The organism is Melioribacteraceae bacterium (assembly GCA_019638015.1).
Classification (GTDB): Bacteria; Bacteroidota; Ignavibacteria; order Ignavibacteriales; family Melioribacteraceae; genus JAHBUP01.
This window is the reverse complement of sequence record JAHBUP010000001.1, coordinates 692,060-807,402: the sequence shown is the minus strand read 5'-3', so window position 1 is coordinate 807,402 and position 115,343 is coordinate 692,060. Positions and strand designations below refer to the sequence as shown.

The 115,343-nt window shown below is 34.3% G+C and carries 100 protein-coding genes and 1 tRNA gene (2 of these 101 running past the window's edge); 28 read left to right on the top strand and 73 right to left on the bottom strand.

Annotation, left to right across the window (positions count from 1 at the left end; all coding sequences use genetic code 11):
* The 10 genes from KF816_03305 to KF816_03260 all read right to left on the bottom strand — a co-directional run.
* Positions 1-4,005, bottom strand: partial view of a response regulator gene (locus KF816_03305; protein ID MBX3007035.1) — the 5' portion only. 165 nt of this gene lie to the left of the window's left edge; only the first 4,005 of its 4,170 coding nucleotides appear in the window; its start codon is at positions 4,003-4,005; its stop codon lies beyond the left edge, outside the window.
* A 159-nt stretch (positions 4,006-4,164) separates the two neighbouring features.
* On the bottom strand, positions 4,165-7,269 hold the full coding sequence (locus tag KF816_03300) for a fibronectin type III domain-containing protein (protein MBX3007034.1): 3,105 nt from the start codon (positions 7,267-7,269) through the stop codon (positions 4,165-4,167).
* A 307-nt stretch (positions 7,270-7,576) separates the two neighbouring features.
* Positions 7,577-8,980, bottom strand: a complete 1,404-nt coding sequence (locus tag KF816_03295) for a Gfo/Idh/MocA family oxidoreductase (protein MBX3007033.1) — start codon at positions 8,978-8,980, stop codon at positions 7,577-7,579.
* Positions 8,981-8,990: 10 nt separating this feature from the next.
* Complete coding sequence (locus tag KF816_03290; protein ID MBX3007032.1) at positions 8,991-9,842, bottom strand: endonuclease/exonuclease/phosphatase family protein; 852 nt, start codon at positions 9,840-9,842, stop codon at positions 8,991-8,993.
* A 164-nt stretch (positions 9,843-10,006) separates the two neighbouring features.
* Positions 10,007-11,341 carry a hypothetical protein gene (locus KF816_03285; GenBank protein ID MBX3007031.1) on the bottom strand — a complete coding sequence of 445 codons (1,335 nt, stop codon included), beginning with the start codon at positions 11,339-11,341 and terminating at the stop codon, positions 10,007-10,009.
* A gap of 18 nt (positions 11,342-11,359) precedes the next feature.
* Positions 11,360-13,273, bottom strand: a complete 1,914-nt coding sequence (locus KF816_03280; GenBank protein ID MBX3007030.1) for an HAD family hydrolase — start codon at positions 13,271-13,273, stop codon at positions 11,360-11,362.
* A gap of 29 nt (positions 13,274-13,302) precedes the next feature.
* On the bottom strand, positions 13,303-14,340 hold the full coding sequence (locus tag KF816_03275; protein MBX3007029.1) for a hypothetical protein: 1,038 nt from the start codon (positions 14,338-14,340) through the stop codon (positions 13,303-13,305).
* A 92-nt stretch (positions 14,341-14,432) separates the two neighbouring features.
* Positions 14,433-14,996, bottom strand: a complete 564-nt coding sequence (locus KF816_03270; protein ID MBX3007028.1) for a D-sedoheptulose 7-phosphate isomerase — start codon at positions 14,994-14,996, stop codon at positions 14,433-14,435.
* 19 nt (positions 14,997-15,015) lie between these two features.
* On the bottom strand, positions 15,016-15,477 hold the full coding sequence (locus KF816_03265) for a DUF111 family protein (GenBank protein MBX3007027.1): 462 nt from the start codon (positions 15,475-15,477) through the stop codon (positions 15,016-15,018).
* A gap of 109 nt (positions 15,478-15,586) precedes the next feature.
* Complete coding sequence (locus tag KF816_03260) at positions 15,587-15,730, bottom strand: hypothetical protein (GenBank protein ID MBX3007026.1); 144 nt, start codon at positions 15,728-15,730, stop codon at positions 15,587-15,589.
* Positions 15,731-16,282: 552 nt separating this feature from the next.
* Here KF816_03260 and glpK point away from each other — a divergent pair.
* Genes glpK through KF816_03245 form a run of 3 tightly spaced genes read left to right on the top strand, consistent with a single transcriptional unit; the run spans position 16,283 to position 20,068 of the window.
* Positions 16,283-17,782: a glycerol kinase GlpK gene (gene glpK / locus KF816_03255; protein ID MBX3007025.1), complete on the top strand. Its 1,500-nt coding sequence runs from the start codon at positions 16,283-16,285 to the stop codon at positions 17,780-17,782.
* Between the two features lie 3 nt (positions 17,783-17,785).
* The gene (locus KF816_03250; protein MBX3007024.1) at positions 17,786-19,345 is read left to right on the top strand and encodes a glycerol-3-phosphate dehydrogenase/oxidase; all 1,560 of its coding nucleotides are present in this window, start codon (positions 17,786-17,788) and stop codon (positions 19,343-19,345) included.
* A 15-nt stretch (positions 19,346-19,360) separates the two neighbouring features.
* Entirely contained in the window at positions 19,361-20,068 is a 708-nt protein-coding gene (locus KF816_03245; GenBank protein ID MBX3007023.1) for an aquaporin family protein, read from the top strand.
* A gap of 87 nt (positions 20,069-20,155) precedes the next feature.
* On the opposite strand, the gene KF816_03240 is transcribed toward KF816_03245, so the two are convergent.
* From KF816_03240 to KF816_03160, 17 genes are all read right to left on the bottom strand, one after another.
* A complete protein-coding gene (locus tag KF816_03240; protein ID MBX3007022.1) occupies positions 20,156-21,508 on the bottom strand; it encodes an MFS transporter in 1,353 nt (450 codons plus the stop codon).
* Between the two features lie 8 nt (positions 21,509-21,516).
* Positions 21,517-22,425, bottom strand: a complete 909-nt coding sequence (locus KF816_03235) for a haloacid dehalogenase-like hydrolase (protein MBX3007021.1) — start codon at positions 22,423-22,425, stop codon at positions 21,517-21,519.
* A gap of 103 nt (positions 22,426-22,528) precedes the next feature.
* Complete coding sequence (locus KF816_03230; GenBank protein ID MBX3007020.1) at positions 22,529-23,308, bottom strand: hypothetical protein; 780 nt, start codon at positions 23,306-23,308, stop codon at positions 22,529-22,531.
* Between the two features lies 1 nt (position 23,309).
* Positions 23,310-24,686 carry a DUF1080 domain-containing protein gene (locus tag KF816_03225; protein MBX3007019.1) on the bottom strand — a complete coding sequence of 459 codons (1,377 nt, stop codon included), beginning with the start codon at positions 24,684-24,686 and terminating at the stop codon, positions 23,310-23,312.
* 177 nt (positions 24,687-24,863) lie between these two features.
* The gene (locus KF816_03220) at positions 24,864-26,495 is read right to left on the bottom strand and encodes a T9SS type A sorting domain-containing protein (protein ID MBX3007018.1); all 1,632 of its coding nucleotides are present in this window, start codon (positions 26,493-26,495) and stop codon (positions 24,864-24,866) included.
* Positions 26,496-26,583: 88 nt separating this feature from the next.
* Positions 26,584-29,553: a TonB-dependent receptor gene (locus tag KF816_03215; GenBank protein MBX3007017.1), complete on the bottom strand. Its 2,970-nt coding sequence runs from the start codon at positions 29,551-29,553 to the stop codon at positions 26,584-26,586.
* Between the two features lie 253 nt (positions 29,554-29,806).
* Complete coding sequence (locus KF816_03210) at positions 29,807-30,493, bottom strand: lysoplasmalogenase (protein MBX3007016.1); 687 nt, start codon at positions 30,491-30,493, stop codon at positions 29,807-29,809.
* 4 nt (positions 30,494-30,497) lie between these two features.
* A complete protein-coding gene (locus KF816_03205) occupies positions 30,498-32,744 on the bottom strand; it encodes a GH92 family glycosyl hydrolase (protein MBX3007015.1) in 2,247 nt (748 codons plus the stop codon).
* A gap of 41 nt (positions 32,745-32,785) precedes the next feature.
* Positions 32,786-34,360: a hypothetical protein gene (locus tag KF816_03200; GenBank protein ID MBX3007014.1), complete on the bottom strand. Its 1,575-nt coding sequence runs from the start codon at positions 34,358-34,360 to the stop codon at positions 32,786-32,788.
* Positions 34,361-34,394: 34 nt separating this feature from the next.
* Positions 34,395-36,002, bottom strand: a complete 1,608-nt coding sequence (locus KF816_03195; GenBank protein ID MBX3007013.1) for a hypothetical protein — start codon at positions 36,000-36,002, stop codon at positions 34,395-34,397.
* A gap of 16 nt (positions 36,003-36,018) precedes the next feature.
* On the bottom strand, positions 36,019-37,032 hold the full coding sequence (locus KF816_03190) for a metallophosphoesterase family protein (protein ID MBX3007012.1): 1,014 nt from the start codon (positions 37,030-37,032) through the stop codon (positions 36,019-36,021).
* A gap of 172 nt (positions 37,033-37,204) precedes the next feature.
* A complete protein-coding gene (locus KF816_03185; GenBank protein ID MBX3007011.1) occupies positions 37,205-38,224 on the bottom strand; it encodes a hypothetical protein in 1,020 nt (339 codons plus the stop codon).
* An 11-nt stretch (positions 38,225-38,235) separates the two neighbouring features.
* A complete protein-coding gene (locus KF816_03180; GenBank protein ID MBX3007010.1) occupies positions 38,236-39,027 on the bottom strand; it encodes an ROK family protein in 792 nt (263 codons plus the stop codon).
* A gap of 102 nt (positions 39,028-39,129) precedes the next feature.
* Complete coding sequence (locus KF816_03175; GenBank protein ID MBX3007009.1) at positions 39,130-39,675, bottom strand: D-lyxose/D-mannose family sugar isomerase; 546 nt, start codon at positions 39,673-39,675, stop codon at positions 39,130-39,132.
* 12 nt (positions 39,676-39,687) lie between these two features.
* A complete protein-coding gene (locus KF816_03170; GenBank protein MBX3007008.1) occupies positions 39,688-40,626 on the bottom strand; it encodes a sugar kinase in 939 nt (312 codons plus the stop codon).
* A gap of 13 nt (positions 40,627-40,639) precedes the next feature.
* Positions 40,640-41,488, bottom strand: coding sequence for a class II fructose-bisphosphate aldolase (locus KF816_03165; GenBank protein ID MBX3007007.1), 849 nt, complete (start codon positions 41,486-41,488; stop codon positions 40,640-40,642).
* A 47-nt stretch (positions 41,489-41,535) separates the two neighbouring features.
* Entirely contained in the window at positions 41,536-42,777 is a 1,242-nt protein-coding gene (locus KF816_03160; protein ID MBX3007006.1) for an MFS transporter, read from the bottom strand.
* A 441-nt stretch (positions 42,778-43,218) separates the two neighbouring features.
* Between KF816_03160 and KF816_03155 the strand changes: the two genes are divergently transcribed.
* The 7 genes from KF816_03155 to KF816_03125 all read left to right on the top strand — a co-directional run bounded on the left by KF816_03155 (position 43,219) and on the right by KF816_03125 (position 47,684).
* Positions 43,219-43,704, top strand: a complete 486-nt coding sequence (locus KF816_03155) for a hypothetical protein (protein MBX3007005.1) — start codon at positions 43,219-43,221, stop codon at positions 43,702-43,704.
* Entirely contained in the window at positions 43,689-44,003 is a 315-nt protein-coding gene (locus KF816_03150) for a hypothetical protein (GenBank protein MBX3007004.1), read from the top strand. The genes KF816_03155 and KF816_03150 overlap by 16 nt, the downstream gene beginning before the upstream one ends.
* Positions 44,004-44,096: 93 nt before the next feature.
* Complete coding sequence (locus KF816_03145; GenBank protein MBX3007003.1) at positions 44,097-44,264, top strand: hypothetical protein; 168 nt, start codon at positions 44,097-44,099, stop codon at positions 44,262-44,264.
* Positions 44,265-44,463: 199 nt separating this feature from the next.
* Entirely contained in the window at positions 44,464-44,613 is a 150-nt protein-coding gene (locus tag KF816_03140; protein MBX3007002.1) for a hypothetical protein, read from the top strand.
* Between the two features lie 829 nt (positions 44,614-45,442).
* Positions 45,443-46,084 carry a nucleotidyltransferase domain-containing protein gene (locus KF816_03135; protein MBX3007001.1) on the top strand — a complete coding sequence of 214 codons (642 nt, stop codon included), beginning with the start codon at positions 45,443-45,445 and terminating at the stop codon, positions 46,082-46,084.
* On the top strand, positions 46,053-46,460 hold the full coding sequence (locus KF816_03130) for a hypothetical protein (protein MBX3007000.1): 408 nt from the start codon (positions 46,053-46,055) through the stop codon (positions 46,458-46,460). The genes KF816_03135 and KF816_03130 overlap by 32 nt, the downstream gene beginning before the upstream one ends.
* Before the next feature lie 297 nt (positions 46,461-46,757).
* Complete coding sequence (locus KF816_03125) at positions 46,758-47,684, top strand: integrase core domain-containing protein (protein MBX3006999.1); 927 nt, start codon at positions 46,758-46,760, stop codon at positions 47,682-47,684.
* A 700-nt stretch (positions 47,685-48,384) separates the two neighbouring features.
* On the opposite strand, the gene KF816_03120 is transcribed toward KF816_03125, so the two are convergent.
* Together KF816_03120 and KF816_03115 are read right to left on the bottom strand one after the other, a co-directional pair.
* Entirely contained in the window at positions 48,385-48,903 is a 519-nt protein-coding gene (locus KF816_03120; protein MBX3006998.1) for a DUF1858 domain-containing protein, read from the bottom strand.
* An 8-nt stretch (positions 48,904-48,911) separates the two neighbouring features.
* On the bottom strand, positions 48,912-50,147 hold the full coding sequence (locus KF816_03115; protein MBX3006997.1) for a DUF438 domain-containing protein: 1,236 nt from the start codon (positions 50,145-50,147) through the stop codon (positions 48,912-48,914).
* 168 nt (positions 50,148-50,315) lie between these two features.
* Here KF816_03115 and KF816_03110 point away from each other — a divergent pair, with 168 nt between their 5' ends.
* The 3 genes from KF816_03110 to KF816_03100 all read left to right on the top strand — a co-directional run bounded on the left by KF816_03110 (position 50,316) and on the right by KF816_03100 (position 52,989).
* Positions 50,316-50,714, top strand: a complete 399-nt coding sequence (locus tag KF816_03110; protein MBX3006996.1) for an Rrf2 family transcriptional regulator — start codon at positions 50,316-50,318, stop codon at positions 50,712-50,714.
* 75 nt (positions 50,715-50,789) lie between these two features.
* A complete protein-coding gene (locus KF816_03105) occupies positions 50,790-51,338 on the top strand; it encodes a hypothetical protein (GenBank protein MBX3006995.1) in 549 nt (182 codons plus the stop codon).
* Positions 51,339-51,366: 28 nt separating this feature from the next.
* Positions 51,367-52,989, top strand: coding sequence for a cbb3-type cytochrome c oxidase subunit I (locus tag KF816_03100; protein ID MBX3006994.1), 1,623 nt, complete (start codon positions 51,367-51,369; stop codon positions 52,987-52,989).
* An 84-nt stretch (positions 52,990-53,073) separates the two neighbouring features.
* Here KF816_03100 and KF816_03095 read toward each other — a convergent pair whose 3' ends face one another.
* The 27 genes from KF816_03095 to KF816_02965 form a co-directional block, all read right to left on the bottom strand.
* Positions 53,074-55,350, bottom strand: coding sequence for a TonB-dependent receptor (locus KF816_03095; protein MBX3006993.1), 2,277 nt, complete (start codon positions 55,348-55,350; stop codon positions 53,074-53,076).
* A gap of 187 nt (positions 55,351-55,537) precedes the next feature.
* The gene (locus tag KF816_03090) at positions 55,538-57,757 is read right to left on the bottom strand and encodes a patatin-like phospholipase family protein (protein ID MBX3006992.1); all 2,220 of its coding nucleotides are present in this window, start codon (positions 57,755-57,757) and stop codon (positions 55,538-55,540) included.
* A gap of 120 nt (positions 57,758-57,877) precedes the next feature.
* Complete coding sequence (locus KF816_03085) at positions 57,878-58,282, bottom strand: hypothetical protein (GenBank protein ID MBX3006991.1); 405 nt, start codon at positions 58,280-58,282, stop codon at positions 57,878-57,880.
* A gap of 36 nt (positions 58,283-58,318) precedes the next feature.
* Positions 58,319-58,588 carry a hypothetical protein gene (locus KF816_03080; GenBank protein ID MBX3006990.1) on the bottom strand — a complete coding sequence of 90 codons (270 nt, stop codon included), beginning with the start codon at positions 58,586-58,588 and terminating at the stop codon, positions 58,319-58,321.
* A 271-nt stretch (positions 58,589-58,859) separates the two neighbouring features.
* Positions 58,860-60,143, bottom strand: coding sequence for a hypothetical protein (locus KF816_03075; protein ID MBX3006989.1), 1,284 nt, complete (start codon positions 60,141-60,143; stop codon positions 58,860-58,862).
* Entirely contained in the window at positions 60,140-60,871 is a 732-nt protein-coding gene (locus KF816_03070) for an outer membrane lipoprotein-sorting protein (protein MBX3006988.1), read from the bottom strand. Before KF816_03070 ends, KF816_03075 begins: the two co-directional genes overlap by 4 nt.
* 69 nt (positions 60,872-60,940) lie before the next feature.
* On the bottom strand, positions 60,941-62,173 hold the full coding sequence (locus tag KF816_03065) for an ABC transporter permease (GenBank protein MBX3006987.1): 1,233 nt from the start codon (positions 62,171-62,173) through the stop codon (positions 60,941-60,943).
* Positions 62,170-62,871: an ABC transporter ATP-binding protein gene (locus tag KF816_03060; GenBank protein ID MBX3006986.1), complete on the bottom strand. Its 702-nt coding sequence runs from the start codon at positions 62,869-62,871 to the stop codon at positions 62,170-62,172. Before KF816_03060 ends, KF816_03065 begins: the two co-directional genes overlap by 4 nt.
* A 154-nt stretch (positions 62,872-63,025) precedes the next feature.
* A complete protein-coding gene (locus KF816_03055; protein ID MBX3006985.1) occupies positions 63,026-64,456 on the bottom strand; it encodes a DUF3943 domain-containing protein in 1,431 nt (476 codons plus the stop codon).
* A gap of 33 nt (positions 64,457-64,489) precedes the next feature.
* Positions 64,490-64,747 (bottom strand): hypothetical protein, encoded by a 258-nt coding sequence (locus KF816_03050; protein MBX3006984.1) that lies wholly within the window; start codon positions 64,745-64,747, stop codon positions 64,490-64,492.
* A gap of 141 nt (positions 64,748-64,888) precedes the next feature.
* On the bottom strand, positions 64,889-65,476 hold the full coding sequence (locus KF816_03045) for a helix-turn-helix transcriptional regulator (GenBank protein ID MBX3006983.1): 588 nt from the start codon (positions 65,474-65,476) through the stop codon (positions 64,889-64,891).
* Positions 65,477-66,067: 591 nt separating this feature from the next.
* Positions 66,068-67,186 carry an ABC transporter permease gene (locus tag KF816_03040; GenBank protein ID MBX3006982.1) on the bottom strand — a complete coding sequence of 373 codons (1,119 nt, stop codon included), beginning with the start codon at positions 67,184-67,186 and terminating at the stop codon, positions 66,068-66,070.
* Positions 67,186-68,289 (bottom strand): ABC transporter permease, encoded by a 1,104-nt coding sequence (locus tag KF816_03035; protein MBX3006981.1) that lies wholly within the window; start codon positions 68,287-68,289, stop codon positions 67,186-67,188. The genes KF816_03040 and KF816_03035 overlap by 1 nt, the downstream gene beginning before the upstream one ends.
* Positions 68,290-68,295: 6 nt before the next feature.
* A complete protein-coding gene (locus KF816_03030; GenBank protein ID MBX3006980.1) occupies positions 68,296-69,045 on the bottom strand; it encodes an ABC transporter ATP-binding protein in 750 nt (249 codons plus the stop codon).
* Between the two features lie 10 nt (positions 69,046-69,055).
* The gene (locus KF816_03025; protein ID MBX3006979.1) at positions 69,056-69,970 is read right to left on the bottom strand and encodes an ABC transporter ATP-binding protein; all 915 of its coding nucleotides are present in this window, start codon (positions 69,968-69,970) and stop codon (positions 69,056-69,058) included.
* 6 nt (positions 69,971-69,976) lie between these two features.
* Positions 69,977-70,876: an HlyD family efflux transporter periplasmic adaptor subunit gene (locus KF816_03020; protein MBX3006978.1), complete on the bottom strand. Its 900-nt coding sequence runs from the start codon at positions 70,874-70,876 to the stop codon at positions 69,977-69,979.
* 20 nt (positions 70,877-70,896) lie between these two features.
* Positions 70,897-72,156 carry a TolC family protein gene (locus KF816_03015; protein MBX3006977.1) on the bottom strand — a complete coding sequence of 420 codons (1,260 nt, stop codon included), beginning with the start codon at positions 72,154-72,156 and terminating at the stop codon, positions 70,897-70,899.
* A gap of 117 nt (positions 72,157-72,273) precedes the next feature.
* Positions 72,274-72,588, bottom strand: coding sequence for a cupin domain-containing protein (locus KF816_03010; GenBank protein ID MBX3006976.1), 315 nt, complete (start codon positions 72,586-72,588; stop codon positions 72,274-72,276).
* Between the two features lie 19 nt (positions 72,589-72,607).
* Positions 72,608-73,522 (bottom strand): cbb3-type cytochrome c oxidase subunit I, encoded by a 915-nt coding sequence (locus KF816_03005; protein ID MBX3006975.1) that lies wholly within the window; start codon positions 73,520-73,522, stop codon positions 72,608-72,610.
* 10 nt (positions 73,523-73,532) lie between these two features.
* Positions 73,533-74,198: a cbb3-type cytochrome c oxidase subunit I gene (locus KF816_03000; GenBank protein MBX3006974.1), complete on the bottom strand. Its 666-nt coding sequence runs from the start codon at positions 74,196-74,198 to the stop codon at positions 73,533-73,535.
* Positions 74,199-74,222: 24 nt separating this feature from the next.
* Positions 74,223-74,828, bottom strand: coding sequence for a hypothetical protein (locus KF816_02995; GenBank protein MBX3006973.1), 606 nt, complete (start codon positions 74,826-74,828; stop codon positions 74,223-74,225).
* A gap of 99 nt (positions 74,829-74,927) precedes the next feature.
* Positions 74,928-75,515, bottom strand: a complete 588-nt coding sequence (locus KF816_02990; GenBank protein MBX3006972.1) for a hypothetical protein — start codon at positions 75,513-75,515, stop codon at positions 74,928-74,930.
* Between the two features lie 20 nt (positions 75,516-75,535).
* Complete coding sequence (locus KF816_02985; GenBank protein ID MBX3006971.1) at positions 75,536-75,916, bottom strand: cupin domain-containing protein; 381 nt, start codon at positions 75,914-75,916, stop codon at positions 75,536-75,538.
* A 141-nt stretch (positions 75,917-76,057) separates the two neighbouring features.
* Positions 76,058-76,168, bottom strand: coding sequence for a DUF488 family protein (locus tag KF816_02980; GenBank protein MBX3006970.1), 111 nt, complete (start codon positions 76,166-76,168; stop codon positions 76,058-76,060).
* 2 nt (positions 76,169-76,170) lie between these two features.
* Positions 76,171-76,410 carry a hypothetical protein gene (locus KF816_02975; GenBank protein ID MBX3006969.1) on the bottom strand — a complete coding sequence of 80 codons (240 nt, stop codon included), beginning with the start codon at positions 76,408-76,410 and terminating at the stop codon, positions 76,171-76,173.
* A 76-nt stretch (positions 76,411-76,486) separates the two neighbouring features.
* Entirely contained in the window at positions 76,487-76,933 is a 447-nt protein-coding gene (locus KF816_02970) for a hemerythrin domain-containing protein (protein MBX3006968.1), read from the bottom strand.
* A gap of 1,191 nt (positions 76,934-78,124) precedes the next feature.
* Positions 78,125-81,994: a class I SAM-dependent DNA methyltransferase gene (locus KF816_02965; GenBank protein MBX3006967.1), complete on the bottom strand. Its 3,870-nt coding sequence runs from the start codon at positions 81,992-81,994 to the stop codon at positions 78,125-78,127.
* Between the two features lie 183 nt (positions 81,995-82,177).
* Between KF816_02965 and KF816_02960 the strand changes: the two genes are divergently transcribed.
* The 7 genes from KF816_02960 (at position 82,178) to KF816_02930 (ending at position 86,130) form a co-directional block, all read left to right on the top strand.
* Positions 82,178-82,891 carry a hypothetical protein gene (locus KF816_02960; protein ID MBX3006966.1) on the top strand — a complete coding sequence of 238 codons (714 nt, stop codon included), beginning with the start codon at positions 82,178-82,180 and terminating at the stop codon, positions 82,889-82,891.
* On the top strand, positions 82,888-83,493 hold the full coding sequence (locus KF816_02955) for a hypothetical protein (protein ID MBX3006965.1): 606 nt from the start codon (positions 82,888-82,890) through the stop codon (positions 83,491-83,493). The genes KF816_02960 and KF816_02955 overlap by 4 nt, the downstream gene beginning before the upstream one ends.
* Positions 83,494-83,525: 32 nt before the next feature.
* Positions 83,526-84,425 (top strand): class II glutamine amidotransferase, encoded by a 900-nt coding sequence (locus tag KF816_02950; protein MBX3006964.1) that lies wholly within the window; start codon positions 83,526-83,528, stop codon positions 84,423-84,425.
* Positions 84,426-84,533: 108 nt separating this feature from the next.
* Positions 84,534-85,091: a host-nuclease inhibitor Gam family protein gene (locus KF816_02945; GenBank protein ID MBX3006963.1), complete on the top strand. Its 558-nt coding sequence runs from the start codon at positions 84,534-84,536 to the stop codon at positions 85,089-85,091.
* A complete protein-coding gene (locus KF816_02940; GenBank protein MBX3006962.1) occupies positions 85,042-85,497 on the top strand; it encodes a hypothetical protein in 456 nt (151 codons plus the stop codon). Before KF816_02945 ends, KF816_02940 begins: the two co-directional genes overlap by 50 nt.
* Positions 85,498-85,962, top strand: coding sequence for a hypothetical protein (locus KF816_02935; GenBank protein ID MBX3006961.1), 465 nt, complete (start codon positions 85,498-85,500; stop codon positions 85,960-85,962).
* Between the two features lie 15 nt (positions 85,963-85,977).
* On the top strand, positions 85,978-86,130 hold the full coding sequence (locus KF816_02930) for a hypothetical protein (GenBank protein ID MBX3006960.1): 153 nt from the start codon (positions 85,978-85,980) through the stop codon (positions 86,128-86,130).
* A 110-nt stretch (positions 86,131-86,240) separates the two neighbouring features.
* Here KF816_02930 and KF816_02925 read toward each other — a convergent pair whose 3' ends face one another.
* The 16 genes from KF816_02925 to KF816_02850 form a co-directional block, all read right to left on the bottom strand.
* Entirely contained in the window at positions 86,241-87,614 is a 1,374-nt protein-coding gene (locus KF816_02925; protein MBX3006959.1) for a redoxin domain-containing protein, read from the bottom strand.
* 117 nt (positions 87,615-87,731) lie between these two features.
* A complete protein-coding gene (locus KF816_02920; GenBank protein ID MBX3006958.1) occupies positions 87,732-89,096 on the bottom strand; it encodes a hypothetical protein in 1,365 nt (454 codons plus the stop codon).
* Positions 89,097-89,391: 295 nt separating this feature from the next.
* Positions 89,392-90,261, bottom strand: a complete 870-nt coding sequence (locus KF816_02915; protein ID MBX3006957.1) for a hypothetical protein — start codon at positions 90,259-90,261, stop codon at positions 89,392-89,394.
* 233 nt (positions 90,262-90,494) lie between these two features.
* A complete protein-coding gene (locus KF816_02910; protein ID MBX3006956.1) occupies positions 90,495-91,217 on the bottom strand; it encodes a hypothetical protein in 723 nt (240 codons plus the stop codon).
* A 256-nt stretch (positions 91,218-91,473) separates the two neighbouring features.
* Positions 91,474-93,819, bottom strand: coding sequence for a right-handed parallel beta-helix repeat-containing protein (locus KF816_02905; GenBank protein MBX3006955.1), 2,346 nt, complete (start codon positions 93,817-93,819; stop codon positions 91,474-91,476).
* A gap of 53 nt (positions 93,820-93,872) precedes the next feature.
* Positions 93,873-95,474, bottom strand: coding sequence for a T9SS type A sorting domain-containing protein (locus tag KF816_02900; GenBank protein ID MBX3006954.1), 1,602 nt, complete (start codon positions 95,472-95,474; stop codon positions 93,873-93,875).
* A 390-nt stretch (positions 95,475-95,864) separates the two neighbouring features.
* A complete protein-coding gene (locus KF816_02895) occupies positions 95,865-97,064 on the bottom strand; it encodes a hypothetical protein (GenBank protein ID MBX3006953.1) in 1,200 nt (399 codons plus the stop codon).
* Positions 97,065-97,280: 216 nt separating this feature from the next.
* A complete protein-coding gene (locus KF816_02890; GenBank protein ID MBX3006952.1) occupies positions 97,281-99,236 on the bottom strand; it encodes a hypothetical protein in 1,956 nt (651 codons plus the stop codon).
* Between the two features lie 206 nt (positions 99,237-99,442).
* Positions 99,443-100,330, bottom strand: coding sequence for a hypothetical protein (locus tag KF816_02885; GenBank protein MBX3006951.1), 888 nt, complete (start codon positions 100,328-100,330; stop codon positions 99,443-99,445).
* A gap of 241 nt (positions 100,331-100,571) precedes the next feature.
* Entirely contained in the window at positions 100,572-100,811 is a 240-nt protein-coding gene (locus tag KF816_02880) for a hypothetical protein (GenBank protein ID MBX3006950.1), read from the bottom strand.
* Positions 100,812-101,029: 218 nt separating this feature from the next.
* Positions 101,030-101,842 (bottom strand): hypothetical protein, encoded by an 813-nt coding sequence (locus tag KF816_02875; GenBank protein MBX3006949.1) that lies wholly within the window; start codon positions 101,840-101,842, stop codon positions 101,030-101,032.
* 205 nt (positions 101,843-102,047) lie between these two features.
* Positions 102,048-102,374 carry a hypothetical protein gene (locus tag KF816_02870; GenBank protein ID MBX3006948.1) on the bottom strand — a complete coding sequence of 109 codons (327 nt, stop codon included), beginning with the start codon at positions 102,372-102,374 and terminating at the stop codon, positions 102,048-102,050.
* A 171-nt stretch (positions 102,375-102,545) separates the two neighbouring features.
* A complete protein-coding gene (locus KF816_02865; GenBank protein MBX3006947.1) occupies positions 102,546-102,869 on the bottom strand; it encodes a hypothetical protein in 324 nt (107 codons plus the stop codon).
* A gap of 524 nt (positions 102,870-103,393) precedes the next feature.
* Positions 103,394-103,942 carry a hypothetical protein gene (locus KF816_02860; protein MBX3006946.1) on the bottom strand — a complete coding sequence of 183 codons (549 nt, stop codon included), beginning with the start codon at positions 103,940-103,942 and terminating at the stop codon, positions 103,394-103,396.
* A gap of 195 nt (positions 103,943-104,137) precedes the next feature.
* Positions 104,138-106,354 carry a hypothetical protein gene (locus KF816_02855; protein ID MBX3006945.1) on the bottom strand — a complete coding sequence of 739 codons (2,217 nt, stop codon included), beginning with the start codon at positions 106,352-106,354 and terminating at the stop codon, positions 104,138-104,140.
* A complete protein-coding gene (locus KF816_02850; protein MBX3006944.1) occupies positions 106,320-106,625 on the bottom strand; it encodes a hypothetical protein in 306 nt (101 codons plus the stop codon). The genes KF816_02855 and KF816_02850 overlap by 35 nt, the downstream gene beginning before the upstream one ends.
* A gap of 163 nt (positions 106,626-106,788) precedes the next feature.
* On the opposite strand from KF816_02850, the gene KF816_02845 reads away from it, so the two are divergent.
* From KF816_02845 to KF816_02815, 7 genes are all read left to right on the top strand, one after another.
* Entirely contained in the window at positions 106,789-108,627 is a 1,839-nt protein-coding gene (locus KF816_02845) for a hypothetical protein (protein MBX3006943.1), read from the top strand.
* A gap of 480 nt (positions 108,628-109,107) precedes the next feature.
* The gene (locus KF816_02840; GenBank protein ID MBX3006942.1) at positions 109,108-110,868 is read left to right on the top strand and encodes a hypothetical protein; all 1,761 of its coding nucleotides are present in this window, start codon (positions 109,108-109,110) and stop codon (positions 110,866-110,868) included.
* 86 nt (positions 110,869-110,954) lie between these two features.
* Positions 110,955-111,569 carry a hypothetical protein gene (locus tag KF816_02835; protein MBX3006941.1) on the top strand — a complete coding sequence of 205 codons (615 nt, stop codon included), beginning with the start codon at positions 110,955-110,957 and terminating at the stop codon, positions 111,567-111,569.
* Between the two features lie 305 nt (positions 111,570-111,874).
* Positions 111,875-112,144: a hypothetical protein gene (locus tag KF816_02830; protein MBX3006940.1), complete on the top strand. Its 270-nt coding sequence runs from the start codon at positions 111,875-111,877 to the stop codon at positions 112,142-112,144.
* A complete protein-coding gene (locus tag KF816_02825) occupies positions 112,141-113,217 on the top strand; it encodes a tyrosine-type recombinase/integrase (GenBank protein ID MBX3006939.1) in 1,077 nt (358 codons plus the stop codon). The genes KF816_02830 and KF816_02825 overlap by 4 nt, the downstream gene beginning before the upstream one ends.
* A gap of 23 nt (positions 113,218-113,240) precedes the next feature.
* On the top strand, positions 113,241-114,014 hold the full coding sequence (locus tag KF816_02820) for a radical SAM protein (protein MBX3006938.1): 774 nt from the start codon (positions 113,241-113,243) through the stop codon (positions 114,012-114,014).
* A gap of 67 nt (positions 114,015-114,081) precedes the next feature.
* The gene (locus tag KF816_02815) at positions 114,082-114,822 is read left to right on the top strand and encodes a transposase (GenBank protein ID MBX3006937.1); all 741 of its coding nucleotides are present in this window, start codon (positions 114,082-114,084) and stop codon (positions 114,820-114,822) included.
* Between the two features lie 197 nt (positions 114,823-115,019).
* On the opposite strand, the gene KF816_02810 is transcribed toward KF816_02815, so the two are convergent.
* Positions 115,020-115,109, bottom strand: a tRNA-Ser gene (locus KF816_02810).
* Between the two features lie 226 nt (positions 115,110-115,335).
* On the opposite strand from KF816_02810, the gene KF816_02805 reads away from it, so the two are divergent.
* Positions 115,336-115,343: the beginning of an alpha-glucosidase C-terminal domain-containing protein gene (locus tag KF816_02805; GenBank protein ID MBX3006936.1), read on the top strand. 1,816 nt of this gene lie beyond the right edge of the window; 8 of the gene's 1,824 nt are visible here — the first part of the coding sequence; its start codon is at positions 115,336-115,338; its stop codon lies off the right edge, out of view.

The following is a 115,343-nucleotide window of genomic DNA, read 5'->3' as shown; positions in this document are numbered from 1 at the left end:
TTGAGCGGCTCTTTTTAAACGTATGGCAAAAATAAATTCTTGCACCGAATAATTAGTTAGCGATTTCAACTTATTGTACAAGCTAACGCGGCTCATCCCAATCTCTTTACTGAACACCTCCACACTAAATTCTGTATCATCAATATGCTTCTCGATTAAGTCGATTGCCCTTTTCAGAAATTTCTGATCAACGGAAGTAATCTCAATACTGCTTGGTTCAATCTGCAATAATTTGCTAAACTTTTCACGCAGCCTTTTTCGTGTCTCAATAATATTATGAATCTTGATCTGAAGTTCTTTTGAATGAAACGGTTTTACAATATAATCGTCCGCACCTGTTTCAAAACCTTCAATTTTATGTTCTTGAGAGGAACGGGCTGTAAGTAAAATTATTGCAATGTGGCTGGTTCTCTCATCGGTTTTAATTTTTTTACAAAACTCAATTCCATCCATCTGAGGCATCATAATATCACTCAATATTAAATCAGGCCCAAAGGTTAAAGCTTTTTTCAATCCATCTTCACCATTTACAGCATCCAAAATTTCATATTTATCTTCGAGTTCTTCCCTCAGGTATTCTCTCATGTCGGCATGATCTTCAACTATAAGTATTTTGCTTTTTCCCTCCTTGTTTTGCAATTCAGTATCCGAATTCTCATTTATTTCGGTAAAATCATTTTCGGGGAATTTGAGTTTTATGAATTCAGATTTATCCACAAAATCCTGTTCAACTGCTTTCTCAAAAATTTCTTCGTAAATAATAGGGAGATTAATTATGAATGAAGTTCCAATTCCCTCCGAGCTATCTACTCTAATTTTACCCCCATGAATTTTTACCATTTCTTTGGTCACCGACAATCCAATGCCTGTACCGCCTACAGCAGTTTTATGATGATCTTGTACCTGATAAAACCGGTCGAATATTTTCTCCAAATTTCTTCTCGAAATTCCAATTCCGTTATCCTTAATTAATATTTCGAGCCATTCGCTGAATTTAATGATCCTGCCTACTCCAGTATCGAATGAGCATGACTTGCTCGTGTCGATTTTATTAATTAAAACTGATACCGAACCATGATGAGGTGTAAACTTCATGGCATTGGATAATAAATTAAAAATTATTTTCTCTAGCTTATCGGGGTCAAACCAAATTTCGAGTCTTTCAATCTCAGTAATTATTTTTAAGTCAATTTTTTTGGATTCAGCAAGTTCATTGAATACTGCAACTTCTTCTCTCAAAAATTCTATAATATCTCCACGTTTCGGTTCAAACTTTAATTGCCCCGCTTCCATTTTCCTAAAATCCAACACTTGATTGATCAACCTCAGCAGCCGGTGGCAATTTCTATTCACCAGATTTAATGGCTTTTTAAGTTCATTGCTCAAATTTGGTGATTCCAGTACTTTAATAAGTGGACCCATTATTAAAGTTAATGGAGTTCGTAATTCATGTGAAATGTTAGCAAAAAGACGAACTTTAGTTTCAGACATTCTTTGGATAATTTGATTTCGTCTGTAAAGATGAATTATAAAAAATGTTATGATTGCGAGAAAACTGAATATCAACAAAATAAACCATGGCTGAGCCCATGTGGGAGGTGTAACATAAAAAGTAATTTTAGCAGGCGTTGGATCCACATTAAAATCTTTATCTCTGGCTTTTACTTCAAATGTATGTTCTCCTGCCGATAGAGACAAGAATATATCACTGGTTTTATAAGTATAGCTCGACCATTCGCCATTATCTATTCTGTAAGAATATTGAATTTGTTCAACCGGTGTTAATTTCCAGGGATCATTTGCAGTCCATGATAAAATAACGTTACCAGGTTGAGCAATTTTTGCTTGAGAAAAAGTTATTATAGTTTGGGGTGGATCTTTATCGGTATAATAAAGTGTTGTCATAAAATTATCTTCAGTATCGCCTAAAAAAGTATCAGTATATAATCCTTTTCTGTACCATGATGGAAGATTCTGATCAACCCACAAACCTCCATCCTTGGTAGATTTTACTGAAATCCCATCCATTTTTGGTTTTAAAAAACTATGAAATGAATTTTTGGTCCAGTTAAGTCCATCGAAATGAGAAATATCACGGTTCGTAGCAACCCAAACATTATCGTTCGACTCCACAAAAATATTAATAATCGTATTACTCGATAATCCATCATCAACAGTATAATGATTCCACTGACCTGTCAAGTGATTTAGGAAATATACTCCATTAGTCCTGGTACCAACCCAAATATCTCCGGTTGGAGATGTACCGATACAATCAATAAAACTTGCATTTAATCCTGCTGGTGTAAGAATTCGGCTCCATTTTTGGTTTTTCTTTTCTAATTTATAAAACCCTAACTGCCCTACCCAAATTGTACCATCAGCTGTTTCACCAATACCATAAATCCCTGTTAGCTTAAAATTCTCATCTGAATAATGATATTCAAAATTGATTTTTTCGGGATTATCGATATTGTAATATCTAACAAGACCTCCTCTTTGCCCTTTTGCTGTTGAAATATCTGAGGCAGAACCAAACCACAATGAACCGTCCGATGCTTCAAAAACAGCACGGCGGTCAATTCCCCATCCAAGTTTTGGATGAATTTGCTTAACCCATTTTTGACCGTCAAAACAAGCAGTAGCCGCATTCTGTTTATCACTACCGGCTACCCAAATTAAGCCATTATTAGAAACAAATAATGCAACAGGTACATCTATTACCCCATCATATTTACTGTAATTTACCCATCGCTTCATTTTTGAATCGCTCTTAACAATAGAACCATCAACTGTAATAAACCATTTATTCCCAGCATTATCCTCTGCTTGAAAACTAATTCCTTTTAAAGTCGCCCATCTTTTATTGGATAATTCAATTCTCCATACTTCATTACCTAAGCCGATTATAAACAAGTTTTGATCGCTCGTCTCATAAAGTATAATTCGATTTGATGCAAATGGAAGATTAGTACTTTCATACATTTTCCAATTACCGGAATTGTAAACTAAAAGTCTTCCAACACCAGAAACGCATACAGACCCATCTTGAAGTTCAACCACATCAGAATAAAGGTCATCAATTCCAAATTGTTGTTTTGCTTTGAACAAAGACCATCTTTGTCCATTTCGAATATTAATGCCACCATCATTTTGTCCGCTTACTATATATACAATTCCCTTACTAGTAATTTTTATTAGAGGAAATTTTGTGGTTAGATAACCTTTCTCCATATCTACTCTATACCAAACCGGTTTTTCCAAACTATTTTTTTTATTATGTATAAATTGATAGATTCGGCCGTCTCGCATGCCAAACCATAATTTGCCTCCCCTATCTTCGAATATACTATATACATCAAACTGAGGTTGATTCTTTAACTCCCCAAATTTTGCCGGAGCAGAATAAATTCCATTCTCTCTATAGAGAGAAATTTTATTGTCCTTAACCCGTATAGCGCCTTGATGGCTCCCAATCCAAATACTTTTATCAGACGCTTCTATTATTGGCACCTTATTATAAGGGTGCTCCAATTGATCACCAAAATTCAGATCTAACTTTAAATCATTAAACTTTCCATTTTTTAAAACACTCACACCTTTTGAAGAACCGGCGTAAAGCGAGCCATCGCTCACAATACATAATGATACAACCGGTATTTCCGCCGAATCCTCTGAGATAGGGTAATGCTTCCAATTCATTCCATCATATTTGAGCACGCCTCCATTAATTCCAAACCACAAATGACCATTTGGATCCTCAACCATAACACGGCACCCTTTCCCAATTAATTCAGGAAATCCTTGCCAGCGCCAAGGCTCGGTAAATGGATTTGAATACTTTGGAGTGTAATTATTGATTGCATCGGCAAATAATTTTGGCTGAATAAACGCAACTAAAAATAAAATAAATAATGTAGCGAATAGTTTATTAGATAACCCATACTCACTTGAAAAGTGTGTTGAATTACCTAAGCAATTTTTAAATTTTAGAATGACTTTCAATGATTGACCTGTTTGAGAAAATTAATATTTACAATTACTATGTGTTTCCAATTTGATTAATGAACTTAAACCCTATTTATTAATAAGATTTTACCCGTTCAAAATAGTAAATATTTATTGGGTTTATCAAAAAAGTGCTAATTTGTTAATACAATTGCGCTACCTATAGTATAAAGTTTTTTCATTTTGAATGTTGAAATTCATCTCATCATAATCACCAAATTGCTCTTCTTTCAAACTTGGACTTGCCTCTTTATCATTTGAGAAATAAAAAATTCCGGGTTGTATATCTTCAGTACGTGCATGAAGTGTGAAATAATTTATTCCTTCGCTAAATTCAACTTCACCTATTTTATACCATCTATAATATAAAAAGTGGGAATGCCCTTTCTGAACCTTTAACCAAACCGAATAATTATTTTTTTCGGGAATTGATAAACCATAAGTATAATTTACTGACGAGTCACTAGCGGATATTTTTCTTAAATATCTTTCTGCATTTAAAAATAGATCCCCATTCTTAGGTTTAAAAAATGAATTCTTCTTTTCAGGTATTGCAGTTGAAATTTCTGATTCGTCCGATTTTAAATTATCATTAACAGCTATAACCGTGAAACAATATTTTTCACCATTTTTAAGATTCCGAATTGTAATTGGGGACTGTGCAACTTTTACCGAGATGAAGTTTTGAGGAGTATTCTCTTTCCAGTACTTCACTAAATAATGTTCAGCATTTCTATCAGATGAAAATGATATATCGACCGCATTCTCCCATGCATCACTATTTTGAATTATGGGTTTGTTTAATTTATTTAAAGATGAATTACTCTTATCGAATTCATGAATAACAAATTCATCAATCTCAATTTTATAATTATTTTCACCGGTCTTGTGATTTACTTTGATCAGCAGCTGATTAAATTTTTTATTGAAGATCCAACCGTCAGATGCTTCACTAAATTTTTCATCGTTTAGGTTAGCTGATTCTTGACCATTTACAGATACCTTGATTGGCATAATTCCATCAAACAAAAGACCAAATTTTTGAGTTATATTTTTTACTTCTGCAATTATTCTACTGCCCTTTTTACTTTTTGATATTTCAATATCATTCGAATTATGAAACAAGGATAATTTCGCTCTCTCCCCATCAAACATTCTAAAGGAAAGCAGTAAACTATTTTTCTGATCATGAGGAAAAATTCCTCCTATCTCCATTTCGTCATTTAATTCTAAGGGTAATATTGTCCCCGCTTTAGCAAAAACCGGGATTCGATTTAATTCAGTTTTGTAGTTTATATTGTTATTACCCTCAAACTTTGATTGGTCCCAAAAACTGATCCACTTTCCTTCCGGCAAATAGATACTTCTTTCATTTGCCTCGGTTAAAATTGGTGCAACTAAAAGATCTTCTCCCAAATAATATTCATCATCGATGCTATAAGTTTTTTTGTCGTTCGGATGATGCATGAATAATGTGCGCATTAATGGTATCCCTATATCATGCGAAACTTTGACGTAATTATATAAATAGGGGAGAATGTTATACCGTACTCTTGAATAGAAACGATAATTATCAATTCCATATTCATTCTGTTCCCAAGGTCCCGGTGCACTGCCATGATCATGAAAAGATGGACTGAATGCGGCATATTGAACCCCGCGAATAAATACTTTTCTTTCTATTAATGAATTACCTCCACGGTAACCTCCCAAATCATGACCAATTAAAGAAACTCCACAAACGGAAACCCCCAGCGATGCAACTACAGTTCCTCTGAGCTGGTCAAATGTTCGTCCTCTATCACCTCCCCAAGCAAAACCTACCTTTTGAAGCCCAAGCCCTCCTCCTCTAACCCAGGTTATTCCACCATCAGGTTTTACAGTTTGAAGCCAATTATAAATTTGCTCAGAGAATGACACAGATTGAAAATTATGCATCCCAATAGAATTATCAACATTCAATAAGCTGTCAGCATGCTTCGGGAAAAGTTCGCAGAAATCAATTTTTACACCATCAAGGTTCCAAGCGTTTGGGCTAGCTAAACCATTTTTGTTCAAGAATCTAATTTCGTACAAATTTTTTACCCACCAATCCATCGCTTCCTTATTAGTTGGATTGATATAAACATTTGCTCCAGTTCTATGTCCTAAACAAAATTCTCCATCTTTAAATTGAAGGAAGTAATCTTTTTTAACAGGTTGAATAAGGTGGGTATCTTTATGGATATGTCCAGAATAATCCCATGAAACTTGCTTCAGACCCAAACGATGCCACTTATCGGAAAGTTTTAACATATCTGTTTGTCGAGGCTCTTCAAACATAACCCTAATACCTTCCCATAATATTACGCCCAATCTAAAACCATGCTTAATAATCATATCAATATCAGCTTCAGCATTCTTGGGAGAATTCCAGCCTGTGATTCTCCTACGCGATAACCATGGTTCGAGCGACCATTTAGGAACTAATGGAGATCTTCCGGAAATACTTGTATACTGCCTCATTATTTCTAACGGATCTTCATTGCTAAAAATATAATAATCAATTACAGGAGCTGGATTTTCGAAATCATATTCCGTTTGTTTTAAATTACCCATATTAAAAACAACACGTTTTGTAGAATTAACAAGCACCCCATATTTTTTTGAAGAGATAAAGAATGGAATCGATTTATATGTCAGATGATTTTCGGACATATATGCATCATCCAATTCCATCACCACATTTTTACCTCTCTGATCTAGACCATTAAACTTTTCACCGAACCCGTAAAAATGTTCCTCCTTTCCCATCTCTGTAACAATACTGAATTTATTATTGTGGGAATTTTGTAAAAGGAAGACTTCTTGCGAAAAAAGTAGTTCTTCCTTTCGCTGAATTGAAATACGATAACTGTTTTTATCGATCAATAAATTTACGCTTGGCGTAAAAAATTTTATAAGCGTCGAAGTCTCTTCAACCTTAAATTTTTCACTTTTTCCATATTCAATTTTATTTGTTCTGTGGGTAAGCTGAAAGCGAAGAACATCTGTAAAAGGGAATGAAATGTTAGCGTAAATTGTATCAACATTACTATTTGTTGCACCAACAATATTAATCCCATAGTCATTAATAGAATAAGTTAAAACTTTTTCAATTCCACTTTTTTTATATCCTTCATCCTCTTCGGAATTAAAGGCAAAGCTGGCATTTAAATTAAAAAAACCAATAAAAACGATAGCGAAGATGGATAATCGGGATTTACGTTTTGGGTTTTTCATTTATTCCTCTTATTGGGCTATTAGTTTTAGATACTCATTAAATCTATTCTCCGACATATTAATTCTAAAAAAAATTAATGTGTAATAATTGTCCCCCTATTCAATTTTTAGGTACAATAGTTTAGCTGAAAAATGGGAGCTGAAATGTTGGGTGCACTTATGGGGAGTTTCTGCAGTAATGTATTTTAGAATTTTTACTGATCGGTTGGAGTTTGTGATATTAGCGTTAGGCTGCCAAATTAAAAGAGACCCGGAATAGGAGAAAACCGGGTCTCAATAATGCTTAAATCAGCACCATCTAATAATTTCAAGCATTTTTAATTTCCTGGTTGATAGGGTCAAAAACCACTTTTCTTCCTCTTAAGAGTGACTCTGTAACCATCAGACTTGCAACAGAGTGATTGTAACCTGCTTCAATTGGAGCGTTGGGTTCTTTACGGCTTCTAATACATTCCATCCAATTTCTCATGTGAGCCGTAGTCATGGCATCAGATCCTTGATTGGCGTCTGTAATAGTTTTTACGGAATCATCGGCTAATGTAAATTCTGGAAGTAAATTTTCTTTCAACCCAAATTGAGGATACCTTTCAGCATGATTTTTTAACAATCCCCCATTTGGAGTAACCTTATTTGTGTCTAAGTTCAATTCTCCGCCGTTAGAATAATAGATTTCCTTTGTTCCCCCCGCAGAGTTTGAAAAACGGGAAGTGTAATTAACCTGAAATCTTTTTGTGGGATCAAGGTCATTTTGAGGGCCATATTCTAAAATTGCTGTTAGGGTATCAGCATTTTTTCTGCCATCGTTCCACATGTAAATTCCTCCACCGGCTATTACGCTTAATGGAAAGTTAAATCCAGTAAACCAATGTACCGTATCAATTTGATGACACATCCACTGCCCCGGAATGCCAGAAGAATAGGGCCAGAACAATCTATATTCTAGATAAAGCCGCGGATCAAAATTTACCTTTTCTCTATTGATTAGATAACGTTTCCAATCAACATCACTCTCTTTTAATTTTGCAACTAAATCCGGGCGCCGCCAGCGGTCAGGTTGATTCACATTCCACGACATCTCAGCAAATTTAATTGCCCCGAATTTACCAGATTTAATAAATTTTTCAGCAGTCTTATAATTTGGTCCACTTCTTCTTTGCGATCCGATTTGGACAATTTTTTTTGTCTCTCTAACAGCATTCAATGCCATCTTATTGTCTTCCATCGATTCAGCTAATGGTTTTTCAACATAAGCATCTCTGCCTGCTCTAACTGCCTCAGTTGCATGATATGCGTGCTGAAAATCTGCGGTGCTAATTATTACGGCATCAACTTTAGATTTTTCATATAGTTCTTCATTATTCCTATAGCCTGTTACTTTGCCTGCTTGATTTCTATTCAAAAAATTTACTCCATTTTCTCTACGTTCATTCCATATATCCGAGAGAGCTGAAAATTCCATATTCAACTCTTTGGCATTTGCAAAAAATGCATTACTCAGTGTATCTTTAAAACGGTCCGAGAACCCAATAACACCAACTGATACACGGTCGTTTGCTCCAATTATTCTATCGTAATGCATCGCATTTGTGGAGTATATTTGTGAACCTGTTTTGGGGCTAGCTTTAATAGAATTAAGAACTGCTGATCCTACAGCAACAGCTGCGCTGCTTAATCCTATTTTTTTGATAAACTCTCTTCTATTTGAGTCCATTTAACTTTCCTTAATTTTTCAGAGAAATATTTACTAAAACTGGAAGATGATCTGACGGATAGCGCTGATTAAATATATCAATCAAAACAGCATATTTATTCACGATAATGTTATTCTTGCTTGTAAAAATGTAGTCAATTCTATTTGAAGGGGGAACGCAAATGTCCCAGCCACAATATGTTTCGTAAGGACCAAATGGTTTTGAAATGCTAATTGCTCTTGTATCATTAAAAACACTGGTTAACTTTTGAATTGGTGATTGTTGAGGAGTTAGATTAAAATCTCCCATCAAAATTGAGGGATAATTATCCGTATTAAATTTTGATATCATATCAATAACTAAATCAACCGATTTTTCACGCGCTATTATTCCTTTGTGATCGAGGTGAAGATTGAATACCCAAAAATTCTGTTTTGTTAAAACATTCTCAAACAAAATTGAAGTACATACCCTATTGAGCGAAGCATCCCATCCTTTTGATGGCTTCCATGGCATTTCCGAAAGCCAGAAAGTATTTGTCTTTAATAATCTAAATTTATTTTTATTATAGAAAATTGCCGAATGCTCTCCCGGACCGGTAGATCTTCCAATATCTCTTCCAACTCCCTCATATTGAAAATCTGCCAAATTTTCATCCAGCCATTCAAGTTGATGCTTCAATCCCTCTTGTGTTCCAATTATATCGGGATCATAATAATTAATTTGGCTTAGAATAAACTCTTTACGATTATCCCATCTATTTTCACCGTCATTTGGGTTATCATAACGAAGATTATAGGTCATTACACTGATTGTTTGACCAAAAGCCAAACCGCCAAAGAATAGGACTATGATAGTTATGAATCTGTAATACTTAAACATAATTTCTATATAATTATTAGGGAAATAAGTTAAGCTAAAATAACGAGATAAGAGTAACGAACCTTGTTTCTGAGTATAAAATATTTGTTTGTCTGTAAAATTGGGAAGCAAATCAATTATTCTATTAATTTATCTTACCCAACCATGAGTTCCCTCTTCACTTACTAGTTACTCGTATATTTAATCGTTTTTTCTGATGGGATCCATTTGCCACTATTTTCATCTCGCCCCTGTAAAACAACCTTTGGCGAATGCGATTTTTTAACAGATAATTGTTCAAAACCGATAGAACAAATTTTTCCAATAACTCCAAATTTCATTCTGTTAATTATCAGTACTAATTCGACTTTAGGTAAGTTGTTGATCATCCTTATTCCATCTAAACCGGAAAATTCGGTTATCATGTTATAATCACCATCGCTGTCCCCGGCAATCATAACCGGATTTGAACCATATTTTTGAACTAGTAAGTTATTAATATTAATTGTTTTTCCTTCTTTGCCATTAACAGCATAACCGTCAGAATAATCGTAATAAGGTATAAATTTGCCGGATGTGTCTTTTCTTAATCGCATCCCAATAACATGATTTTTGGGCAGATTGTACCCGTATTTTGAGTTTTCTGCGAATACTTCAACAACGTCTTGATGCGACGCAGTAGATATATAAACCGATATATTATTTTTTTCCAGATGATTAAATAATGAAGCTACCTCTTCAATTGTTCTAATTCCTTGACTGAAATAATTTCCAATTTCTGAATTATTGATAATTCCTGCTCTGCCAATAAATGACTGATCTGAATCAAAATAGAGTCGAGTTATCTTCTGATTAATTCCCCAATCAATAGATTTTTCAACAAAATTTTTTAATTCTTCAGAAGTGAATCCTGTTGCAGTAACATAAATCACCCATGTGTAAGCCGTGTTGGATGGATACGATTCATATAAGGCTAAATATGTAAAATACATTTTTGCCACAAAATTTTTGTACTGATGAGTTTTCTTTATTTGGTCAAGAGTTAGATCTCCGATGGATTCGGGATTTATTGCCCGGTAGTTATTATAAATAAAGGTGTAATCCTCTATACAATCTTCGGCTAACAAATTAATATTTAAGGGCATTTTTTCATTGTTTAAATAGGGGGGAGAAAAATCTTTTTCCGGAATTAATTGATTTTCAATCGCGCTATTATCGGCATAATGTACAAAAGCATACTTGAATTCTTCAGGTGTTAATTTGAAAAGCAGATTATTAAGCTGATATACAAAAAGATTTTCTTGAACGTCACCAAATATCGAAGTGTTATCCCAATCGAAAACAACATAGGCATTCGGATTACCCGATTTAGATTTTATTAGTGCATCGATTTGAATTTTTGTATTAGGTGCCCAATTCCCATTTTTCTTAATACTATAATCATTGTTCAATGAAAAAAATGTAATGCTTACAACTACAGTCACCATTAATAATAAAAAATAGAACCGATGATTTCTCATTTCTACATTCCAAACTTTTTATTGACCAAATAATATTTTATTGAGAAATTCTCTTTGCGAAAAATCGGGGATAATAATGTGTGCCCCGGCTTTAATTAATCTGCTCCTCTTCTCAATACTAAGTCCATGTCTTCTTATTTCATCACTCGCGATACCAACAGCTATGCCTCCAACTTTTCGGCATTCTCTCATTTCAACCGGACCATCGCCAAATGTTATTAATTCGGTACCACTTAAATTATTATCATTTATAATTTTTTCCATTACCATTTTTTTAGAATATTTTGAGATATCCCCAATTGCTCCATAAATTCCACCATTGAATAGATGGGCGTAACCCATTGCTCTAGCTTCGGCTATTACATCGTCATTATCAGTACCACTTGCAAGATAAAGTGTGATCCCCTTTTCAGAAAGAAATTTTAGAAACTTAATTGCCCCCTTAAGAGCAAAGTCCTCTATATCCAACTCTTTTTTATTTAGTTTTTCTACTCTTTTGGTAACCATTTCCATTAAAGCTTTATTAAAAATTTCCTTGTATCCAAATTTGTCCAGCACTTCATCTTTAGGAACAAAATTGAATTCATTAATAATATCAATTAATCCCTCCATTTGCTGAATTGTTTGAATGCCTGTTGATTTATCTATATAATCTTTAACACGGTTAACCACTCTGTTATAGATATGTTCTTCTATATCATTAAATTGATCTCCTAGAGTGGCCTTAATCATCATTGGCTCCATTACAAGTTCCCACCCCTCTCTAAGTACACTTATAGTTCCATCATGATCAAATACAGCATGTTTAATTTTGTCTTTTTCTATAAATTTTAAATCAGGATAACACAATTCAATTTCGGTATTCGCATAAAAGTTTGCAGATCTAATATCCTCGGCAAGTTCCGGTTGATAAATATAATTAGGATCCGCACAGAGAGATAAGATTTCCTCGGGTGATGCAGTTCCTGTTTGAAACAATTTTTGAACTGTAACACCGGCGGCAAAGTTTGCAAACTCGATTGTTGATTGAGTATCAATTTTTGCCGCAAGAGCCGAGGCTATGGCGCTTAATGCTGTATCTCCTGCTCCTACTGTATCTAGTTTTTTTAGAAATTGTAATCCGGCAATTTCGTGTATTCCGTTTTCATCACAAGCAAGAATACCGTGGCTACCCCTGCTAATAAAACTCGGCTTTTTATTTTTCTCATATAACCCAATCGCATACTTTTTAACCAGGTTTATATTAAATGCATCTCTATAATCGGCATTAACTCCATTAAGAATTGCCGCTTCAACTTCATTTGTTTTCAAAGAAACATTTTTAAATTCTGATGAATAATGCCGGGAATCAACAATGAATATTTTATCTGGGAAATCAAGAATAATTTTGTTAATACCCTCAATAAACTCTTTGTTTGTTATACTACCGGGTACTTGCTGATTAATAATAATTATGTCAGATTCATTCACATTTTTTCTTATGTTTTCCAGAATCATATTATCAGTTAAATGATGCCTTTTGTTATAAGTGCCAAAATCAATTCTAGGTTGTTCATTGCCTTCAAGAATTAACTTACAAAAAACATATGACTCAAAATCTTCCTTCTGTATTACTAATCCAGATGTATCAATTCCGATTTTCTGTAATTGTGAAATCATCTCCCGTCCAAATATATCATCCCCCGCAGCACCAGTTATTTTAATTTGTTTTGGTTTTAACGCGGCTAGATTTGCGGCAACATTTGATGCACCTCCGAGCGAGTACTTTTGATTTTGGGCAGCTAATGCCTTTAAACCTGTTTCAACAGATGTTTCTGACCCTCTTGGATCGAGTATCCAGTAGGCATCAAGACAAAAATCACCATAAAGTAGGATTTTTACATCCCTAATTTTTTCTAGAATCTTTTTCGTTTCTTTAACACCAATATTCATTTTATCCTCAAGTGATTTATTTTTTAATTTTATTTCAAAGATTGAAGTAAAGCTAAAAGGAAGTCCCTATTATCAGCAGATAGGTATTTCATAATTCCTCCCATGCGGCTGAATGTTTTTAAATACCTTAGATAATAGCCCGGATCAGTTGAGGGCGGTTCTCCCTTATTTTGCCAGTCCCATTCACTCTTAGCAAGGTCAACTACCAGCATGAAATGATTATCAATATGATCTCCATTTTGAATATGTACATTTTGCGACATTGAAAGAGATTTTTCAAAAATCATTGGGGACATAACAGCGGAACCAATTGACATGTACACTCCCCCTTCTAATCTTTTGACTGATTCAGCAAAAGTTAAAAAATCTCGGAGCGCAGTTCGCCCCACTGCTGCACCGTGATTAATCGAATGAGTGTAAATTATATCATGACCAATCATAGGGTGCCCGGTAAATGGTATTCCCAATTTATATGCTGCGGCCTGCACACAATATTTTTTAAATGGGAATGAAACTGAAAGCCATCCTGATTTCAATTCGAAATTTTTAATTGTTTCAAGTAAATCAACCGCAGCCGCAACTTTATCTAAATCAGAGATATGATAAGCACTGATAATATCATGTAGTGTATTTTGGGAAGGAATATTTAGCCCTTCATTTTGGATCATGCTTCCTACCGATTCGCCATAGCCTTTACCCTCAAATGCACCAACTATCAAAGCAAGATTAATTAACCTCCCAGTTTCATCCCAAGTGCCAAATTCACCATTCGTAACATTTGCCTTTACATCTTCACTGCTCTGCCCAATAAAAGAGAATTCCCAATCGTGAATTATTCCAGCACCGTTTGTTGCAAGATGAGTAATCCACCCATCCTCCATCAGTTTTATAATAGTCGGTCCCATTCCGTTTTTGATTGTGTGTGCGCCGAAAGTAAGCATTACAGGTGCATTATTTTTTTTCGCAATTTTAATTCGAGTTGTAACTTCTTCAACTGCATTGAGAAAGTAATCAGAATTGTCTTTGGGCTTTTGAGATATTGGGATATGATCTCTTTCTATAAACACTTTGTTTTTTCTCTCTAACAAAGATTTGAAAGTGAGAGTAGATCTATCAAACATTTTATAGGGCAAAATTAACTCCGATTAGATTAGCTTGATCAAAATTCATTGTCGATCGCTTGACAAATAATATGCCCGATAAGAACGTGCATTTCTTGAACTCGTGCGGTAATTTCGGATGGAACAATTAGATTAAAATCACAACGACTATTCATTTTCCCTCCTCCTTTTCCGCTTAAACCAAGGGTTGTACATCCAATTAATTTTCCGGCATCAAATGCACGTAATACATTTTCACTATTTCCAGTAGACGAAATTCCAATTAGTAGATCACCGGTATTCGCAATTGCTTCCACTTGCCTTTGAAAAATATAATCATACTCGTAATCGTTTCCGATTGCGGTCAGTGCAGATGTATCGGTAGTTAATGCAATTCCAGGTAATCCTCTCCTTTCTTTTTTATATCTGCCGGAAAGTTCCGCTGCAAGGTGTTGTGCATCGGCAGCGCTGCCACCATTACCAAATAATAAAATTTTTCTCCCCTCCTTTATTTTTTGTACACAGATGCGGCAAGCTTTTTCAATATCGGGTTTAAGCTGGAGAAGTATCTTTTCGACAACTTCTTTATGAGATGATAATTCTGCTTCTATCATATTATGCATATCCAATATCCTGAGTCCTTTAATTATCATTGAGTTCTTTGAGCAGTCTCTCGCTCACCTCTTTTAATGGAATTTTTTTTTGCTCCGCAATTCTTCTGCATTCATCATATTCCGGAACAACTCTTTTTTTTGTGTCTGAATAATTAATTTCCTTTACCTGTATTTCTCCAAAAGAACATTTCTTCTTCAACAAATTGCGAGTTAGTTTTACTCCCTCGCACATGGATTTTTTTATACCAATAGTAGTTGATTCACTGAAAACAACTTCAATCACTTTTTCCTCTAATTGTAAAGCGCACGTTATGGTGAAGAGGAATCCTGGTCTTCCTTTTTTCATTATTATGGGAGTTACATATATATCTGAAGCGCCAATTTCGATAATTCTATCCATGAAGTATGGAATATGCTGCGGATTCATGTCATCTACATTAAATTCTATTGTCATTGCGTGATTATTTTTATTTTCTTTTTGCTTTATCATATAAATATTCTTTTTACTAATCCTTCTGTTTGGTACTCCAAACAAATAGGTTGCGTATAACTGAAATTAATCCCGAATCTACCCAAAAATTTTCTTCCTCAGTGAAATCTTAACCGCCAATTCCACTTAATGCGGTGTGACTGATTTCTACTAAATTTCCACTCATCACATCCTGTACTCCTTCTCCTATATAACTTGCAATTCCAACAACCCCCAAATCTGCCCCGAAAGCTTTTTTGACACTAAGACTCAACGGACAGACTTAAAAAAAGTCTATATCCGATTATGATTGAGAGAAATACCGACTACTTCATTTTCTTGTATATTGTGCTTTGAACTTCTTCGCTTCTAAATGTTTCAGTTGCCGGGGATAATTTGAAAAAATCGAGAAGAGTCTGCCACATTGGTTTTATGCCTTTTTTGTAGAAGAATATTGTTTGTCAGTATTAGGTAATTATTTTACAAATTGACATGGCAATGATATGTTAACGTGAATAGGCCGGCTGGTCTATCTGTTTAATTTTCGTGTATTCGGGTTCAATTCATTTTTTAATAAATATCGATACCGATCAAAATAAATCGGACTGATTAACTTCAGAAATTCACCTAAACTTTAGAATTATCCTTCCTTTTCCTATTAAAATTTCGTTTCCGGAACTTGCTTACCAACATACAAGAGAAATAAACGGTGATACAAGCCAATTTTTAATAAATGAGATAATTTTGTATTTGTAGTATTGTTTGTAGAAGATTTATCAAAACTTTGCAGACTAAAAGTTTCAATTACTTAACAATAGGCAATCAAATGGAAAAATTTATTTTAGCATTAGATCAGGGAACAACAAGTTCACGCGCAATTATTTTTGATGTTGGAGGCAACATTAAATCGGTAGCCCAGCGTGAATTTCCACAGATTTATCCACATGCTGGCTGGGTTGAACACAATCCAGACGATATTTGGCAATCGCAGTCGCAAGTAATGACAGAAGCTATTTCAAAAATCGGCCTTACTGCAAAATCCATTTCTGCCATTGGTATTACTAATCAAAGAGAGACAACAATTTTATGGGATCGTAAAACCGGAATACCAATATATAATGCGATAGTGTGGCAGGATAGAAGAACCTCAAATTATTGTGATGAACTGAAAGCAAATGGGTATGAAGAAAAAATTAGGAATAAGACAGGGTTAGTAATCGATTCATACTTTTCCGCCACTAAAATTAAATGGATACTCGATAATATTGAAGGTGCACGCAACAAAGCGGAATTAGGTGAGCTTGCATTTGGTACCGTTGATAGCTGGATTGTTTGGAATTTAACAAGCGGAAAGAAACATATAACCGATATAACAAATGCCAGTCGTACCATGATTTTCAACATTGAATCACATCAATGGGATGATGAACTTCTGGAAATATTTAATATCCCCAAATCAATATTGCCGGAAGTATGTTCATCGAGTGAAGTGTATGCAGAAACTGCATTAGAGATTTTTGACACGAATATTCCCATTGCCGGAATTGCAGGAGACCAACAGGCAGCTCTGTTTGGTCAAATGTGCATAAAACCCGGGATGTCAAAAAATACTTACGGTACAGGATGCTTTTTAATTTTTAATACTGGTGATACCCGGATTTCATCAACAAACAACCTTTTAACCACAATAGGTTGGAAGATTAATGGAAAAGTAAGCTACGCTCTTGAAGGAAGTATTTTTGTTGCCGGAGCGGTGGTGCAATGGCTTCGTGATGAACTTAAAATCATAAAAAAATCTTCTGATGTTGAAGAACTTGCATGTACTGTTGAGAATAATGGCGGGGTTTATTTGGTTCCTGCATTTACCGGTTTGGGCGCCCCGCATTGGGATCAATTTGCAAGGGGAACAATTTTTGGTTTAACCCGGGGAAGCAATACCGGTCATATTGCCAGAGCCGCACTTGAATCAATCGCATTCCAAACACTCGAAGTATTAAAAGCAATGGAATCTGATTCGGGGATAAAGGTATCGGAACTGCGTGTTGATGGCGGCGCAACAGCCAACAATTTGTTGATGCAAATCCAATCCGATATTCTAGGAATTCCTCTCGTCCGCCCTAAAGTATCAGAAACAACCGCGCTTGGTGTTGCATATTTAGCAGGACTCGCGGTTGGTTATTGGGCGAATATTGATGAAATTAAACAACAGTGGCAGGTAGATAAAAAGTTTGAACCGCAAACCGCTTCTGAAAAGATTCATAATATGATTAACAATTGGAATAAAGCTGTAAGTAGATCTAAAGATTGGCTCAAGGAGGAACAATAATTAATGAATAGAGAATCCTTAATTGAAAGAATTGAAAATGAAAAGGGTTATTGGGATATAGTTGTTATTGGAGGTGGAGCTACTGGTTTAGGCGCGGCAGTTGAAGCTTCATCCCGTGGTTATAAAACATTACTTCTTGAACAGCACGATTTCTCCAAAGGGACATCAAGCAGAAGTACAAAACTTGTACATGGCGGCGTAAGGTATTTACAGCAAGGAAATGTTTCGCTTGTTTTAGAAGCTCTGCATGAAAGAGGATTACTAAAACAAAACGCTCCCCACTTGGTGTTTAATCAATCATTTGTTGTTCCAAATTATGATTGGTGGGATGGTCCATTTTATGGCATTGGAATGAAATTGTATGATCTGCTGGCCGGAAAATTGGGATTAGGCCCCTCGAAAATATTAAGTAGAGAAGAAACAATTGAACAAATCCCAAATGTTGAACCAGAAGGATTAAAGGGAGGTGTAATTTATTATGATGGTCAGTTTGATGATTCAAGACTTGCCATTAATCTTGCCCAAACAGTTTTAGACCATAATGGAACAGTAATAAATTATATGGAAGTTACCGGCTTGATCAAAAATAATAATAAGGTAAGCGGAGTAATTGTTATTGATAAAGAAACCGGTAGGGAGTATACCATTAACTCAAGAGTGGTAATTAATGCTACAGGAGTTTTTACCGATAGCGTTATTAAAATGGATAACCCGCATGCAAAAAAAATAATTGCGGTAAGTCAAGGTGTGCATATTATTCTTGATAAAGAATTTCTCCCCGGGGATTCTGCAATAATGGTTCCTCAAACAGATGATGGAAGAGTTTTGTTTGCAGTGCCCTGGCATAATAAAGTTGTTGTTGGAACTACCGATACAGAAATAGAAGAGGCCTCTCTTGAACCGAGAGCGCTTGAAGAAGAAATTGATTTCATTCTTACTCACGCAAAACGGTACATGAAAAAAGATCCGACAAGATCGGATGTTAAAAGTGTTTTTGCCGGGTTGCGCCCATTAGTTCGACCTGCCGAAAGTAAAAGCACAGCGTCAATTTCAAGAGATCATTATTTGACGGTTTCCAATTCCGGTTTGGTTACAATTACTGGAGGAAAGTGGACGACTTATAGAAAAATGGGAGAGGATACAATTAATGAAGCCGCTAAAGTTGCTGGACTTGAGGAAAAACCAAGTATTACCCAATCTCTACGAATTCACGGCTGGCTAAAAAATATTGATAATTCTGATCCGCTATATTTCTATGGTTCCGATACGATAGCAATTAAAAAACTTGTTGAGAATGATAAATATCTTGGAGAACAAATTTGTAAACAACTTCCTTATATCGGTGCTGAAGTTGTTTGGCATATTAGAAATGAAATGGCAAGAAGCATTGAAGATGTTCTGGCCAGAAGAACCCGTTCACTTTTCCTTGATGCAAAAGCAAGTATAGAAATGGCACCAGCAGTAGCAAAAATTTTAGCATCCGAGCTAGGAAAATCTTCCGATTGGGAGAAAGAACAAATAAAAGAATATACGAATCTCGCAAAAGAATATTTGCTCAATTAAATATAGGAGTATTGAATGAGTCCGTTTATTGGTGAAATTATAGGCACAATGCTTATGATTCTTTTTGGTGGTGGTGTTGTTGCAAATGTTGTACTAAAAAAAACCAAAGGGGGAAACAGCGGATGGATAGTAATAACTTTTGGCTGGGCAATAGGAGTATTTGTGGCGGTGTTCAGCGTGGGAGCTATAAGTGGTGCTCATCTAAATCCTGCGATTACATTAGGTTTAGCTTTTGTTGGAAAATTTGCATGGGCTGATGTTCCATTATATATCTTGGCTCAATTTATTGGGGCAATGTTGGGAGCTTTTTTAGTGTGGCTTCATTACCGCTTGCAATTTGCCGTAACAGATGATAAAAATCTTAAATTATGTATATTTTGTACAGCTCCTGAAATCAGATCTTACGCTGATAATTTAATCTCTGAAATTATTGGGACTTTTGTATTAGTCTTCGCAGCATTATATATCGCTTCACCGGAAGTTGGAATTGGAGCAATCTCTGCTTTACCTGTAGCATTTCTTGTGTTAGGTATTGGTCTTTCGCTGGGAGGAACAACCGGGTACGCTATTAATCCGGCGAGAGATTTGGGCCCAAGAATAATGCACGCACTCCTCCCTATACCCAATAAAAGAGATAGCGATTGGAAATATGCATGGGTTCCAGTAGTGGGACCTATAATTGGATCTACCGCAGCAGCAGCATTGTATCTTTTTCTAAATTAGTTTAAAACAATTATAACTTTTTATAGTGTGAGAAAGCTTGAGAATATTATCTCTCAAGCTTTTATATATCAATCACTTTGTTCTTAATTAGGCTTTGGGCTTTACATTCCAGGTAAAAGCTAAAAGAATTATAGCAATTAAAGTGACTGCAATAATTGACCAGATTACCACGTCCCATCCGAACTCCGGGCCATACAATTTTCCGAAATGGTCAGCTATCCAACCAAATCCCTTAGCTTGAATGGTTCTCCCGATATAACCAAATAATCCTATAAATCCTGCCGCAGTTCCAACTGCTTTTTTCGATGTCAAATCCAACCCCGCCACACCAAGCAACATAACTGGTGGATAGATAAAAAATCCTACTATTGCGAGCATCGTCATATCAAACCATAAATTCCCCGCTGGGTTGAAATATATTCCTGTAAAAGCAAACAGAATTGGAATCATGCAAAGTAAACTTACCATTCCTCTTCTTCCATCAAATTTATCTGATAACCATCCCATTAATAATGTGGAAGGTATGCCTCCGAATTCGAGAATCAAAATGGACAGTCCACCACTCGAAAGTGTGGCATGTTTCATTTCTCTCAAATATGTAGGACCCCAGTCAAGCATGCTATATCTTACTATATAAACAAACAGATTTGCGACAGCAAATAACCAGAGCATCTTATTCTTTAAAATATTATCTACAAATAATTCATAATAAGAAAGCTCTACCTCATTAACTCCATTTTGTTTTTCCTCGGCCGTACAACAGCCTGAATACTCCTCAATTGATGGTAACCCGACTGATTGAGGTTTATCTTTTAATCTGAAAAAAAGATAAATAGAACCAATGGCGGCAATAACTCCCGGGAAATAAAACGCGGCATTCCATACACCAAATTGAGTTACCGCAAATGCCGCCACTATTCCAGCAACACCGCCACCAATATTGTGAGAGATGTTCCAAATGGCAAAAACCGAACCTCTTTCTTTTAAACTAAACCAGTGCCCTATTGATCTTCCGCAAGGGGGCCACCCCATTCCCTGTACAAAACCATTTAAAGCCCAAAGAAATAGATGTACGGGAAAACTGGCAGATGCACCAAAGGTAAAATTCAAAATTGCAGAAAGAAGTAATCCGAATGCCATAAATTTCCGTGGATTGCTCCGATCAGATAATGCCCCCATCAGAAATTTTCCTAATCCATAACTGATAGCTGAGATGGCGAGGATATCTCCAATCATGCTGTAATCATAATGAAGCACACTTCCCATTTCTTTTGCGACAGTTGATAGATTATTTCGCACTAGATAGAATGCGGCATAGCCAATAAATGAGGCTTCTAATACCTTCCACCGGTTTTGCTTATACATTTTAGGAATTTTCTCTTCAGATATTCTTTTTATCGGCAAATCGGGTTTGAAATAATTAATGATTCTCTTTAACATGATTTTGGCTATTTAACTTTTGTGGATTTATTAGGTTTTATACCATATAATTTTGTTGAGAGTGATGGGAAATTTGTTTCTGTAGTATCACTGATATTTACAATTAACCAGTTATTTGATCTAGCGTATTGCGCAATACTCTCTTTTTGATCAGATGCAATGTGTTCATCGGGGTTTACGATCATATGAATTTTAGAGGCATACTCAATCATTTCCTTGTCTCCTCTGCTGTTCCCAGCAACTAATAATGGTTTATCCTGAATGAATGATTCAATTACTTCTTTCTTACCATGATCTTGAGGAACAGGATGTATTATTTCATCTGTGATAATCCCATCGCGAATAACCGATTTAACGCCAATAATTCTGGTAATGGGAATTTCCAGCTGCTCACTTAAAAATTTTTGATACATTGCCTCGGGAGATGCTGACACTATCCATACTTCAAAACTATTTTTTTGGAGTAATTCAATTAATGCCTTAATTGGCTTAAATATTTTTGTTGAGTATAGTTTGCTAAAATGCTCCACGCCTTTTTCACGCCAGTGAGTTAACGAATCGCCACTCATATAACGAACTCTATTCTGAACATATTCCAAGGATACGTTAGATTGAGTTTTCATTAGATCGATTAATTCTTTTTTTCTATTAGGATTTTCAAAAGCTATCGAATAAAGGCACTCGTCAGCCAAATAATTCGGAACCTGACCGAGAACAGTTCCATCTCCATCAAATACTGCTATTTTTCTTCCGACATGTTTTTCAGTCTCTTTGAAAAACTTTTCTAATTGCAGATTAACTTCGGTATTAAATCCATCAATATTTTCGAAAGTTATATTCGATTTATCGCTGCATCCAAATCCCCAGAATAATGAGACAATAATCAATATGGGGAATAGATTGTTTTTATTAGACAATTTACACCTCATTATATTTAAAAAGAGAGAGTACTTCAGCACTCTCTCATTACAGAATAGTATTTTTATTATGCAAATTACCGACGTTATTACAAAACAAATATTAATTAGAAAATTTTAACAATCGCTTAAGAATATCGGGGTAGTTTGTGATAATACTCGTTACTCCTAAATTGATTAACCTTCTCATTTCATCCTCTTCATTTACTGTCCATACATGCACTTCTTTGCCAGCACTTTTAGCTCTTAAAACAAACGACTCATCAACCAGTGAATAATGAACACTCAGTAGTTCCATATCAGCATTAAATACGTCAATGGTTTCCGGCATTTTCTTGAATATCAGTCCTACTTTTAATGTGGGATTAATTTCCTTTACTCTTTTTATCAGGGAATAGTCAAAGGAAGTGTAAATGCATTCACTAACAAAATTCTTCTCTTGAACTATCTTAACTACACGATCGGCAAGCATCTTCTCATGACCATTCGATTTGAGCTCAATGTTCATTTTAATTTTACCCTTTGAAAAATCAATTACATCAGATAACAATGGAATTATTTCACCTGCAAATTGGGGATGGAACCACTTTCCCGCATCAAGATTGTTAATCTCTTTGTAACTGCACTCCCAAATATTTTTATCCAATCCGGTTGTTCTTTTTAGGTTCTTGTCGTGAAGCAAAATTATTGCGCCATCATTAGTTTCCTGCACATCTATTTCGGTGAAATCAGCATTCATTTTAATAGCTTCTCTTACCGATGCTATTGTATTCTCAGGAGCGTATCCAGAGGCTCCGCGGTGCGCTGTGACTGTAATATTCTGAGCAAAATTGGCATACCAAAATGAGAGGGAAAGCAAAGCAACTAATATTTGCTTATTCATTTTAAAGTTCTTTTATTTTAATATTCTTGAAATATACTTCATCACCATGATCTTGAAGTAAAATATGACCACTTTCAAATTCACCAAAACTTGGCCATACTCTATATTTGCTGTATGCCACCAAAGCCTTCCACATTTGTGTACCACGAACATACTCGATCACTTTAATTCCATTTAAGTAGTGAGTTACAAGATTACCATTCACTACAACTTTTGCTCTGTTCCATTCATATTTATTTTGACGCTTTACCAAAGTTTCGTTGGGATTAAAAAGCATTGCATTCGCCGGTATTAAATCGTACAAAGAAGCTAAAGTTCTATTACCATCAACTCCAAGCTTGGCGTCTGGATGAAATTCATCATCAAGTATCTGAAACTCACATCCAATTGCAGAACCTTCTCCTTTATTTAAATCAGTTTGTACAAAGTACTTAATTCCACTATTTGCACCTTTAGTAATTTTGAAATCAACCTCGAGCTCAAAATTTTTGTAAGTATTGATAGTAACTATATCTCCGCCATTTCGTGATTCGTAACCTCCGCTGTTTAAAACAGTTAAAATTCCATCTTCAATTTTCCATCCTGTTTGTGGAAACTCATCAAGCTTAGCTCCCCGCCAACCTTGTGTTGATTTACCATCCCACAATAACTTCCATCCTTCTTCTAATTCACGTTTTGTAAGCATATTTTTCAGATAACTGATTTGGGGAATTTTATTTTTTGTCATGATTTTTTCTTTAACAACATCCATAGTTTTAATTCTAATATTTCTAAAGGCAACGGATTTTCCCTCTTTCTCAGAATCACTAATACTATGAACTTGAAGAGCTATAAATCCTTTAGCAGTCATATCATCTATTATGTCAGCAGTTTGAATTCCATTCACCCAAACCGTGATGTTGTTTCCTATGGCTTCTATTCTAAACTTATTCCACTTACCTGCTTTATACACCGATTTTGCATTTGGATTACATTCAAGATTATATAGCCATCCTCTTCTTTGCTCATCATAAATTCCTCCGGTCCATCCTCTTTTTGAATCGTCAATTTCAACTTGATAACCATGAACTACGCCATTTTTATATTCGGTAAGACTATTACTCCGGACTTGAATTCCAGAATTTAATCCGGGTTCCATTTTAACCTCTAATTCAAGAATAAAATCGGAGTATTCTTTTTCCGTTGCCAAAAATGTATTTGCCGTGTTCAATTTACTTATACCAACAATGGACGCATCAATAATTTTAAAATCAGCCGTTCCATTTAATATTTTCCAACCATCAAGATTTTTTCCATTAAACAGCTTTTGCCAATCACCGCTTTTAGCATATGTATTTACAAGACCGATAAACAAAACTGCAATTATTATTTTTTTCATGACTTAATCCTCATACGTAATTATTCTTTAATCAAATCTATTTTAAAATGTTAAAATCTCTAGTGTATTATTAATACTTCTGATAAATTATTTAGCTAATCAAGCTCAAAAAAATTCCCCCTCAATTAATAACTGAGGGGGAAAATTGATGACTTCGACTAACAGTATTGGGCTTTACTATTTAATCAGAGTCATTTTTTTAGAGGCATTAAAACTTGTACCATTATCACCAACTGCATTTATGCTATAAATGTAAGTTCCGCTGCTTAAACCTTTTGCGTCGAAATAAATTGAATGCTGCCCAGCTGCGTATTCTTTATTGTTGATGTTCATAATTTCCTGACCGAGCATATTAAATATTTTCAATGTAACATTTGCTCTTGCAGGAATGTTGAATTGAATAGTTGTGGATGGATTGAATGGATTCGGATAGTTGTTTGATAATGAAAATTCAGTTGGGATAATCGAATTATCGTTCACACTAGTCAAAACGCTATTCCAAACATTTGATCCGACTGGTTTACCATCAGAGCCCTTAAATGCTGCGTTTGCAGTTGTGTAAGAAGCATCAAAAGAAGATAACCAGTAATCAGCATTTCTTCTATCCATATCAACGGTAGTAGTTGTTATCATTCCACCTGCTAATACCGCTACTGCCAATGGTCTGTACCAGTTCATCACTTCTATCATTACATTAGGGATATTCTTCAAGGTTACATCTGCATCCACAAATGGATTATTCCCTGTTACTTTTGCTGCTAATCTCGGCGCTAATGCCGGTGCAGGTTTTGCGTTATTGGTTGTCATGTAATTCTTTACTGTTGCATCGTATGTTACTACGTTATTATGCATCGTATATTTTGTATTATATAATGTATTTGGTTGTTCGATTATCAACGGATATACTGGCAAGCCATCTGAACCTAATTCACTTATATTTTTTATTTCTGCAAATCTTTGTTGATCTGCTGCATCTACTCCCAATGTCATTGGATTGTAAAATAAATTATTCGTGATTTTTGCTTCTCCGCTTATATCCCCTAAGAAGATAAATCCATATGCGCCTGTATTGTGTACTATTGTATTATGATCCATTTCAAAATATTTGATGTATGCTGTCTCTGAATTCGCGGCTGCTCCATAATGTCTGATAATTCTATCATAGGTGTTAACCATTGTACAGTTCTTAAATATTACTGTATCAGTTATCCCATTTCTAAAATCTATTACTCGGCCATTACCTAAATTATCTGCCGATAACTGTCCGGCGTTGGCTATTGTTGTATTATATAACGCTACTTTTCTTGCTCCGCTGTTCGACCGGATTATTGTTTGGCCTACATTACTGAGAATACTACCCTCTATTACCAATACTTTTCCTGCTGCTGCTGCTCTTAATAATTGTCCATTCATTCTATAGAGCGGATCTGGTTCTAATGTAGTTAGATTTGGACCCATTCCATCCAAATATAAATTTTGGATATATGCATCATCTAATGCGTCTACTATTCTTCCCAATACTCCATTGGCATCTGGCCAATTTGATATTATTGGTAATTTTCCTGTACCTGATTCTGCTTTAAGAGTTAAGACAAATCCGCGATTCTCTATTTGTCCATTAACAAAATATTTTTGACCTCTTCTGAATACGTAAGTGGTATGAGCCCGAGCTCCACCTGCGACTGTATCTGCTCTGATTATTTCGTTGACAAATCCCTCTGTTGGTTCAATTATTCTTTCCTGGGCAATTATATCTCCAAGCGATAAAAAGAGAAATCCCATTAAAAAACAGAAAATACTTTTCTTCATTGTGCGCTCCTTATTACATTATTAAATGAGTTAGTTCTATTCATTTTAACTACATTAAAATATTTTGAATGCGTTATTTAAAATTTTGTTAAAAAGTATATTGTACACCTAGTTCAGCACTTATGCCGAATAAATAACCGCCATTATCTAAATTTCTAAAGTTCAAATAAGAACCTTCTAAAACGTTTGTAAAATTGTTTACGTTAATAAACATGGTAATGTTATCTGTAAATACTTGCTTAAGGGCAAGATCCCATCTTGAAAATGCTTTCTGGTATTGATCTTGGGTTTCTATATTACTGATATACATCAAAAATGGTCCTTGAAAATAACCGGAAACTCTACCGGAGAAACCTAAATAGTCATACCCAACTGAAACGTTTCCCGTATAGTCAGTCTGTCCATTTAATTCTCTGGTTGTTGAATAGTAAGTTGGGATTGGAGCTTTTGGTGGAAATCCAGGTGGTTGAATAAGTGTAAATCTTGGATAAACTGTCTGTGACCACATACGTGAAAAGTTTGCGCTAATTACAATATTCTGCAAAGCACCGGGTAAAAAACTAAGATGTGTTTGCAAATCAATTTCATAACCCCAAACTTTTGTACCTTTAGTATTCATGGGCATATCTAATTCATACTGATTAAATGGTCCATATTGCTTAACCGGCAGTCCGGTGCTTTCAATCTGCGCGGCATTCATTAGTTTGATGTTATTTAACCAATAAAAAATATTATCAATATTTTTTCTAAAACCCGAAATAGTTAGTAATCCATATTGAGATGCATAGAAGGTAATGTTTGCATCATAATTCCATGAAATTGCCGGTTCGAGATTTGGATTGCCGCTAGTAATTTCTTGAGCTTGATTATTAATATATAATGAGGGTAATCTCATTAAATAATCGGGACGTGAAATTGATTTTGATACAGCAACTCTTAGGTCAATCCATTCAACCGGGGAGATTTTCAGATGTGCGTTGGGAAACCAATATTCCTTTTTATAATTTGAAACTGTATCCTTTACCTGTGCTGATTGTGATTCAAAAACGCCCAATATTCTTGGTGCAAACTTTGCAGAATACTCGTTGTTTTCAACTTCATATCTCATACCGGCAATAAAGGTAATCAAGCGCCAAGCATTAAGTTTAATCATTGCATAGGTACCAGTAACTTTTTCATTTACCTTATAAATATCTCTAATACTTGCAAGTTGGTTGTAATATTCATGTGTTTTACCTTCTGCATTTGTTCCATATCTGTTAAACTCATACCATTCGCGAACCATGTTTCCATCTATTATTGGATTAAGCAAATATTTTCCATTTAATTCACGGGTTGAGTAAGGAGGACCGATTAAATAGTCGGTTAACAACATTTTAGGACGGTTAGGCCAAGAAGAACTTGCCCAATCTTTACCAACAACATTTCCCTCATCATCAAGATTATGATCGTAAATTCCTCTTAAGTAATAGATACTCTCCTGATCATTGGCAGTTCTGTGTCTCGTCTTATCTCTATATTTAAAACCTGCCTTAACAGTACCTGTCAAATCATTTGTTAATGTAAACGGGTGTTCTAGATCCAACTTAATATCATAATTTCTTTCGTCATTCGATTCTGTATGAAAGAACCCTCTATCCAATGTGGCTTTTGCAAAATTATTCCACGCGAATGGAATTAAAACTTCACCAGGGAATTTTAAAAGTTTAGGATCAGTGATATTTCTCATACCGGATGAAACAGAGGTATTCTCATAAAATCTCATTGTGTGATCAAACGGTACTTCATTTTTTGTATATGCATGAGATAATGCCCAATTGATTTTTAGAGATCCGAGATGATTTTCACCAATTAATGAATTGCTGTATGAATAGATTTCTCTATCAATTGCTCTTCCTGTGTACTGAACAGTAGTTCCAACAGTATAATCACGATCGCTGATAAATAAATTTCTTGAGGTTTGATTATAAAGATTAATAAACTTGATATTACCGCCATCGGGGGTATTGAAATCGAGATTGAGATTGCCACCATATCTTTTTCTTACTTCATCATCATATTGTACCAATAACCGACTTATTTTATAATCTTGATTAGCGGGGACATCCCATGTATTTGAGAACATCTCTCTATTTCTGATTCTTCTTTCGGCATTAATTCCGGCTTGAACACCGAACAGATCATTAAAAAATCTATTGCTGTACTGCCCCGATAATTTATATTGTTTTGCTGATTTTGATAAACCGCTGTAAATTCCAAAAACATCAACAGTAATTTTTTGTTCAGATCGTGCCTTACCGGTTACAAGATTAACCACACCGGCAATTGCATCAGCATCCTGATCCGGAGTTAATGCTTTGTAAAGTTCAATACCTGATAGTGTGCTTTGAGATATTAGACTTAAATCTACATCACGCCTATCGGCTCCGGTAGCGGGTATTTGAATTCCATTCACGCTTATATTAGCAAATTTAGGATCTAATCCTCTAATCATTAGTTTTGAAGCCTCGCCGCCATCTCTCTGAACAGCCACTCCAGGTAATCTACCTACTGCTTCCGCGGCATTTGCGTCGGGCAGTTCTTTAATTTTTTGTTCAGAAACAATATTCACAATCTGATCAGAGGTAAGCTGTTGATTAATTGCTTGAGCTTGCCCTATCAACTGTCCGGTAACAATAACTTCCTTTCCAAGTACATTAGAAACCCATTCCAGTTTTACATCAACTGTAACGGTTCTATTTGTAGTAACATCAACTGATACTATTTGTTTTTTATAACCCATATAAGAAACCACAAGGTTATATTTTCCGGAGGATACATTTCTGATACGATAAAATCCATCCATATCTGTTGCCGCGCCAATTGCGGTTCCTTCCAAGAATACGTTGGCACCTAAAAGTGGTTCTCCCGATGAAATATCTGTTATTTTACCTTGAAGATTTCCGCTCCCGGTTTGGGCAATAAGTTGTGCTGAAGTAATGAGGAATAGTAATACTAGAAGGAAGGTAGGAATTTCTAATTTAGATCTTAAATAATTTGAATCTTTCTTCATTTTCATTGCATCCATCCTAATTTTGGCCAATAGGTTTTTGAAAATTGCGCATCAAATATACAATTCGAATAATCAGTTATGCTTGTTTTAACGTTCATAATTCTGGTCTGTATGTAAAATCAGATTAAAATAGAATTATAGAGTTATTTGAATTGAAAAAGCCCTTTTTATTATTTAATACAATATTTTTTTCAGGTTAATCAAAGTTATGGTTCTCTGTTTATATTCTCAGATAAGCCAAATAGTTATAAAGGATTAATTAGTCCCTCTGTTTTGAAGTACCTAGGGTAATTAGAAGCTGGGCGGGGTAATATGTTATCATTATCCAAAAACTGGAATTCCACACTTTTGATAGAAACATGTTTATCGCAATTACCGAATCTGATATTATAAATAAGATTGCACCAATTATCACCAAATAATGATTTTTTTTGCCTAAAGCTGCGGAAATACCCATTAACGAGATGATCAGAACATAACCTATAACCGGTAAGGTCATTTTTCCAAGACTCGGTAAAAGAATATGTAATATCGAGATGCCATATAATATGAATAAAAGAATTACAAGAATTCTACTTTGCCTTACAATTGGGCATCTAATAAATGCCGAAATATACATTATGTGTGCTAGGGCAAATGCGGTAAGTCCATAAATAAAAAATCCTCTCCCGCTTAACGCTAAAAAAACGTCTCCTACCGATGAGAATAATAGTCCTAAAAAGATTAGTTTTCCCTTCGATCCTTCGATGTTTTTAATTGCTATAAACGCAAGACTTAAGATAGGAACAATTTTCACGAGATAGGAGAAGGGATAAGGGCGTAATTTTAATGTTGACAGATAAAGGACAAAAAATAAAAAAAACAATGAATAGCCAATTTTTTCAGAATTGTTGAGATTCCTCCAACTCTTTAGAAATTTATCGCTCATATTTTGATTATCCTTCATGGATTTACTTCTTAGGGATATCCGACAAAACAAAATTCAACCTGCCTCCCTTTTTTAACAGATCATGAGAGAGATTGTAATACTCATATTTTTTATTATTCATAAAAATTTCCTGAATAAAATAACTGGTGGAGGAATAAGCGGGTGCATCAATCTCAAGAATATTGCCTGTTCCAAGCTTGATTATGATTTTTTTAAACTTTGGTCCGCAAATCTGATACTCCGGTAAGGCTGGAGCTACCGGATAAAAACCCAACGCACCAAAAATATACCAGGCAGACATTTGTCCCGCATCTTCATTTCCACTTAATCCGCCAGGTCCCACACCATATTCTTCTCTCATTGTTTTTGCTACAATTTTTTGTGTTTTCCATGGTTCTCCAGAATAATTATAAGTGTAAGGAATTTGATGACTTGGCTCATTTCCGTGCCAATACTGACCAACTTCAAAAAAGGTATCAAGTTCTTCATTAAATTTTTTAATTCCTCCCATCAATTCAATTAAACCCGATATATCATGTGGTACATACCAATTATACTGCCATGGCGTTCCTTCGCAAATATATAGTACCCTTTGATCCCGCTTAAAATCTTTTTTAAAGGAGCCATCGGCATATCTTCCATTCATATTATTTACTGAGGGATCAAAAACATTTTTATAAAACTTTGATCGCTTAGTAAAAATATCATAGTCCTCTTTTTTATTCATCTTATTTGCAATCTGGGCTAAGGCAAAATCATCGTATGCGTATTCAAGTGTGCGTGAGACTTGTTCATTATGATGAAATGCTTCTATAACAGGATCCTCGAGGGGAATGAAACCGTACTTTAAATAGGGTGCGAGGGCACGTCTCCCTTTTCCATTAATATAATCATCGTAAGAGGAGGGAGTCTCAGTTGCATTCTTTCTCAAGATTTGATATTCATCTTCGGTAAGGTCAATTACACCTTTCACATATGCTTCGGCTATTACCGAAATTGCGTGATCGCCAATCATTGCGGAAGTATAGCTATTCCATTTTGGGAATATTGGCATCCAGCCCCCCACCTTTGCTTTCAGAAATAAAGACTTAATCATATCTGCATGTTGTTCCGGTATCAAAATATTGTATAAACCATGTAGTGCTCTGTAAGTGTCCCAAATCGAAAAATCACAATAGTAGTTACCCGTTTTGATGGTATCAATGGCGGCGTTTCCATCAAACCGTGGATATTGACCATCTACATCACTATAAATTCTTGGCTGTTGAAAAGCATGATACATTGCAGTGTAAAATTTTACTTTATCGTCCTCGTATTCTCCCTCAACACTAATTTTTGATAATAAATCATTCCATATTTTATTAAGGTTACTTTGAATCAGATCAAAATTGTAATCTGGTATTTCAGTTTCTAAATTTTTTCTTGCTTGATCAATGCTAACAAAAGAACTGCCTATTTTTATTTTTATCTGTTCCCCTTTTTTAACATTAAAAGATGCATACGCCCCAATATTAGTTTTATTTTGAATTGCCGTTACTCCGGCATAAAATTCATCATCCTTATATGTACCAAATTTTTCAAAAACCTTTTCAATCTTCATAACAAAATAACCGGAGAAGCCGGCACTTTTTCCCCAACCTTGATAGATTCTATGAATCGGATTATATCCTACGATTTCTCTATTCTCCGGAATAACTTTTACGAATCCTTCTCCTTCATCACTATTTGGATTTATAACAATATGAGCTTCACCTTCATCGTTAAAAGTAAATCTTAAAATACCGCTACGTGTTGTAGCCGATAACTCTGCTGTAATACTATAATCTTCTAAATAAACTTTATAGTAATCTGCTCGAGCTGTTTCGTTGGCATGATTGAATTTTGAGCCGCGGGTATTTGGATTACAGATAAGTTTTCCTGAAATCGGCATAACGGTAAAGGAGCCATATTCTTGTGTGCAAGACCCGCTTAACCAATGAGAGCCTCTAAATCCGGTAATCACAGAATCCTTATAATAATAAGATGCCAAACATTTTAACTCAGTATTTTGTGTTTGGGGTGTCCAATTTGTCATTCCAAATGGGACTGTAACATTTGGTTGAACTTGGGCGTTATTTTCACTTCCTCCACCATGGGCAATTGCGGATATTGTCGTTGATTTTGCTGTTCCAATTAAAGGATTAACATACTTTAATAAATTATTATTTTGAGCGTATGTATAATTACATATTGTTAACAGCACTGTAATAAATACCAATTGTTTTTTCATATTATTAATTCCTTATGGTGCAATCTGAGAATTATTAGAATCTATTTATTAAGTGCCTTCATTTTCAACATAACTTTTGCGTCGTACGCAGCACAATTAATCCAGCCTTCATTCACATCCCGTCTTTCATTTCTCTCCCAATAAGTTGGGTATCTTCCGGATTCTTCGATTTGCGCAACTGTCATTGCATTTGCAAACTCAACAGCTTTTAAATAATACACTTCTTTACCTATCACTTTATAAGCAGTTAAATAAGTCTCCATCAATTTTGAAACGCTGGCATCTATCGGCACATAATAATCATACTGTTCGAGTGCACAAGGCAATATCCAGTTTTGTGCTCTGGGATAAATGTGAGGCATTGGTTTTTTCCAAACTACAAATTGATCTTCTGAAAAACGTAATAATTCTTCAGCGAGTGCTTTATATTCTTCCGGTGGATTTTCTTTTTTCAATAAGTAGATCGCAAATGAACATGCGTCATGTTTTGATAAATTTTTATATTGAATTCCCGGATCAATATCTTCAAACTGTCCTGACCAATCAAATGTTTTTACAGGATTATCCATAATCCAATTAAAAGCCTCAATAGCAGAATTTTTATAATCGTCTATTTTGTATTGTGTTGATAGTCTCTCTATGAGTTCAATAATATTGACCGGGATACATTCATTCTCCTTTACAGCAGTTCCATCTTTCCAAAGTTTAAGTTTCCACGTGCCGGATGATAATTGTAATCTTTTATAAGTATCAACAATTTTCAAAGCGGCATTAAAATACTTTTTGTTGCTGGTGATATCATAAAGATTAAGGTAATTGATGGCGACATCTGCCGGGTAAATAAGCATGAATTGATCTTTGTAATCCTTCGCAGATAAAACATTCCACATATAAGTTGGCGGGAAATGTGCAAGTGGAGAGTTTTCAGGTTCACTAATAGAGATAAGATAATTGGCGGCATTTTTAGCTATTTCAATTGCTCTTAATGAATCGTCAGGAGAATTCTGACTATAGAGAATCATACTTTCTATTACCGCGCCAATTATTTTAGAGGGGTAACAGTAGAATTTATAGTTAGTATCAGGTGATGCATTAATCAACCAGTTTTGGAAATGTGTTTTATTGAATAAATACTTTAAAGCTTTCCTGGCGCTTTCTCCATAATCCATAACTTTTATGTTATATGGTCCATTGAAACCGGCAGATTTATAAAATTTTCGCGTACCTGAATGTTTTATTCTTTTCCCATTGAACTCAACACCAAATACTTCAAGATCTATATAACCAACCGGTAATTCATTCCAGATTGGAGAGAGAGGTGACCAAGGTTTATCCGATTTGAATTTATATTCCTTACTATTTATATCTGTGGCAATAAATTCATATTCAATAGCCTTATCAACTATTTTAAAATCGAATGCTGGTGCATACATGAATTGTTTTGAATAGTGATTCCAAAAAGCTTGTTGCTCCGGAATACCGGGCCTAATCGGATTCAAGTATTCACTTTGAACTTGTTGATTAGATGGCGTCTGTTTACCATCTTTTATGGTACTATAATTACTCGCACACGAAATTGATAATGAGCTTATTAATATCAAAAAAAAGAATTTCATATAAGGAATCATAGTTGCTTTAATTGTGGAAAAATTATTGAATTCTAATCCCTACTTTTTCATCAACCGGTAGACGTAAATTATTTAACTTGGTTTTCTCAACATTATTAAATAGAATTATTGGTAATTCTTCACCGGATGCAACGTGTACATCATTCAATTCAATATTTTTTGCGTCATCGAACACAAGTGCCGGTCTGAAATCGAACTCTTTATAACTCAACTTCACATTCTTAAACTTTAGATCTTTTGCATGTCGAATATATATTCCCCAAGCCGGCAATTCTCCAAACATTGAGAATTCGGGATAATCTGAAATTTTTTCGGGGACTTTATGGAGAGAATCTAATTCAATAAATGCAACATCTTTGCTACCATGTCCTTCAAAAACTATTTCAATATTCTCAAGAGTTACATCCTCAATATAACCTCCAGGCACTCCTACAATTGATGAAGGAATTAAATTGTATGGAAACGTCGGTTGACCTATAAACGGATATCCAAGATCAGGGCGGTTTTTTGAAGATGTGTTATATCTGAAACGAAGATAATCTGGTGGACCTTCAAACGGATATCCCAGATCAGGTTTTCTTAATGGAACTTCAGCCTTTATATCCACAATGCGAATCCCCTTTAAAGTACCAATAGGCTTGGTTTTATTTCTGTGCCCAAGTCTTAAAAAGATAGCATTGCCGGTATTTTTAGCAGTTACGTTTTGAATATCGATATTTTCCAGCTGACCACCGTCAACAGATTCAATTGCTATTGCTGAACGGTATGTATCGTAAATAAATAAATTACGAACAACAATATTCTTAAATCCTCCGTGTGAAGCGGTGCCAATTTTAAAAGCGCTTGCACTCGAACGGATTGTACAATCAGCGATGTAAATATTCTCACACATATCTCCGGCACGTTCAGATTTGAGGCAAATACCATCATCTGCTGCATTAACAAAACAATTAGTCACCTTTACATTCTTTGAATCTGATATATCAATTCCATCATTATTCCAATATGCGGTACTTTCAACATGTATTCGGTCAACAACTACATTTTCACATCTTAGCAAATTAAAAACCCATTCAGCGGAATTAGTAAGTTTAACATTAGTTACTTTGATTTCTTTACAATCCACAAATTCAACTAATTTAGGACGGCAATACTCTGTCGGTCTCTTAAATAACCATTGTTTATCAGTAATCTCACCGGCTTGTAACATAACGAATAAATCCTTAATCAGTTCCGGGGCTTGACCGTCGATTACACCATCTCCGGTAATAGAAATATTCTTTTGGTGTATTGCGGCAACTAACGCGTGTCCTTCCGCATCAGGATTTCCATAATCTTTTATTTTAGTGCTTCCTAATAATCGCGCGCCTAATTGTAGATGCAGTTCAACATTATTCTTCAGTTTAATAGATCCGGAGCAGAAATTGCCTGCCGGAATAATCACTTTTCCGCCGCCGCTGAAACTTGCTTCATCAATCGCTTTTTGAATTGCCGAGGCATTATTTGTAATACCGTCAGCTTTTGCGCCGTATGAAGTGATGAGATACTCATTTTTTTGACTGAAATAATTTACCGAAGAGAAAAGCAGAAATAACATTACGAAGAAAAACTTTGCTGAAATATTTTTCATTATATACTCTATCTAATTATTTATGAAATGTGTCGGGATATGTAACAAAATACTTTACCGAATCTTTTGTTGTATGGATCCATGTATCAAATTTTCTTTCTCCTTCATATAATACAATTACTCTTCCCCCTTTATCCAGTTTACCATAAGAATCTTTACCGGTTTTACAGCCGTACGCTAGAGCTATATTATTTAAGGTGCCTATGTAATTATTATTATGGTCGTGACCCACAAACATTCCCATAACATCTTTTGATTCAAAAAACGCATTGTACATTCCCGAATTGATTTTAGGTGAAGAGACTTTTTCTTCTTTATCACCCACAGTATTTTCTTTTTGTTGCACCGTTACATACTCCAGTAACGGAATGTGAAAAAATGCTAGAGATGGGAGTGGTTTGCCATTATTCTTTTTATTGTATTTTTTACTTTGCTCACGGTACCAATAAATTTGATCGAACTTAATCCAGTCATAATGCCCCAATTCCTCATCATCTTTTTTTCCGGCATACGCATTCGAATCAAAACAATAAAGAAGTGATTCTATTTTTTTTGATTTTGAATTAAGAATTTCAAGGATGTAGTTACCTGATCCAGAAATTTCTTTTGGGCCAGACTTAGAATGGCTGAAAGGTAAAGTTTGGAGGTACTCCATAATTTGTTTGTTAGAATATCCATGCTCACCATCATGATTCCCCAAAACCACGGCCCAAGGAATTCCAGCATCCCGCATCGGCTTTGTTACAATTGACCAGGCATCTTCAACTGGTCTTGAAGTTACGATATCCCCTGTTAAAACAACCAGATCCGGTTTTTCTTTTCCAATTACCATTGAAATAGTGTTCATAACGCTATCGCATCTTGGTTTATTATCAATTTTAAGATGCACATCGGTGAACTGAACAATTTTAAATTTGCCCTCCTTATTAAACCGAAGTTTTTGCTGCTGCGCATTTATGCTTAGTGAAAAACCAAATAGGAGCAGTAGCAAAAAAGATATTAATTTGTTGAATTTTATTTGAGATGACATCATTTACTCCTTGAATGAATAGTCAATATTATATTAATAACCTTGCCATTGGTTTAAAAAGAATGAACATCAAAATATTACTTAAAAAGATAGAATTTTCTATATAAGTAAAATGGTTTTTAGGTTAATTTTTTAGGTTTCTCTGTAAAAGGCGGTTTTTGGGAAAAACGGATTACTTAACCTCTAATTCATTTCCTATTTTCCTGGCTCTTTTGGGTTTGTCTAGATTTATACCCGAGGCAATTCCAATTTCTATGAGTAAATTCCATCCCGCGCATAAAAAAAGATAGGGATTCATTTCCCCGGCATCGGGAATTAGGATTGTTTGAAATGGAGTATGTTTGGTGGAAATTGCGACAACTTTAGCTCCTGCTCCCTCTACTAATACTTTTTGAAGCTTCTCAATCTCTTCTTCAATTGGGTCGATCATAAAAATTATATCATTTTCATCTAATACTTCCTCAATTCCATGAATGGCATATGTGCCTTCAAGAAAGTCCGATTTTTTTCTGGTAATTTCATTTGTTTTTAATGTTAACTCCTCAGCAACACCGTCGTTATATCCGGCAAAATAAATTATAGAAGAAGATAATGCTGAATTAATAATTTCCCTATCAATAGGCATTGTTAATACAAGATGGAGCATCTGGGAAAATTCTGTTAGACTAATTTTCAACTTCCTTCCAGAAATGTTCCATAAAATAGATTCATAGAATAAAGCTTGTTCAATTACACTTTTTGTAGCGGCGACAGCATTTTCACAACCACAATTAAGCACAAATTCTTGGTTACAATTAGCTGCCAAAATTGAACTACTATTAGCTGTTAATGCAAATCGATTTTGATTATCCATCTTTTTTAGTTTTTCAGCTAGTGAGATAACTTCCTTTGTCCGCCCCGAATTAGAAGCACAGAACACCGCGAAATCGGACAAATTATAATGCGAAGCTTGTATAGCTCCTTCTGTAACTATTTGAAGGTCTAACCCCCAGTTATGCGATTTTCTTATACAATTTTTTGCCGGAAAAATTCTGCTTGAACCTTCACCGGTCAATAATAATTTGCCAATCGAATTAATTTTTTTTGAGATTCCCTCTGTTGATGATGATTTAAAATTTTTAACGATGTTAATTGTTTCCATCATTTCTTTTACAAGCGAGTATCGGGAATATTTAATATCGAGTAAATTCAAAATAATTCTCCTTATAAATTTTTGCCATCTTGGTTGGAGTCTAGAAATAAGGCGGCAGCACCTAATATTGAAATATTCTCTTTCTCGGAAACTTCAACTATAATTTTTTCGAGGGATATAGAATATTTGAAACTATTTATTGAATCCCACATCTTTTGTTGAAAAAACGTGTATGATTTACTAACAGAGCCGCCAAGAACAATTATTTGAGGATCGAGCGAGTACATTATTATTTTTATGGCTTCCCCGAGATTGGTACCATATTCATTAAATATCGCAATTGCTTGAGGATCGCCTTGAATTGCCATTAGCATCAATTCCTCACCGGTTAACCCATAAACATTTTTAAAAAATTGTCCGCTGCAATAGTATTCAACATAATTATCCTTAAATGGTATCATTCCAAATTCACCGGCTCCAGAATTTCTACCTGTGTAAAGTTTATTATTAATAATAACGCCAGCACCCAGCCCCGTCCCAATAATTAAACCAATTATGTCGTTATAATTTTTTGCTTTGCCAAAGTATTTTTCACCAACGGCAAAACAATTAGCATCATTATTAATGCGAACCGTTGTTTTAAATCTTTTTTCTAGTATTTCTTTAAGGGGAACTTGATCCCAGCTCGGTATATTTTGGACATCATAAACAATTCCCTTTTCAATATTAATTACACTGGGAACGCCAATACCAATTCCAGACACATTGGTCAGATCAAACTTCTCAATCAGCGAAAAGATGGCATCTATGACTTCATCTTTTTTTGCACCCCCTTTAATCCGGACAGCTTCAATTTTTTGGATATCATTTTTTCAACATATCCAACACGAATGTTTGTGCCGCCAACATCAATTCCGATAATTCCCATTATTTTTTCCTTTACTTATTCAGGATAAGATGCTCAATCAAGCTTCAACTTCTGGAATTCTTTTAATTTCAGGATCGGTAAAAAGGTCAAGATCATCCCGACTTTGAGTTGAAAATTCAGAGATTACTGCTCCTTCGGCACCAGCTTGAAACCAATGTAAGATACCGGGCTCGAGAGTATATTGATCCCCCGGATTAAGAACGATTTGATGCATTACCGTAAAGCTTTTTTCTTTACCCTCAGGAATTTTGGCAACAATTTTATCGGTCGGAGTACCTTCAACATAAAGATAAACAGTTCCAAATCTGCATCTGAATGTCTCCTCCTTTCCAGCAACATTTTCAATTTCGGGATGGCGGTGTTCCGGGCAAGTTTGATATGGGAATAAAACTAATTCTTTGGCACAACATCGTTCAGTATTTACATATACCAAAATTTGAAGTCCAATGTTATTCAAGTTATTAAGTCCAAAGTCAGCTACCTCAATACTTTGCTTTTCTTTTTCAGAAATGACTATTCCTGCCTTCTGAAAATAAATTAATGTTCTTGCTTGGGCTTCTTGAAAATCTATTTTACTCAGCATTTAATTTCTCCTCTAAATTGAATTACTAATAAGAGACTGAATTTCATCTATTTTTTTTATTCCTGTAGTTGCACCTATGGACATTACGCAGCAGGCTCCCACGGCATTGGCGAATGATCCGCAAGTTTTTAAATCCCACCCCTTTGCAAGACCAGTGATAAATCCAGCTACGAATGCATCGCCAGCACCAGTTGTATCAACTACTTTAATATTCTTGATTGCTTCTATGAAATACTGTTCATTTAAATAATTTTTAATATAACACCCATTAGAACCCATTTTAATTACAGCCGTTTTTACTCCTTCACTAATAAATGTGTCTGCTATTTCCTCCGGATGATTTTTCCCACTTAACATTATCGCCTCTTCAAGACTTGGGATAAAATAATCCAGATAAGGCAAGCATGGCTTAATCTTTTGCATCCATTTTCCTGTTGAATCCCATGCTGTATCCATAATGGTAACAATATCCGCATCCTTAGCTTTACTCAATATTTTAGCGGCAGGTTCTCCATCGAAACTCGGCATTAACAATGAACCAGCTATAAAAAGAATTTTAGAATTCCCGATGATCGAAAAATCAATATCGTCGATAGAAAATTCAGCATTTGCTCCCAGATGATGCAGAAAGGATCTTTCTCCATTTGAGTTTATTGATACTACCGAAGCCGATGTACCGTGCTTATTGCTTTTGACAACACCATTTACATTTACACCATTTTGCTTCATTTCATCAATCACAAATTTTCCAAATCCATCGTTACCAACTTTGCCTATTATTGCAGTTTTAATTCCTATCTTTTCAAGATCAACTGCAGTATTTGAGGCGCAACCACCAAGATGAAGTTCAAGCTGTTCAATTAAATCAAGCTTTCCCTCTTGTGGTAAAGAGTTCACCGTTTTCGCAATTACATCTGCTACTATAATCCCCAAACATGTAACTTCATACATTTATCACCTCTAACTATGCTTTTGAGTTACTGCCAAATAAATTTATTTTCTGAATAACCACTTCTTTCATTCTCTTTTCAGATACTTCCGATATCTCAAAACATTGTGCTTTATTGTTATTATTAAGAAATTCTTTTACACTTTCAGCCGCTGATCGGGACATATCTGTGAATATATTTATTTTTCTAATTCCACGATCAATACACTCTTGAAAGTCTTGATCAGACAATCCAGATCCGCCATGTAAAACTAGTGGTACATCTACTTTACTATGAATCTCTGAAAGGCGGTTCAAATCTAAACATGGCTTTTTTATATATTCGCCATGTACTGTGCCTATTGCCACTGCTAATGCATCAATCCCTGTTCGCTCAACAAAATCACAAGCTAATTCTGGATCAGTATAAAACTCTTCAAAATCATCTTCTCCCCCCGCTTCACTTCCACCAACATGACCAAGCTCGGCTTCGATAGAAATACCCAGTACCTTTGCGATTTTTACCATTTCTTTTGTGCTCAAAACATTGTCTTCATAATCTAATGTCGAACCATCGAACATAACCGACGTAAACCCATAATTCATAGTTTTAATTATTGTATTATATGTAATCCCATGGTCGAGATGAACCGCCACCGGTACTTTTGAACGTTTAGCTTCGGCAACCATTAATGGTGCGAACAACTCGAGCGGAGCGTATGGCAAGTGTACTTCCGCAAGTGCAATTATAACGGGGGAATTGCATTCCTCAGCGCCGTTTATTATTGCCTTTAAACTATCGCTATTTACTACATCAAACATTCCAACCGCATAATTACTTCTCTTAGCGTCGTTGAGTATTTCTTTAAGAGTTATTAGTGCCATAATTTCCTTCAATTAGTCCGTTCTAGAATTTATATGCTTTATATCTATTATTTTTTAAATGATATAGTTTCATTTGTAATTATCGGATTAGACCAAAATCCGATGCTTAATATGTAGCCAAGAGTTATATAAATAAAATACATTCCTAAGCGTAAACCGAATAGATCACCCAACCAACCAATAATTAGTTGAACCACTGCTCCGCCAATTATTGCCGTGCATAATATACCGGAAAATGTACCATGGTGGTCCTTTAATGAATTAAGTGCAAGTGAAAAAATGATTGACCACATAACTGAAAGAGAGAAACCCATAAGAGGGAAAAAAACTAAAGACCAACCTCCATCTGCATGTAAAGCAATAGTAAGAAATATTAAAGATAAAATTGAAAAGACGATCAATATTTTGCGGCTATCAAATAATTTTAATAAACCTAATCCAATCATACAGCCAATTGCCATCATACCCCAAAACCATCCCACAATAGAGGAACCAATGGTTATTGGGTCAAAATTGTGATAGGTCACTAAAAATTTAGACAACCAGTATGACACTCCTTGTTCTGTTCCCACGTATGCAAAAATTCCAATAAAATATAAAACCACAATTCTGTTCTTGAACAATTTTTTATGAATAAACCAACTGCCCGATTTTTCAATCTCGCTTCTTTCCACTTTGGGAAATTTTGAAAATCCAATTATAATGATCATAAACAAAATCATGAGGGCAAATATAAAATAGATTGCTATCCAAGAATTAGCAGCTTCTATATAATTGCGAAGTTGCAAAACTATGAAACTGGTACTGGCCCCATCATTAAGTTTAATTATCATATTTGTTAAAAACATTGGGGCTAAAAAAGAAGCGCCGCCAAACACGAGCTGTGCCATTACAGAATTAAATGCAAAATGCTCTTCCCCACCGGCTACCCTTAATAATGGATTTATTGCCACTTGAAGCATTGCCATCCCGGAACCCATCAAAAAGAGGGAAATAATAAATATTTGATAATAGGGAAAAAGAAAAAAAATCATCGCTCCGGAAAACGTAATTACAAAAGCAGCTACCATTATTTTTTTTTCTTTATACTTTTCCACTAGCAGTCCGGCAGGAATCGACATTATTCCATATGCAATAAAAAAAGCAAATGGCAGAAAAGCAGAAAGGGTTAAACTGAGCTTGAAGGTTCTTATTATGTCCGGATTTAGTGCCCCCAGAATATTTGTGATAAACGATATTACAAAAAATGTTATAAAAATTAATCCAACAATCAAATATTTACTCTTCATGTTATTTTTCCAATTTGGAAAGTTTATGGTGCATGTGAATTATTCCCACTACAATTCTATTATTCATACTACCATTTTATTTTACCTTTATATGTAGCTCAAATTGCTATTCAATTTGAGGGGAAAAATATATTATCTGATCTCCCCATGCTGGTATATAGGTATAAATTGATGGTCTAATAGTATTAGATTTGGTTAAAGTCTTATTTTCAAGCTTAATGCATGCTACAAAAAACAATTGTCTACCAAGGTTTTTTTATCTTGGACTAAAGAAAACTTTGAAGGAATTCTCGGTTTTCCAAGAAGTTTAAAATATTCTTATCAGATTTGAGTCATCTGAAACAAACAGCAGAATACTATAATGAACCTGTTAAGATTTTTACGACCGAGATTTATACTTATTCTGATCCTATTTTTTCATATTAATGCACCTATACATTATTGAAGGAAGATGATTTTGATAATAAAGTAATCATAATTATCCAACGAATTACACCTCCAGTTTTTCCCGATTTTGAACTAAGAGTAACAGATGCCGGTCCCCTCGGATTAATTGACAGTAAAAATGTGATTCAAGAAGCCATCGATAAGTGTTATAATTTAGGAGGAGGAATAGTTGTTATCCCGGAAGGCAAACACAAGATTAATTGGCCATTAAAATTAAGGAGCAATGTAAACCTTCACTTAGCCAAAAATTCATATTTGAAGTTTAGTTCTAGTCCAAACGACTACCTGCCGGTTGTGCGAGTTGGATGGGAAGAAACCACATGTTATAACTATTCACCAATGATTTATGGCTACCAACAGAAAAATATCGCAATCACTGGCGAAGGAACTATAGATGGAAGTGCTGATGAATTTTGGATGCAATGGAAATTGCTGCAAGAACCCGAAAAAGTCTATTGCGAAATATGGGGACAAAATTAGTTCCAGTTAAAGAAAGAATTTTTGGTAAAGGACATTTTTTTCGTCCCACATTAATTGAAACTTATGAATGTAAGAATGTGCTGATTGAAGGAGTGACAGTTAAAAATTCCCCATTCCGGACGATTCATCCGGTACTCTGCGAAAATGTAATAATAAGAAAAGTTAATATAATGTATTGTATTTCCAAGGATGATGGCTGTGATCCCGAATCATGCAAGGATGTATTGATTGAGGAATGTACCTTTGAAACAAATGATGATAATATCGCGATAAAGTCGGGGAGAGACAATGATGTTTGAACCGAAAATGGAGGAAGTCCGTCAGAAAACATTATAATTAGAAACAACAGTTTTATTAGTGGCCACGTTGGAGTAATTACTGTTGGAAGCGAAATGTCGGGAGGAGTTGAAAATGTTTTTGTTGAGAATAATCAAATTGAAAAAAAGGGACAAGCATTTTTTAAAAATCAAATACCAATAGAGGCGGTATTGTGGAAAACATTTATATCCGTAACAACAATATTGATACATGTAAAAACCAAATATTTTTTATTCAATTAGATTATAAGGGTGCGGCCGCCGGAAAACACTTTTCAGTTTTCCAAAACATATATTTTGAGAATATTAGCTGTAATTACTCAAAGCTTGGATTAAAATTCTAAGATTGCCAGATAAGCCAGTAAGGAACATATTCTTTAATAATATTTCAATAAGTCATCTGGAACGGTTTAGCGAAATATATTACACTGATGATTTGAGGATGACTGATTTTAAAGTAAATAATCAGAGCTCAATTGCCAGTGCGTATTTTTCATTTGAAGAGGGAGGAGAAGAAAGAAAGGGACGTCTAAGCTGGGGTAATTTACCTGCGACGGTTCAGAATATGTTTCTAAATTTAATTTTTGAATAAATCGACTTAATTGAAGATGTATCTTCTGAAGCAAAAAATGAGGTTAAAAATGCATTTAAAAATGAACCAATGGTAAACGACATTAAGATTGTCACAATTTAAAACTCTCTCCTCAAAAAAAAATTATTGTGAGCTGAAATCAAAATTTTCATTTTCCTAAAATTAACATGTTAAAACCCATTATGCTCAAATTCATACTCAACTTCATTAAATCAAGAAGCCAATTCTATCTTAAAAGAAACAAAAATAAATTTCATATTATGAATTGGGATATACTCTTTGTATTGAAGAAAATCTCTTCAATTATCAGTTTATGCCGCAATTACAATTGAGGATTCGATAATGAATAGGGACAGCTTGAATTGGGCAAGTCCTAATCCCCATAAACGACGAAACCCCGTAAGTTGTTATAACTTACGGGGTTTTTGCGGAGAGTCAGGGATTCGTTGCCCGGGAGAAAATACTATGAATTTAGCCTACAAACGTAACTTTTTGGAATGTTGTGACTAAAAAGTGACCGAGACGTTTCCAATTACACCGTCTTCACAGACTAGGCAGACTACACAGAATCCCGTGATTTTCACACCACTACCCTGCTCCATCCAATATCTCTATAATTTACAGGTGGATGAAGTATTGAATAGCAACACCTCAACTATTTCCGAATACATTATTGTTTCAAAAACACATATTCACAATATTTTAAATATAATAATCCTTGACATAATGTTTTCCTTCAATTACCTTTGTAAGGTTTTCTTTACATATGTAATTATTTATTAACATTTATCCGGCTTTGTCGGACTTATCCATCTCTAGTAGAATAGATATGATAATACATAAACCTCTGAACGAGATATTTTCGGCCTATTCAAACATTGCCGTTATTCGAGAATTGCGTTATACAAAAAACGGTTTCAGCGGCAGAGAAATTGCAAAAAGAGCCGGACTCAGTGCTCCTGCAGCAATTAATTCACTTTCTCACCTTGAATCGCTCAAAATTGTTAATCGCCAGATCGGTGGTCGCGATCATATCTTCACTCTTAATATTTCCAATTACTTTGCAAAAACTATCTTATTGCCAATTCTTGATGCTGAAGGAAATTTTTTTGATTCAATTGTAAAAGATATCAAGAAAACTTTGTCCAAACACACAATCAGTGTTTTTCTATTTGGTAGCGTTGCTCGTAAGGAAGAATCTATTCAAAGTGATTTTGATATTTGCATTGTTCTCCCCAGCTTAAAATTCAAAAAGATTGTTGAAGATAAAGTAAATGTATGCCGGGATGAATTGCATAATAATTATGGGATTTCCCTGGCACCATTTTATATTTCTGTTAAGGATTTTAAACAACGCGCCAAGCTCAAAAAGTCGCCTATTAATGAAATCGTAAAAGAAGGCATGTTATTATTTGGTCAATCAATCAAGGAATTGTTAAATGACAAACCGAAGTCCAAGAAAGAAAATTGATTCTACCCGTTATATTGATTTCAAAGAAGTTGCCAGGAATTTTTATGAAGGAGCTAAAATTGCTACTGAATACTCATACTACAATGCAGCCGGTGTGTTGATAGTACATTCTGCAATCGCATATTCTGATTCTGTTAGTATCAAAAACGGCGGAGTAAAAATTCAAGGCGATAATCATTACGAAATTATTTCTCTTTTAGATGATTTGATTTCTCATTCAACAGATAAAAAGAAAGCCCTCAATCAATTGAAAATTATTATAGATCATAAAAATAAAGTCTCTTATTCCGGAGATGTTTACCACAAAAAAGATATAGATGCATTATGGAAACATTTCGAAAGGTATAAAGCTTGGGTTGATGAACTTCTAAAATAATCTGCTACCTAACCTTCTCAACAATTTTTTCGCCGGTATTGCCAACTAACTAACCTGGCCATATGGTTGGAATTGAAAACCGTGTACACAATAAAATAACATTTTTGGTCTGAAATCGCTATTGGTACTTGTATGGATTCAAAATATCAACCGATTTCAGAATGATGCTTTTGAGCTAATTCCCTATTTTCGCTCTCCATTAATTAACAAGTTAAAACCTATTATGCTCAAATTTTTGCTCATTTTCTTCAAATCAAGAACACAATTACAGCTTGAAATCATTTTCTCCGGAAACAATTGGAAATTCTAAACCGAAATTCTAAAAAGGTTCAAGTTACTCGATGGGACAAACTCTTCTTTTCAACAATCATCTCTTTCTTTAATAACTGGAAAGAAAGCTTGATGATTATAAAACCTGAAACCATCATTAGATGGCATCGAAAAAAGTTTTACCAGCGCCTTCTGGGAAAGAGAAAACTGGATGCTGGACGACCGAGAGTATCCAGAGAAATTATCGAGCTAATTAAAAGAATTGCAAATGAGAATCCAATGTGGGGTGTGCCTAGAATTCATGGTGAAATTCTTAAACTTGGCTATGATATATCTCAAGCTACTGTTTGGAGATATACTCCAAAAGATAAGAACAATAAAACCGGACAAAGATGGAATACTTTTCTGAAGAATCATGCTTCTGAAATTATGTCGATCGATTTCTTTACAGTTCCCACAATCAACTTCAAGTTAGTGCACGTATTAGTATTTCTTTCACGTGGAAGAAGGAAAATTGTTCACTTTAATATTACAGAAAATCCTAGTTCAGAATGGTGTTCTCAACAACTTAAAAATGCCCTCTATGATTCAGAAATTCCCAAATACTTGATTCGAGATCGTGACTGTAGATTCGGCAACTTGTTTAGGAATCGTGTTTCTGATTTAGGAATTCGTGAAATAGTTACAGCATATCGATCACCATGGCAGAATGGTTATTGTGAACGCGTTATTGGAAGTATTCGAAGAGAGTTTCTTGATCACTTAATAATATTTAATGAAAATCATTTGCGTAAACTTCTGAAAGTATATTTTTTCTATTACAACACGCAGCGGACTCATCTTGGTTTGAATAAAGATTCTCCGGAATCTCGTCAGGTTCATGTAGTTGGTAAGATAGAGAAAGTCTCGGTTGCTAATGGACTCCATAATTATTATTACCGAAGTGTGGCGTAAGTAATTCTCAGAATTATTCCCTCTGATAAAGTCTTTAGTGACCGATGTATTTCTATATCTATTTGCAGTAAAATCTGTTCCGTAATAAATATTTTGCAATCATAGTCGACCATAATAACCGGAATTTTCAATTTCGATAGCTAAAACCAAGCTCGATTTTCAAGTCAATCGATCAATTTTCGCTAAGTTTTGAATAAAGAATAGGGACAAGTATAAGCAGACCCTTATAAAACAAAAAACCTCGAAAACAGCGTTTAATAGCTATAATCGAGGTTTTATTTTTACTGGCGGAGAGTCAGGGATTCGTTGCCCCGGGAAAAATGTTGAAGATTTAGATCGTGAACGCATCTTTTGAAAATGTTGTGACCAAAAAGTGACCGAGACGTTTCCAATTAAACCGTCTTCACAGACTAGGCAGACTACACTGAATCCCGTGATTTTCACACCTCTCCCCTACTCCAATATCTATATAATTTACAGGCGGATGAAGTATTGAATAGCAACAAATCCTACTCGATTTCCTTCTTATCGAGTCTTTAGTGACCGATGTATATCCATTTCTATTTGCAATCATAGTCCACCATAATAATCAGTGTTTTCAATTTCGATAGCTAAAGCCCGGTTCAATTTTCAAGTCAATAGAGCAATTTTAGTTAAGTTTTGAATAAAGAATAGGGACAACCTAATTGGCTAATTAGTCTTATTTCCTAGATATGTAAGTTGCAAAAACATTTGTACCTCTCTCTTCTGTAAATGTCTCATAACCTTTATTTCGAATAACATCTATTAATGGTGCGGGAATAAATGGAGTTATCAAGATGTATATTTCATCATCTTTTAAAGCTTCAGCCTCCTTTGTTACTTTTGCCACCGGATGCATACCATTATTAATATCAATAGATGCATCATATTCAAACTTCACTGTTTTTACTGTTACCCAGTTTGGTTTTCCGCTCTCTTTTTCTTCTTTAAATTGTGTCACAATTTCCTCGTCTTGACCGACTGCTTTTCGCAATTTATTAATCAATTCTCCTATTTCAACACCTCCTACAACCGATGCCTGCTTAAGTGTTGTAACACGGGCAATAGTCTTTCGTAGAATTGGATTTTTTAGTTTAGAAAAAACCGGAGCTATTTCTATAAACTTATCTTCCAGCTGTGGGTATTCATTTAATAATTCGTTTACTGTTATATCTGGTGTTATTAATAAATTCATCATCTGCCTCTCTATTTATCGTATGTTAAAAGGCGTCTTTCCCCTTCTAACTGTTTATACTGATTTACATCTTGAGTCACTTCTAAAGTACCTAAATATTCTCCTTGGCTTCCACGCACCGCATAGTATGCTATATGAACATACTTGTCCTTAAAATTTATCCAAAATTTCGCTTCATCCTCAATTCCCGCTTTGAAATCACTTAATATCTTTTCTACTATATGTACGCTTGAAGGAGGATGGCAAAACTGAACCTTTCTTCCTATAATGGCATTATTTCTTTCAAATATCCTTTCCTTTCCATGCGAATAATATTTTACCGTATCTTCTTTATCAACAAATGTTAAATCAACCGGAATGGATTTGAATACCGCTTCCAATTCATTTAATGTAAATGAACCGGTTGAAAGTTGAACTCTATTTGAAGTTATGCTTTTATCCTCTTTTGGTAAATCAATTTCCGGTTTCCATTTCACTTCAGGGGCATATAAACAGTATCCTATCGAGTCCGACTGCGAGTATATTTCATACCAGTCAATTTCCGTTAAAGTATCCAAGCACATCGGAAAAAGTATATTCTCCTCCTTATAAATCATCTCTTCTATCGAAATTAATGCTTGATCAAATAAAAATTCATAAAAGCTCAATATGTCTTCTCTGCTTAATTCCTCTTCTGTATCAAATACTTTTGCCGAAGATTTTAAAAATCCCCTTGTTTCATCATGCTTACCCCACATAACAGTTGGAGGTCCGGTAATTTCATATTTCTCAAGATAGGGAAATATTAAATTCTCTTTGCGCACATAATGCTTTTCAATATCCATCAAAGAATTTAATCCCCCTCTGATATTTAAGATTACTACTTCCAATCTCTCTTTCGACAGATCTTCAATCTGCAATTCTCTCTTAAATAATCTTATTGCTTCAATTTGCTTGGTTATTGATTGGTTCTCCTTAATTAAGGTATCTACCGGATGACCTTCAGCCACTATCTTTGAAGCACTTAAATTAATACTCCCCTTCAACGCTTCCGAATGAAGATCGCAATACTTTAATATCTCTTCGGCTGCCATTCCACCGGCAATAAGTTCCTGCTCTGCCTGTACCACTTCTCCATAAGGTATAGATCCTAACATTTTAGTCAGTTCCTCTTTTGCTAACTCAATTGGTTTCCCTTCATGAATCTCAAGAATCAACTGCTTTAATTTCTCTACTCTTACCTTACTGTTGTTAATTATTTCACTCATAATACTCTCATATTGTTAATAAGATTAAAAATTCCGATTATAAAATACTTACTATCTTTTTAACCTGCAAGTGTTGTTTTTCACTCCATATTTATCACCAATTTGCATTAATAAACTGTTTATCTATTTTTACATAAATTTATTTTAACAACATTCTTTGGGTATATAATGACTTTTTCTAAAACTACAGAATATGCGCTAAGAACATTAACCTATATGGCTGAAAATGAAAAGGAACTTCATTCCTCAGATGCACTTCATAAAGCGCTAAAGATTCCTAAAAAATATCTTCAGCGGCTTCTTACATTACTTTCAAAACAACAACTGATTGAAAGTATAAGAGGAAAGTATGGGGGATATAGACTTATGAGGAACAGCAAGAAAATATACATCTCACAAATTGTTGATGCAGTCGAAGGATTTAGAACTGAACCAATCTGTTTCTTCGGTTTTAGTGAATGTCTGCTGGACCATCCTTGCCACATGCATGATGTTTGGGCAAAATCTCAGAACGAAACAATAAAAGTTCTCTCCTCCACCAGCTTATTCGATCTTATAAAAAAGTAGTAATTGATTTTTTTATTTTTAATTGCTACATATTGGTAGCATATAAAAAATCTAATAACAATTAAGGGTATCAAAATGGTCGATTCAAACGTTGTTCTAACCGGTCAAACGTTTGCCTATACTTTTTATGTCTTGGCAATAATGGCGGTTATGGCTTGGTTTGCCTACAAAGTTACCAGAGATGGGAAAAGTAAAGAAATTAAACCTGCACTTTTTTATACTTTTGTTGGCTTCCTAGTGGTGCTTGGCGTCTCGCTTCACATAGTTACCCACGAAACCATTCCATGGAAACCGATGGATTTAAACCGTGCGGATATAAAAGCCGACAGAGAATTTAATATTTCTATGGCTGATCATAAGTTCATTCTCCCTTCACCAAAACTACAAATTGTAAAAAATGAAAAGGTAAGATTCAATGTTACATCTAGTGATTTAACATATGGGTTCGGATTATTCAGAAGTGACAACACTATGCTTTTTCAAATGCAGGTTCTTCCCGGGCATAATAATGATATCCTCTGGCAGTTTGATAAACCTGGCATTTATTCAATCCGGTCAACAGAGTATTCCGGTCCCAAGGGAATTAATATGATACTTAGAGATGTAGTTGAAATAACCGAATAATAATTTTGAAAATAAATATGAGATCAATATGAGCTTCATTAAAACATTACTTGGCGGAGAGGGAGAATTCTTTAACCCCAATTCCCTAACCCCTATGCAAAAACTTACACTTCGTTTTGTAGTAGTTGGGTTGGTTTACTATTTGTTTGCCGTTTTTGAAGGGATGATAATGAGAGTGTATCAAGTTACACCAATATCTTTAATAAACGAGTCTCAGTACTTTGCTATTTTAACTGCTCATCCTTTAGTTGGAATTTTCGGCTCAACATATTCAATTGTATTTGGTGCATTCCTTTTTCTAGTTCCCTTCTTAATGAAAAAACCATTATGGAGCATTAAACTTGGAAATTGGACAATGGTGCTTGTTGCTGTTGGTACTTTCGTATTCTGGTTTTCAGGATTTGTTTCTCACTACTCACCACTTTACACACTTTACTGGCCTTTGCCTGCAGATTTTACCCAATTTAGTGTTTGGGGCGGAACATTCTTTATTACCGGTATTGCATTAGTTATGATTGGGACAGCATTTTTTGTCATCAATATTTACAAGACAATTACATATACTCCGGAAGGATGGGAGAAACAACCCAAAGGAGCATTAATTAAATCTGCTCTTGGCTTAACCGGTTTAACCTCTATTTTTTCAAAAAAGAAAAAAGAACATTTGGTTTCTCTTCCCGTTGCGGCAATTGCAAGAGGAACGGTTGATACAGCCCTAAATGCCATTGTTATTTTATTCGCCGGTATTCTAATTTTAGTTTATATGGTGGCTGAATTGTTTGGAGTAAGTCTTAAACATTCTACTATTGATGCTTTATTGTATAAAAATTTCTTTTGGTGGGGTCTTGATTTAATTGCCGATGGTCTTGTTCTTATTTTTGTTGCCGGAACTTGGTATTTACTTGCAACACTAATAACTGGCAAGAAATTATTTATGGAGAACTGGGCTCGTGCAGCTTTATTTATAGAGATGGTTGTTAGCTGGACTGTTTGGTCACATCATTTAATGTCCGATCAAGCACAACCCGGAATCCTCAAGGTTTTATCCGGCGAAATGGTTACAGCATTCGAACTAATTACTCAAGGACTAGCATTCTTTATTACGCTTGTTACTCTTTGGAGTGGAAGACCTTTAAAAATGACTCATCCCCTTAAATTTTTACTCGGTGGTCTTCTCGGTTTTGCTCTTGCGGTACCTGCAGGGATTATGCAGGCAGACTTGGGTTTAAATAGAATTCTTCATAATACACAATGGATTGTTGGACCTCACGTGCATGTTGCTATATTGGTTGGTTTAACAATGACGCTTTACTCTGCAATCTATTTTCTACTTCCTATTCTGACAAATGGCGCTAAACTGTATAGTGAAAAACTTGCTACGTTCCATTTCTGGGCTCATCTTTTAGGAGGAATTGGCATGGGCGCATTTATGGGTATGGCTGGCTTAAAAGGAATGCTGAGAAGAACTATTTATTTTGAAGGTGAATATTCTTCATACATGATTCTTGCCGCAATTTCCGGCTCGCTTCTTCTTTTTGCTTTCCTCGCCTTCTTTTATAACATTGTAATGACTGTTGGTATTAAAGGAGTAATAGGAATTTTTATGCCATCTAAATTAAACACAACTGATTTGCTGCCGGCAGAGAAATAAGATTAAAACTGTTTTCTTTATTTTTGAACAGAGCCCGATATTCAGATCGGGCTTTGTTTTAATTTCTTTTCCTAACTCCCAACTTTAAAATTTAGCAGTGAAACCCAGAATGGGAGTAATTCCAAAATCAAATCTCGGTGTAGAAGTCAATTCACCATTCGCATCAGCTTTGAAAGAGTAGGAACTAACATTATCTCGATCATACACATTCCACAAATCGAGATATATTGAGAATGACCACGAATCAAAAACGAATTGTTTGTCTATTCGAATATCTAGTTTATGATAATCGGGATAACGTGCTGAATTTTTTGTACCCTCAACAACATAGTATGAGCTATTTTTCTTCACAACTCCAACTACAGGTGTGTAAGGATTACCTGAAGCATATTGAAACTTAGCGCCAACTTGCCAGCCGGTTCCAATCTCGAGACCAAAAATAAGATTTATTATATGGGGTCTTTCGAATTCAAAGTCGTAATGGTCAAGAGATTCATAATCTTTTCTTTTTGATATTGAATAAGAATATGAAGCACTTCCAACAAATCCATCAGTAAATTTTTTCTGTAACGCAAATTCAATTCCTTGAGCGTATCCGCTGCCCGTATTAACAAGAAGTTCGGAAACGTCCGGATCAACAATAAGACTTGAAAGCTCTTTATAATAAAGCTCAATACTTGCCTTAGTATCATTGCTTAACAACTGTTCAAGTCCGGCAATATAATGAGTTGCGTAACTGCTTTTTAAAAATAGATTTCGTGGATCGGTAGCAACCTGGTAACTTGCCGGTGATTGGTAATATTTTCCCCAAGCAAGATTAAAAGTGGTCTCGGTAGGCAATTTATATGAAAGAGAAATTCTTGGGCTAATATTATTTTCTGATGTAAGTGCAAAATAATCATAAAGCAAACCCGCTGAAATAACCATGGGATCGATAATGCGAAATGATGATTGTAAAAAGAGAGATGACTTTGTTGTTGGATCTGGATGATAAAATATTTTATTGGCCGGAATAATTGCGCCGCTATTTGTTATAGTTTCAGGACTCCACGAATCATTTCGCGAATCGATAAATTTTATTTGTCCGCCAATTTTGAAATCAAGTTTATGATTAAGTTGATAATTTACTTCTGCTTTTAACGTAAATTCGTTTTCACGAATTTCATCCCCCTTTAGGGTGCGTTCGTTTTCGGTTCCCTGCAGTGTATTCCAGCCGTTGCTTGTGTATGAAGCCGTAACTAATGAGAAAGCACTTTTAGAAATTAAAGAACGCCAATTAATTCCAAATGCCGCTCCATAATCATCGCGCGTTAAGTATTCATATTTACTCCATGAGGATGTTGATTCTTTGGATGAGCCTGCACGCTCAATCTGGTCCAGATAATAGAATCCAACAAGACTGATTCTGTTTTCAGAATTTATATCATATGAAATTTTTCCTACGGCGTCATAATAACTGGGTGCGGCGGGTCTGTTAAGAGTTGCAGTAATTAAATCAAAGAAACCGCGTCTTAGAGAAAGAACCATATTGCTATTTTCAATTAGCGGTCCATCTAACATCACTCCGAAACCTGCTATATTTAAGTTTGCATCAGTATTAAAAACTTCTTTATTGCCGTCTCGTAAAGTCATATCAAAGACCGAAGACATTTTATCGCTATACTTGACGGGAAAACCACCTGTTAAAAAATCTACTTTTTGCAGCAGGGCGGGATTAACAATGCTTATAATTCCCATCGATTCTCCGGTGCGGGCAAAATGAATAGGATTATAAACTTCAATATTATCAATCAGAGTTAGGTTTTCATCAGGGCTTCCTCCTCTCACAATGAGCTGCGCACTTTTTGCACCGGCAGTAGCAACTCCCGGTAGTGATTGCATTACCCTAAAAATATCTTCTGCGGAGCCGGGGGATCTTCTAATTTCTTCTGGAGTTATTGATCTAAAACTAACTGGGTTTTCTGTGGGTTTAGAAAAGTAATCCGCTGTAACATTTATTTCACTTATTTCTGTGGCGGCCGGGTGGAGTTCGAACATAACAGAATGATTTCTGTTTGGATTAATAATTAAATCTGCATAAACTGATGACTCGTATCCCATCATAGAAGATCTTAAGATATATTTTCCTGCGGCTACATTTTTAATTACGTAATATCCTTCAGCATCGCTTGCGGCACCAATATTGGTCCCAACAATTATTATGTTTGCACCGGGAAGAGGTTGTTTTGTAACTGCGTCTCTCACTTCGCCGGAAATTATACCCGATGCACTCTGAGACCTTATTTGTCCGGTAAAAACAATAAGCGCAAAGACTATTAATAAAAAAATTGTTTGAATACCAGAAGATGATTTTTTATTCACTATAATTTCCTTTTTTCTATTAGTAAAATATTAGATACATAAATCGCATATAAGATGCGCTTATTAAAGTTTAATCGGATAAATTAAAGGCGGGTAAAATTATTATGATGATATTACTACCAAGAAAAATTAGTTTCCCATACTGTTTTATTTATCCAATCGTTTGAACATATGAGTTTTTTCAAAATTAGAATTCATATCCAACAGATAAATATACTTGATCTCTCCCGAGTTCACTCCATCCATACATTAATGCAATCGGCCCAATTGGAGAGAGAGTTACAATGCCTGCGGAAATCCCGCCGATTAGATTATCCCATCTGAAGTTGCTATGCTTTTCAAAGCTATTTCCATAAGTAAAATTAACTTTGATATTTATTTTTTTAAAAGTTTCAATAAGATAAGAAATTCCAAAAACTGCATAGTGATTTCCCCATAATTCATCTCTACTAAAACCAGGCATAGTTAATGATCCGCCGATTCTGAATTTTTCATAGATCGGTAATTTTTCGTTTGAAGTACCGATTTTAACGAATGGATTTATTCTTTGCTTGAAATGCAGAGGAAAAACCCCGCTCAATTCAATACTCAATTTTGAAAATGGTAGAGTATTTTTTTCATACTTCAAAATCGTTTCACCTTCCAGCACAAATTTAATACCCTTAGCGGGTAAATAACGATTGTCGGTATTGTCTATATTTATTTTACCGAAGAGAAATAGGTTGTCCTTATTTTCATAACCAGCATCGTTGTTTCGACTATTCATATACCAAATTCTTTCCCATCTTAATCCGCCTGAAACATGGATTTTCCTGTATGGCTGAACTCCTATAGAAAATAAACCAACAACCCGTTTAAAATCCATCTGATCATAATGATCACCGGCAGGATTATATAAATAGGGATATTCGCTTTCATAGTATAGGCCGTTGTGAAAAGTTAGTGGGGTAACAAAGAACCGATCATTAGCCATTTCAATGCCGGCTTTAGTCCGCAGCTTTCCAAAACGAAATAACGGCATCAATCTTTCGCCCCATCCAAACAAATTGAAGTGAATTATCTGTATAAAACCGCTCACTCCTTCATCTTCTCTGTAATTAACACCAAACCCAATTGTTCTTGGATATTTTTCTATGACCTTTATATTCACTTTTAATTTTTCATTTGCCAGGGTATCAAGTTCTAACCAAACATTATCAAAAAGATTTGATGCGTAAATATTTTTTGTACTCTGAACAGCAATGTCTAAATTAAATTTATCTCCAACTGAAAGTGGAAAATCATCCATGATAGCTTCAGAAAATAGATATTTGTTACCAATAACATTTATTTCCCCAATTATTGATTTTTCTAAAAGCGTTAAATCAAGTTGGTGTTTAGTTCTTTTATTCGCTAAAATTTCATGTGGTATGATTCTTTTGATCTCCTCCATCTTGTCTTTTGCAGCATGGTATCCTTTTTCAATAAGCGAATCGAACCCGCTATAATCGTTTGATGAATGCTGATCTAATTGAGGTTCAATCAATACATCGGCAATCGCTATATTTTTCTTTTTCAATTCACTAATCATAATATCAATTGTATGGTCTGCAATGTCCATAAAGTTTGTAGGTTCTTCGCCCAAAGGAAAAAGTCCTACCAGATCAACACCAATTATTATATCTGCGCCCATATCTTTTACAACATCGGTTGGAATCACATTGAGTACTCCACCATCAACCATATATCTATCATTAATTTTTGCTGGATAAAAAAGGAAAGGAATAGCCATGCTTCCACGGATGGCTTGAGCAAGATCCCCTTTATCTATCGCAACTACTTCGCCTGTGGATATATCAACAACAACGGGTCTATATGGAATAGTAAGACTATCAAAATTAGATTTTGCCGAATAATTAGCTTGCGCGGTATATTTAAACAGTTCGTAATTAATTCTTTGACCCTTCATTAAACCAAAAGGAATATATATGTCCCATAACTTGAACCGTAGAGTGACAATAGATTCCATCATACCATATCTTTTACTTATTAATTCAAAACCTGGCTCGGGATTTTCGTTGAAGATACTCTCCCAATCAATCTGATGAACAATCTTTTTTTGTTCCTCACCGCTATATCCTGCAGCGTAGAGACCGCCCACAATACTGCCCATACTTGTTCCTGCAATATAGTCGATGGGAATTCCTTCTTCTTCAAACGCTATAATTACACCAATGTGTGCAATTCCTCTTGCACCTCCACCACTAAGTGCTAATCCTATTTTAATATCTTTATTGGATCTTTCGGAATCCGTTTTACCGGATTCATTACTATAAGTAACTTGCCCGTTAATAATTGAGCCGGAAATAATTAATATAAGAAGGAGAACCCTATTCAACGACTTAACTACTACACTTAAGTGTACCATGTGATCCTCACATTAAAATAAATAGCAGTGTGGAATTTTATGTCCCATGTTTACTAACGCATTCTGGCAAATAACTAAGAAATAATTTTACTGGTTGTGTATCAATCCGACAGCATAAGATTATTTTCCAAAAATTTCTTCTTTTTGCAATCCCTTTAATTTCGGCTTTTTAATGTTCTTATACTTGATTTTCTGTTGGCTATTTAATTTATTCTCAATTTCTTCAAGTAAATCTTCAATTTTATCCACACGGTTGTCGCGCCCTCTTTTTACTTTAATTTTTTCAAAGAATCCCGGCTCATCCCCGCTCTTGAATCGTGCTTTTAAAGTCGCTATTGTTTCCTTGTCTTCTTCAAGAATCTTCTCTATTTGCACAACCTTTGCATTGATTGTTTTGTATTGATCTGCGTTTAGCATTAAAAATTCTTGCACTTTGTCTTTTTCTAAAAGTGATACTTGTACCTGAGCTGCTGATTCATTACCGATGATTAAAACAAGAATGATGACTAAATATTTTATTTTCATGGCATATCCTAAAATGTATTGATTGTATTAGTTTTATTACTGAGTAACGTTATTACCAGTTTTCAAGACGACCAGAGTAATTGCTGACCAAATCACCGAACGAATGATCATTGCATTTATACTGTGCGATGCAACAGCACCGCCAGTAAGATAGATTACTCCTACGATGAGCAATACGATAATATGTGCTACGGTAACCATTTTTGAAAGTCTTAGCGACCATCCATGGTTTCTCCATATTAGTACACCGGCATATAGTCCAACAAATCCCATGAGTACATTGTAAATAAGTAAAGGAGTAAGCACGACATACTCCGGTTGAGTAATCCCCAACAGTACTTGAGTACCTTCCACGATAGTGAGAAGACTGAAAACAACAGCAACGCTTGCCGCTATTTTTTTATAGATTGTTTTATTCATTGTCATGCCTTTCATGTCTATTAATGTTATTGTGTGTCAATTTATTGTTGTGTAACCTTTTATTTATGAGTCATGATATTTATAATTATTTTCCAATCAACTTTTTCTCATTACGTCTTTCCATGTTATACCGATCTCTTAATGGATAATTCATTTTTCAAAAAAACACTCTCATCCAAAGTTCCATACGCTGCTGAACCTGCTTTCCACCATACTCGGTACTTCTGTCGCCGACAAACATTGTTGTCCAAAAAATAAATTCAGTATTTGTAACTGGCTTATAACTCATCTGAAATGAAAGAAGAAAACTATTGTCTATCAGATTGTAAATTGTATAAAGAGAGGGAGTAAAATAGAGCCAATCAAACGGTTCGGGTTGTGAAACTTTTAGGTACAAGTAATCTTGCATCAATGTAGTGCCTCTAAAATGAGTTAGGCTTGTATTGAGTGTTTGCGGCGCAACCATCGGGTTTGAACTTGCTGCCCCATTTTTTAGAAATTCACTATACTGTGAATATTCATCCATGCTAAGTCCGGCACCAGTGTGATAGTATTCCGCAATAATTGTAGTGTTAGATGCATCGAGATAGCGCAGTCCGATGAGATATGAATAACTGTCAACACGACTGTTGTAAAGTGAATTATTTATAATTGCAAACTTTTCAATATTTTGGTTGAAACTAAGTTCACCATGAATTTCAATGTTATCTTGAATGTTCCGCGCAAAATCAAATCCAAATCTTTTTGGTTTATTCACACTGTAATAAGCCAGCAAGTCAATGTCAGTATCCCAGAGAAGAAATGATGACTTAAGAGCAATATCGGTATTATTAAATTCTCCGAATGAAGTACCTGCAATGTCCGTCGTTGGAATCAGAACAGCAAGGAAGGAAAAGCTTTGCAACGCATCTGACGAAATACTTTTTATGTATTCAAAGTTGGCTGAAAGCAGACCCGCTTGTGCAAGTTCTGGATTTTCCGGGTCTTTAACTGGATTAACAAATCCAACCGGATTGAATGCGTAACCTTTGCCCCAGCTGTAAACTCGTTTACCAGCCTGTAAGTTGGTATTGAATGAGGGATTAAAACTCGCGTATGCTTCGAATAAATCAAATCTTGAATTGGAGTCACTATAATATGATGCATGCGTTTTTAGAACAAATCCTAAACCATTCGTACGGTATTCGGCGTTCAAATAAGGTTCTATCCTATATTGAGAAAGCATCGAAGTAGCAGGAGGATCTTTAAAGAATTGAAGTTTATATTGTGCTGAATTTTGATCCATATTGAACAGTGAATATTTCACATCAAGATTGCCATTCCATTCAAGCTTCTTTTCTTGTTCATCTTCTGTAAATGGCAAGGTCTCATTTTCTTGTCCATAGACAATTGCTGATGATGCAAGCATCAAAACAATGATAAACCACTTTGGGAATTTCATTTCTTCAAATCTCCTAATCGTCCCATATAATTTTGAGTAAATACTTCATCCGGGAATTGGCGTTTTTTAATGGTTTGATAAATCATTAATGAACGATAACCTTTGTATAAAGGGCTGTAGGTTTCTATTAATGAGGGGCGTGTTATTCCCCCTCCAAAATTTTTGTCATCCTTAAATTCAAGCGTTTTTATGAGCATCCCGCTGGCCGAATAAGCTTCAACTTTGCGGAGAATCTTTTTGTCTTTGGTAATCCACATTTTAAGTTTATCGTATGCAACTGTCTTATTCTTTGCTTTTAAATCAAGAATATTTTCTGTATCGGTGCCTTTAGTATATGTAGCGTCATACTCTGTCGAGTATTCCAACTGCATAATATCCGCATTATTAAAAACTCCCCCAACAACCGATTGAAGGCTTGTAATACGAATTGGTCTATTAGCACTTGGAATATAGAGCCACATATTTTCTCCAAGCCTTAATGTTGAACGTCCTTTTTCACTAGCAGGAGAAATGTAGAGCATTGCAATTTTATCTTTGCCCTTCTTCACTGTGTAGAATGTAAACTCTTTTTTAGAACCATCCGCTTCTTCATTTATAAGTTTCCTAATTGACTCATACGACTCCGGCATAAGGTTATCGTCAACTTCCTTTAATAGTTTGTTTGCATCCTGCGCTGTAACATTGAGCGCGAATAAAATCGTAAGAATTAACATCGATAGTGTTCTCATAACTAACTCGTTTTTTTTAGTGAGCAATCAGCTCATAATTAATAATAGTACGCTTAAGTTTTAGCATTTCTAATTATGTCCCAAAGCATCCACCGGTTCCATTTTGGAAGCTTTATATGCGGGTTGAAAACCTGCAAACAGTGATACGATCATAACGATAACTGCAACAATTATAACTTCACTCATGGGGATACTTGGTGCCAGCGATACATTCATTGATCCGAAGGTGAACTCAATCTTTGTCATATTCATAATCAACAATGCACCAAGTCCTATTACTATCCCTGCCAAAGTACTTAATAAGCCCATCGCAAATCCTTCAATAAGAAAAAGGGAAAGAATACGACGCGGTGGAGTACCGATTGCGGCAATAGTTCCTATTTCACTAATCCGTTCATAAACTGACATCGTCATTATGTTTAGAATACTGACAAGAACAATTGAAATCAAAATAAATTTTACTACAAGAATTAGCAGATCAACTATTCGCGCGATACTTGCAAATGGGGATAACTGTTCCCAGGTGTGAATTTCGGTTTCTGATTTCGGAGTGCCTACAGATTCTTTTAACTGCTTGTATACTTTGTTGAGCTGGTCATATTGTTGCAAATGAATTGCAATTTCAACTATCTCCGGTTGATCCTCACGTAGAAGCAGTTGTGCATCTTCAATGTGCATATATCCATCTTTGCCGGAAGGGCCGAAAACATTTTCTGTCATTGCCGCAATACGCAATGTGACTGCATTTACTGAACCATCTTTGTTGGTCGCAACCAGAACAATTTCATCACCAATATTTAATAAAAGTCCTTTCATTAAATTTTCCGGCACCAAAATTTCTCCCGGCTTAATAAACTGATCGGGATCTGTTATCTTTCCTTTAATTCTTTTAACAAATTCCGTTACTGTGCGATTTTCCATTTTGGGATAGACTGCGCTCATACGAATGTTTGATGTTTGAGCATAGTTACTAATCATTGCACCAAACTTTATACGCGGGCTGTAGGCAGCAACTTCGGGAATATTGTTTAACGATTTTTCAACATTTGCTAGCTGAGTACCTGAAAGAGTAAGATTTAACGGTAAATTATCAATTGATTCAACATATCCTTTTCTGTGAATTTGCAAATCACCCATTGCGGTATTAGTTAAGATACCTACCATTTGTGATTTAAAAGAAATTGCCAAACCGCCAAATACGATAACGAGAACGACCCCGAATGTGATTAGTGATGAAGTAAGAATCGTACGTCTTTTATTTCTAAATAAGTTTCGGAAAGCAATCATTATTAAATTTTTCATCGCTTATCCTCCTTATTAATTTTCGTGCTAACAATAGCTCCATCTTCTAGTGTATAGATGACTTCAGCTTCTCCAACAATTTTCGGATCATGCGTTGAAAAAATAAATGTTGTTCCAAATTCATTGGTCATTTCGTGCATAATATTGATAACCTTGAAAGCAGTAGCATGGTCAAGATTCGCAGTTGGCTCATCTGCAAGAACAATTTGCGGATTAGTAACCAGTGCACGGGCAACAGCAACTCGTTGTTTTTGTCCCCCGGAAATCTGATTCGGGTATTTATTTTTTTGATCGGTCATTCCGACTTTTTCCAACAACCGCGAAACCCGATCATTACGTTCCTTTGAAGGGAGCTTATCAAGCATTAGCAATGGATACTCTACATTTTCATAAACTGTTAAAACCGGAATTAAATTAAAATTCTGAAATACGAATCCTATCGTTCTACCTCTAAAGGAAGCACTTTCGGTACGGTCGAACATTCCAACATCAACATTGTTTACAAATACCTTTCCCTCAGTTGGCTTATCCAAACAACCGATTAGATTCAGCAATGTTGATTTACCGCTGCCTGATGGACCGATAAAAGAGACGAATGATTTTTCATGAATTTCTAGATTGATCCTATCAAGGGCTTGAACTGGGATTTCCCCAGTCTGATATGTCTTCCTTACATTTTCCAATCGAATTAAACTCATTGATTACCTTTCATGAAATTAAAAATAATTATTTATGACCCACTTGCATTTATACTCTGAACCGGCAACAAATTCAACAACAATTAACACGGCGAATATCAATAGCCGTTTCCTAAAAAGTTCCTTGAACAATACTCAAAACGTTTCCCTCTGATTATATATTTTGCTTAAAATAAACTCTTAATGCTGAGTTTGCATCTGTAGTATTTGTAAAATATTTATAATCGCCAAAACGTTCATACAACAAGAAATCCAGTCCCAAATAGCTGTTTTCAAATAGTTGATAGTTAATTCCGATATTAAGTAGCCCAACAAACTCCTCTCCTTCGGCCCCGCTTAAAGTATGAATCCAAAATCTTTTATAGTTTGAATAGATTTCTCCAAAATTTTTAAAGATAACTTTAGCACCAATTTTTGTGCTGGCTCCCGGACCAATGTTATAATCTTTACCTGATTCAGATGCATAGTGTGAGTTTGTAGCCCCCATTAATATTGCAGATAATCCAAAATAATTTTGCATAGAAACTGATGCAGATAACGGCACTGTATTTATTATTTGTCCGGAAACGCTTGTTGCCGAAAGTTTGTAAACTGTATTGATATGAATGTCGACTTCTTTGTAAATGCCAATTATATTTTTTGAGTTTTCGAATAACTTTAATTTATTATCCCAAATAACGCCGCTTGCAAATATTCCCACAATATTATCATTGGGTGCTATATTAACCTCTGTGTGTAGTGTAAAATAATCGAATGGTTTTTGGTGATCTGAAACTGAAAATTGATCACCATAATTCATGTCTACTCTAATTGCCACGTACGATTTACTATTGTTCAGTTTACTACTAAAAAAAACATTATGCATACCACTGGAAACAACCATATTAAACTTTGAGCGCTTGTTTGGTTTACCGGTTTTCCACATATCTCCTCTAATTAATCGATTGAATCCTTGCATCGGATCAATTAGAGTTGAAGAGAATTCTCGAAGAAATCTCTCGAGCCCGACAGCGCTTTCATCAATAATTAAATTGGAGACGCGAAATGAAATCTCTCCTAAGATAATTCCGGTAACCGGGGTGTTTACGATATCATTATAGGAGGGGGGTTCATTTTCCATAAAAAATTCCCACATTAAGCTGCCGCCAAATACATAGGGAGCTGACTCCCAAAAATCGAGACCATTAGACCGGGCAAGATTATAATAGTTAGAACCATGATAAGGATGCCAAAATTGATTCATTAAGTAACCGTCAACATCCCATTCGAATCCTGACTTGAAATTATTTTTTATTGTTTCCCAACTAATATTTGACCAACCTTCACTGGTTAAATATTTACTGTAACCCCAAACACCAAAATTAAGTCCAATGATTTGTGCGGCTGGCAACCAGTAATTTTTCTCTATTGTGGTTTTTACTACAGAAGAATCTTGCGAATTTGTAAAAGGAAATTTCGACAAACCAGAGAGTAAGTCATTTTGCACTGTTGTCTGAGCAAAAGAATATTTTCCATGAAAACCGGAAATCACAAGTATAACTGGGATCAAGATTCGTAATATCGAATTGTGTTTTTTGAACTTCATACGAACACCTTAACATATTTCAAATTATCTTTTTTAAACAACCCAGCCACCATGCACGAAAGAATTGTAAAACCGAGTTATTTTTTCAAATCCCGCTTCTAAAAATTCATCGCTCCACTCGTAGTATATTTTATTAGGGTTAAGTCCTACTTTGCGGAACAGCCCTGAAATACTTAACTCTACTTGCAGACCTTCGAGTACTAACCAGATCCTCTCCTTATTGGAATACTTCTTTCTGGTCCTACGTTTTATTTCTTTTACTATCGATTCTGTACTCTGATTACTTCCCACGGTTCTACTCCTCTGCTTCTCATCGGGTTATCTTAAAACCATCTCTTAATTTCAACACCTTTTTTGTCCAATATCCTCTGACAGTTAACAATCTCATTTACGTTAGTTAACATTCACTAACAATTATTTTAAAAATATATTTCATTTGATAGCTAATAATTTCTCAATTGTATTAACTGCTTTCTTCCCGCTTTGTGAAAGCGAGGAAGAAAAACCACTCATTCTCCATTCCAATATAACCATACGAATAAATCCCAGAATTATCTTTACTAATTCATTTGTTTCCACTTCAATTACCAGTTTCTTTGCTTGTGCCTCGTCAAAAATACTTTTAATTAATTTTTTCCTTCTTTCAATAATCGCAAGCATCTTCTCTCTCAACAAATCACTCTGGTTAAATATCTCCTCAGCAAAGATTATAGATGTCATACCCGGATTTTTTTCCAGGAATTCAAAATGATATCGTACAAATCTATTTATCTTTTCTATCGGTTTTTCATACTTCTTTATTTCCTGAAATAGGCTCAAATCAAACTCATTAAACCGCCCCAGAATTCCTAAAACAATATCCTCTTTGTTAAGAAAATGCCTATAAATTGCTGGTTCACTTATTCCAACCCTTTTGGAAAGTTCTCTAATAGAAAAAGCTTGATAACCCAGCTCATGAATTATTTTGATCGCTTCATCAATGATTAATATCTGTCTTTCTTCTGTACTTAAACGAGCCATCTTTTTCCCTGCATTATGTTAGTTAACACTCACTAACAAATATAGTTTGGAAGATGCCTTTTGTCAAGTTTAAAATTATTTTTTATCGACTCCCGACTAATTGTTGACCATCCGTGACTTGTTAAATACCTGCTATAAGCCCATTCGCTAAAATTAAGCTCAACAATCTCAACTACCGGCAACCAATATTTTTTTCAACATCTAATAAAGTTTTATGTGTGTCACTAGATGTTAAACTTTGGTTAAGGGAAAGTCTGGAGGGTAACGAATAGTTATCTTTTGGTTGTGCAAACAAGTTAAAACTTGTTGATACCAAAATAAAAGCAACGGCAATAAATTTAGATTTCATAACTTATCTTTTTTCTTAATGTTAGTTGTGCAATTTTTCTTCTTTCACCTTCAAACACAAATTAACTTTTTTTTCATCAGCAATTTGACTTGTTACATCAATAACTTTTATGAAATTTTATAGTCTGTGAATTCCCTTTATTAGTTGCAATTATTACACTACTTATAAATCCATTTAAAGCGATTAAAAATATTCGCGATAGTTTTTAATTGAGAACTATTCATTGTCAATCTTTTTATTTGTTATATAGTCTTTTTATAATTCCAAATTGCTAATCCATTAAATACGATTGCAAAACCAGTTACTATTAAAAAGTGATAACGCAAATCCCAAAAACCGCTGCCCTTTAGTACTATCATTCTCATTGCCTCAATCAAATAGCGAACTGGATTAATATAAGTTAAATATTGTGCCCAATCCGGCATGTTTTCAATTGGCGAAAACAATCCGCCAAGCAAAATAAATATTAGCATAAAGAAGTAAGCTATAAACATTGCTTGCTGCTGTGTATCTGCATAGATTGAAGTTAGCAAACCAAACCCGAGCAGTGCAATTAAGTATATACCCGCAAAAAGAGATCCAACCCAGAAACTTCCTTCGGGATAGATTCCATAAAGTATTAAGCTGATAATAAATCCAATGATCAAAACGACAAAACCAAGTACCCAAAATGGGATTAGTTTACTTAAAATGAATTGATATTTTTTTATTGGTGAAACATTAAGCTGTTCTATTGTTCCAATCTCTTTTTCTTTTACAATGTTTAATGATGCCATCAGGAAGCCCACCAAAGTAACAAGCAGCGCCAGCACTCCCGGGACAATGAACAATTTATAATCCATTTGTGGGTTAAACCAATTAGAACTTGTAATATCTATAACAGGAATGGCATTTAAACGTGATTGCTGCGTCCATTGGATACGCACATCATTATTAAAATCTCTTAATATAGTATTAGCATAAGCTACAGCCAGTCCGGCAGTTTGTCCGCTTATTGCATTTGCAGCAAACAAAACTATTGTTTCATTATCTCTTATAAGATCTCGTTCAAATCCTTTTGGAATTTCAACAATCAAATCCGCTTTATCCTTTTCAACCTGATCTAATGCATCAGCGTATGTTTTAGAATAATCTACAAGTTGGAAATATCCGGAAGAAGTAAAATTATTAATAAGCTTTCTTGAATATTCGGAATGATCATTATCAACAACGCTAAGTGTAATATTCTTAATCTCATAAGTTGCAGCATATGGAAGCAGAATAAGTTGGATAACCGGTAAAGCTAAAATCATTCTTAGGATAAGTTTATCACGAAAGATTTGTAAAAATTCTTTTCTTAATAAAAATTTTAGTGTTCTCATTATAACCTGATCTTAAATCTTTTTATGCTGATTATTAAAAAAGTAGCTGTCATAGCCAATAGAATTAAAATTTCTTTCCAGACTAGTTCTATGCCTATTCCCTTTATCATTACATTTTTTACGATTATGATGTACCATTTTGCAGGAACCATATTTGATAGTATTTGCAGAATAGTTGGCATATTTGCAATTGGATAGGCATAACCACTTAACATTACAACAGGAAGCATTAAACCAAGGAGCGAAATTAACATTGCTGCTTGCTGTGTTTCTGTAACAGTTGAAATTAGAATCCCGAGTGATAATGCACAAAAAATATAAATAATTGTAGAAGCAATTAGTAAGAACAAACTACCCTCGATTGGAAGACCAAGCACAAATACACTTAATATTAAAATAGTTGCGACATTTATTAGAGATATTATAAAGTATGAAATTACTTTGCTGATGACCACGAGCCCTGGTTGCATTGGTGAAACAAGAAGTATTTCCATTGTGCCCAATTCTTTTTCTCTTACGATTGCAATTGAAGTCATCATAGCAGAGATTAGTAAAAGAATCATTCCCATTACACCAGGTACAGAAGTATAAGCGCCTTTTAATTGTGGATTATAAAGCATCCGCATTTCTGATTTGATAGTGTATGGGGTTTTTTTTTGTTGATTCAATTCATTTTGATAGTTTCTTACAATCGAACTAATATAATTTGTAAGAGTAGTTGCCTGATTTGGATCAGTTGCGTCTGCTATTATTTGAAGCTGTGCCTTGTTTGAATGTGACAATTCATTTTGAAAGTTTTGCTGAAATACGATAGCCAGTTTTATTTTTCCGGTTTTAAATGCTTTTTCAATTTGAGCATTTGATGTAATAGTTCGGTCTATATCAAAATACTGAGAACTTTCTATTTTAGTTATGATACTTTGCGTGACTTCATCCTTTGAATTATCCAGTATGGCAATATTCGCATTGCGCACTTCGGTTGTAATAGCAAAACCAAAGAGAAGCAGCTGAACAATCGGCAAACCAATCAAAACCAACATAGAACGAGTATCTCGCAGTATGTGATGAAATTCTTTTTGAATAAATGTTATTAATTGTTTCATTAAATATTATTCTCCACGTTTGGCTCCGCGTGCAAGCATAATAAATACTTCATCCATCGAGTTAGCATTATATTGTTTCTTTAAACCTGCTGGTGAATCAAGAGCTTTTATTACACCATCAACCATAATGGAAACACGATCACAATACTCCGCTTCGTCCATATAATGTGTAGTTACAAAAACTGTTATTCCGTTATGTGAAGCTTCATAAATCATATCCCAGAATTGTCTTCGTGTAATTGGATCAACACCTCCAGTGGGTTCGTCTAAGAAAACAATCTTCGGAGTATGAAATATTGCGATGCTGAATGCAAGTTTTTGTTTCCATCCAAGCGGCAATGAAGCAACTAATTTATCAGCTTCATTTTGCAAATTTAGTTTATTGATAAGTTCACTGCGTCTTTTTTCAATTTCATCATCGGATAATCCATATATCCCGCCAAACAATTGAATGTTTTCGTTGATGGTCATATCTTCGTACAAAGAAAATTTCTGACTCATATAACCAATGCTTTTTTTAATCTTTTCAGTTTCTTTGTAAATATCAAAACCTGCTATAGTTGCATTGCCGCTGCTTGGCTTTGAAATTCCGATTAACATTTTCATTGCAGTCGTTTTGCCTGCACCATTTGCACCAAGAAATCCAAATATCTCACCTTTTAAAACTTCAAAAGTAATTTCATTGGCGGCAATAAAATCACCAAACTTTTTTGTGAGCTTATCAGTTTTTATAACTATTTCTTTTTCTGATGTCATCTTTCTGAAATTACCTTCTCATCAACTGCATAAAGCGGTCTTCAATATTTGGTTCGATTTGAGTGATCTTAAGTTCAGTGTGATCTTTCAAAAATGATTTTAAATCATTCATATCCGGATTCTCTTCCTTTAATACGAGATGATGATACTGCCCAAATGCAAAGCAGGATTCTGTTTTAGAATAAGCCCGCAAATCGTTTAAAAGATTAAACATACTCTTTGATTTTACAGCGTAAATATTTTTATCAAATCTATTAACAATATTTAGTGGAGTATCAATTTCTAAAATTTTGCCTGTTTGAATGAGAGCAATTCTGTCGCACAGATTTGCTTCATCCATATATGGAGTTGAAACAAGAATACTGATGCCTTGAGCTTTCAATCGCTTTAACATTTCCCAGAATTCTTTTCGTGAAACGGGATCAACACCGGTCGTTGGTTCATCAAGAAAAAGAACTTTAGGTTTATGGATTAGTGCACAGCTGAGAGCAAGTTTCTGTTTCATCCCTCCGCTAAGTTTACCGGCACGCCTTGTTTTAAATGGTTCGAGCTGCTTATAAATATCAGAAATTAAATCATAGTTCGCTTTAACAGTTGTATTAAAAATCGTTGCAAAAAAATTGAGATTTTCTTCTACAGTTAAATCCTGATAGAGTGAAAATCGTCCCGGCATATAACCAACCATGTTTCTAATCGCTGCATAGTCTTTAACTACATCAGAACCCATCACGGCTGCGTTACCTTTATCAGCAAACAACACGGTTGTCAGAATTCTAAAGATTGATGTTTTGCCTGCACCATCCGGTCCGATTAATCCAAACAATTCACCTTCAGCGACAGAAAATGAAACATCATCAACGGCTGTAACAAGGTTCTTTTTAGCAGAATAAGTTTTTGTAATATTTTTTGCTTCGATTGCATTCATAAAATTTTAAAATTTTATTTCTCCGTACATACCAATTTTTAGATAACCGTCGTTCATTACTTTTACTTTGATTGCATAAACAAGATTTGCACGTTCATCTTTTGTTTGGATCGTTTTTGGAGTGAACTCAGCTTTTGAAGAGACCCAATAAATTTCTCCACTCAATTCTTTTTGTTCACCTTCACCTTTATCAACATAAACTTTAACTTTCTGACCAAGCTTTAGCTGCCCCAATTGATCGCCATCAACGTAGGCTCGTAAAGTCATTTCAGAAAGATTAGCAATTTTGTAAAGCGCCTTGCCATTTGAAGTAATCTCATCTTGTTTAGCGTATTGTGTTAAAACCGTTCCATTAATTGGATTTTTTATAATACTTTTTTTTATTTGATCTTCAATCTGTTCTACTTGTGCGTTTAGCGGAAGAGTTTCACTTTGTATCCCTTGTTTTGTGATTGTTAAACTGGATTTGGTTGCAGTGTATTGCTTGTTTAAAACTTCTAACTGTGAGTTTATATCATCAAGTTGTTTTGTAGTTGCGGCATCTAAACTTACGAGATTTTCAAATCTCTTTCTTTCAATTTCTGTAGTTTCAATTTGTTTTTGAAGAGCAGCAAGTTGAGCGCTAATATCAGGCTGTTTACTCAAGACGGCAGTTATTGATGATAGCAATTGCTTTTTCTTAAGATGTAGTTGTGTTGTGTCAACCACTCCAACAATTTGATTTTCTTTAAACTGCATGCCTTCTTCTACCTGAAACATTACAAGTTTTCCCATCGCTTCCGATGAAACTATAATTTCTTCTGATTCAAATGTTCCGGTTGCATCGAAATTTTCATTGCCGCTTGAGCAGGCTAGTAACAAAGTTGTAATCAGAATAAGGAAAATGTTTAATAATTTGTTTTTCATATTTATCTCTATTATAATCTTTAATTACCTGTTGTGATTTTGTAATTATACTGAGCAAGCAATAATTGAATTTTGTGAATCTCTAAATTTTGTTTTGCAGTGTCTTCCGCATTTAAATCACGGATGTAGTCGTTTGAGGTAATCACTCCGTATTTAAGTTTTGCTTTCGCTGTTTCTTTAACTGAGGTTCTTAAATCAATTATACTCTTATCTACCTCAATCAGTTTTTTTAGTTTATCAATTTCTAGTAGCTGCTGATTAGTCGTGATCTTTGTGTTTAACATAAATGTTTCCGTTTGAGCATCAATTCTTTGCAGATTTAACTGATTGATTTCACTTTCATTTCCATAACTGTATAGATTTGATAGTGACCATGAAAATCGAATACCGGTTATATAAAACCAATCAAAATCATTAATGAACATATTCAATCCAGGTTTTCCGTATCCACCTTGAAAAAACAAATTAGCTTTAGGAACAATTTTGGAAACAGTGATCTCATTTTGATTTTCTATAAGATTTTTCTGAGCTGAGTACATCTTCAATTCAGGTCTTGTTATCTCTTCGTCCAAAAAGTTAATTTGTGGTGGAGTAGAAAAAATGGTTGCTTTATTCAACTTTTCATTTATTAATAAACTGAGCATATTTATATAAGATATGCGGGAAGAGTTAAGTTCAATTTTGCGCTGCTCTGTCTTTAATAACTCTGCTCTTAAAACATCAACATCGGATCTAGTTGCAGTGCCATTTGTGTGTGCAGCATCAATTTTTGAAATGCCGGCAGTCAAATCATTTATCACAAGATCAATTTGATTTAATTGAGCTTCAATAAGAAGAATGCCTAGATAAATTTGAGTAACTCTTTCTTTAATTTTTAATAGGTCTATTTCAATTTTTTGATTATCAATTTCATTTACAGATTCCTGAATACCAGCTTGCGCTCCCATTATTCCGCCGTCATAAATTGTCTGGGTTACATCAACAGTAACCTTATATTGATCTTTTGAGAGTTTTTGAATTACTATTCCGGGTGATAACATTGGAATCTCTGTTACATCCGATTGATATGAAGCTTGTGCGAGAAGAGTTATCTGTGGGAAGTATCCGTTCCAAATATTGCTAACACTATAATCTTTTGTTTTAGCACTGTAATCTTTCTGTTTGATAAGCGGATAGTTTATTCTCGCTTTTTCATAACACTCTTCAAGCGTAAGCTGCTTTTGCGGAATAATAAAATCATGACTTGTTAATAACAGGATTATAAATAATAATCTTTTCATAATCATATTTTATTTAATGTTTTTTTTATAATGCCATTTAGAAGTAAAACTTTTATTATTTCTGACTTGTGATCTCAATCAAGTATTCCGCTAATAAACGTAAATGTAATAAACTAATTATTTAATCATAGTCAAAAGCATTTTGGATTTTACGGTTGCTTTTAATCCGTGCGGAATATCTGCAGGCATAACAAGTATTTCTCCTGCTTTAACATTGTATGGATTTCCGCCAATCTTAATTTCCATTTCACCATCAACCATATAAACAACTGCTTCGTAAGGTGATGTATGCTCTGTTAATGATTCATCTTTATCGAACGCAAAAAGTGTAATGTTTCCGTTTGGCTTTTTAATAATTTGTTTGCTTACTATCGTACCATTTTGATATCCGACTGCATCAATCAGTATTTCTTTTTTTGTTGTTTCAGACATTGTATTTACCTTCCTTCGTTTATTTTTTAGATTTTATAAATTTAAGTGAAAACTGATACACAAAATAAATAAGCAGTAATACACCGATGCCAAACAATGTATCCCCTAAGGCTCTTGCCCATCTTAGCATTTGCATAGTTTCAGTCTGTAAGAACTCGGCACTTCTTGCATACCAGTAACCATGTTCCACAGAAGCCCAGGTCTGCATCAGTCCAACCGGGAGTAAGCTGAAAACCACCATTGCGAATAAACCGAAGTTAAGTAACCAGAACGACCACTTAATCGGTTTTTCGTCCCACTCCATATCAGGCATAATTCCACGGAAACAGAATAACATAAGACCGATTCCAAGCATACCATAAACGCCGAACAAGGCTGCATGTGCATGGACTGGAGTTGTATTTAATCCCTGCATATAATAAAGAGCAATAGGCGGGTTGATCATGAATCCGAATAAGCCGGCACCAAGCATATTCCAGAATGCAACAGACACAAAGAAATATATTGCCCATTTGTACTTTCTCACCCATTCTTTGGCGCGGGAAAGTTTAATGTTTTCCCATGCTTCATATCCCACGAACAACAATGGAACAACTTCAAGAGCACTAAATACAGAGCCGAGTGCAAGTACAACCATTGGTGTTCCGGAAAAGTAAAGATGGTGAAGCGTTCCAATAATGCCGCCTGATAAAAAGATGGTAGCGGAAAAAACCGTTGCCTGTCCGGCTGTTTTAATTGAAATTAATTGCAGTCTTGCAAAGAGAAAAGCTATAACAACAGTAGCAAAAACTTCAAAGAAACCTTCAACCCAGAGATGTACGACCCACCAGCGCCAGTATTCTGCAACGGCAAGGTTTGTGTGTTTTCCGTACATTAAAGCTGCAGCATAAAAGGTTGCAATCGCAATTGTTGAAATGAGAAACAGAACAAGGATCGGTTTCTGATCATCTTTTTTTTTGCAGTGCTGGTTTGATTGCGCGGACTATTAAGAACAACCAGAGAAATAGTCCTATAAGTAATGCTATCTGGAAGAATCTCCCAAGATCTATATATTCATATCCGCTGTGACCGAATAAAAACCAATGTTCATCAGGAAGAACATTTTTTACGCTTAACCATTGACCAGCCATTGAACCAAGAACTACAAATATCAGAGCTGTGAAAAGTATATTTACTCCCAGTCTTTGACCTTTTGGTTCAGCTCCGCTTACAGCCGGAGCAATGTATAATCCCGCAGCAAGCCATGCAGTTGCAATCCAGAATATTCCTAACTGCGTATGCCAGGTTCTTGTAATTACATAAGGAATGATTTCCGCAATCGGAATTCCGTAAAATGCTCCTCCTTCTACTCCGTAGTGTGCAGTAATAAGTCCCAATATTATCTGAAGTAGAAACATACCGGAGACTAACCAAAAATATTTAACTATAGCTCTCTGCGATGGGGTAATAAAGGCTCCGAGCAGAGGATCATCCGCCGGTATCCGGGTATGCTCAACTTCACCTTTGTTGGCGGCATAGTATAACGCCATTCCACCGATACCAAGCAGCAGCAAAATTATACTTACACCCGTCCAAACAATAGTATCCGGAGTGGGAACGTTTCCAACCAATTCTTCATGAGGCCAGTTATTAGTCTAAGTTACGTTGTCATCAATCCTGTTGGTTGATGCAGCCCAGGAGCTCCAGAAGAAGAACGCATTTAGTTTTCTGATTTTCTCATTATCAGTTAATGAATTTTTGGGAATTGCATATTCATCTTTACCGTTTATGAATATGTTGCTGTAATGTTCAGTGTTTTGTTTGATTGCCGTAAGACGCGCATTGTCTATCGTGATAATGCCTGCTTGCGGATCATAAGTATTTGTTCTGAAAGAATTGATTAATCTTGTTTGCAGAGCCGATTTTTTTTCATCGGATAATTTTTCAAACGGGAGTGTGTACTTCTGTTCGGACCAGATATCTAATACGATTACTGCCTCACGATGCAGCCAATCTGCCGTCCAATCGGGAGCGATATAGCTTCCGTGCCCCCAAATTGAACCAAGCTGCATACCACCCATAGCCTGCCAGATGTTCTGTCCTTGTTGTATATCGGACTTTGTAAAAACCAGTTCACCGCTTTCCGTAACATACTTTTCAGGGATCGGCGGTTTTTCCTGATATATTCTTATACCAACCCAGCTTAAGACCGCAAAGGAAATAATTATAACAAGCGAAAAAGATATCCAGTACTTTTTCATATAATAATCCTTAAATGCTTATTAATGTTTTTACTAAACAGCTTTTTTGAAAGTTAAGAAAGAACATGCAAACCAGTTCTTTTACTTTTTTTCTGATGCTTAATGCCCTAAATGTGAGCTGCCGTGTTCAATAATATCGTGAATTGCTTCAACGGTATGGGTGTAGTCAACATAGGCAGCTACAAATTCTCTTCCTTTTTCAACCGAATCATCTTTTACTTTATTGAGTTCCGATACTTTTTCATATTTTTCACGAACTACTTTATCAATATGTTTATTCAGCTTGAGTAAAAAATCATCAACATTGTTCTCTTCAAGAGCTTTGTCGGTCATTTGAATAATCTGTTTTGTAGTTCCCGCAGGTTTTAAGCCTGTGTATGGAGCGCCCTCTGTTTCGCGGTGCAATCGAACGAGAGTTTCAAAAAAATGTTTCTCTACAATCTCATAAACTCCTTTATCTCCGTTGCGCAATTCGTAGGTCTTTTGAAACAATTTTATAATCTCTTTCTCTTGTTCTTTAGTTACCCATTTAAGAACTAAATTAATATTGTTTGTTTCGAGTGCCTTTTCAGCATCTTTAATTACTGGTCCGTCATAAGAATCGCAGTGAGCTGAAGTAGTGTTTATGAATATGAAAATGAGTGCTGCTAAAAATAACATCACCGTAAATTTTGGTTTGAGTAACATGATAATTTCCTTAAATAGTTTTATTTTTTTTGAATAATAGTGAGAATATAAATTGTATCTTCCAATGCTTCAACATCGTGAGGAATAGTTTTTTCTAATACAATTAGTCCATTTGTTTCTATAACGATCTTTTCCTCTCCGGCAATATAATTCATCTTACCGGATAATACAAATAATGTTATGGGTCCTTCAACCTTATGTTCGTTTAATGTAGCCCCCTTACGTAACGATATTAACACAATACGAATGTTTGAATTCTTCTGTAAGGTAACAGCGTTACGATCTCCGTTAATCCACGCCGTTTCTTTTTTTAACTGAGCAATTTTTTCTTCAATAGCGAAGGTAAGCAGCGGCGCTTTGAGTGTTCTATCTTTAAGACTTTCTCTTTGTGTGTTAGACATTTTTCTAACTCCTTTTCATAAAATTTTATTTACAACTTCTATTTCATTTTTATACTTTTATTAAATGAGCTCCTCTTTTCATGATCGTGGGAAAACCATTTTCTAAGTTCGTTACTCGGAGCTATTTCTTTAAATCACAAATCAATTTTTGCTTTTTCTTTTTGTTAAGCCTCTTGGCCAGCGTCGATCAACCAAAATTCTGAATCCGTCTGATTTTGATGATTTTTCGTACACACGTTTAACTTTATTCATCTTTATTCTTGTGGTAAGTGTTCACGAATATAATTATCAAATAATGAAGTAAGTGAATCAGAATAATCATTTAAGTTTTTAATTTTTATAAGAGGCTTCTCAATATTTGGGATTGTAATTGTCATTTCTGCTAAATAGTCAGATAGCTTAGGATACTTCTGTTGGATGGTCAAACTAAGTTCAATTATTTCCTTGTTCAGGTTTTCTTCCGATTTCATGGCTACAAATGTGATGTCGAACATAATCTCTAACCAATTAATTTAATTTGCGGACTCGGTCAACAGCTAAACTTTTCCGCTTTTATTGATCTCACAGCGGTTATTTAAATTTAAGCTTAAGGAACTCACCAATTAACAAAGCCGTTGGATAAGTAACCTCTTCTTCAGTTTTTGCGTGTAGTTTAAGTTTTTCTGCAAATGCAGCGTATTCAGGTTTATTTTCTTCCTGCGCTGCTTTGACAAGTCCATCTAACGCTGTAACTATTGCTTTATGTTCTTGTAACATTTTAGGAAGCTCGGCTTTTAATTTGTCGGTCAACATCAAAATTTCCTTCATTTCTTCATTTACTTTCCCTTCAACCAATTGAGGTAAAATACCAAGCGGTGGAATTGCAAATTCTTCTTCGGCAACAAAATGCGGATGAAGAGTCTGTGCAACAAGTTTTGCGGCATCTGCAATTTTGCCCCCGACTTTTGTAGCTTCGGCAAGCTTACTGTGAAGTTCTTCGTGCTCAAGTTTTAATGATTCGGGAATTTTAATTTTCATTTTTATAATCTCCTGTACTAGCATTCTTTTTTGATATTCATTTTTTATTCTTTAAAGAATTCATTAACAATTTTCATTATATAATAAAAAATCATTAGGAGAGGCTCAATCGACCAAAAGGATGAAAAAAGAACTACATCCTACAAGTAGTATTTCTTATTCTGATATCCGCTTATCAAACTATCTGGAATTGTCGCTATTTAAAATGCCATCCGCGTCCAAAATGATGCTATTGAGCTCAATTTGCTATTTTCGTTCTCCATTTATTAACGTATTAAAACCTATTATGCTCATAGTTCTACTCAGCTTCTTTAAATCAAGAACACAATTACAGATTGAAATTATTTTCCTCTGAAAACAATAGGAAATCCTAAACCGAAGCTCTTAAAAGGTTCAAATTACTCGATGAGGAAAACTCTTCTTTTCCAATAATATCTCTTTCTTTAATAACTGGAAAGAAAGTCTGGTATTACTATTTAGAATATAAATCATTTGAGAAAACTACCGAAAGAATATTTTCTTTATTACAACAATCAGCGGTCTCATCTTGGTTTGAATAAAGATTCACCGCAAGCTCAGCCAGCAAAGGAAATCGGTAAAATTTAGAAAGTCACGGCAGCTAATGGACTCCACAATTATTATTACCGAAGCGTGGTGTAAGTAATCCTTCTCGACTTCCTTCTTATCAAGTCTTAATTGACCGATGTATATCCATTTCTATTTGCAATCATAGTCCACCATAATAATCAGTGTTTTCAATTTCGATAGCTAAAGCCCAGTTCGATTTTCAAGTCAATAGAGCAATTTTAGTTAAGTTTTGAATAAAGAATAGGGACAGTATCTTCAAGAGCAATTCCAATTCCTAATCTTCAATAGTTATTTGAAGTACTTCTGGATTTGATTCTATTAAAAAAACAATCTCACCATCGCTCGGTGAATATTTTATTGCATTAGAAAGCAAATTATGCAAAACTAGTTCAATTTGTTTCTGGTCTTACAAATATTTAACAGAACCAGCTTTGTAATCGAAAACTATTTTTTGATGTTCTTTATTAATAAATTCGGATGGTTGAGGGTCAAGAGTGATCGCTTAACTATGAAAAAATATCTCGACGATTACCTTATTATTGGGAGCGGTGCAAAGTGATATTTCGTAAGTCTTCTTTTGTCAGCACTTTTTTTGCCATAATCTTAATTGCTGCCTTCTACAATTTTTATTTCTTCTTCTGTTAAACCGTATAGCTGGTAAACGAGTTTGTCGATTTCTGTCTCCATAATGGACGAATCATATTGAGGATTGTTTTCTTTAGCAGTAATAATCTTATCAACTAATGAAATGATTAATTTAGATTGATCTTTATTAGCTGTTGCAATTGGAATTTGTTTGAGGTAATCCCAAATCAATTGATAACCATTCTGAATTGCTGTGCAATGCTTTGAAATTAACCACCAGCCCATTTTTGAATTTAGAACAGCTAATAAAACTTTATCAGTAGTTGGAAGAAACCAAATAGAATCATTACAAAAGAGACCTTTTTCGTCATAAATAAAACATGGCTTTACTTGAAATCTTTGATACATGATTTTAGGTTTTTCAAATTCTTGAATATATTCAGAAGCCCATCTTTGTAAAGCGTACCATTCGTAACGAATACCGGTCTCAGCAGCATTTCTTTTTTCAAGTTTAGCTTTGTATTTATAAAGATGATTATAAATTGCCGGATATTGATCCTTAAAAGCTTTCTCAGCTTTGCTTGAATTACCATTTATTGTCGAATCATTTTGTAAAGGGAAATGCCATGGGACATATAATAAGTATTTATCAACAACCGGTGTTGAATATGGATTTATATCGCGTCCTTGAAGTAGTGGTTTTATAATGCGAATACTATTAGCATCTTCATTTATCAAGTTTTGTTTTACAATATCATCAATTATAAACGCCTCTGTTAATCCACTTTTAATACCGTAACAAGCGTTACCGTTTATATAACCATCTAATGTATCGAACCGTAATTTTAGATTTGATATAAGTTGATTATCGAATGAGGAAGAAATAATCCATGATTCGGTAGATATGTTTTCTAACTGCATATCAATTGAAATGCTATTAACATACTCTTGAAATGAATCACTAAATTCTAACGATTTTATATTTGCTGATAAGAATGAAACTGCTGGTTCATCTTTAGAAATGCTAAGTATGCAAGGATATGTTGTAGCTTCTTCAAAAACTTGCAGATCGCCAAAATCAATTATAGAATTTAACTTGTTATTGAGAATCAAAGATTTTAGCGGCTTACCGTAACCAGTCTGCATCCATTTGTTTGGAAGAATAAAACAGAAATCACCGTTATCTCTTAATACTTGAAAACTCTTTTCTACGAAAAAAACATAAAGATCGCTAAGACCAGTATATACTGAAAAAGCTTGACTTAAGTAATCTTTCCAATGCTTAAAATCTTCCTGTCTGATATATGGCGGATTGCCAATCACAACATCAAAGCCAACAAAGTTAGCATCATCATCAAGAACTTCGGGGAACTCAAAACGCCACTCGAAAGAGTTATTGTAAATGACGTTGCTGCGTTCATCATTTAATTCATTCCTAAGTTTTTCAATCTTCTTTTCAAGATCCGATTCTTCCTTCTTTAGTTTTTCTTTCTGTTTAATAGTAAGGTCATCATTCCCAAATAAACGTTCAGTCCGGAATTTTTGATGTAACTCATAAAGAAGATCATTTAGTTTTTTCTGACGTGGATCGGTCTTGCCAATTTCCGTGCGGAAATTGCTTTTAATATCATCGATAAATTTCCGGAAGTTAGCTTTTTGTTCTTTATCGTTAGTGTTCTTATAATCTTTCACAAAATTCTTATAATCTTCGAGCGTGTATCTAATTGTTTTAAGAGCGGGTTTAAGATCGGCATTCAATGGGAACCGACTGATTAAAGAATTACCTTCTTTGATGTTAATATCAATGTTAGGCAATGTTTCAAGTTCTGTGTATCTGCTTTCTTTTGTGTAAAAAGCATTTTTAAGTAGCTCAATCCATAAGCGGAGCCGAGCAATCTTTACAGAGTTTGGATTTATATCTACCCCAAAGAGGCAGTTTTCTATTATTGTTTGTTTTTCTTGGAAGAGAGTTTCTTGAACTCTTTGGACTATGTTAAATGAACGATCTCTCCCTTGCGGTCGAGATAACAATCCGGAAGTTAGGGGAGGATGATATTCAAAAATGTCTTCTCCATTATTGCAGGAAATAATAAGCTCGTCATTTTCTACATTGGCAAAGTAACCGGAAAGCACTTCCCCATGGTAATCCGCCAGCAAGCCTAGTTCCGATTTTATTGCAATTAGTTCATTAAGGGCGGAAACAAGAAAGTGGCCGGAACCCACAGCAGGATCGCAAATCTTAATAGAGTTGATAACTGAGTTGAATTCCAGAATATCTTTTGAATTTCTTTTTAGTGACAAGTGATTTTTAAGATCGGTGAGAGATTCGCAAGACCATGAATACTTTTGGTTGAACTTATTAACAACAGAACGGGAGAGAGTTTCCCGGCACATATACATTGTAATAAAGCCGGGTGTGAAAAAAGAACCATCTTTATAGCCGTTAATTTTTTCGAAGATTAAACCAAGAACAGAAGCATTGATAAGAATTTTTTTATCTTCTTGAATTTCTTCTTTTCCTTCAGAAGTAAAATCGTAGGCATCAAGAAACTCATACAAGTAATGAAGGACAGGAAGAGATTCTAACCGCTTTTTACCAAATTTGTCTTTTAAGATTGTATTCTTAAAAAGTTCAAGCGGAGTGTTATCATCAAGACTATTTACTTTGATAGTTTCACTTTCCAGATCGCTAATTTCGAAAAGTGAGCTATTGAGATATGGAACTAAGCCAAACTTTTTATTAATAATTTCAGTGCGTTCCGCAACCGGAATTGCAAGAACTTGATGAAAGAGTTTATAAAGCTCATCAAAATCTTTAACGGCTGTTTTATTTAGGAATTTGTGTTTCTCATCGTTATGATATTTAAATAGCTGCGCTTCCAGAAGTTTAAGAAAAAGAATTCGGTTTATCCAAGTGATAGAGAGTTCTAAAGCAAGATTGAATAAACGCTCTTCTTTATCAGAACCATATTTTTCCACATTCTTTAAGCGGGAAAGCACATTGTCTGTTTCAATAATTACAATGGCGTTTTCAATAATAGAGCCGGGGTTTCTTTCTTCCTTAGGTTTTCTGCTGATTATTTTTTTGTTTTTTACTTTGGTTTCAACCAAACCAATAATATGCAGAAGCTCTGTATAAAAATTGCGATCTAAAGAATTGCTATCATTAGCAAAAGGTTTCTTTAGTAAATGTGCGGGTGAAAGAATTTTATAGATTGCAATAAGCTGCTTCTTACTCTCGGGATCATCTTTCTTAATTAGCTTTTTGTGCTCTTCTAAGTTGAAGTAAGTGAAAATGATTTCATCCTTTAGAGCGGCAAGGAAAGGCTTTGCAATTTCATTGTAGAAAAGATCTGTATTTCCGGAAACTTTCTGTTTATCGCGCCAAGTTTCATATTCTTTAACAAAAGCTTTGTTTTTGAAAAAGAGAGCTTCGAAAAGAGCCGCATCAAAAATAAACCACTCTTTTATATTGGTAACAACAAGGAATTTAATTTCGTTGTTCTTGAAATCGATTCTTTCCTCTAAGAAATAACGGATAAGCTCGTGCATGGCTTTTGCATTGAGATTATCCTTTGTAATCATTTCAGGTTTATTCTTTGGTCGTTTTACTTCTAATAGTACAGCAGGTTTATTCTGGTTGTTTTCGTGATAGATAACTAGATCAATATCTCTGAGCGTATTAATGTGGTGTTTATCTTGAAAGTGAATGTCGTTTAGAAAGTCTCGAAGGATTGTTTTGGAGTTTTCTTCACTTTCCTCAAAATCAATCTTTGTGAAAAGCTGAGTTAAGCTTGATTTTAAAAGTTCGAATTCTGAACGGGATATTTTTTCTTTAAGAAATGCTTTGTTTAATGACTGTCTTGGAGAAAGAGTTTTAAGCTTCATTAATAAACTGTAATAAGTTATTAAGTAATTACAAGGATTCCCCCAATACAACGACCGGAACCCGCCTTATTTCAAACCGAAATTAGATTTAAAGGATAAGATTGTCAAGGAAACGGGTAACAGTAAAAGTTAAAATAAATTTTTGGTATAAGACTAATAGTATCAACTTAACAAGGAGTTACTATGTGTTTCACCCTCGGCTGCGATCCAGAACTGGTTTGCAGATTAAACGGTCGTTTTGTTAATGCTCATAATTATTTCAAAAGTAATTCTTCATTCGGTTTAGATGGATGCGAGTCTGTCGCTGAGCTTCGCCCCGGCTTTTCCGAATCCCCCATCGATCTAACTGCAAAGATTTATCAAATTATCGAGTATGGTCATTCTAAACAACCTGATCTCGAGTTTATATCCGGCCATTTTTCAGATCAATATGCAATTGGCGGACATATTCATTTCTCAATTCAACCTAAACCAGAAATCATAAACGCTCTTGATACAGTTCTTTATTCACTTAGTAATTGTATTGATGACAGAGATCAAAGAACTAAAAGAGAAAAATGCGGATATGGAAAAAGAAAGTCATTCAGAAATCAACCTCATGGATTTGAGTACCGCACTCCAGGCAGCTGGCTCTTATCCCCTTCAACAACCCTTGTTACACTAACTATGGCAAAGCTAGCTATACTTGGAGCAACTGAGTTAAATCTGGATTTCTCTGAGATCAAAGGGCGCCAGCATTCACAAACATTTCTAAAAAACTTCAAAAACAATTTCACTGAGATCCCGGAGGATTGTCTGGAAGGATTAAAGGAATTAGACCTTCTTCTAACTAAACACCTCAATTGGAATTCAAACATACTCCCTAATTGGGGGTTTATCTCGGCGGAGGCAGCATGAGCCAGTGCAGTGTATGTCAATGTGAATTAGAGTCACATCAGATAAGAACAGCTTCTAATGACGAGATCTATTGCGAGGAATGTTTTTCAGAAAACTATAATTACTGTAACCGATGTGACGAAGTCATTTCCCGTGATGAGACGCAATGGGATGACGAAGGAGATCCATTATGCAGTAGCTGTTATGAAAATATGCATGATGATGATTCACCGGATAATCCTCATGTATATGATTCCGATAGAAAACTTATTCTCGAGTTATCAAGAAGCTGGTTATCAGATAGATCCAATCACAAATCACTTTTGAAGATCAATAAAAATGATTTTCTGCTTCAGAAGATTAGAGACAGCGTTGGTTTAGTTGATAATCCGATATATCTATTTGGCTTAATTGACCGGGATGAATACCAACTCTCCGTAAGTCCAAATTTAATGGAAGAAGTAAAAGACTTTATTCTTATTAACGGTTTAGAATTAAAAATAATCGAAGGTATTGGTTCAAACCGTATCGGAATAAGTTATTCACTCCGCAAAGATCACTTGCCAACAGTAATAAAACTAATCAAACAGATCACAGAAGTAAAAGAACTCGCCTTAGCATAACCAATTACTAAAAACAATTTGGAGAAAATACCATGTGTGGTATAATGGGATATTATTGCTTTGGCGAGAAACGTCCGAGCAAAGAACATATAACTGAAATGTTTTCACTACTTGAGACCCGAGGGAGAGACGCTTCGGGTTTTGCTTTTATAGAGAATGGACAGCTAATAGTTCAGAAGGCAGCGGTAAAGTCCTCTGAGTTTGTGAAGATGTCAGAATGGCAAAATGTCAATTTGTCAAAATCGATGATATTACACACTAGAGCAGCAACTCAAGGAACTAACAAAAACAATCAAAACAACCATCCTCTTTTCACAAAACAAGGTGTTTGTATTGTTCATAACGGAATCATCTACAATGACAAAGAAATCTTCGGTAAAAATCAGAGAGATGGTGAAGTAGATTCGGAGGCAATACTAGCTGTGCTCTCTTCTCGTGGTAAAGGAGATAAAATAAAACGAGTCTTTGATAGATTGGAAGGCAGTTTTGCTTTTGCCGTTATCAGTAAAGATGAACCAGATAAACTAACACTTGTTAAAAAGGACAACCCGATTGATCTTTATTATGATGAGAAGAATGATATTCTTTATTTCTGCTCTGAAAGAAGAATAATGCAAGAAGGAATGAAACTTAAGACTCATTCTCATCGAGGATTTAATCTTGGTGAAGAAGGTTTTCACTTTTATGAGATAAAGAATAACCATTCACTTGTTATTGGACCCGAAGGAGTTGAATCCTACCGTAAATATTCACCCAGACAATTCATGTACTCTTCACATGATCATTATTTTGGAAGGCAAGCCGATAACGATGAACTCGTGATTGAATGCCCATGGTGTCTGGAGCAAACTAGATATCATCTGGGAAAACTGTTTAATCGTTGTGAACAATGTGGCCTTGAGATAAGTGAAGAAGAGCTATTTCAGTATTAAACAAAGGACAAACTATGAAATCAATTAAAGAATTTATTTGTCAGACCGTTGTAGTCATCGGCAAAGCTATTATATGGCTACTTATTAATTACTCGGGTGGGGATAAGAATGAAAGAAGATAACTTTTTAGATGAACTGCTAATTGAAGTTGAAGAAAAAGAGCAAAAGTTGCAACTGGCTCATGTAGATTTGGTTCTTCGTGAAATATCGAATCTATCAAATGAGATAAGTAAAACAATGCTTCAGGCGGAAGAGGAAAAAAGAATCATTGAAGAATGGGCCCTCTCGAAGAGTTCAAAACTTAATGATAGAGTTGAATGGCTTACCAAAAAACTCGAAGTCTTTATGAATGAGCAGGAACCTTCAGTCAGAACAATCGACCTGGCTCATGGTCAGTTGCTACGCCGTAAACAGATCGAAAAACTAATTGTTGAGAATCTCGATAATTTTCTTCTCAATCCAAATCTATCTCAGCTGACATCAGTCTCCCCCGAAGTAGTAAAACCTGATCTAGGCAAGATCAAGGCATTTTACAAAATGAGCGGTAAAGTACCGCAAGGATGCGCTCTGATTGAATCAGCAGACAAATTTTCAATAAAACTAAAAGGAAACGTCAATGGAACGTCCAAAAATGGAACTGGAAGTGAACAAACCAACCAGGATTAAACTTTTGTTTAATGACTGTGTTGAAGGTTCTTCCAAGTATGGGAAGTATTATCTGTATGCAATACAAAACGGTGATGGAGCAAGTGAATATTCACTTTTTGCAGCTGACGAATTACACAAACAGTTGAAGTTGTTTAAGAAAGATGATGAGTTGATGGTAACAAAACTTGCCGCTAGTCGTGGTAACAAAATCGTTGTAACATGGGATGTTCAAAAGTTGGAAAAGCCCATGGAAGATAATTCCCCGACACCAAATGAAGATGTTTTCTATACAGCTATGGAAAAATCTTTTAATGAAGCTCTCCGACTTCAGAACCGCTTCAACGGAATGGCAAATGTAAACCAGATTGCAATTACTTTATTTATTCAACGCACTAAAGGTATGCATAATCTTTCCGGAGGATAAATGGCTGATAAAAAAGTAAAGTTCAAAACTTTATTCTGGACTTTCAAGGACACATCTTTAAAGTATCCAGAATACTCTGAATTGCCTAAAAAGAAAATAACCTCCCCTCTAGATGTCTATGATCTATTCAGTCCTATAATGAAAGATGAATCGAGAGAAGTTTTTCTTGTAGCTTGGTTGAGCAGTGCTAACAGAGTTCAAGGATTTGAGATCATCTCCATTGGAACATTAAACTCTGCTGTTGTTGATCCAAGAGCAGTTTTTAGAAGCGCAATTGTTGCCAACTGTGCAAACATAATTATTGCGCATAATCATCCATCGGGTAATCTGGATCCATCCAATGAAGATATCGCAATAACAAAAAAATTGGTTGAAGTTGGTAAAGTTATAGAGATAAACATCTTTGACCATTTAATCTTCGCTGATGATAAGTACATGTCATTTGTAGAGAGAAATCTTATTTAAACTATCGGAGGCTTAATGTTTGATGAAATCTTTGACCGCACGGTTGATACACTGGAGTATATTTCAAAAAGAACCGGGATCAGTTATAAAAAGGTGAATGTGATTGGAATGTTTGGATGGCTGGGGTTAACTGCTTATCTGGTGTACAAATCATTAAGCAAAAACTGAGTACAGATGAGCCACTCATTGAGTGGCTCTGAAATCTGGGCAGACTTGAAAATGTACTTTAACTCGAATATCCGTTTACACAAATTATTTTACAGACTCTTGAGAAGCGGTTAATTTAGGTGATTAATTATCTGGTCATATTCCATTGGTTTAGCAATAATCTTAAGCTGCTTATCTACTAGCAACATCGTTGGTGTTGCATACATATAATAATCGGTGGCAACTTTACCATCCCAACCCTTAAGATCAGAGGCATTTATTAAATCAGGGCAATTTGCTTTAACAAAGTTTACCCAATCTTCTTTTTTATCATCTAAAGAAATTGCTACAACCTCCAGTTTACCGCTTTTCTGTTTTTTAAGTTCGTTAAGTTTTGGTAATAACTCTTTGCAGTGGGGGCACCAACTAGCGTAAAACACAATTAATGCTTTCTCTGCGTTAATCTTCTTCAGCTCAACTTGTTTGCCATTTATATCCGGCAAAACAATATTTGGCACAACTGCACCAATCTTAAAATTCTTTGCGTGCTCAATTCTTCTTTTAATTAATCCTTCTGTTTTCACATCAAGGCAGAGGTCATCTTTGATTACGTAATTCTCGACAATGTAATCGAGCACTTGATCAAAGCCGAACTTCTTAAAACCATCAATTAAGTATTCGGTTATATGTTGATAAACAAGCTGGTTTACTTTTGCTTTATTGAGCAGAGTATCCACTGCTTTCATAAATTCTTTTTCAAGTAGTTCTTTCGGCAGCTGTGGATTGCGGAAATAAGTTAAATACTCAATTGATTTGTTGGTGAACAGATCAGAGTTAATCAAAGCAACGTCATCAAAATTAACGTAATCAAGCGAGTGAGATTTTAGATAACCCAAGTGATTTTCGAATGGAATCTCGGGATCTATAATCGGCAATTGAGAGGCATAAATATATTTTGCAACAAACGACTGCGGTTCTTTCTGTGCAGTTACATTTACAAATTCAACATATTCATTCTGCAAATCTTGCAAACGTTGTTTAGTAACGTGGTAATATTCATCATCTTGGGGAAATCTTGCAAGAACAAACTGCAGCAACTCTGTTTTGGTCTTGTATGCTTTATTTAGCTTTAGGAAAGAGTAAAAAAGTTTGTTGCTTTCAGATTCAGTTACCTTAAGGCTATCAAGAATATATTTAGCATCGGTTTCAATCTTAACATCTTTACCATCGTTTATAAAATCTATCCATTTGTTATTATTGAATGTAATTCTGTATAGACCGTAATTGTTTTGAGGAAGAGTTAATGTAAAACTGTTGTTATTTGCTTCAACAGAATCTATTAAACTTACTTTTTCACCAACTATCTTTGAAAGATATAGCTTTGCATCATAGCCGTTTATTTTTATCTTTAATTTTTGACTATAAACTAATGTTGTTATAAAAAAGCTTAATAACCCGCATAACAGAATTACATATTTTTTCACTCTTCGTTCATCACTCTTCACTCTGCACTCTCTTTTACTTTGCTTTGTATATCGGTAATTCTTCGGCTAATGCCATAAGCACCTAATATATTTTAAATCGTGTCCCCGTAAGGGGACAAATATAAATAGACAAATAGACTAATCCTTAACGCAACGAACACTAAAACCGTTTTTCTTAGTAATGTAAATGTCGGTCAGGTGGACATCGCTAGTACCGTAGTCCAGGGACATATGGTACGCAGCAGTAGGAGTTTTTTCCGTAAAACTCCAAAAGATAGCCTTTTCACCTAAACCGTAGTTGTTACCATCGTGCCAGCGGCCGCCAGCCAGCAACGCGTAAAAGCCGCTTGTATTTGTACCAGCTCCGCTGCCAGTTCCTTGACCTATTGCTTTTAATGCATTGCTATTATTACTTACTGCTGCTTTTAATGTTTCAAATTCTCCTAGTGTGGGTATGTGCCAACCGCTTGGGCAGATACCTTGTACATTCCCACTGAATGCCGGATTTGTTGAGTTTATGTTTGTTGCACCATTCTTATACTGCACTGCCTCCGCCCATTGATATAGACCGCCGTAAGTTTTGCATAAGTCAGGATCATTGTAATAACAATACTTTTCGATAGAGCTATTATTTGATTGTGAGTCAATCATATAAACCATGGTACCGATATCAAGATTCTCTTTTAGCCAGCATTGCGTGCCTATTTGAACTGTGTTGTATGTTTTGCCAGCATAGGTTACTGTTGGCGTGCCTGGGCATGGTGTCCCGTCGACACTGATTCCGTTTGTTGTTGTAAAAGACCATATACTTGACCAGATTGATGTTCCAACGCTATTGCTTGTATTTACTCGCCAGTAATAAGTTGTGTTATTACTTAAACCACTTAATTGTTGGCTTGTGTTATTGCCTACATTTTGGTTATGAACATAACTGCTGAACAAACTATTTATAGATACTTGCAACGTATAATTTGTTGCTCCACTGCTTGCACCCCAGCTTAATGTTGGATCTGTAGATTGGTTTGTTGCGCCATTAGTTGGTGATGTAAGAGTAGGTGCAGATGGTGCTGTAATAGTTGCCGTAGTTGTGAAACTCACTTTACGCCCATAGCTTGTGCCTGCATTATTTGTAGCATAAGCTCTAACAGTGTAGGTTGTATTTGCGCTCAATCCTGTTATTAGGCTTGTAAAACTTCCAGTTCCACTTCCATCTGTTGTCTTGCTATTTGCAGTTGTTGGAATAAGCGATGTATCCCAACAAACACCCCTTGCTGTTACGATCGAACTGCCTTCAGCTGTAACAATTCCTCCACTTCTTGCCGAATTTGAAAGGATATTTTCTAAGGCTAACGTTTCTACTGTTGGTGGTAATGGTGTTGAAGTGCCAGTTTCGTTTAGATTATCAGAATCACTACTCCAGCACCCATTTAATATTACATGAATAAAAACCAGAATAATATATTTTTTCATAATCTCCCCCAATCTACTGTTATTTAGTACCATATTGATTATCTGAGATTTAATATAAATATTACAAAAAGCTTCTTCAACAAACAATACGTCCGTTTAATAACAACCTAATAGGAGCAAAACCAATGCAAACAGAAACCACCAACTTTCTCGATGAGCTTTTAGCTGAAGCCGAGCTCAAAGAAGAAAAACAAACCGAAGCGTTTTTGATCTTGTAATCCCAGAAATCTCTAAACTTGAATCACAAACCGCCCACAACTTTTCTGAATGCGAAACAGCTTGCCCAGTGTATTTTGCGGGGGCGTCCGCGTTGTTTTCTGGATTTTATTTATCTCTTGACTAAATCCTTTTTTAAGCGGTTAGGTGCATTATTCTTTGCTACATTTTTAACTTCTTTTAATGTGCGATATATTTCAGTATGATGTGAAAATACTTTTTTGATTTTTACTTTGTATTCATGTCTTCGCTGCAACTTTACAGCTAATTTGTCGTCTGAATATATTTTGAGTTTTTTACCGATATTTGATCCTTCACAAACTTCTGTAGATATTTCCCACTGTTTGTTTACTGGCGTTTTAAGAAAGACATGAATATGGATTTCTTCATTTTCTCTTATCATATCATACTTTATTTCATTACCATCAAACTTTCTTTTACCAACTTTAAGCCCTTTTATTGCAATGCTATGATCAGGTAATGAAAGCTTTTTGCCGGCTTTGGCTAATTTATCAGCGACCTTATTTTGTTTCCTCGGTCTATACTCAATGAATATTTTGCTATGGGCAATTTCTGATAGCTTTTTCCTCTTCTTATCAAGTTTATCTAAAAGATCATGATTCTTTATTGCCTTGCCTTCATGATTACACCATTTATTTCTTCTCCATTCTTGGATTTTGAAGGGATTAGTTCCTTCATTATCACTCAATCTAAATCTATCTGTAATGAAGATAATTGTATTAATGTTCGAAAGTTTGTTTGCTTCTCTTTCATAAAGATCAATCACGTATTCCATTCCAGAAATCAATCCCTCCATTTCAATTCTTTCTATATTAGCTCCTTCATATCTACCAAACGATTCGTGAATATTTTCCTTTTCAACTGAATCAGGGAATATTATTTCAAAACCAACACCGCCGGTATTTTTAGAATCATAATCCATAGAGCCATCACATTTAATATATAGTGCGTATGGATTCATAAATAAGCACCTAACGGCATTGTCTATAGAAAAGAAAGTCAAGTAAAAACAGCTTACCCTTGGGATTTATTATCCCAATTTTCTGACTTCGGTCTCACGGACAACACTTACTGATTATTTTATTATTTTGTTAATACCTACCATAATTCGTCTTTACGGATCGGTCAAATATTATTCTGTCCTATTGATCATCCCGCAGTATTTTTGCTGGGACTTTTTACTTATTAAAGAGGTTAGGTTTTTCTTTTACACCAAAAACAGGCTTTATCATGATATTCTTTTGTGTTTTTCCATTTTCGCACGATATCTGGATATTTAATGCACTCTTCCTCAGAAGGTTCTTCTCTTGTAGCGGTCCAGTTTATAATAAAATCAATGTGAGAACCATAAGTCCAATTAACAGTAAGTAATTTTTCTTTACCGCAACTTTTTAGTGGAACATCATAATAAGTTAACCATGTATATCCATTTCCATCTTTTAAATAAGTCGGAAGTCTCTTTTCAGCATCATAAGTCAATGCACAACCAGACCAATCTTGATCTTTCTCTAGTTTCAATGCGCTTAAAATTGCTTTGCCTATATACATATCTTCAGTTTTATCGATATATGCTTCGCCATATGAAATGGCTGCTCTTAATCTAGTATTTGGATTATTTATATTTTCAAAAAGTAACCAACCAACAGTTTCAATTAATTTTGCACAATTTTCATCAGTGTCTTCCAAAGTATATAGTAGAATTGTATCAGAAAACCATGCAAAACCAATTTTATTTTGATTTTTTATTTCACTGACGGGTGGTGATTTATCTGGAAAGTCTTCTTTGAAAATGGAATGATGAATTGTTTTTTTAAGTAGTTCAATAGAATTGCTTACAATGCTCATCAAATCAAATCGTTCGACTTGTTGAGAAAAGCCCATAATATCACATACTGCTATTAAATAATTTTTTACCATATTATGCAAAACCTAAAACGATGCTGCTAATCGGCAGCCCAGAACAGGAATACCGAATAGTTGCAACTACTTTTGTATTTATAAAAATGTTTCTTAGAACAACCTACATTAATGAGCAACTTTGTTTTACAAACACAACTTCATAATTACACATTTGCTGCAATGAAAACGCGGTCAAGTTGACCCGCGGGTTATACTTACCCCTTCAAAAATGAAGACAGAAACAGAAGATAATCCCGCTTTCATAAACTGAATATTATTTCAGCAACAACATCTTCTTAAACAGTCTCTGGTTATTGAATACTATACTATAAAAATATATTCCGTTTGCTACACTATTTGCATCCCAAACAATACTATGTTTACCTGCTGAATTATTTCCATCGTATAGGGTTGCTATTTCTTTCCCTAAAATATCAAATATTTTTATCTGTACTATACCAGACTCAGGTATTATGTAGCTTATTGTTGTCGTCGGATTGAATGGATTCGGATAATTGCCCAACAACTCATACGAATTTAATAATTCATTTTTTACAGCCCCTTCTTTTTTAAGCTCGGGTTTTGGATAATAGTTCTTATCAAATTCACCTATGGTCAACATTGCTTGCAGGGTAAGTTCGTCATTTGGATATTTTGTTTTTAATACATCTATATAGATTTTACCTCGACTAACATCGTTTAATTGATTGTGATTTAGACAAACTAGGTTATAAAGTGCTGATTTTATTACTGCTCCGTTTTCAGGAAAGTCTTTTAGTAATGCTTCAAAATTATTCACTGCCTGTGCATATTTTTTTTCATTTATCAAGAACATATTTTCCAAGAACAATGATGTTGCATAAAGTTCATCTTTTCTAATTAATTCACCTTCCGAGTTTATTCGTACGTCATTATTCAAGAAAAATATAAATCCTTCTTTCTCAGATAAATTGTAACATTCTGCTAATCGTCCTAAAATATATTTCTTTTTCCCGATATCATTTTCTTTTTTATACCTTCGTTTATAAATTAATATTGCTTCTTCATATTGACCCTTAATAAGATTATTAAGCGCCTCTCTTAATTCAGAATCTAAGAATGAAAATCCTCTTTCTTCATTTGTTATGTCATAATTGTACTCACTTGATGTTGTTTTCATAAGTCCGCCTAGAGGATTGTAGGATAAAGCCGGGTTATAATCAATCGTACCGCCATAGGCAGTATAAAAATCACTGGCAATATAGAATGGGGGTGTTGTTCTATTCCACCAGTTGTTTTCAGCCATAACATTACTATCATATTCACTCTTAACTTCGTGACTAGTGTTACTATGAATACTATTGTAACCATACCCAGATGTAGTCCCTAAAATGGCATGGCTTTCATATCCACAGCCGACTCCCCAATTATTACCTGTTATCAAGTTATAACCTCCTCCCCCGCTATAACTACCTAAACGAGCGGGGCTATACAATGCACAAGTTATTCCGGCTGCACTATTCCCTGTAATTTGATTATTGTATATGTATGGTGTTGAGCTATTTATACAATAGATTCCAGCTTGGCCGTTATTATATATTTGATTACCTGATATATTTCTTGGACTTGAATTAGTAAGATTTATCCCATGGGTGGTATTATACTGGATTAAATTATTGGAAATGCTGTTTGTCTGAACGCCGGTGTTATATAAATTAATTCCAATATTATTATTTGCAATAGTACTGTTTGTAATATTTGGTAAATATCCGTTACTATAAACACCATTTTGTGCATTTTGAATTGTGCAATAAGAAAGCGTTCCGCTTGCCCCAGAATTAAATTGTATACCGCCCCAAGTTCCGGTTGATCCACTACGTGTAAAGTACACGTTATTTGCATTTAATGTACCATTTATGATTAATGAATACCCGCTTCCAAATCTAAGTTGAGCTCCATTTTGGATTGTTAGTGTAACGCCACCATTTACAGTTAAGCTTCCTTGAATATTATTAAAATCTTCATTTGGGATAATTAAATTATTTGATATGATTTCTTGAGTAGGAAAGAAGTTTATTAAATTTTGAGTTTCGTCAACTTCTTCCCAGTAATTGACAATTGCATTATTATAAATTGTTTTAAAGTATGGGACCCACTCATTATTTTCATAACGATAATAACGTAACTCTACTAAGTAAATATTTTGTGTATTATTACCATATATTTTAAAAAAAAGATCACGAAAAGAAACCATACTATGCCTAAGATTTAAATAAAACTGAAATGATTCACTCTCATTTCTTAATATACTTATTGAATACCTACCATATCCAACTATTTCATTTCTACAGCCCGCATTATTATCTATGACATGATCAAAACCAACATGCTCAGTCCATAAACCCGCTGGTGCATAAATATAGTCATTCGCAGAATTATAGTTTTCAGTTATTCTATAATATTTATCAAATATTGGTTCATTATTGTACCTTATTGCATTTATCTCATAGTGTGCACCACTCGCATCCAAAATGTTAAAATATATTTCTGGCTGACAAGCGAGGTTATTCTGAATTGTTTGTGGAAATATTTGTTGAATAATAAATAAATGAAATAATGATATAAAAAATAACTTTTTCATATGCTTCCCCTTTTTTAATAATATATGTTAATGTCTTTTATACAATCATATTATTATTTTAGTAACATCATTTTTTTATATAGTATTTTATTCTTGAATGTCAAAGTATAAAAGTAAACCCCTGATGGATAATGATTTTCATTCAACATTAATGAATGTATCCCTGCATTTTTATAATCATCAACTAGTGTTACCACTTTTCTTCCTAAAAGATCGAATATATTTATTTGAACATTGGCTGATTCTGATAAACTATAGTTAATTACTGTTGAGGAATTAAATGGATTGGGATAATTTTGATAAAGAATAAAATCATTTTCGATCTTATCATCATTAGATCCAAAATGAGTAAGTGTATCAAAAGAGGTTGTATAAAATTCTTTTACTTTTAATGTGTAAATCTTCAAAGAATCTAATGATTGTAATCTATTAATCCCATTAATGCCGCCAGCTGCAATTTGAGCAAATACAATCTCATGAAATTCATTAGGTAAAAGATTAAGTGGACCTGTTGATAAACCAAAATTTCTATTTCCAGGCGGGAATTCTTTACCCTCTATCCATCCTTCTCTTCTAATAGGATCACCTGAAAAAGGAAAGGTGGTTTCACCCCCGCCAAATCTTTCCGGTATTTGATATTGCAAACCATCTGCTCTAATACCTCTAGAAAGATTATAAAATCTTAATGCACCATTCTCATAAGAATTTTTTTCTGGAAAACCATAATTAGGGTCCGAATTAATTATAAAATTAAATGATGACAAACCCTTCTTTGTACTATCATTATATGGCCCTTTGATTAATGATATTCCAAATGTGGGAGGCATCTCTTTATAAATAGCATCAAAATTGCTTGCATTATAAGCAAAAGCTAAGTTTAGTAAAGTATCACACCCTACATAATCATCTCCAGCATCCCCTATATCCGGATCTGAAAATATAGAATAATAAAGTTCTTCTATTGGAGAAACAGATTTGTTAATAACTTTATATCTTCTAAATATGGTATTGTTTAATGGAGTATTTTTATTATATGCCCAATAAGTAAATTCGATTTCAATACCAAGCGGTTTAGAACCAAATTCATTTATGACTTCGCTCCCTAAATTATCTGTTGTTTTTAACCAGATTGTCTGGTCGGCGCCAGGGACACCAGGAATATCTATGTCCGGTTCGTAGATTCCGTTTTTATTAATATCTTGATAAGGAGCGCCCTCATTTGCTGGCCAATTATTCCAGTCATCCTCATATTTCACTCTTATTTCATCTTCTGTTCCCTCGCCATCTGAAATTTCCGAGGAAAAATTTCCATTTCTATAATCTTTTCTAACACGATAAATCATTCCGTTACCGTAAGGCATTAAACTTGAATAATAAGTCGTTCCGCTTACCCTGATCTCATTTTCAACTTTTCCACTTAATAGAAAACCTGTCCACCAGAATCCACAATTTGAAAATTCTTTGGGATAACGAAAACCTTTTATATTATCATAATTATAATCGGATAATCCATTATTACCAAATACAGTTGAGATATTATTAATATTAAGTCGCGTGAATTGTATGCTAGAGTCTATCTCAGTTTGAGCTAAATAATTTAAAGATGGTTGCAGATAAAACAAAAAAAACACCAGGGAGAATATTACAAATTTCATTTACTGTCCCTCAATTCTTCAATTTAAAAAGTAGTATTATAATTCTAAAAATAATTAAATGTTTTACTCATATACTCGCTGCATGATCTACAAAAACATATTCGTCAGGTTTATATAAAAGATTATTCTTTAGCATATGAATTACTAAGTAAGTATAACGCCGTTTTCCATATAAAAGAAGTCCCCTCATAATGCACGGGACAAGCAAGTAAAAACAGTTTACCATTGGGATTTATTATCACAATTATCTGACTTCGGTCTCATGGACAACACTTACCGATTATTTTTTTATTTAACATCATTTTTTTATTGTTAATACTTAACATAATTCGTCTTTACGGATCCGTTAATAATTATTTTATCCTCATGACATTTTATTTATTAAAGATGTTATATGCCGTCTGTTTCTGTTATTCTAAGTTTATATTTACTAATAAAGGATTTTCTCTCAGCTTCATTGACAAACTTGTAAATGGAAGTAAAGCAACCATTTTCTTTTTTGTCTTGATCGTTTAGAAAATCTGAAAGAGTGGATTGGTCAATAATTACAAACAATCCATTTTCATTTTCGGCAGAATAGATTACGCCACCTTCAAGTGTTGCAACCATTATTTTATTTTGCAAATCCACCTCATCCACATCATAAACCTTATAATAACCTTTCTCATTTTCTTTCAGTTGTGAATAAGCTGAATTACTAAGTTTAAGCCCACAATATCGAGCCCACAGAAACATATAATATTCCCTCGTTTGCCATGTCAAATCATGCTTCATTATCTGTTCAAAAAAATCTTTATAAGTAATAATTTGGAAAAGATGGGTCTGTTCTTCTTTTAACATCAGTTTATATTCTTCAGCAATTGTTATCGCTTCATCGTCTTTATGATGACAGAATAGAGCCAAATAACCAAAGTCATATTGTTTATCTTGCTTAAAGCTTTCCGCTATTAATTGATTGCGAAACAGTTGATTGAATTTAGAACTGGTTAATTCTTCATAGGGTTTAGCCCAAATATTAGATTGTTGATAAATTTCTTCATATGCTGTTTTTCTATGCTGATTTGGCGAAAACGAATCAGTATACTTACATTCAAACCCAATAATTCCTTTTTTACTTCCATCATTAACATCAAATGCAATATCAAATGCTGAATTATCATATTTGTTTTTAGAGTTTGCATGTTCAAAATAAACTTCATTAACTGATGTGATTTCTGGATAATATTTCCGAAGAAAGTTTAATGCAAGTTTCTTATCAACATACAATGGTGCAAAGAAATTAAAACAAAGTGGCTGACTTGAAAGTAGGTTGTTAAATAAACGTTTTTTGTCAACCATTCCGGCACTTCCACCATTTCTTCCTTTCAGAACCTCTCTTACAACATTTTTCACTAAGTTAGAAATGAAATTATTCTCTGTTTGTTCCCCATTTAAAAGAGTATTGCAAATATTTTCATCATCTTTTATTGGATGCTTACCTTCATTTTCACCAAGCACAAAAGCACGCCACCAACCTTGATGCAAACGCATTCTCTTTTTGAAATCACTTTCTTTTGGAAGCGAACCGATCATTCCTAATAAATCAATCATTTCTCATCTCACTTGATCTGGCATATTATGGCGTGGTTGCTAAGGCGCAGCCATAACTACATTGCCGAAAAAATTAAACAATATTTTAATTAGAAAAAATTTTCATAGCAAACTACCTTGAACAAAACTGCCGAAATGGAACGACTAAAACTAAAATTTATAAAAGGCCGACTACGAAAACGCTGTCGCTTTGAACCACGAGTTAGGTAGTAATACTTACTCAATTACAACTTCAAGAAATTCTTCTACATAAGGTTTATCTTCATCATTACCAATTAGGAATTGATTTATGTTTTTCTTTAGAAAAGAGCCATAGAGTAACAAAAGCGGAGGATTTTTGACAAAATTATCAAAATTATCAATTGCTTGCTGTTCATCCTCGTAAAATTTGTGAATCGTATTTACTTTATCATCAGAATGCATTGATCTTTCAACAAATAGAGACATCTCTCCATCACTTAAATATTTATTCAATAGCAGTAAGTCGGTTACCGGAATCGAGTCAATTATTTTACCGCTTCCAAGTTGAAGATTTGTAAGAATAATTGGAACGATTTCAATTTTAGTTTCATCAATTATTTCAGTGAGTGATAATTGATCCAAGAATTCTTTTTTATGTTTTTCAACTGCTTTTTGCTTTCTTTGAATCTGAATAGAAGCTTCAAGGAGTCTATCGTTATATCTGTAATCTTCTAATGGAGAAGTAGGAAATAAAACACATTTCAGTTCTCCAATTATGAATTTGTTCTTCATCCAAAATACTAAATCGATTTCTTCATTCTTCCCATCACCAGGAATAGTTATCGAATTTGGGAAAACACCAGCATCTTTAATAATCTTAGAGTTTTTTAATGAATCAGAAATTTCGATACGAACATAATTCTCAAATAAGTCCCCACGTTCCGAAAGATCGAACCCTCCACATTTTATCCAGCTCTCAAGTGAACGAAGCAAATTCGGCATAAGTAAAGTTCCATAAATAAAATACAATCTTTCTTTATATTCAACGAAGGGTTTAGTCCATAATTCATCTTCATTGTTACCATTATAAGTAAATATTTCAATTATTTTTTTGGAGTCAGAAGAATTAACAGAAATAGATTTTGATATAAGGTTTACTAAATCATTTTTTTTTATTTGTGTTGAAAACATTTTTAATTTACTGATCTTAAAAACACCAGTATCTTGTGGCAAACGATCTTTTAAAATATCAGCTAGCGAAAAGAAAAGATGCCATACTTTAAATAATACCCTTAGTGTTATTGATGGTATTTTGGGCACGGGTAGATTAAGCAGTTTATTAAAGTATAATTCGTGCGCTTGAAGTTCCGCTATGAATGAACTTGGTGGTGATTCTTCATCATAAGTATACTTATTTAGAATATATTGTTTAGTCTTTCCAGAGCCGACTATATTTCTTACAACATTAATATCTATAAGTGTTTTTTTTAATTCTTCCGAAAGATCATTTTTCCACATTTTTATAGCTTGGAATGCAGATTCAACAATGAGAGAGTCTAATCTGAATTTAGAAATTGCTTCTACTTTTGTATCTCTATCAACAGGTATTTTTATTAAATCGTATTTTTCTTTTGGCTCAATTGAATACTTTCTCCAAAGACATTTACCCCATATTCCTTCGATTATTAAATAATACTGTCCATAATTGATAATCTTTTTATATGAATTTAATAGCTCAATATCACATAATGATTTGGATTTTTTATTAGGAAAGTCATTTGAATGAAATAATTGAATTAATGGATATTTTACAGCTTCTACAGTGCTTTCAAATTTGTCAACAACAGATAACTCTGGACTAATATCATTAAATTTTATTTTTTTGTTAAGATATGAAATGGCTAATATTTCATTTTCCGGTTTCATTTCTTTTTGCATCTCAGTTAAAATTGATACGTCTCTATTAACAAAACCAAACAAACATTGTAATGCTTCTTCCTTTTGTAGTGAATTAAATTTTAAATCTTTTATTTGTTCACGAATAAATGCTAACTTATTAAAAACCCATTTTCCAGCAGAATAAATTCTTTCATCATCTTCATCCTTTTGTGAAAAAGAGTTAAAAGAATTATCCCAATCCTTAAGATTAAATTTTCTTTGAGTAGGATATGGAATTTCTCCTTTCAACAATGATTTGTTAAATTCACCCATAAATTTGTATACTACCTAACAGGTTTGTTTTTAAGCCGCCGCCCAACACTAGAATGCAGCTTTGAAAAACCTTGCCAATAATTATTTATAAATTTATTTTGTTCACCATATTCAAAAAGCAACTTAGTTTTGAAAACACAACATTATAGTTACACAAATGCCGCAATGAAATACGGCGTCCGGTTGATTGGCTTGTTATAAGGCGCTTACAGTTTTATGATAATTAATTTATCAATAACTTTACGCAATAATAATGCAGCTTCCCAAAATTCTTCAAAAGTTAGAACAGCTTTAGTTCCAAGTAATTTATTATCTTCTGGAATTTTTTTAACATATTTTTCATTTATGCTACCGTCCGAGTGAACATAAGTATGTCTCTTTTGAAAAACTCGCCTTAGAGAAAGTAATTCTGGTTCTAATAAATCTGAGAATATATCAATGGTAAAATGAGCTTTGAAAAATTTCCTCGCTTCAAATAATTCTTGAAAACTAGGTTTCAATTCTTTAATAGATTCGGATTTATTTTGACAAAATCTTTCAAAGGTTGAAACTAGGTCAGAATATGCGTGTCGTAACGCTCTTTCTTTATTATCACTATTCTCATACTCTTTTTTTATTATCTGAATATTAGTATCGTAAATAATCATATTTTCAATTCGGCAACCAGGACAAAAGCCAAATATTCCATAAACTTGAAACGAAACATTGCAGCAGGGGCATTTTAATTCAGTGTCAACAGATTTTTCAGAATAACTTGGTCTAATATTTTTTGCACGATAGTTCATCGGCGTATGTTTTACTGTAAAATATTTATTTGAACTCGAGCTTCGTGCTAAATTACCGAACATTTTATCGATTTCTTTATAAGCGATTTCTTTTGCTTTTTCCATAGCAGCTTCTCGAATATACTTGTTTTGTTCAATTGTTCTCAAATCCATTTTTGAGGCTGAGGTACCACAATATGGACAAAACATTTCATCCTTTATATCTGAGGCACTCACTTTAAAATATTTTTTGCAGTTTATATTAATGCAAATATTACCAATGAATCCTTCAGGAGCTGGAATTGATATTTTAAATGTAACTGTACTCATTTAGCCTTATAGCGGCATTGTTTTTAAGCTGCCGCCCAACACTAGAATGCAGCTTTGAAAAACGAATACCGATAATTATTTATAAATTTATTTGTTCACCATATTCAAAAAGCAATTAACTTTAGCAACGCAACTTTACAATTAAACAAATACCGCAACATTTAAAGCGGTCGGCTTGAAGAACGGGTTATATTGCTTTGCTTTTCTTTAAAGTTTCATATTAAATATATTTTTATTTTAATTATTTTCTTTCATTCCAAAACGAAACTATATAAAAAATAAAAATTGGAGATAGAGTATAAATTAGAAACTCAGTGATGTCATAATATCCTAAACGCCAGCGATCTGGGAAAAACCTATCATGAATATCTAGCATATTTCCAGCAGTAAGTAAAAGAATAAAATGTAAAAGTATCCAACTGAGATAAATAGCTTTTAATTTTGATGAACTGTTTTGTAATCGCTGAAATATCTTTATCATATTTTACCTTTTTTTGTTAAGCCATTTAACGGCATTGCAACTAAAGCGCCGTCCATAACAGCAATGCAACTTTGAAAACCAAGGCCGATGATTTATTTATTAATTCATTTTGTTAACTACACTCAAAGAGCAACAAACTTTTACAACGCAACCTTTTAACCAAACAAATTCCGCAATGTTTAAAGCGGTCGGTCTTGAACAACTTGTTATGCAGTTCTTCATAAGCCAATAGTCGCTCTGTATTTTGCAAAGTTGAGCGCAAAATTTGCTCTCTCTGATTGATATATTCCGTCAAATGCTAAAAAGTCTTCATATAATGAAATTGCCCAAAATAGATTGTTCAACAATTTGAATCTCTCTTCAACTAATTTTAATGGTTTACCACCGACTTCCATAAAATGTTGTCTAACTGTGACAACTTCTATTTCGGTATTAATACTGCATATTGGTTCGATAGTTCTATTAATCAATTCAGATAGTTTTTTAATTTCTTCGATAGATATTTGTTCTAAATCTTGATTAACAATACTGATGGGTGATTTCTTTATTTCGGCGATAAAGTTATTTATTTCATCCCTTGATTTAGAATTCAGTCTTGCTTCAAAGTTTTTATACGATTTATTAAAAAAGTAAGAATAAATGGCAGGAAAGAGAGTCTCAACTTCAATTTGGCTATGCTTCTTCAAAAAAGCAAAAAAAGGCATTTTGTTCAAGAACGAACTGAATTCCTCTTTGTGTTTGTAGTAATTATTGAATGCTATATTCTTTAGAGTAATGTCCAATTGATTTTGTGTTTGTCGCATTCTCTCAAAAGTAAGCCATAGTGTAAAAAAGACGATTGAAGATGTTCCAATCTGTATACTAGGTGAGAATATTTTAAGAAAATATGAAAATCCAACACTATCTGGTTGCCAGGTTAATGAAGGTTGATTGATAAATATAAAATAACTTGAAACAATAAATACAACAAGCATAATTACACTTAAAATAAGAAGCACTGTTGAAAATATTTTATAATATTTATTTTTCATTTTAACTCACGGCATAACAGCATTACGGGTAACTTGCCGCCCATAACTACAATGACATTTTTGGCGACCACCTTTTTTGTTATAAAATCAGCTTTATATTTCATATTAACTTTATTTTTTGAGTTCCTATTTTCACACCCATTTTATTTTATACACAAGCTTCTCGACTCCTTGTTAGTTTGTCGTCTTATATTAATTATCTTATTTACTCAAAGTCCTTTCCCAAAGAAAACATCCATGATTTTAGACTCATCCATTTCTTCAGAAAGAAAGAATCTTTTATTTTATGACCGCTACTTCTCTTAATGAAAAATGTTGCCAGGATTGCTGTGATTCCCCATACAATAGCCAATGCAAGCGGCGTTGCATTGAATAATAAAATGAGCTCTATGAACTCTTTTGGATTTATGAATTCACCGTCTACGAGCAACCCAATAAAAACAATGCCAATATATGAGTAGAAAAAAGAAATAATTATCTGCAATATCCTCACAATCAGAACATCATAATTTTTTATTATTAATTCATTCATTATTTGCCTTCTGAACGACTTGTTTTAAGCCGCTCAACACTTTGATAATTTCTACTGATAATTATTTATTAATTAATTTTATTAATTACACTCAGAGAATAGATCAATCATGTTTTGAAACTTATTAAGTATTCTTAATTAATTTCAAACTTTCTCATTTGTACAAAAATCCTAATACCCGACTAATTCAATTTCTAAATCATCAATTATGCTTTGTAATTCATAAAGAGCTGATTCAATTTCATTTGTGGCAGATTCAACTTCTTGAACGTTCCATTGCCAATCTTGATATGCAAAATCACTAATTTCACTATTAAGTTGTCCCACTGCTAATTCAATATCGTCTGCAGATGATTTGATTTCTTCAAATTTTGATTTGAAATCATCAAGTTGAGATTCAAGTTCAGCAATTCTTTTTTTAGAGGAACTATCCTCACAACCGTAAAGGAATGTAAGCACCAGTATTAAGGATATTTGACATAAAGTTCTTTTCATATTATTTCTCAAGTAATTGGTTTATAACTTGGTTGCATTTAGGCGAACACACAAAGTTTTTTACACCAATAAAACAATTTATTGGTCGAGTTCTTTTGTTAGTAAAATTTATTTCATTCCATCAATTCTATATTAAATTCACCAGTCAGTGAAGTGTTTTCGTGTGAAGTTTCCTGTAATAGCCCCAAAATTGAACCAGCCCATTATTTAGTTTCAACTTAAGTTTAATGTATATAAAGCGCAAGAATAAAATGGATGTTGTGATCCTTTGCATATAGGGTCGGTGAAAATTTCCCAAAAATAATTTTGAGTTTTCGATTCTGGGGCAAAAATAAAAATACCTTGTAGCTTTTTTGGCTTTACCACTATTGGAGAGGTCGCTAGCTGGCTCAGATTTGCAGTTGGGGCTATGGAACCAAAACCCTAAGGAGATTTTTTGGCTTTTTTTTGGCTTATCATGCTGAAATCATGGACTTAGATTTACGCAAAATCGAGATTGGGGGAAAATCCCCGCATTTTCCCAATTAGTCTTTAATAAATAGATGCCAGCGTACCTTTGGCAGCGGAATCCTTTTACTTTTCAGTTTAGGAATAACATTGGGGCTGTTTTTGTCTTTTTTGTAATCGATTCCCATGATCAGCAGGGCAGCAATAACTGCCCCATTTGAAATATACATCCCATTTCCAAGTGATCTCAGATGAGCTTCGATCCTATGCTTTACATAATAGCTTGTAAAATCTGCGTTAAAGGTTTTTGCCGGTAAAGTGAATTTCGTGTACCAGTCGATAGCAGCTATCACTTGGTCGGGAGCAATCGGATTAACCGAGGAACCTGTAAAGTCATTGACTCCTTTGCTTGTAAGTCCTTTTTCGTAATTCACAGCTATTTGGATATTTTGATTAATATCATCTGTGAATGTTGGTTTTAATTTATTCTTTTTCATAACATTATCCATTAGGATTTTGTAACCGTTAATAATTGTTTGTAACCTTTTGTAACCGGAATGTAACCAGTTTGTAACCTCAATATCTGCGTTTTCAGCTTCAATTCTCAATTTGTAACTTGTAACCAATGTAACCTCTACTTTATCACAGAATATGATTTCTCGTGTCTCTCTCTGTTATATATTTTTTATATTACTATTTTTCTAAACTTTTAAAAAAATAGGTTACATAGGTTACAAATGCCTTTTTCTTTGTTTTTGTCTCAAATTCAAACAATCTTTCGGATACAAAAAGGTTACAAAAAGGTTGCATTGGTTACAAACTTATTTAACCATATAAACTTTTTGGTTTTGCCCCCCGCCAAACCGTTTCTGAATCGTAATCAAATTCTTCTGCTTCAGTCTATCAAGTGACTCTCGATACTGATTTTTTGGGAAATGAAACTTTATAATTGAGTTCATGTACCTACTAGGAATCGCCTTATATATTGAAATTGATTCTCTCACTTCTTTTGATACAGATGATTCAGTATTATTATCAGTGCTTGAGTTAAATAAAAGATCACTATGAGTTGGTTGGAACACTTCGTCTAGCATAAAATAATCACTATCCCCACTTGCAAGCGCATCAATAAACTTATCATAGTTATCTTTGCTAAGTCCTATAAGTTCATCTTTTGCTGCTGTGGTAATGGCGGTGTTTGCCAATTCACGATCTACTTCCAGTGTAAATACAATCTCGGCAAATGCTTCTAATTCACTGTTTACTTGATCTGGTAAATGGTCTTCGTTAATGTAAAATGATAAGTCCTTAACCTTTTTAGCTTTTTCATTTTTAACCACATTGTATCGCCTATCGTTTTCATCTAGTGCTATTGCCATGTCATTATTTGAAAAAAGTATAAAATTCATATAGTTTCTTGCCGAATACGCATCTACCCCTTTGAATTCAATCTCTTGCTCCTTACCCGTTATTCTATCTTTTAGCCATTCTTTTCTGAAAGTATTAGTTGCAGAATCTTTGTTTGTAAAAACCTCATTGTACCCCCTTAAAAAACAATGTAAATCCATTGAATTAAACTGTTTTCCTATTCGGCTACCATTCAACAATTGCGATTGTTTTTCACCAAACAACGGTCTCAAAATGAAATTAAATAAAAAGTCTTTGCCGACCCCTTGTTCCTTGGATTGAACTAACCAAGCTGTGAAGGCCTTCTCCCGCTTCTGAAGTAGAAACCCTATCCAATTCAAAAACCTTAATACATATTCATCATCGCCAAAAATATTTTTTAATAATTCGCTTATAACCGGTACTCTTTTATCAAGTTCTGTTATTAGCAATTCGTGCTTAAGTGCTTGTAGATGACTATAATCTTTTTTCATATAATCTGTTTCTTCAAATAAATTATAATATTGACCATTTAATCCGGAGCTTAATTTTGGATTAAAGATAATTCCAGCTCTTATTAAATATGTTTTTAGCGAATAAGGAATACTTTCATTAGTACAAAAATTCTTAAAATCATTATCGTTCTTAAACACGTAAATAGTCTTCGCCGGTTTTTGTTCTCCTAGTGATTCCGGAGTAGTATAATCTGTTTGACAAGGCTGTCCAACAGTAGTATTCCAGAACAATTTCACATTTTTCAGCAATGTATCTTTTGGATCCGGCCAATAAGTTTTATCCTCAGAAGAACAATAAATGTAGTGGTAGCCGACACTATTAATATCCACAAATGCATTTGCACTTGTGGGGTTTCCTCGGTGTGCTGAATCATGAATACAGAATGGACAAAAAACTGGTGTATGGCTGGATATCTCGAAAACCTTTTTTATTGTTTTGTTGTCAGATAACGTAACCTCCCAATCCATTTTGAACATTTCATTGCTTTTCGTGGAGTTTGATTTATTCTTAACTCCGGTTGGTTGGCCACTATTATTTGCGATTTCTGGGTTAATAAAAACATGTTTACCTTCACCATCTCGGAATTCGTGAAAATATGTTTCGGCGTTAGGGGATATCATGTAATATCTTTCACCTTGAAACGATGTGGGGTCAAGTTGGGGGAATTTTGATAGCCAAAATTCTTTTAGATTATCCCTTAAAAAATTATCGCTCACTGGATTAAGAAAAGGAATTAAGACTCTAAATTTATCTATTGGTGTTCCATCTTCGTAGTATTTGGAATGATGACTTATTGTTGTATGTAAAAACCAACTGAACTGCCATTTGGAAGCTTTTTCAATAAACTCATCTTTAGTGAACCTTTCTGCTTTATTATCAAAATCCAATGCACACATGTAAACCTCTTCTACATTAGATTTGGTCTTATGACCATCTTGGAGTTTGCTACAGATGTATGCTTTTGTTTTTACGAGGGTTGTTAATTCGGGTTCTGACCAGTTACAACTTTCCAGTTTCCAGCCATGTGTGATTTCTGCAGCTTTTTCTTTAGTTTGATTTGGAGTTATTAGCGGGTTTGTTGAATAAAATATTTGTTTTATTTCATGCGCTGATTGATTGTTTGTTAACGAATTCATGATTTAGTTGCTCATTTGAAATAGTAAATGGAAGATCCTCTTCTCTTTTCGAGTGGATTAAGGACTTCAAGTTGCGTATTGTGACTGAATAGGTCATAGCGTCTATTTTAGTCTCAGCCGCATAGTATTGCTTAATTGCATTGTGTAGCTCCGGTGTGTCGTAAAACACGAACTCCAATAACCCATTATATCTCTGGTGTTTTAGAAGTTTGTGTTTATCGGCTATCAAAAACCCGCTGAGATAAAAATCTCGGGTTTTGTAAACTGCCATTTTAGTTTTTCTCCTTTTTTACTTTAATATTATGAAATTATTATATATAAATATTTACTAATTAAATATAAGCAATGTATTTCCTATTGTCAAATCTTTTTTTGTTTTGTTTCTAAATAATTTGTTTTTTTTGATTTATAATATTTTAACAATTGAGAGTGAAATGAGTATTTCTAACAACTACGAGTATTTAGATGATGGAATCAAATATTCAGAAAAGATACTTAAATTTAAAAAACCAGATGGGTCCTACATTAATATTAGAGATTATGACTTATCAATTGATTATTCATTAATACCACTCAAAAAATTCGTCAGCATTGTTTCTCAAAAAAATAACCAGAGTAAATTAAATATTTATGGAACTCTTACTCTTTATGAAATCTTCTTTCAGGAGGAAATCAAAAATAGATCAAGCTCAAAGCAAGCAAGTGGTATGGCAAAAAGAAGACCTATCATTAATAATCTTAATAATTTCCGGGAAATCAATGATTTCGTAAGTATTGTTGAGAAGTCGAATGAGCCTAGTCCACAGACCCCACAACAATTTTTAAACATACTCTTTAATGAGTTTAGCAAACGTTACAATCTGATTGATGAACTTAACACAATTGCAAATATTTATAATTTGGAGCCACTAGATCAAAAAAAGGTGATCCAAAGATATTTTCAGAAAGAAATTATCTCTACAAAGTACCGTATCGATCCTGACTTTTTCTATGATAGCTACATTGAAATAAACGAATGCCTAATAGGAATTATTTCTTATGAAAGATTAGTTTTAGCGGAAGAGGGAAAGATTACATTAGATGACGTCTTTAAAAAAGAACATTATCAGAAAATATTAGGACAAATATTTTTTGATGAAAAAGAACAGATGAAAAGCTCATTTGGATATGATTGGAGCGACAAAAATTACTTCAATAAAATTGATAGTTTATTTGAAAAAATAAATGTGAAGCTCCAAGTCCATTATGATGAGACGACCTCAAAGAAAGCAAAAGAATTTTGTATAGAACATTTTGATTCAGTTAAAGAATTGAGTGTTTCGGATTATCGCTTAAAACTTGAGTTAATACATAAGCTTTATTTTTTAATTGAAAAAAAAGGAATATTAGCTCAAATATTTGCCGTATCCTTAGACTTAATGGTTCAAGACTTTGAAAAGCATTTTCGTGCGAATATATTAGATGAGCTTTCTGAAAGAAAGAAACTTTCAAAGGCAGAGCAAAATTGGTTTAAATTATTACACGTTGGAGATGAAAATATTTTTTCTTTAGCAATTACCTTCGATCTATTTCTCTCGATTTTCTTTAAGATTTCAAAAAGCATAAATGAACTATACCATAAAATTTCCATTTTTGAAGAAAAATCTGATGAATCCGGGACCGCTTCTGAAGAAAACTTTCAATTGGCCAGCTATCTAATGTGTTTCTTAAAATTGCTCAAAACATATGATATGCTGTATTTAGCTCAGAAAAGGGAAGAAAATTATATAAAAAAAACAAAGAATGATCAAACTTTTGATGAGCAAGTTAATTATCCATCGTTTAACATGGCTAATCCGGACAAAAACACGATTGAAAATTTATTTGATGACGACGATTCGAGCTATGGTGATACTCAAGAAGACGACGATTCAAGCGATACTAGCATTCAAGATGAAAGCGATCAAAATTCAATTGAAGGCCTAATTGGCACTAATATTAAGATCAAGAATAAACCAAGGGTTGATTTGGAGAAAATTTACTATAAGATTGAGGGAAAATTGGATAGTAAAGTTGTTTTTAATAAACTTTCTAAAATTTGTAATCATGATGAAATGGAAATTATTCGCTTGAAGTTAAAAGATTATTCTAACAAGGAGATTGCTAATAAGTTGAACATTTCAGAATCCAAAATATCTAAATTTTTTCGAAAATTGAGATTAAGTAGTAAAAACATATTTAGCAATGAACTTTTGGACAAATTAGCTTTAAGTGAACGTTACTATGAAAAATAAAAAAAAAAATCAAAATTTTGGAAATTTTTGATTTCCTTCTTAGGGATATATATAGTAGGCAGAAGAAATTCTGCCAGAAAATGAAATTAATCAACATTTCTGTCTACAAGCACAATTTTCTGAAATCATAAATAAAGTTTACCTCTAGCGTCATCCCTTCCTATCTAGTATCAAAAACCTTCCCCAACTTTCCCGAATATCCGGAAGCTGGAGAATATTCTAAAATCAACAAACACCAACAACAAAAAACTGAGGTTATATGGCAAAACATCTTTTTTGTTAATCAGTAAGTCATGATTAATAGTTTTCTCTATCAATATTTACAGTTTTTCGCCCCGATAGAGTAAAAAGGGCGTCAATATCATTTAGTGTTTTAATCATCCGAGAATTAAATAAGAGTTTTATGCTCTTTTGATTCTGCGGGGTGGTAATTACCAATCTGAGTGGTATTTCAATATTAAATTTTTAATTGAGATTTAAATGAAAAAAATTAATCAATTGCATAATAAAATTGCTCTTGTAGGAATAGGTGATTCCCAAGCAGCAATAAATATTGTGCAATTTCAGAAAAATAGCAGTACAAATAAAATCAATGAATATGAATTTGTATCTGTTTCAGAACTAAAATCTGAACAGTTTGTAACTAAACCAATTAAACTGGTTGTTACTTTAACTCAAATATCAGAACCCAAACCTGTTGATCTAGAGGTGGAAAATGAGAACATCAGAGTTTCGGTAGTTGAGCTTGGTTTTACAGACCTCCGCGGAGATAACATAAGTTCTTTTAACATATCTCTTGAGCGATACCACCAATTATTCAAAAGAAAGAAATTACAAAAACCATTTATTTTGTTCGGTACTGTAATTTCAATATATCAAGAGAATTTTTCTGGATACCTCTTTTACATTGAAAATGTAAAGGAGAACCTAAATCAAATGGATCTCATGCAAATGAGTGAAAGTGAAGCAAAGTCAATTAAAAACTTCCTAACCTCCAAACGACCCAAAATCGACTGTCGCTCTTATATTAAAAATGAGCTAAAAGACATTTTTGGTATAAGAGGACTTGAAAAAGCAACCGAACTGGATAAGGCAATTGATTTTACAATAATTCAAGCCTTATCATATGGTATGAGTGCTGGCAGTGTATACTCAAATAAGCTGCATTCCTTACTCATTGGCGCGCCGGCTTCTGGAAAGAAGTTAATAAGTATGTGTGCTCTGCTCTTAAGTCCCAATGAAAAGCACGTTTCATCCACCCTGAGTAAAATTACACCAGCTGGATTAATCGGAAATGCTTCCAGGAGCGGCGGAAATTATGTCTCAAAACCCGGCTTAATTCCATCTGCTAATCACGGAATCGTATGTTTTGAAGATTTTCATGAAGTCACAAAAAGACAAAATGAAATTTCAAGCATTCTTTCAATGGTTATGGAAGATGGAAAGGTTGAAGATTCTACCTCTGCGAAAACAACACACGAATCTTGTACCTCGATCCATATCGATATGAATCGACAAAGTCAGGTAAATCCAAACGGAAATTACAATTCACATACTGATCTTAATATCCCTATGAATATAATTTCTAGATTTGATTCAATTATTGAAATCCCCGTAAATGTAGAACGGCAAATGGAAGTAACTTATCAAATGATTGGAAGGAATAACCATTTGGAGTCAACACAGTTGGATTCAATCGAAAATCCAAGGAGAAGAAAACTACAAAGTATTGTAGCTTATGTAAACACACATTATTCTTCGATTAATTATCCTAAAAAAGTCCAGGATTACTTGAAGAAAAAACTACAAAATCTTTTTTCAAAAAACGAAGATTATCTGCATTTGACTAAACACTTTGCAGGTATGCTTACGCGAATGTTAAACTCAATTGAAAAGATGGCAAAAGCAATTTGCGCAAGCAAATTAAAAGACACTCTTTCAACTGGAGACATTGATGAAGCATTTACTTTCATCAATTACAAATTAGAATTCCTTTCCAATTTTGATGTAGTAGTTGGTTTAGATGAAAAGAAAGACAATCCATCTAAAAAAGACCAACGAAAATCAATCATTACGGAAGAATTTTCTGGAAAAAACTTTACAATTAAAGAAGTTAAAGATTTTGTTATCCCCAAATCTGGAATGGTCATTGATGGCCGTACAATAAAAAGGGATATTGATGAAATGATAGCCTCAGACCAAATTGTTAAAGTTAAACATAATAAATACCAATTTAAGTAAGCCAAAAAACAAAATGTCAGCATGTCAAATTGTCAACTTGACAAAATGACATGTTGACGAATTATTAAATAATTAAAGGTCCCCAAATGGAAAAAATCATTAACAGCAAACATTTAACAATCTCACAACACAAGAACAACAAAAACATCACAGTTGAAGCTAAAGGCAAAATAATCAACATAGATGGAACTGATTTAGTATTTATTACCAAGGATTTACTATTCATCTCACCTGAAGAACTGCTGCTCCTTAATCTTGATTGGCACATTGATCTAGGCCTTCAAAAATATATGGAGTCTGATAATTACATGGACGATAGGCCAAACCATGTTGCAAGAATAGAAAAATTACATACGGCAAGATTCACGCCTACATTATTTATACAAGGGCCTCGCAATGATGATCCTAATTATAGCACTATAAACAATCATGAGTTCGGTAACTCAATCTATTTATATGAAGCGGAGAAGTACATTGAGAAATCTGAAATTCAGATGTATAGATCAGAAAAAGCAACTTCTTATTTTTATCAATCAGACCAAGAGCAGCCAATAGAGATAAAAGGATGCCCATTTGAAGTTGTAATACTGAAAGAAGCAAGGACCGCCAAATCGCTCTATGCTCTATTAAATAGAGTTAGCAAGGAGATTAATCAAGCCATCTCAGATAAGGTTGTGCGCAAATTAAAAAGAATAAAATAGATTTTTTTGGAATAAGAGTAGTGTAAAACCCAACTCAGTCTAGAATCAATATGCGCAAATTAAATGCATCATTGGTAGACAAAACAAATATTTTCTGAGAGAAATGGATTACAGAAGTTTCGATCGACATAATAAATAACGTCCCAATTTTGGGGATTGTCAACTTCGTAATCCCTCTCTCATGTGTATGCTTTAAACTCTCATTAAAGCTCTCAAAATATCTTCATGTAAGTTGAATAATAATTCATTGAGACATTCGATTAACATAAAGGTAGATGCTTATTAATTCTTTTTTGGATAGCCTAATGGCTAAAAAAGTAGTACTCCCAACTAATACTGGGAGCCCTCCGAACGACACATATGTAAACTGCTCAAAGTTCATCGACATGCTTCAAAAGCAATTCCCTGGTAAGATTAATTTTTCAATATCAGAAGTTTCCCAAATACTAAATCTGAGTTATGATTTTGTAAGAGAGAATGTTTTGAAAAATAAAATCAAGGGAATTAAGTATGGCGATCGACACATGATCACAATCTTTGAACTTGGGCGCATTTTGGATAAAGGTATAGAATGAGTACGATACGAAAACTAACAAATGGTAATTATCAAGTTGATGTTACCAATTATGAAGGTAAGCGGCTCAGATTGACTTTCTCTAAGAAATCTGATGCTCTAGCTTTATGCTCAACAATTGAAAAGGAGAAAATCGATTTCAAACTAGTACACCATGGAGTACGACGTGCGAAAATCAAAATAGCCAATTCAATTGAAGAGATAATCTTAGAGAAAAAGTCATTAGCTCCAAAGTCGTATGTGAAATACAAGAATGTTTATGAGACATTCCATGAATTCACAAAATCCAAGGGGTTAATTTATATTAATGATATAACTAGTATTCATGCCGAAGAGTTCAGAAAAATTCTGACGAGTAGTAACATCTCACCAAAGACAATTAATTTCTATTTAACAGCTGCAAAGTCTCTGTTTCATAGTTATGTCTTGAAAGATGTGCTGGCAAAAAATCCATTCGCGCCTGTGAAGAACGAAAAAGTTAGGCGGAAAACTCTTCTCGAACGAGAAGATGATTATTTCAATAATACGGAAATAGCCAATTTTTTCACACAGTCAATGGATCAGAAATACCGTCAGGCCTTCCTTGGACTCTTCTTAACAGGCATGAGAATCAGTGAGCTCATTAATATTACCTGGGAACGTATCGACTGGACTAACAAAATAATCCAGGTTCGAAGTAACGCCGGATTTACTACAAAAACTCATTCTTCTGAGCGAGACATACCGATGAGTGATCTATTGTTTCAGACTATTCAATTGTTAAAAAAGAATAGCTCTTCATCTTATGTCTTTACTTCCCCTTCAAATGGAAAACTTTCTGAAAGAACACTTCTTTCCATTTGTAAGCAGATATCTGAAGAAGCCGGTATTACAAAAAACGCTACTCTTCATAAATGGAGACACAGCTTTAATTCCCATTTAGCACAATGCGGTGTTGATTATTCATCGCGGCAATATCTGATGGGTCATAAACCTCAATCTATGACCGATCATTATACTAAGATCAACCCTTCGACTCTTCACAGTGAAGTTTCGAAACTAGATCTATTAATTCCAGAGCCTACTTCATTGTAGGCTCTTTTTAATCAGGAAATATTATGTCAAATAATACAGTTGGAACTTATGAGTGGGCTAAAAAGACACTCAATTTCCAAATTGGCTGTGAAAACGGTTGTTTATACTGTTATGCAAGAGAAATGGCAACAAGATATGGATGGATTAATTCTTCTCAGTGGACAATGCCCAGAGCTCGGGAAGAAGTACTAACCAAAAACATTCGAGATTTTGGCGAAGTTGTTATGTTCCCTTCATCTCATGACATTACTCCGAATAACATTGAACAATCAATTCTGTTCCTCGGCAAAATTCTTAAGGCTGGCAACAAAGTATTAGTTGTTAGCAAACCTAGTTATGAATGTATTAAAAGAATCTGCAAAGAGTTTGATCGCTACAAAGATCAAATTTTATTCAGATTCACAATTGGTTCATCTTCCGATGAAGTATTGAAATTCTGGGAACCATATGCTCCTTCTTTTAATGAACGATTAAAGTCATTGAAGTTGGCACATAAACTCGGATTCCAAACTAGTGTCAGCTGCGAACCAATGCTTGATAATCATATAGAACGAGTAATTAAAAAAGTTGATCCTTTTGTTACGGAAACAATCTGGATAGGAAAAGTTAACAGATTACTTGGTACTACAGGCAGAGGTCGATTGGAATTCAATGGTGTGTTAAATAAAAAAACACGCCAGAGGGCAGAAGAGCTTAATGAATGGCAGAGCAATCACAATATCGTTAAACTTTACAATCGCTTAAAGAATAATCCAAAAATAAAATGGAAGGCTAGTATAAAACATGTATTAAAGTAGATTAACAATCATCAATGTCGCCACTTACTCAAACGGTGGCGGCATTTTTTGTTTTAAAGGAGAACGAATGAACTTAATTGAATTATCAAAATATCTGCAAGATGAACAAGCTGCCGAAGACTATTTATATGAGAAGGAAATACTAAAAAGATTTACAGTATGTCCTCACTGTGGATCGAATAAACTTGGACATATCAGCAGAGGAAGAATTAAGTGTTATAAGTGTAAAAAGGAATGGCATAAGCGAAAAGGAAGTTTTTTAGAAGGCAAAAAAATTTCTGCTGGAATCTTAATTAGCATTTTGAAAATGTTCTCTAGTGGATATTCTGCGAATCATATCTCCAAAGAATTGTCCTTAGATTATAAAACAGCAAATGAAATTTGCGAAAAAATACGGCAGATAATTCTTAAAAATCATTTCGTCAACATAAACTTTCTCAAAGAAGAATATTTCCTTTTTCAAGTTAACAATTCAGATGATACTGATGTTTTGATTTGTGAAACTATTCCTATTCAGGACAAGAAATTTCTTTCATATGCATACGGAAAACTTATTCTCAAGCGAACGAAAACTTACGATGATCTATTAACATTTAGTTTCAATTTTACATGGATTAGCAAGCCTAGTAAAAGGAAAATATATCAGGTTGATCGATTCTTAAGTTATTTAAGTCAACGTCTACATACTTATCGTGGAGTGAACTACGACAAATTCATCTCATACTTGTGTGAAAACTTAATACGGTTCAACATCGGAGAAGAAGCGTTTTTTCTTAAGATATTTAATGAAATCCTGAAGGGTGGTTAATTTCGGTAACCTTTAGAGCATGGGTGGTTAATAACCCCTAATGCAGTGAAAGTTTTAAAAACTGCTGATAAACTTGTGCCTATTTATTGCCAAGTACACATCTTTTTAGGCCATTTAGGCAGTATAAGCAGACCCCTTATAAAATAAAAAACCTCGAAAACATCGTTTAATCGCTATTATCGAGGTTTTATTTTTACTGGCGGAGAGTCAGGGATTCGAACCCCGGATAGACTTGCGCCTATAACGGTTTTCAAGACCGCCGCATTCAACCACTCTGCCAACTCTCCAGTATTTTATTTTTTTACTTCCTAACGGTTTTCAAGACCGCGGCATTTCCCGCGAAGCGTGACAGGCAACCTTTACCCCGCCTTGCGGGGACTCTGCCAACTCTCCAGTATTTTCAAAAAGCGGTTACAAGGATAAGAAAATTTTTCCTATTTCTCCATCCCCAATTTTAATTTTCCCTACCTGCGAAAAGATAAATATATTTGTATGCAAATATCCGAGGTAAATATGAGAAA

Coding starts and splice junctions, on each gene's coding strand:
- KF816_03300 (MBX3007034.1), bottom strand. CDS start 7,269: ATGAAAAACCCAAAACGTAAATCCCGATTATCCATCTTCGCTATCGTT.
- KF816_03295 (MBX3007033.1), bottom strand. CDS start 8,980: ATGGACTCAAATAGAAGAGAGTTTATCAAAAAAATAGGATTAAGCAGC.
- KF816_03290 (MBX3007032.1), bottom strand. CDS start 9,842: ATGTTTAAGTATTACAGATTCATAACTATCATAGTCCTATTCTTTGGC.
- KF816_03285 (MBX3007031.1), bottom strand. CDS start 11,341: ATGAGAAATCATCGGTTCTATTTTTTATTATTAATGGTGACTGTAGTT.
- KF816_03280 (MBX3007030.1), bottom strand. CDS start 13,273: ATGAATATTGGTGTTAAAGAAACGAAAAAGATTCTAGAAAAAATTAGG.
- KF816_03270 (MBX3007028.1), bottom strand. CDS start 14,996: ATGCATAATATGATAGAAGCAGAATTATCATCTCATAAAGAAGTTGTC.
- KF816_03265 (MBX3007027.1), bottom strand. CDS start 15,477: ATGATAAAGCAAAAAGAAAATAAAAATAATCACGCAATGACAATAGAA.
- glpK (MBX3007025.1), top strand. CDS start 16,283: ATGGAAAAATTTATTTTAGCATTAGATCAGGGAACAACAAGTTCACGC.
- KF816_03250 (MBX3007024.1), top strand. CDS start 17,786: ATGAATAGAGAATCCTTAATTGAAAGAATTGAAAATGAAAAGGGTTAT.
- KF816_03245 (MBX3007023.1), top strand. CDS start 19,361: ATGAGTCCGTTTATTGGTGAAATTATAGGCACAATGCTTATGATTCTT.
- KF816_03240 (MBX3007022.1), bottom strand. CDS start 21,508: ATGTTAAAGAGAATCATTAATTATTTCAAACCCGATTTGCCGATAAAA.
- KF816_03230 (MBX3007020.1), bottom strand. CDS start 23,308: ATGAATAAGCAAATATTAGTTGCTTTGCTTTCCCTCTCATTTTGGTAT.
- KF816_03225 (MBX3007019.1), bottom strand. CDS start 24,686: ATGAAAAAAATAATAATTGCAGTTTTGTTTATCGGTCTTGTAAATACA.
- KF816_03220 (MBX3007018.1), bottom strand. CDS start 26,495: ATGAAGAAAAGTATTTTCTGTTTTTTAATGGGATTTCTCTTTTTATCG.
- KF816_03215 (MBX3007017.1), bottom strand. CDS start 29,553: ATGAAAATGAAGAAAGATTCAAATTATTTAAGATCTAAATTAGAAATT.
- KF816_03210 (MBX3007016.1), bottom strand. CDS start 30,493: ATGAAGGATAATCAAAATATGAGCGATAAATTTCTAAAGAGTTGGAGG.
- KF816_03205 (MBX3007015.1), bottom strand. CDS start 32,744: ATGAAAAAACAATTGGTATTTATTACAGTGCTGTTAACAATATGTAAT.
- KF816_03200 (MBX3007014.1), bottom strand. CDS start 34,360: ATGAAATTCTTTTTTTTGATATTAATAAGCTCATTATCAATTTCGTGT.
- KF816_03195 (MBX3007013.1), bottom strand. CDS start 36,002: ATGAAAAATATTTCAGCAAAGTTTTTCTTCGTAATGTTATTTCTGCTT.
- KF816_03190 (MBX3007012.1), bottom strand. CDS start 37,032: ATGTCATCTCAAATAAAATTCAACAAATTAATATCTTTTTTGCTACTG.
- KF816_03175 (MBX3007009.1), bottom strand. CDS start 39,675: ATGCTGAGTAAAATAGATTTTCAAGAAGCCCAAGCAAGAACATTAATT.
- KF816_03170 (MBX3007008.1), bottom strand. CDS start 40,626: ATGTATGAAGTTACATGTTTGGGGATTATAGTAGCAGATGTAATTGCG.
- KF816_03165 (MBX3007007.1), bottom strand. CDS start 41,488: ATGGCACTAATAACTCTTAAAGAAATACTCAACGACGCTAAGAGAAGT.
- KF816_03160 (MBX3007006.1), bottom strand. CDS start 42,777: ATGAAGAGTAAATATTTGATTGTTGGATTAATTTTTATAACATTTTTT.
- KF816_03150 (MBX3007004.1), top strand. CDS start 43,689: ATGGGGACAAAATTAGTTCCAGTTAAAGAAAGAATTTTTGGTAAAGGA.
- KF816_03145 (MBX3007003.1), top strand. CDS start 44,097: ATGTCGGGAGGAGTTGAAAATGTTTTTGTTGAGAATAATCAAATTGAA.
- KF816_03140 (MBX3007002.1), top strand. CDS start 44,464: ATGACTGATTTTAAAGTAAATAATCAGAGCTCAATTGCCAGTGCGTAT.
- KF816_03135 (MBX3007001.1), top strand. CDS start 45,443: ATGATAATACATAAACCTCTGAACGAGATATTTTCGGCCTATTCAAAC.
- KF816_03130 (MBX3007000.1), top strand. CDS start 46,053: ATGACAAACCGAAGTCCAAGAAAGAAAATTGATTCTACCCGTTATATT.
- KF816_03120 (MBX3006998.1), bottom strand. CDS start 48,903: ATGATGAATTTATTAATAACACCAGATATAACAGTAAACGAATTATTA.
- KF816_03115 (MBX3006997.1), bottom strand. CDS start 50,147: ATGAGTGAAATAATTAACAACAGTAAGGTAAGAGTAGAGAAATTAAAG.
- KF816_03110 (MBX3006996.1), top strand. CDS start 50,316: ATGACTTTTTCTAAAACTACAGAATATGCGCTAAGAACATTAACCTAT.
- KF816_03105 (MBX3006995.1), top strand. CDS start 50,790: ATGGTCGATTCAAACGTTGTTCTAACCGGTCAAACGTTTGCCTATACT.
- KF816_03100 (MBX3006994.1), top strand. CDS start 51,367: ATGAGCTTCATTAAAACATTACTTGGCGGAGAGGGAGAATTCTTTAAC.
- KF816_03090 (MBX3006992.1), bottom strand. CDS start 57,757: ATGGTACACTTAAGTGTAGTAGTTAAGTCGTTGAATAGGGTTCTCCTT.
- KF816_03085 (MBX3006991.1), bottom strand. CDS start 58,282: ATGAAAATAAAATATTTAGTCATCATTCTTGTTTTAATCATCGGTAAT.
- KF816_03075 (MBX3006989.1), bottom strand. CDS start 60,143: ATGAAATTCCCAAAGTGGTTTATCATTGTTTTGATGCTTGCATCATCA.
- KF816_03070 (MBX3006988.1), bottom strand. CDS start 60,871: ATGAGAACACTATCGATGTTAATTCTTACGATTTTATTCGCGCTCAAT.
- KF816_03065 (MBX3006987.1), bottom strand. CDS start 62,173: ATGAAAAATTTAATAATGATTGCTTTCCGAAACTTATTTAGAAATAAA.
- KF816_03060 (MBX3006986.1), bottom strand. CDS start 62,871: ATGAGTTTAATTCGATTGGAAAATGTAAGGAAGACATATCAGACTGGG.
- KF816_03055 (MBX3006985.1), bottom strand. CDS start 64,456: ATGAAGTTCAAAAAACACAATTCGATATTACGAATCTTGATCCCAGTT.
- KF816_03045 (MBX3006983.1), bottom strand. CDS start 65,476: ATGGCTCGTTTAAGTACAGAAGAAAGACAGATATTAATCATTGATGAA.
- KF816_03040 (MBX3006982.1), bottom strand. CDS start 67,186: ATGAGAACACTAAAATTTTTATTAAGAAAAGAATTTTTACAAATCTTT.
- KF816_03035 (MBX3006981.1), bottom strand. CDS start 68,289: ATGAAACAATTAATAACATTTATTCAAAAAGAATTTCATCACATACTG.
- KF816_03030 (MBX3006980.1), bottom strand. CDS start 69,045: ATGACATCAGAAAAAGAAATAGTTATAAAAACTGATAAGCTCACAAAA.
- KF816_03025 (MBX3006979.1), bottom strand. CDS start 69,970: ATGAATGCAATCGAAGCAAAAAATATTACAAAAACTTATTCTGCTAAA.
- KF816_03020 (MBX3006978.1), bottom strand. CDS start 70,876: ATGAAAAACAAATTATTAAACATTTTCCTTATTCTGATTACAACTTTG.
- KF816_03015 (MBX3006977.1), bottom strand. CDS start 72,156: ATGAAAAGATTATTATTTATAATCCTGTTATTAACAAGTCATGATTTT.
- KF816_03010 (MBX3006976.1), bottom strand. CDS start 72,588: ATGTCTGAAACAACAAAAAAAGAAATACTGATTGATGCAGTCGGATAT.
- KF816_02995 (MBX3006973.1), bottom strand. CDS start 74,828: ATGAAAAAGTACTGGATATCTTTTTCGCTTGTTATAATTATTTCCTTT.
- KF816_02990 (MBX3006972.1), bottom strand. CDS start 75,515: ATGTTACTCAAACCAAAATTTACGGTGATGTTATTTTTAGCAGCACTC.
- KF816_02985 (MBX3006971.1), bottom strand. CDS start 75,916: ATGTCTAACACACAAAGAGAAAGTCTTAAAGATAGAACACTCAAAGCG.
- KF816_02980 (MBX3006970.1), bottom strand. CDS start 76,168: ATGAATAAAGTTAAACGTGTGTACGAAAAATCATCAAAATCAGACGGA.
- KF816_02975 (MBX3006969.1), bottom strand. CDS start 76,410: ATGTTCGACATCACATTTGTAGCCATGAAATCGGAAGAAAACCTGAAC.
- KF816_02970 (MBX3006968.1), bottom strand. CDS start 76,933: ATGAAAATTAAAATTCCCGAATCATTAAAACTTGAGCACGAAGAACTT.
- KF816_02965 (MBX3006967.1), bottom strand. CDS start 81,994: ATGAAGCTTAAAACTCTTTCTCCAAGACAGTCATTAAACAAAGCATTT.
- KF816_02960 (MBX3006966.1), top strand. CDS start 82,178: ATGTGTTTCACCCTCGGCTGCGATCCAGAACTGGTTTGCAGATTAAAC.
- KF816_02955 (MBX3006965.1), top strand. CDS start 82,888: ATGAGCCAGTGCAGTGTATGTCAATGTGAATTAGAGTCACATCAGATA.
- KF816_02950 (MBX3006964.1), top strand. CDS start 83,526: ATGTGTGGTATAATGGGATATTATTGCTTTGGCGAGAAACGTCCGAGC.
- KF816_02945 (MBX3006963.1), top strand. CDS start 84,534: ATGAAAGAAGATAACTTTTTAGATGAACTGCTAATTGAAGTTGAAGAA.
- KF816_02940 (MBX3006962.1), top strand. CDS start 85,042: ATGGAACGTCCAAAAATGGAACTGGAAGTGAACAAACCAACCAGGATT.
- KF816_02935 (MBX3006961.1), top strand. CDS start 85,498: ATGGCTGATAAAAAAGTAAAGTTCAAAACTTTATTCTGGACTTTCAAG.
- KF816_02930 (MBX3006960.1), top strand. CDS start 85,978: ATGTTTGATGAAATCTTTGACCGCACGGTTGATACACTGGAGTATATT.
- KF816_02920 (MBX3006958.1), bottom strand. CDS start 89,096: ATGGTACTAAATAACAGTAGATTGGGGGAGATTATGAAAAAATATATT.
- KF816_02915 (MBX3006957.1), bottom strand. CDS start 90,261: ATGAATCCATACGCACTATATATTAAATGTGATGGCTCTATGGATTAT.
- KF816_02910 (MBX3006956.1), bottom strand. CDS start 91,217: ATGGTAAAAAATTATTTAATAGCAGTATGTGATATTATGGGCTTTTCT.
- KF816_02905 (MBX3006955.1), bottom strand. CDS start 93,819: ATGAAAAAGTTATTTTTTATATCATTATTTCATTTATTTATTATTCAA.
- KF816_02900 (MBX3006954.1), bottom strand. CDS start 95,474: ATGAAATTTGTAATATTCTCCCTGGTGTTTTTTTTGTTTTATCTGCAA.
- KF816_02895 (MBX3006953.1), bottom strand. CDS start 97,064: ATGATTGATTTATTAGGAATGATCGGTTCGCTTCCAAAAGAAAGTGAT.
- KF816_02890 (MBX3006952.1), bottom strand. CDS start 99,236: ATGGGTGAATTTAACAAATCATTGTTGAAAGGAGAAATTCCATATCCT.
- KF816_02885 (MBX3006951.1), bottom strand. CDS start 100,330: ATGAGTACAGTTACATTTAAAATATCAATTCCAGCTCCTGAAGGATTC.
- KF816_02880 (MBX3006950.1), bottom strand. CDS start 100,811: ATGATAAAGATATTTCAGCGATTACAAAACAGTTCATCAAAATTAAAA.
- KF816_02875 (MBX3006949.1), bottom strand. CDS start 101,842: ATGAAAAATAAATATTATAAAATATTTTCAACAGTGCTTCTTATTTTA.
- KF816_02870 (MBX3006948.1), bottom strand. CDS start 102,374: ATGAATGAATTAATAATAAAAAATTATGATGTTCTGATTGTGAGGATA.
- KF816_02865 (MBX3006947.1), bottom strand. CDS start 102,869: ATGAAAAGAACTTTATGTCAAATATCCTTAATACTGGTGCTTACATTC.
- KF816_02855 (MBX3006945.1), bottom strand. CDS start 106,354: ATGAATTCGTTAACAAACAATCAATCAGCGCATGAAATAAAACAAATA.
- KF816_02850 (MBX3006944.1), bottom strand. CDS start 106,625: ATGGCAGTTTACAAAACCCGAGATTTTTATCTCAGCGGGTTTTTGATA.
- KF816_02845 (MBX3006943.1), top strand. CDS start 106,789: ATGAGTATTTCTAACAACTACGAGTATTTAGATGATGGAATCAAATAT.
- KF816_02840 (MBX3006942.1), top strand. CDS start 109,108: ATGAAAAAAATTAATCAATTGCATAATAAAATTGCTCTTGTAGGAATA.
- KF816_02835 (MBX3006941.1), top strand. CDS start 110,955: ATGGAAAAAATCATTAACAGCAAACATTTAACAATCTCACAACACAAG.
- KF816_02830 (MBX3006940.1), top strand. CDS start 111,875: ATGGCTAAAAAAGTAGTACTCCCAACTAATACTGGGAGCCCTCCGAAC.
- KF816_02825 (MBX3006939.1), top strand. CDS start 112,141: ATGAGTACGATACGAAAACTAACAAATGGTAATTATCAAGTTGATGTT.
- KF816_02820 (MBX3006938.1), top strand. CDS start 113,241: ATGTCAAATAATACAGTTGGAACTTATGAGTGGGCTAAAAAGACACTC.
- KF816_02815 (MBX3006937.1), top strand. CDS start 114,082: ATGAACTTAATTGAATTATCAAAATATCTGCAAGATGAACAAGCTGCC.